Source organism: Deltaproteobacteria bacterium, assembly GCA_035063765.1.
GTDB lineage: Bacteria > Myxococcota_A > UBA9160 > UBA9160 > PR03 > CAADGG01.
In genome coordinates, this window is the sequence record JAPSFT010000019.1 from 1 (window position 1) to 86,498 (window position 86,498).

75 protein-coding genes, 1 tRNA gene and 1 pseudogene are annotated in these 86,498 nt (G+C 73.0%); 46 read left to right on the forward strand and 31 right to left on the reverse strand.

Going from position 1 to position 86,498, the window contains the following annotated elements; genetic code table 11:
- Positions 1-76: transfer RNA gene (locus tag OZ948_14330), tRNA-Thr, on the reverse strand.
- Between the two features lie 278 nt (positions 77-354).
- Here OZ948_14330 and OZ948_14335 point away from each other — a divergent pair.
- The gene (locus OZ948_14335) at positions 355-1,290 is read left to right on the forward strand and encodes an aminotransferase class IV (protein ID MEB2345904.1); all 936 of its coding nucleotides are present in this window, start codon (positions 355-357) and stop codon (positions 1,288-1,290) included.
- Positions 1,290-2,264: a tryptophan--tRNA ligase gene (gene trpS, locus OZ948_14340; GenBank protein ID MEB2345905.1), complete on the forward strand. Its 975-nt coding sequence runs from the start codon at positions 1,290-1,292 to the stop codon at positions 2,262-2,264. The genes OZ948_14335 and trpS overlap by 1 nt, the downstream gene beginning before the upstream one ends.
- Before the next feature lie 57 nt (positions 2,265-2,321).
- On the opposite strand, the gene OZ948_14345 is transcribed toward trpS, so the two are convergent.
- On the reverse strand, positions 2,322-3,038 hold the full coding sequence (locus OZ948_14345; GenBank protein ID MEB2345906.1) for a helix-turn-helix domain containing protein: 717 nt from the start codon (positions 3,036-3,038) through the stop codon (positions 2,322-2,324).
- 122 nt (positions 3,039-3,160) lie between these two features.
- On the opposite strand from OZ948_14345, the gene OZ948_14350 reads away from it, so the two are divergent.
- The 3 genes from OZ948_14350 (at position 3,161) to OZ948_14360 (ending at position 5,966) form a co-directional block, all read left to right on the forward strand.
- Positions 3,161-4,360 carry a triacylglycerol lipase gene (locus tag OZ948_14350; GenBank protein ID MEB2345907.1) on the forward strand — a complete coding sequence of 400 codons (1,200 nt, stop codon included), beginning with the start codon at positions 3,161-3,163 and terminating at the stop codon, positions 4,358-4,360.
- A 72-nt stretch (positions 4,361-4,432) separates the two neighbouring features.
- On the forward strand, positions 4,433-4,960 hold the full coding sequence (locus tag OZ948_14355) for a hypothetical protein (protein ID MEB2345908.1): 528 nt from the start codon (positions 4,433-4,435) through the stop codon (positions 4,958-4,960).
- A gap of 103 nt (positions 4,961-5,063) precedes the next feature.
- On the forward strand, positions 5,064-5,966 hold the full coding sequence (locus OZ948_14360; GenBank protein MEB2345909.1) for a ferritin-like domain-containing protein: 903 nt from the start codon (positions 5,064-5,066) through the stop codon (positions 5,964-5,966).
- Positions 5,967-6,218: 252 nt separating this feature from the next.
- On the opposite strand, the gene OZ948_14365 is transcribed toward OZ948_14360, so the two are convergent.
- The 4 genes from OZ948_14365 to OZ948_14380 form a co-directional block, all read right to left on the reverse strand.
- Positions 6,219-6,944 (reverse strand): PEP-CTERM sorting domain-containing protein, encoded by a 726-nt coding sequence (locus tag OZ948_14365; GenBank protein MEB2345910.1) that lies wholly within the window; start codon positions 6,942-6,944, stop codon positions 6,219-6,221.
- Between the two features lie 440 nt (positions 6,945-7,384).
- A complete protein-coding gene (gene clpB / locus OZ948_14370; GenBank protein ID MEB2345911.1) occupies positions 7,385-9,964 on the reverse strand; it encodes an ATP-dependent chaperone ClpB in 2,580 nt (859 codons plus the stop codon).
- An 87-nt stretch (positions 9,965-10,051) separates the two neighbouring features.
- Positions 10,052-11,596, reverse strand: coding sequence for a DegQ family serine endoprotease (locus tag OZ948_14375; protein MEB2345912.1), 1,545 nt, complete (start codon positions 11,594-11,596; stop codon positions 10,052-10,054).
- A gap of 39 nt (positions 11,597-11,635) precedes the next feature.
- Positions 11,636-13,000 (reverse strand): trypsin-like peptidase domain-containing protein, encoded by a 1,365-nt coding sequence (locus OZ948_14380; GenBank protein MEB2345913.1) that lies wholly within the window; start codon positions 12,998-13,000, stop codon positions 11,636-11,638.
- A 108-nt stretch (positions 13,001-13,108) separates the two neighbouring features.
- On the opposite strand from OZ948_14380, the gene galK reads away from it, so the two are divergent.
- Positions 13,109-14,287, forward strand: a complete 1,179-nt coding sequence (gene galK, locus OZ948_14385) for a galactokinase (protein ID MEB2345914.1) — start codon at positions 13,109-13,111, stop codon at positions 14,285-14,287.
- Between the two features lie 41 nt (positions 14,288-14,328).
- Here galK and OZ948_14390 read toward each other — a convergent pair whose 3' ends face one another.
- Genes OZ948_14390 through thiS form a run of 4 tightly spaced genes read right to left on the reverse strand, consistent with a single transcriptional unit; the run spans position 14,329 to position 17,532 of the window.
- Positions 14,329-15,897, reverse strand: coding sequence for a trypsin-like peptidase domain-containing protein (locus tag OZ948_14390; GenBank protein MEB2345915.1), 1,569 nt, complete (start codon positions 15,895-15,897; stop codon positions 14,329-14,331).
- The gene (locus OZ948_14395) at positions 15,894-16,511 is read right to left on the reverse strand and encodes a thiamine phosphate synthase (protein ID MEB2345916.1); all 618 of its coding nucleotides are present in this window, start codon (positions 16,509-16,511) and stop codon (positions 15,894-15,896) included. The genes OZ948_14390 and OZ948_14395 overlap by 4 nt, the downstream gene beginning before the upstream one ends.
- A 41-nt stretch (positions 16,512-16,552) precedes the next feature.
- On the reverse strand, positions 16,553-17,329 hold the full coding sequence (locus OZ948_14400; GenBank protein MEB2345917.1) for a thiazole synthase: 777 nt from the start codon (positions 17,327-17,329) through the stop codon (positions 16,553-16,555).
- Positions 17,326-17,532 carry a sulfur carrier protein ThiS gene (gene thiS, locus OZ948_14405; GenBank protein MEB2345918.1) on the reverse strand — a complete coding sequence of 69 codons (207 nt, stop codon included), beginning with the start codon at positions 17,530-17,532 and terminating at the stop codon, positions 17,326-17,328. Before thiS ends, OZ948_14400 begins: the two co-directional genes overlap by 4 nt.
- A gap of 171 nt (positions 17,533-17,703) precedes the next feature.
- Between thiS and alr the strand changes: the two genes are divergently transcribed.
- The 16 genes and pseudogenes from alr to OZ948_14485 all read left to right on the forward strand — a co-directional run bounded on the left by alr (position 17,704) and on the right by OZ948_14485 (position 30,087).
- Positions 17,704-18,822, forward strand: coding sequence for an alanine racemase (alr, locus tag OZ948_14410; GenBank protein MEB2345919.1), 1,119 nt, complete (start codon positions 17,704-17,706; stop codon positions 18,820-18,822).
- The gene (locus tag OZ948_14415; GenBank protein MEB2345920.1) at positions 18,819-19,445 is read left to right on the forward strand and encodes an ABC transporter permease; all 627 of its coding nucleotides are present in this window, start codon (positions 18,819-18,821) and stop codon (positions 19,443-19,445) included. Before alr ends, OZ948_14415 begins: the two co-directional genes overlap by 4 nt.
- Positions 19,446-19,470: 25 nt before the next feature.
- Positions 19,471-20,259, forward strand: a complete 789-nt coding sequence (locus OZ948_14420) for an ATP-binding cassette domain-containing protein (protein MEB2345921.1) — start codon at positions 19,471-19,473, stop codon at positions 20,257-20,259.
- Between the two features lie 148 nt (positions 20,260-20,407).
- On the forward strand, positions 20,408-22,000 hold the full coding sequence (gene purH, locus OZ948_14425) for a bifunctional phosphoribosylaminoimidazolecarboxamide formyltransferase/IMP cyclohydrolase (GenBank protein ID MEB2345922.1): 1,593 nt from the start codon (positions 20,408-20,410) through the stop codon (positions 21,998-22,000).
- A 15-nt stretch (positions 22,001-22,015) separates the two neighbouring features.
- Entirely contained in the window at positions 22,016-23,296 is a 1,281-nt protein-coding gene (gene purD / locus OZ948_14430; protein ID MEB2345923.1) for a phosphoribosylamine--glycine ligase, read from the forward strand.
- 11 nt (positions 23,297-23,307) lie between these two features.
- Positions 23,308-24,135, forward strand: coding sequence for a Sua5/YciO/YrdC/YwlC family protein (locus OZ948_14435; protein MEB2345924.1), 828 nt, complete (start codon positions 23,308-23,310; stop codon positions 24,133-24,135).
- Positions 24,132-25,394, forward strand: coding sequence for a DUF1015 domain-containing protein (locus OZ948_14440; protein ID MEB2345925.1), 1,263 nt, complete (start codon positions 24,132-24,134; stop codon positions 25,392-25,394). The genes OZ948_14435 and OZ948_14440 overlap by 4 nt, the downstream gene beginning before the upstream one ends.
- Positions 25,391-25,696: a DUF721 domain-containing protein gene (locus OZ948_14445; GenBank protein ID MEB2345926.1), complete on the forward strand. Its 306-nt coding sequence runs from the start codon at positions 25,391-25,393 to the stop codon at positions 25,694-25,696. Before OZ948_14440 ends, OZ948_14445 begins: the two co-directional genes overlap by 4 nt.
- 35 nt (positions 25,697-25,731) lie before the next feature.
- A complete protein-coding gene (locus OZ948_14450) occupies positions 25,732-25,947 on the forward strand; it encodes a hypothetical protein (GenBank protein ID MEB2345927.1) in 216 nt (71 codons plus the stop codon).
- 105 nt (positions 25,948-26,052) lie between these two features.
- Positions 26,053-26,319 (forward strand): 30S ribosomal protein S16, encoded by a 267-nt coding sequence (gene rpsP / locus OZ948_14455; protein MEB2345928.1) that lies wholly within the window; start codon positions 26,053-26,055, stop codon positions 26,317-26,319.
- A gap of 9 nt (positions 26,320-26,328) precedes the next feature.
- Positions 26,329-26,562: a KH domain-containing protein gene (locus tag OZ948_14460; protein MEB2345929.1), complete on the forward strand. Its 234-nt coding sequence runs from the start codon at positions 26,329-26,331 to the stop codon at positions 26,560-26,562.
- A 15-nt stretch (positions 26,563-26,577) separates the two neighbouring features.
- Entirely contained in the window at positions 26,578-27,132 is a 555-nt protein-coding gene (gene rimM / locus OZ948_14465; protein MEB2345930.1) for a ribosome maturation factor RimM, read from the forward strand.
- A 19-nt stretch (positions 27,133-27,151) separates the two neighbouring features.
- Positions 27,152-27,871, forward strand: coding sequence for a tRNA (guanosine(37)-N1)-methyltransferase TrmD (gene trmD / locus OZ948_14470; protein MEB2345931.1), 720 nt, complete (start codon positions 27,152-27,154; stop codon positions 27,869-27,871).
- A pseudogene (rplS, locus tag OZ948_14475) lies at positions 27,868-28,209 on the forward strand (50S ribosomal protein L19). Before trmD ends, rplS begins: the two are co-directional and overlap by 4 nt.
- Before the next feature lie 268 nt (positions 28,210-28,477).
- Complete coding sequence (locus OZ948_14480; GenBank protein ID MEB2345932.1) at positions 28,478-28,816, forward strand: hypothetical protein; 339 nt, start codon at positions 28,478-28,480, stop codon at positions 28,814-28,816.
- Between the two features lie 11 nt (positions 28,817-28,827).
- Positions 28,828-30,087 carry a HipA domain-containing protein gene (locus OZ948_14485; protein MEB2345933.1) on the forward strand — a complete coding sequence of 420 codons (1,260 nt, stop codon included), beginning with the start codon at positions 28,828-28,830 and terminating at the stop codon, positions 30,085-30,087.
- Positions 30,088-30,132: 45 nt separating this feature from the next.
- Here OZ948_14485 and OZ948_14490 read toward each other — a convergent pair whose 3' ends face one another.
- The gene (locus OZ948_14490; protein MEB2345934.1) at positions 30,133-30,567 is read right to left on the reverse strand and encodes a YraN family protein; all 435 of its coding nucleotides are present in this window, start codon (positions 30,565-30,567) and stop codon (positions 30,133-30,135) included.
- A 61-nt stretch (positions 30,568-30,628) separates the two neighbouring features.
- Between OZ948_14490 and rsmI the strand changes: the two genes are divergently transcribed.
- Positions 30,629-31,522, forward strand: a complete 894-nt coding sequence (rsmI, locus tag OZ948_14495) for a 16S rRNA (cytidine(1402)-2'-O)-methyltransferase (protein ID MEB2345935.1) — start codon at positions 30,629-30,631, stop codon at positions 31,520-31,522.
- A gap of 37 nt (positions 31,523-31,559) precedes the next feature.
- On the opposite strand, the gene ligA is transcribed toward rsmI, so the two are convergent.
- Positions 31,560-33,587: an NAD-dependent DNA ligase LigA gene (gene ligA, locus OZ948_14500; protein ID MEB2345936.1), complete on the reverse strand. Its 2,028-nt coding sequence runs from the start codon at positions 33,585-33,587 to the stop codon at positions 31,560-31,562.
- Positions 33,588-33,710: 123 nt separating this feature from the next.
- Between ligA and OZ948_14505 the strand changes: the two genes are divergently transcribed.
- On the forward strand, positions 33,711-34,589 hold the full coding sequence (locus OZ948_14505; GenBank protein ID MEB2345937.1) for an ATP-binding protein: 879 nt from the start codon (positions 33,711-33,713) through the stop codon (positions 34,587-34,589).
- A complete protein-coding gene (locus OZ948_14510; GenBank protein MEB2345938.1) occupies positions 34,586-36,010 on the forward strand; it encodes a sigma-54 dependent transcriptional regulator in 1,425 nt (474 codons plus the stop codon). Before OZ948_14505 ends, OZ948_14510 begins: the two co-directional genes overlap by 4 nt.
- Positions 36,011-36,017: 7 nt before the next feature.
- On the opposite strand, the gene OZ948_14515 is transcribed toward OZ948_14510, so the two are convergent.
- Genes OZ948_14515 through OZ948_14525 form a run of 3 tightly spaced genes read right to left on the reverse strand, consistent with a single transcriptional unit; the run spans position 36,018 to position 38,676 of the window.
- Positions 36,018-36,749: a sugar phosphate nucleotidyltransferase gene (locus OZ948_14515; protein ID MEB2345939.1), complete on the reverse strand. Its 732-nt coding sequence runs from the start codon at positions 36,747-36,749 to the stop codon at positions 36,018-36,020.
- Positions 36,746-37,744 carry an SDR family NAD(P)-dependent oxidoreductase gene (locus OZ948_14520; GenBank protein ID MEB2345940.1) on the reverse strand — a complete coding sequence of 333 codons (999 nt, stop codon included), beginning with the start codon at positions 37,742-37,744 and terminating at the stop codon, positions 36,746-36,748. Before OZ948_14520 ends, OZ948_14515 begins: the two co-directional genes overlap by 4 nt.
- Complete coding sequence (locus OZ948_14525) at positions 37,741-38,676, reverse strand: GDP-mannose 4,6-dehydratase (GenBank protein MEB2345941.1); 936 nt, start codon at positions 38,674-38,676, stop codon at positions 37,741-37,743. Before OZ948_14525 ends, OZ948_14520 begins: the two co-directional genes overlap by 4 nt.
- Positions 38,677-38,761: 85 nt before the next feature.
- On the opposite strand from OZ948_14525, the gene OZ948_14530 reads away from it, so the two are divergent.
- On the forward strand, positions 38,762-39,697 hold the full coding sequence (locus OZ948_14530) for a hypothetical protein (GenBank protein MEB2345942.1): 936 nt from the start codon (positions 38,762-38,764) through the stop codon (positions 39,695-39,697).
- An 11-nt stretch (positions 39,698-39,708) separates the two neighbouring features.
- On the opposite strand, the gene OZ948_14535 is transcribed toward OZ948_14530, so the two are convergent.
- On the reverse strand, positions 39,709-40,245 hold the full coding sequence (locus OZ948_14535) for an ACT domain-containing protein (protein ID MEB2345943.1): 537 nt from the start codon (positions 40,243-40,245) through the stop codon (positions 39,709-39,711).
- Positions 40,242-41,813: an alginate lyase family protein gene (locus OZ948_14540; protein MEB2345944.1), complete on the reverse strand. Its 1,572-nt coding sequence runs from the start codon at positions 41,811-41,813 to the stop codon at positions 40,242-40,244. The genes OZ948_14535 and OZ948_14540 overlap by 4 nt, the downstream gene beginning before the upstream one ends.
- A 336-nt stretch (positions 41,814-42,149) precedes the next feature.
- On the opposite strand from OZ948_14540, the gene manA reads away from it, so the two are divergent.
- From manA to OZ948_14560, 4 genes are all read left to right on the forward strand, one after another.
- Positions 42,150-43,346, forward strand: a complete 1,197-nt coding sequence (manA, locus tag OZ948_14545) for a mannose-6-phosphate isomerase, class I (GenBank protein MEB2345945.1) — start codon at positions 42,150-42,152, stop codon at positions 43,344-43,346.
- A gap of 61 nt (positions 43,347-43,407) precedes the next feature.
- The gene (locus OZ948_14550; protein MEB2345946.1) at positions 43,408-44,193 is read left to right on the forward strand and encodes a YdcF family protein; all 786 of its coding nucleotides are present in this window, start codon (positions 43,408-43,410) and stop codon (positions 44,191-44,193) included.
- On the forward strand, positions 44,190-45,692 hold the full coding sequence (locus OZ948_14555) for a polysaccharide biosynthesis C-terminal domain-containing protein (GenBank protein ID MEB2345947.1): 1,503 nt from the start codon (positions 44,190-44,192) through the stop codon (positions 45,690-45,692). Before OZ948_14550 ends, OZ948_14555 begins: the two co-directional genes overlap by 4 nt.
- A 34-nt stretch (positions 45,693-45,726) precedes the next feature.
- Positions 45,727-46,863, forward strand: a complete 1,137-nt coding sequence (locus tag OZ948_14560) for a glycosyltransferase family 4 protein (protein MEB2345948.1) — start codon at positions 45,727-45,729, stop codon at positions 46,861-46,863.
- On the opposite strand, the gene OZ948_14565 is transcribed toward OZ948_14560, so the two are convergent.
- Positions 46,842-49,202, reverse strand: coding sequence for a right-handed parallel beta-helix repeat-containing protein (locus OZ948_14565; protein MEB2345949.1), 2,361 nt, complete (start codon positions 49,200-49,202; stop codon positions 46,842-46,844). The two genes, OZ948_14560 and OZ948_14565, sit on opposite strands and share 22 nt — an antisense overlap.
- A 137-nt stretch (positions 49,203-49,339) precedes the next feature.
- Between OZ948_14565 and OZ948_14570 the strand changes: the two genes are divergently transcribed.
- From OZ948_14570 to OZ948_14580, 3 genes are read left to right on the forward strand one after another with little or no spacing between them, the layout of a single operon-like run.
- Positions 49,340-50,506, forward strand: coding sequence for a glycosyltransferase family 4 protein (locus tag OZ948_14570; protein MEB2345950.1), 1,167 nt, complete (start codon positions 49,340-49,342; stop codon positions 50,504-50,506).
- 41 nt (positions 50,507-50,547) lie between these two features.
- Complete coding sequence (locus tag OZ948_14575) at positions 50,548-51,561, forward strand: hypothetical protein (GenBank protein ID MEB2345951.1); 1,014 nt, start codon at positions 50,548-50,550, stop codon at positions 51,559-51,561.
- A 1-nt stretch (position 51,562) separates the two neighbouring features.
- Positions 51,563-52,699, forward strand: a complete 1,137-nt coding sequence (locus OZ948_14580) for a glycosyltransferase family 1 protein (protein MEB2345952.1) — start codon at positions 51,563-51,565, stop codon at positions 52,697-52,699.
- 77 nt (positions 52,700-52,776) lie between these two features.
- Here the strand turns inward: OZ948_14580 and OZ948_14585 are convergent, their stop codons facing one another.
- Entirely contained in the window at positions 52,777-53,691 is a 915-nt protein-coding gene (locus OZ948_14585) for a sulfotransferase (protein ID MEB2345953.1), read from the reverse strand.
- Between the two features lie 103 nt (positions 53,692-53,794).
- Complete coding sequence (locus OZ948_14590; protein MEB2345954.1) at positions 53,795-54,865, reverse strand: hypothetical protein; 1,071 nt, start codon at positions 54,863-54,865, stop codon at positions 53,795-53,797.
- Positions 54,866-55,545: 680 nt separating this feature from the next.
- Between OZ948_14590 and OZ948_14595 the strand changes: the two genes are divergently transcribed.
- Positions 55,546-56,985 carry a hypothetical protein gene (locus OZ948_14595; protein ID MEB2345955.1) on the forward strand — a complete coding sequence of 480 codons (1,440 nt, stop codon included), beginning with the start codon at positions 55,546-55,548 and terminating at the stop codon, positions 56,983-56,985.
- A gap of 205 nt (positions 56,986-57,190) precedes the next feature.
- Positions 57,191-57,727, forward strand: coding sequence for a hypothetical protein (locus tag OZ948_14600; protein ID MEB2345956.1), 537 nt, complete (start codon positions 57,191-57,193; stop codon positions 57,725-57,727).
- Positions 57,728-57,736: 9 nt separating this feature from the next.
- Here the strand turns inward: OZ948_14600 and OZ948_14605 are convergent, their stop codons facing one another.
- Genes OZ948_14605 through OZ948_14625 form a run of 5 tightly spaced genes read right to left on the reverse strand, consistent with a single transcriptional unit; the run spans position 57,737 to position 65,820 of the window.
- The gene (locus OZ948_14605; GenBank protein ID MEB2345957.1) at positions 57,737-59,722 is read right to left on the reverse strand and encodes an acyltransferase family protein; all 1,986 of its coding nucleotides are present in this window, start codon (positions 59,720-59,722) and stop codon (positions 57,737-57,739) included.
- Positions 59,719-61,005, reverse strand: a complete 1,287-nt coding sequence (locus OZ948_14610) for an O-antigen ligase family protein (protein ID MEB2345958.1) — start codon at positions 61,003-61,005, stop codon at positions 59,719-59,721. The genes OZ948_14605 and OZ948_14610 overlap by 4 nt, the downstream gene beginning before the upstream one ends.
- Positions 60,998-63,136 carry a bi-domain-containing oxidoreductase gene (locus tag OZ948_14615; GenBank protein MEB2345959.1) on the reverse strand — a complete coding sequence of 713 codons (2,139 nt, stop codon included), beginning with the start codon at positions 63,134-63,136 and terminating at the stop codon, positions 60,998-61,000. Before OZ948_14615 ends, OZ948_14610 begins: the two co-directional genes overlap by 8 nt.
- A complete protein-coding gene (locus OZ948_14620) occupies positions 63,133-64,614 on the reverse strand; it encodes a DUF362 domain-containing protein (protein ID MEB2345960.1) in 1,482 nt (493 codons plus the stop codon). The genes OZ948_14615 and OZ948_14620 overlap by 4 nt, the downstream gene beginning before the upstream one ends.
- A 60-nt stretch (positions 64,615-64,674) precedes the next feature.
- Positions 64,675-65,820 (reverse strand): glycosyltransferase, encoded by a 1,146-nt coding sequence (locus OZ948_14625; protein ID MEB2345961.1) that lies wholly within the window; start codon positions 65,818-65,820, stop codon positions 64,675-64,677.
- A gap of 193 nt (positions 65,821-66,013) precedes the next feature.
- On the opposite strand from OZ948_14625, the gene OZ948_14630 reads away from it, so the two are divergent.
- Positions 66,014-67,705, forward strand: a complete 1,692-nt coding sequence (locus OZ948_14630; protein MEB2345962.1) for a hypothetical protein — start codon at positions 66,014-66,016, stop codon at positions 67,703-67,705.
- A 15-nt stretch (positions 67,706-67,720) separates the two neighbouring features.
- On the opposite strand, the gene OZ948_14635 is transcribed toward OZ948_14630, so the two are convergent.
- The 6 genes from OZ948_14635 to OZ948_14660 are packed head-to-tail and all read right to left on the reverse strand — an operon-like array spanning position 67,721 to position 75,335.
- Complete coding sequence (locus OZ948_14635; GenBank protein MEB2345963.1) at positions 67,721-70,744, reverse strand: hypothetical protein; 3,024 nt, start codon at positions 70,742-70,744, stop codon at positions 67,721-67,723.
- Positions 70,741-71,970 carry a glycosyltransferase family 4 protein gene (locus tag OZ948_14640; protein ID MEB2345964.1) on the reverse strand — a complete coding sequence of 410 codons (1,230 nt, stop codon included), beginning with the start codon at positions 71,968-71,970 and terminating at the stop codon, positions 70,741-70,743. The genes OZ948_14635 and OZ948_14640 overlap by 4 nt, the downstream gene beginning before the upstream one ends.
- 7 nt (positions 71,971-71,977) lie before the next feature.
- On the reverse strand, positions 71,978-73,108 hold the full coding sequence (gene wecB, locus OZ948_14645) for a UDP-N-acetylglucosamine 2-epimerase (non-hydrolyzing) (protein MEB2345965.1): 1,131 nt from the start codon (positions 73,106-73,108) through the stop codon (positions 71,978-71,980).
- 14 nt (positions 73,109-73,122) lie between these two features.
- Positions 73,123-73,305 (reverse strand): DUF5989 family protein, encoded by a 183-nt coding sequence (locus tag OZ948_14650; protein ID MEB2345966.1) that lies wholly within the window; start codon positions 73,303-73,305, stop codon positions 73,123-73,125.
- A gap of 12 nt (positions 73,306-73,317) precedes the next feature.
- A complete protein-coding gene (locus tag OZ948_14655; protein ID MEB2345967.1) occupies positions 73,318-75,057 on the reverse strand; it encodes a carbamoyltransferase in 1,740 nt (579 codons plus the stop codon).
- Positions 75,058-75,083: 26 nt separating this feature from the next.
- Positions 75,084-75,335, reverse strand: a complete 252-nt coding sequence (locus OZ948_14660; protein MEB2345968.1) for a hypothetical protein — start codon at positions 75,333-75,335, stop codon at positions 75,084-75,086.
- Positions 75,336-75,616: 281 nt separating this feature from the next.
- Between OZ948_14660 and OZ948_14665 the strand changes: the two genes are divergently transcribed.
- The 10 genes from OZ948_14665 to OZ948_14710 all read left to right on the forward strand — a co-directional run.
- Positions 75,617-77,038 carry a sigma-54 dependent transcriptional regulator gene (locus OZ948_14665; protein MEB2345969.1) on the forward strand — a complete coding sequence of 474 codons (1,422 nt, stop codon included), beginning with the start codon at positions 75,617-75,619 and terminating at the stop codon, positions 77,036-77,038.
- Between the two features lie 21 nt (positions 77,039-77,059).
- Positions 77,060-77,749 carry a polysaccharide biosynthesis/export family protein gene (locus tag OZ948_14670; protein MEB2345970.1) on the forward strand — a complete coding sequence of 230 codons (690 nt, stop codon included), beginning with the start codon at positions 77,060-77,062 and terminating at the stop codon, positions 77,747-77,749.
- Positions 77,750-77,752: 3 nt separating this feature from the next.
- The gene (locus OZ948_14675) at positions 77,753-79,360 is read left to right on the forward strand and encodes a hypothetical protein (GenBank protein MEB2345971.1); all 1,608 of its coding nucleotides are present in this window, start codon (positions 77,753-77,755) and stop codon (positions 79,358-79,360) included.
- Positions 79,361-79,383: 23 nt separating this feature from the next.
- The gene (locus tag OZ948_14680) at positions 79,384-81,099 is read left to right on the forward strand and encodes a hypothetical protein (protein ID MEB2345972.1); all 1,716 of its coding nucleotides are present in this window, start codon (positions 79,384-79,386) and stop codon (positions 81,097-81,099) included.
- A gap of 18 nt (positions 81,100-81,117) precedes the next feature.
- Positions 81,118-82,014, forward strand: a complete 897-nt coding sequence (locus tag OZ948_14685) for an AAA family ATPase (GenBank protein ID MEB2345973.1) — start codon at positions 81,118-81,120, stop codon at positions 82,012-82,014.
- Positions 82,015-82,031: 17 nt separating this feature from the next.
- On the forward strand, positions 82,032-82,874 hold the full coding sequence (locus OZ948_14690) for a CpsD/CapB family tyrosine-protein kinase (protein ID MEB2345974.1): 843 nt from the start codon (positions 82,032-82,034) through the stop codon (positions 82,872-82,874).
- Positions 82,875-82,897: 23 nt separating this feature from the next.
- The gene (locus OZ948_14695; GenBank protein ID MEB2345975.1) at positions 82,898-83,983 is read left to right on the forward strand and encodes an MraY family glycosyltransferase; all 1,086 of its coding nucleotides are present in this window, start codon (positions 82,898-82,900) and stop codon (positions 83,981-83,983) included.
- Complete coding sequence (locus tag OZ948_14700) at positions 83,980-84,945, forward strand: GDP-mannose 4,6-dehydratase (GenBank protein ID MEB2345976.1); 966 nt, start codon at positions 83,980-83,982, stop codon at positions 84,943-84,945. Before OZ948_14695 ends, OZ948_14700 begins: the two co-directional genes overlap by 4 nt.
- Complete coding sequence (locus OZ948_14705; GenBank protein MEB2345977.1) at positions 84,942-85,901, forward strand: SDR family oxidoreductase; 960 nt, start codon at positions 84,942-84,944, stop codon at positions 85,899-85,901. Before OZ948_14700 ends, OZ948_14705 begins: the two co-directional genes overlap by 4 nt.
- On the forward strand, positions 85,898-86,498 hold a 601-nt coding region (locus OZ948_14710), incomplete at its 3' end, for a nucleotide sugar dehydrogenase (protein ID MEB2345978.1). The genes OZ948_14705 and OZ948_14710, both read left to right, overlap by 4 nt.

Genomic DNA, 86,498 nt, shown 5'->3' on the forward strand with positions numbered 1-86,498 from the left:
TGGAGCCGACGACCGGATTCGAACCGGTGACCTGCTGATTACGAATCAGCTGCTCTACCAGCTGAGCTACGTCGGCTGAGGTCGCCGCGGGGGCGGCGGGGCGGGGAGGGCGGCAAGGTAGCCGGGTGCCCCAGGGGCCGCCATCGGCGGCGCGGGCTTCCGGGGGCACGTGCGGGGAGCGGAGCGGCGGGAGCCGGCGCGGCGCCGGGCGCGACGCGGGGTGACGCGGGTGCGACGCGGGCGTGAGAGGCGGGCGTGGGCGCGATGCGGCCGGGCGGTGGGTGCGGGCGCGCCGGGAGCACGAGCCGGGCGTGCCGGTGGCCGGGCTCGGCGAGCCGTTACCTTCCCGGTCCCATGCCGCAGCCCGATCGACGGATTTGGATCGACGGCCGCCTCGTGCCCTGGGGCGAGGCGAGCGTCCACGTGCTCTCCCACAGCCTCCAGCGCGGCTCGCTGGTCTTCGACTACACGAGCGTCCACGCGACGGCGCGCGGGGCGGCGATCTTCCGGCTCGACGAGCACCTCGAGCGCTTCCTGCGCTCGGTCGCGATCGTGGGGCTGCCGCTCGCCTACGGGGTCGAGGAGCTGCGCGCGGCCTCGCTCGCGGCGGCCCGCGCGAACCCGGGCGCCAACGCGTTCAAGATCTGCGCCTACCTGCCCTCGGTCGAGGTGGACGTGGTGCCGATGGACGAGCACGTGTCGGTGGCGATCGCGGTCTACCACGGCGCCCGGGACATCGTGCTGCGCAAGGCCGCGCCGCGCCCGATGACGCCGACCCTCGCGCTGAAGATCGAGCGCGTGCGCCGCCGGGTCGAGGCGCACCTGCCCACCCACGCGAAGGCCAGCGCCAACTACCTGGGCCCGATGATGGCCAAGTGGGCGGCGCGCCGGGAGGGCTACGACGAGGTGGTGCTGCTCGACGAGCACGGGCTCCTCGCCGAGGCGCCGACCGCGAACGTCTTCCTGGTGGACGGCGCGGGCGCCCTGCGCACGCCGACCCTCGACGCGGTGCTGGCCGGTGTGACCCGGATGAGTGTCATCGAGCTCGCGAAGCACGAGGGCCTGGCCGTGCACGAGGAGTCGCTGGCTCCCGAGGTGCTCTACGAGGCGCCCGAGGTGTTCCTGGCCTCGTCGTCGGTGGGCGTCTGGCCGGTGGCGTCGGTGGACGGCCGGCCGGTGCCGGGCGGCGCGCCGGGCCCCGTGTCGAAGCGCCTCCAGGCGCGGCTCGAGCGCATCTTCGCCGGCCTCGATCCCGCCTTCGAGCACTGGCTGACACCGGTCGGCGACTGATGCGCATCCTCTCCGGCATCCAGCCCTCGGGCGAGCCGCACCTCGGCAACTACTTCGGCGCCATGCGCCAGCACGTGGCGCTCCAGGGCCGCGGCGAGGCGATCTACTTCCTCGCCGACTACCACTCGATGACCTCGATCCGCGACGCGGACGAGCGGCGCCGCTACACCCGCGAGCTGACCCTCGACTACCTCGCGATCGGCCTCGACCCGGCGCGCGCGATCCTCTACCGCCAGTCGGACCTGCCCGAGGTCACCGAGCTGGCCTGGATCCTCACGACGGTGACGCCGATGGGCCTGCTCGAGCGCGCCCACTCCTACAAGGACAAGATCGCGGCGGGCCTCACCGTGAACCACGGCCTCTTCGCCTACCCGGTCCTGATGGCGGCCGACATCCTGATCTACAACCCCGACCTCGTCCCGGTCGGACAGGACCAGAAGCAGCACCTCGAGATGACCCGCGACATCGCGGGCGCCTTCAACCACGCCTACGGGCGCGAGGTCTTCAAGCTTCCGGAGCCGCACATCCTCGAGGAGGTGGCGGTGGTGCCGGGCGTCGACGGGCGCAAGATGAGCAAATCCTACGGCAACACGATCCGGATGTTCGCGCCCGAGAAGGAGCTGAAGAAGGCGGTGATGGCGATCGTCACCGACTCGACGCCGGTCGAGGCGCCGAAGGACACCGCCACGGCGCTCTTCCAGCTCTGGTCGCTCTTCGCGGGCGCGCCCGAGCGCGACGAGCTCTTCGCGCGCGCGAAGGCCGGGGGCCTCGGCTACGGCGAGGTCAAGAAGGACCTGCTCGCGCGCCTGCTCGCGCACTTCGCCCCCTACCGCGAGCGGCGCGCCGCGTGGGCCGCGAAGCCCGGCGCCGTCGAGGAGGTCCTCGCCGACGGTGCCCGCCGCGCCCGCGCGCTCGCGCGGCCCGTGCTCGACGCCGCCCGCGACGCCGCCGGCCTCGGCCCGCCGCCGCGCTGAGCGCAGGCGGGGGGATCGGAGCGCGCGGCTCGCGGGGGCGTGGTCCCCCGAGCCCGCTCACCCCTCGCCCGCGCGGCTCCCGCCGCCCCGCCCCGTGCCGGCCCGGCGCGCGAAGGCCTGGAGGGCGCCGCGCCCCTCACCGGTGACGCGCAGATAGCCTCCGGTGACGAACTCGGCGACGACGTTCGCGGCCTCGGCGGCGGGCCAGGCGGGCTCGTCGGCCGCGCGGAAGGCGGCGGCCTCCATGAGCGCGAGCAGCACGACCGCGAGGAGCCGGGCGCCCTCGCCGGCCTCGATCCCGAGCGCCCGCGCGCGCGCATGGTGGAGCTCGGTGAGGCGATCCTCGATGCGGCGGCGGGCGCGGTCGGCCGGCGCGTTGGCGCGGCGGCCGAAGCGGCCCGCGGTGCGGAACAGGGCCACCAGCGCCGGATCGGAGCGGACCCGGTCCATGAACCACGCGACGTCCTCGTGGACGAGATCGACGAGCGTGCGCTCGGGCGCCGCGGAGCCGGCACCGAAGCGCTGGTCGATCGCGCTCACGAGCTCCGCCGCGAGCTCGTCGGCCACGGCCGCGAGGAGGGCCGCCTTGTCGCCGACGGTCTCGTAGACGACCGGCCGCGCCACCCGCGCGCGCACGGCGATGTCGGCCACGGTCGCGGCGTCGTAGCCCACCTCGGCGAACCCCGCGCGCGCCGCGTCGAGGATGCGGCGGCGCTGGACCTCCGAGGGCTCGGCCCGCGGGCGGCCGCGCGGTCGTGATCCCAACGGCCTCATCCGCCCATGCTCACCCAGCCGTGCCCCGGGCGCCCCCCGGCGAGATTCTTCTTGACACCTGTCGGAAAATTCCTGCAAGGTGGCCCGAAAGCAGCTCCCCGGAGCCTGCGCGGAGAGACCTCATGCGCCTGCGCGTCCACCTCCCCCTCGCGATCCTGCTCTTCTGCGCCTGCCCGCAGTCGGGGAACAACTCGTTCTACACCCCGCCCGCTCCCCTTCCGGCGGGACAGCCCGGCGACGTGATCCGCAGCCGCGCCAGCGTCTATACCCTCGATCCGGTCGCGGGCACCCCCGTCCCCGGCGTCTGGTCCCGGCAGGTGCTCTACCTCTCCGAATCGGCGCTCGGCGAGGCGAACGCGGTCTCGGGCACCGTCCTCGTGCCGACGGCGCCCTGGTCCGGCCCGGGCCAGCGGCCGCTCATCAGCTACGCGGTCGGCACGCGCGGCGTCGGGGATGCCTGCGCGCCGTCGAAGACGCTCTCGACCGGCACGGACTACGAGGGGCTCTTCATCCAGGCCCTCCTCGACCGCGGCTGGGCGGTGGCGATCAGCGACTACGAGGGGCTCGGCACGCCGGGCATGCACACCTACGTGGTCGGGCAGTCCGAGGGCCGCGCGGTGCTCGACATGGCGCGCGCCGCGCAGCGCCTCGCGGGCTCGGGGCTCGGCGCCTCGACCCCCGTCGCGCTGATGGGCTACTCGCAGGGCGGAGGCGCGGCCGGCTGGGCGGGCGAGCTGGCGCCGGGCTACGCGCCCGAGCTGAACCTGAAGGCCGTCGTGGCCGGCGGCGTCCCGGGCGATCTCCTCGCCACCGCCGAGTTCGTCGACGGCGGCCCCTTCGTCGCGCTCGAGCTGCTCGCGGCGCTCGGCCTCGACGCCGCCTACCCCGAGCTCGACCTCGAGGACTATCTCGACGCGGACGGCGAGGCGCTCGTGGCGGAGGCCAGCAACACCTGCCTGGCATCCTTCGACGGCGTCGGCGACCTCTTCTCCACCCTCTTTGCGAGCCGCAGCGACTTCACCCACACGGATCCCCTCGCGGCGCCCGCCTGGCAGGCGCGGCTCGACGAGAACCGCCTCGGCTCGAGCGCGCCGGCCGTGCCCGTCTTCCAGTTCCACGCCGTGCTCGACGAGATGGTTCCCTTCGGCCAGGCCGCCGACCTGCGGCGGGACTGGTGCGACCAGGGCGCCAACGTGACGTGGACGCCGCTCGTGGTCGCCGAGCACGTGCTCGGGATGGTCGAGGGCCAGCCGCTCGCTCTCGCCTTCCTCGCGAGCCGCTTCGCCGGCCTTCCGGCCCTCGGCAACTGCTGGCTGCCGTGAACGGGCCTCCAGGGTCGCCCGACTCGCGCGTGCCCTCGTACCCGGGCTTCGCCCGGCATATGATCGCGGCCCATGTTCGACGAGCTCCGCGTGCTGCTCGCCCCGTACTACGGCTGGATCAAGGCGCTCCACGTGTTCGCGGCGATGATCTGGGCCGGCAGCACGGCCGTCGCCTGGGCCTACTACCTGAAGCCCGCCTTCCGGCGCGTGCAACGCCACCCCGGCGACGCGGCCGCGCGCGCCGAGCGCGACCGGTTGATGGAGCGCTTCGACCGCGGCGTCGTGCTCGAGCACGTCGCCTTCCCCGTGCTCGTGGTGACGGCGATCGCGCTGCTCTGGCTCGGGGGCATCGACCTCGGCCGCCCGAGCTGGGCCACGGCGAAGCTGGCGCTCGGCGTGCTCGTCTTCGTGCCGATGGAGGCCGTCGACATCTACCTCTCGCACCTCGGCGGCAACAAGGCCGCGATCCGCGCCACCGGCGACCGCGCGCGCTACGAGCGCTTCATGGACCTGCACTGGCTCTTCTTCCGGATCACCGAGCCGATCATCCTGTTCGTGGTCCCGCTCGTGGTCTTCCTCGCGGTGGCGAAGCCCTTCTAGGCGCTGGGGCCCGCGGCCGCCGCCGATCGCGCCGGGGCGGGCCGCGCGGCTATGCTCCCCGGGCGCCCCGCGACCGGCCGGACTCCGGCAGGGAGGATCGGAGATGACGGACTTTCTCTCGGGCTACTCGATCCAGCGCTGGCTCGAATCGTGCCCGCAGGGCTACCTGCAGGGCACCGAGTACGGACACGCACCCGGCGAGAAGGAGCCGGAGCTCGTGCTCGAGGACGAATGGCTCCGCGAGCGGGCGATCTCGCTGACCGTGCAGCTCGTGGCGGGCGAGCGCTGCGCGCTCGCCGCCTCGTCGGGGCTCGTCAACTGCGCGCCTGACCACGCCAGCAAGACCTTCCTGGCCACCCAGACCCTCGACGAGGCGCGCCACGTCGAGATCTTCTCCCAGCGGCTCTTCGACCTCGGCGTGAAGAAGGGCGAGCTCGACGACGTGGTGCGGCGCGAGGCCAACCCGAACCTCGTCAGGTTCGCCGAGACGCTCCTCGAGAAGGTGGACAAGCGGGACTTCGTCGCGGGCGTGGTCGGCCAGAACATCGTGCTCGAGGGCATGGCCTTCACGGTCTTCGAGATGCTCCACGCCGGCATGCAGCTCGGCAATCCGAAGTTCGCGCGCACCCTCAGCGGCACGATCGCCGACGAGCGGCGCCACGTGGGCTTCGGCGAGAACCGCATCGGGTCGCTGATCCGCGAGCACCCCGAGAAGAAGAGCGAGGTCGAGAAGCTCCAGAAGGAGATGACCTACTACATGCTCGCGACCTTCGCCGACCGCTTCCGCGACGGAAGCCTCGCGGCCGAGCGCGATCGCGTGCGCGCGAAGCTGGGAACCGTGGGGATCGACGCGAGCCAGCTCCCGACCCCGGAGTGGCACGGGGTGAACCTGGCCGACGCGTCGCCGCAGGACCTCGAGAACCTGCTCGCGGACTCGGTGCTGAAGGAGTTCAAGCTGCGCCTGGGGCGCGTCGGGATCGAGTACCAGACGCCGGTCCGCCCGTAGCGAGGGCGCGGGCCCGCCCGCGCTTCCTCCTGCGAGCGGCGCCGCGTGCCGGCGACCGCCCGGGAGCGCCGCCGCCCACCCGGCGCGCGCTACCAGCCCTCGTCGGGATCCCGGACGTCACCGCGCAGCAAGGCCACGTCCGCTTCGTCCCGCAGCGCGGAGACGACCCGGACGCGGGCTCCCACGCTCTCGCGCGCCCGGTCCAGCCTGCGCGTGCCTGGGGCCGACGGGAGCGGGTCGATGAGATGGGTTCTAGACCCGGCGGCGCCTCGTCGAGAGCCCGAGGAGGCCGAGGCCGATCAGGGCGGCGGTTCCGGCCTCGGGGACGATCTCGAAGCGGCTCGTGATGCCGGCCGAGTCACCGGGGCTGAGGTCGAAGGTGAGGGTGATGCCGATGCTCGTGGCCGTGCCCGCCGGCACGAAGAGCGAGGCCACTCCCGTGGCGCTCGTCGCCGTGCATCCCGGGAAGGCGACCGGGCAATCCGCGGTGGTGAGGGGCAGCCCCGGCGGATCCAGGCTCAGCACCGTGACGCCGTTCACGGTGCCCTGGTAGATCGGCGTCGCGCCGTTCTTCGCGAACGAGAGGACGCCGTTGCCGTTGCTGTCGGTGGTCGTGACCCCGACCGACGAGCTGATCACCTGGTCGTAGGCATAGGCCGGGATCGGCAGCAGGACCGTCGCGACGAAGGTCTGCGTGAAGGCGGTGGTGTTCGTCACCACGATGTTGTTGGTGACGAAGGGGTCTTCCTTGAGCTGCGCGCTCCAGCTGTCGAGGCTGACCCCCTCGATGCTGACCGGGCCGCTGAGGGTCCAGGTCCGGACGTCTCCGGTGTCGACGCCGGTTCCCAGGCTGTTGACCTGGACCCCCGCGTCCCCCCCGACCACGTCGAAGGTGATGGCCGGCGCGAAGGTCAGGGCCCCCGCGACGGCGGGCGTCAGGAGGGCGGCGGTGGCGGCGGTGAGCACGTGGCGGAGCATGGCTTCCCCTTCGGCCAGTGGAGTCCTGTCCGCCTTCGTGAGCAAGCTTCATGCCGATCAACGAAAGGAAAAAACCGGAATGGATCCAAGGGATCGGTCCGGGGCCGGGCCGAAAATGGGAAGGGACGTTCATCGGCGAAGGAAAACCATTTCCCTTCGGGCGCGCTCGCCGCGGGTGCGCGGGGGCGTCCTGATCGACTTCGCTCGCCTGCGGCTCGCTGCGCGGCGGCGTAGGCCAAGGGCCTACGCCCCCAGCCTGATCGACTTCGCTCGCCTGCGGCTCGCTGCGCGGCGGCGTAGGCCAAAGGCCTACGCCCCCAGCCTGATCGACTTCGCTCGCCTGCGGCTCGCTGCGCGGCGGCGTAGGCCAAAGGCCTACGCCCCAGCCTGATCGACTTCGCTCGCCTGCGGCTCGCTGCGCGGCGGCGTAGGCCAAAGGCCTACGCCGCCTTGCGGAACTCCAGCGCGTCGCCCGAGAGGCGGGCGTCGACCTGCACCTTCGAGCCTTCGGGGAACTCGCCCTCGAGGATCTTCAGCGCGAGCGGGTCCTGGACCATGCGCTGGATCACGCGCTTGAGCGGGCGCGCGCCGTAGTGGGGGTCGTAGCCCTTCTCGGCGAGGAGCCGCATGGCCTCGGGCGTGAACTCGAGCTCGAGGCGGCGCTCGGCGAGGAGCTTGCGCACGCGCGCGAGCTGGATCTCGACGATCCGCCCGATCTCGGCGCGCCCGAGCTGGCGGAAGATGATCGTCTCGTCGACGCGGTTCAGGAACTCGGGCTTGAAGTGCGCGCGCAGGGCCTCCTCGACCCGCCGCACCATCTCCTCGCGCTCGCTCTCGCCGAGCTCGACGATGACCTGGCTCCCAATGTTGGAGGTCATGATCAGGACCGTGTTCTTGAAGTCCACGGTGCGCCCCTGGCCGTCGGTGAGCCGCCCGTCGTCGAGGATCTGGAGCAGCGAGTTGAAGACGTCCGGGTGGGCCTTCTCGATCTCGTCGAAGAGCACCACCGAGTACGGGCGCCGCCGCACGGCCTCGGTCAGGTAGCCGCCCTCCTCGTAGCCGACGTAGCCGGGCGGCGCGCCGATCAGGCGCGACACCGAGTGCTTCTCCATGAACTCGCTCATGTCGATGCGCACCATCGCGTGCTCGTCATCGAACAGGAACCCGGCGAGCGCGCGGGCGGTCTCGGTCTTGCCGACGCCGGTGGGGCCCAGGAAGATGAAGGAGCCGATCGGGCGGTTCGGGTCCTGGAGCCCGGCGCGCGCGCGGCGCACGGCGTTCGACACCGCGCGCAGCGCCTCGTCCTGGCCGACCACCCGCAGCCGGAGCTGCTCCTCCATGTGCAGGAGCTTCTGCTGCTCGCCCTCCATCATCTTGGCGACGGGGATCCCGGTCCACTTCGAGACCAGCTCGGCGATGTCCTCGGCCGTCACCTCCTCGCGCACGAGCGACGCGTCGAGGCGCTCCTGGCCCGCGGCGAGCTCCTTCTCGACCTGCGGCAGCTCGCCGTAGCGGATCGTGGCCGCCCGCTCGAGGTTGCCCTGGCGCTGCACGCGCTCGAGCTCGGCCGTGAGATCCTGGTGGCGCTGCTTGAGGTCGCGCACCGCGCCGACCTCGGCCTTCTCGGCCTCCCAGCGCGCCTTCTGCGCGCCGAAGCCCTCGCGCAGCTCCGCCACCTCCTTCTCCACGCGCGCCAGCCGCTCGCGGCTCGCCGCGTCGCTCTCCTTCTTGAGCGCCTCGCGCTCGACCTCGAGGCGCACGAGCTCGCGCTGCATGCCGTCGAGCTCCTCGGGCATCGAGTCCACCTGCACGCGCACGCGCGCGGCCGCCTCGTCCACGAGGTCGATCGCCTTGTCGGGCAGGAAGCGGTCGGCGATGTAGCGGTGCGAGAGGGTCGCCGCGGCCACCAGCGCCGCGTCCTGGATGCGCACCCCGTGGTGGACCTCGTAGCGCTCCTTGAGCCCGCGCAGGATCGAGATCGTGTCCTCGACGCTGGGCTCCGGCACGAGCACCGGCTGGAAGCGCCGCTCGAGGGCGGCGTCCTTCTCGACGTGCTTGCGGTACTCGTCGAGCGTGGTGGCGCCGACGCAGCGCAGCTCGCCGCGCGCGAGCGCGGGCTTCAGCATGTTGGCGGCGTCGGCCGCGCCCTCGGCGGCGCCGGCGCCCACGATCGTGTGGAGCTCGTCGATGAAGAGGATCACCTGGCCCTGCGCCTCGCCGACCTCGCGCAGCACGGCCTTGAGCCGGTCCTCGAACTCGCCCCGGTACTTGCTGCCGGCGATCATGGCCCCGATGTCGAGCGCCACCACCCGCCGCTCGCGCAGCGACTCGGGCACGTCGCCGGCCACGACGCGCTGGGCCAGGCCCTCGACGATCGCGGTCTTGCCGACGCCGGGCTCGCCGATCAGGACCGGGTTGTTCTTGGTGCGCCGCGAGAGCACCTGGATCACGCGGCGGATCTCGTCGTCGCGGCCCACCACGGGGTCGAGCTTCCCGCTGCGGGCGAGGTCCGTGAGGTCGCGTCCGTACTTGGCGAGCGCCTGGTACTTCGACTCGGGATCCGGGTCCGTCACGCGCGCGCCCCCGCGCACGGACTGGAGCGCGGCGAGGAGCGCATCGCGGCTGGCCCCCGCCTCGCGCAGCAGGCGGCCGGCCGGGTCGCGCTCGTTCGCCGCGAGCGCGAGCAGCAGGTGCTCGGTCGAGACGTACTCGTCCTGGAGCTGCTCGGCCTCGCGGAAGGCCGCGTCGAGGGCCTTGCCGAAGGCCTCCGACATGCGCGCCTGGGCCGCCGCGCCCGAGACCTTCGGGAGGCGCCCGAGCTCCGCGTCGAGCTTGGCGCGCAGCGCCTCGGGCGGCGCCCCGATCTTCTGGAGGATCGGTCCCGTCGTGCCCTCGGCCTGGTCCACGAGCGCCCGCAGCAGGTGCACGGGCTCGATCACCCCGTGGCCGCGCTGTCCGGCGAGCGACTGGGCCTGCGAGAGGGCTTCCTGACTCTTGACGGTGAGCTTGTCGGCTTGCATAGGCCGCCAACGCTAAGCACGAGCCCAGCCCCGACAACCCCGCACCCGCGGGGCCGAGCCGCGCGAGGGCAGGGCCCTCGCGCGCTCCTAGCCGGTCTTCTTCTTCACCGCGACGAAGATCGTGGCGTCCGCGCGGCGCACGAGCAGCAGCGCCTTGTCGCGGCCCTGGGTCGCCTTCTCGAAGGCGGCGATCCCGGCCACGGGCTGCTGGTCCACCTCGAGGATCACGTCGCCGCGGCGCAGGCCGGCCTCGTCGGCCGCGCTGCCCGGCTCGACGGCGCTCACCACCACCCCCTCGGACTCGTCGACCGAGAGCTGCTCGGCGAGCTCCGGGGTGAGCGGCTGGACGCGCATGCCGAAGGCCTCCGGGCCCTTCTCCCCGCCCGAGCCGCCCTCGGCCGCTGCCACCTGCTGGCCCTCGTCGAGCTTGCCGAGCTCGACCTCGAGGGTCTTCTCCTCGCCCCCGCGCAGGACCACCAGCTTGGCGGTCGTCCCCGGCGAGGCGGCGGCCACGAGCCGCGGCAGATCCTCCATCGTGGCGACCGGCTGGCCGTCGAAGCGCAGGATCACGTCGCCGCGCTCGATGCCGGCGGCCTGGGCGGGGCCCTTCGGGTCGACGCGCGAGACCAGCGCGCCCTCGCTGCTCTCGAGGCCCATCGCCTCCTGGAGCTCCGGCGTGATGCGCTGGATCACGACGCCGAGCCAGCCGCGGGTCACGAAGCCCGCGGTGCGCAGCGCCGGCAGGATCTCCTTGGCCATGTTGATCGGCACCGCGAAGCCGATCGTGTTGGCGCGCGGGTTGATCGCGGTGTTGATGCCCACCACCTCGCCGCGCAGGTCGATCAGCGGGCCGCCCGAGTTGCCGGGGTTGATGGCGGCGTCGGTCTGGATGAAGTCGTCGTAGCGGCCGGCGCCGATGTTGCGCCGGTGCAGCGCCGAGACGATCCCGGCCGTCACGGTGTGCTCGAGCCCGAAGGGGTTCCCGATCGCGATCACCCAGTCGCCGGGACGCATCGCGCTCGAGTCGCCGAGCGGGAGCGCCGTCAGCGGCTTGTCGCTCTTCACGTGCAGGAGGGCGATGTCCGTGGCGGCGTCGCGCCCCACCACCTCGGCCGGCAGGGTCGTGCCGTCGGCAAAGGCCACCTCGATCTCGTCCACGTCCTCGACGACGTGGTTGTTGGTGACGATGTAGCCGTCGCTCGAGATCACGAAGCCCGAGCCGAGGCTCGGCACCTGGAACTCGCGGCGCCCGCCGAAGAACTCCTCGAAGGGGTTCTCGCCGCCGAAGAAGGGCTCGAGTCCGGGCGGGATGCGCTGCTCGCCGCCGGGGCCGGTCACGGTCTTCTGGGTCCGGATGTTGACGACCGCGGGCGAGACCTTCTCGGCGAGCTCCGCGAACGAGGAGGCCGCCGGGATCTCGGCGAGCGGCTTCGCCTCCTTCGACTCGTGCCAGAAGGGCGCTCCGGCCTCGGGCGCGGCGGGCTTCTCCTTCTCCTTGCTGCCGAACAGGTCGATGGCATGGGCCGTGTTGCCCCCCCAGCGCAGCTCGACGTCGAGCGCGCCGGAGAGCAGGAGGGCGACGGCCACGACCGCCACGGCGGCGAGGCCCACGAGCACGCGACGAGCAGTCATCTTCACGGATCCTTCTGGATGCGGGATCGGCCGGTCCGGTCAGGACAGCGGCACGGTCACATGGTATCGGCCGCCTCCACGCTGGACCACGACGAGCGCGCGCGTACGACCCTGGAGGTCCAGGACCGTGCGCTGGAACGCCTCGCCGTCCTCGAGCGGACGGCCGTTGATGGCGACCACCAGGTCGCCGGGCTGGAAGCCGATGCGCGCGGCGCCGCTCTGGGGGCGCACGCGCTTCACCTGGAAGCCGCCCTTCGGCGCCGGCGCGAGCGCGAGCCCGAGCAGGCGCTCGGCCAGCGCGGTCGCCGTGGAGTCGGAGACCCGCTCGGCGCTCGCGACGATCTCGCGCTTCGCGCCGTCGCGGCGGATCTCGAGCACGAGCTCCTCGCCCGGGGTGGCGCGCTCGACGATCCCGTAGACGTCGCGCGCCGTCGGGACGGGGTGGCCGGCGGCCTTCAGGATCAGGTCCCCGCGCCGGAGCCCGGCGCGCGCCGCGGGCGATCCCTCGGCCACGCCCGACACCAGGGCGCCCTTCGTGCCGCGCGGGAGCTCGAGCACCTCGTGGAGCCGCGGATCCAGGTCCTGGAGCTCCACCCCGAGCCAGACGGGCGCCACCTCGCCGTGGCGCAGCAGCTCGTCCACCACCCGGCGCGCCGTGTCGATCGGGATCGCGAAGCCGATCCCCTCGGCGCCCTGGTAGATCGCCGTGTTGATCCCGATCAGGCTGCCCTCGGCGTTGAGCAGCGGGCCGCCCGAGTTGCCGGGGTTGATCGAGGCGTCGGTCTGGAGGAAGCCGTAGAAGGCGCGGTCCTCGGAGGCGCGCAGCGAGCGGTCGAGGGCCGAGATCACCCCGGTCGTCACCGTCTGCGAGAGGCCGAAGGGGTTGCCGATCGCGATCACGGGCTCGCCCACCAGCAGATCGGCCGAGCTCCCGGGAGCCACCCAGGGGAGCTTCTCGTCGGTCTCGACCGCCAGCACCGCCAGGTCGTTGTTCGGGTCGGCGCCGATCAGGGTCGCGTCGAGCTCGCGGCCGTCCTGGAGGCTCACCTTGATGCGGGAGGCGCGCCCCACCACGTGCTCGTTGGTCAGCACGTGCCCCTCGGCGTCGATCAGCACGCCCGAGCCGAGGCTCTGGGCGGTGCGCGGCTGGCCCGGGTCGAAGAAGTCGCGGAAGAAGCGCTCGAAGAGGGGGTCGCCGCGGAAGTTCTCGAAGGGGCTGCGGCGCTGGACGTCGGTCTCGGTGAGCACGCTCACGACCGCGGGCCCCACCTTCTGCGCCGCCTCCACGGCGGCGGTGCGACGCAGGAACGGGTCGCCGGCGCGGGCCGGGAGCGGCACGAGGCCGATCGCCAGCGCGAGCGCGGCGGCGGAGGCCGGCGCGGAGAGGCTGCGGGAGAGCGTCATGTCGGTGGCCTGCTGACGGCGCGGGTGCCCGGGCTATTCGATCGATCCCCTGCGGAAGGAGCAGCGTAGACCCCGGTCTCCGCGCAGGCAATCCGGTAGGTTGCGCGCGTGAGCGAGGCCCTCGTGCGCGACGCTGCCGGCGCCCTGCGCCGGATCTTCGGGCGCGCTCCGGCCTGGGCGGTCCTCGCGCCCGGCCGGGTCAACCTGATCGGCGAGCACACCGACTACAACGCCGGCCTGGTGTTGCCCTGCGCGATCGACCGGGGCGTCGCCGCGGTGGCCGCCCCGCGCGACGACGGCCGCCTGCGCGTCCACAGCGCGGCGCTCGCCGCGAGCGGCGAGATCGACCCGGCGCAGCCGCTGCCGGAGGGCTGGCTGCGCTACGTCGCCGCCGTGGCCGCTGCCTTCCGCGAGGCCGGGCTCCCGGTCCCGGGGCTCGACGTCGCCCTCGCGAGCGATCTGCCGCGCGAGTCCGGGCTCTCGAGCTCCGCGGCGCTCGAGGTGGCGCTCGCGACGCTCCTCGACGCGGCGGCCGGCCTCGGGCTCGACGCCGCCACGCGCGCGCAGCTCGCCTGGCGCGCCGAGACCGGCTTCGCCGGCGTCCCGTGCGGGCGCATGGACCAGATGGCGAGCGCCCTCGGCCGCCGCGACCACGCGCTGCGCATCGACTGCCGCGACCTCACGACGCGCCTCGTGCCGCTGCCCGGCGCGCGCGTCCGGCTGCTCGTCGCCGACTCCGGGGTGCGCCGGCGGCTCGCCGCGGGCGGCTACGCGCGCCGGCGCGAGGAGTGCGAGCGGGCGCTCGCGCAGGCGCGCGAGCGGGGCCTCGCGGCGGCGGGCGCGCGCACCTGGCGCGACGTCCCCGCCGAGCGCCTGCCGGCGCTCGCCTCGCGACTCGACCCCGTGTACGCGCGCCGCGCCCGTCACGTGCTCGGCGAGAACGCCCGGGTCGAGGCCTTCTGCGCGGCGCTCGCGGCCTCCGACCTCGCCCGGGCCGGCGCGCTGCTCCGCGAGGGCCACGCGAGCCTGCGCGACGACTTCGAGGTGAGCGTCCCCGAGCTCGACGCCCTCTGCGAGATCGCCGATGCGGCCCCGGGCTGCTTCGGCTCGCGCCTCACCGGGGCCGGCTTCGGGGGCTGCACGCTCCATCTCGTGGACCCAGCCCGGGCCGGGGCGGTGGCCGAGGCGCTGCGCGCGGGCTTCGCGGCGCGCTTCGGGCGCGCGCCGGCGCTCCTCGTCGCGACGCCCGCGGACGGGGCCGCGCCGAGGCCCGTGCCCGGGCCCTGACGGGTCCGGTCGCGGGCGGGTCCGCTCGGCGGGGCCCGGGGTCAGGGCGTGTGCGAGGCCTCGCCGGGCTCGGCGGGCAGCGCGTCGTCGCGCGCCGGGGCGCCCGGGCGGACGAGCAGGAAGAGGGTCTCGTCGCCCCGCTCCACCGTCACCAGGAAACGAGGTGCGGCAGCCACTTGTCCGATCGCCTCGCGAAACTCCGCGAGGTTCGTGACGGGCCGCTCCTCGATCCGCTGCACGACGTCGCCGACGTCGAGCCCGGCCTCCGCCGCGGGCGAGCCGCTCGCGACGAACGAGACGTAGGCGCCCGTGCGCGAGGCGAGCCGCTGCTCGCGGAAGGTCGCCTCGGTGATCTCCTGGACGTGGAAGCCGACCTCCGTCTCCACCTCCTCGGGCTCGACCTTCGGCTGGGCGGCGAGGGTCGCGTGCAGGCGCAGGGGCTGGCGGTCGCGCAGCACCTCGAGCTCGACCGGCGCCCCCGGCGCCACGCCCGCCACGAGCCGCTGGAAGCCGCCGAGGTCCTCCTCCTTCTCGGCCGCCACGTCCTGGCCGGCGAAGCGGATCAGGATGTCGCCCGTGCGCAGCCCCGCATCCGCCGCCGGCGAGCCCCCGGCGACGCTGTTCACGATCACGCCCGTCGCGTCCGGGATCCCGAAGTAGGAGGCGAGCTCGCGGTCGAGCGGCTGGAGGCTGACCCCGAGGTAGCCGCGCTCGACGCCGCCCGCCTCGAGCTCGCGCATCACCTCGAGCGCGGTGTCGATCGGGATCGTGAAGCCGATCCCGCGCCCCTGGCCGCGCGAGTTGATCCCGACCACGCGCCCGTCGAGGTCCACGAGCGGGCCGCCCGAGGAGCCGCGGTCGATCATCGCGTCGGTCTGGATGAAGTCGTTGATGAGGTCCGGGATCCCGAGGTTGCGGCCCTTGGCCGAGACGATCCCGAGCGACACCGTGCCGTCGAGCCCGTAGGGGTTGCCGACGGCCAGCACCCACTGGCCCACCTGGACGTCGGCGGCGCTGCCGAAGCGCGCGGGCACGAGCTCCGGGCGCGGCTCGACGCGCAGCACCGCGACGTCCGTCTGCTTGTCGAGCCCGACGACGCGCGCGGGCAGCTTGCCCGGCAGGCCCGGCACCACCACCTGCACCTTCTCGGCCTTCTCGAGCACATGGTGGTTCGTGAGGATGTGGCCCTCGGCGCTCGCGATGACACCCGAGCCGGTCACCTCGGAGCGGCGGTCGTTCATCTTGACGATCGCCTCGACGTGCACCACCGAGGGGGTCACGCGCCGCGAGATCTCGATGATCCGCTCCTGGAGCCGGGCCATCAGCTCGGCAGCCGGCGGCTCGGCGCTCGACCCGGCGCCGGACTCGACGCCCGAGCCGGCGCCCGGCCCGGGGCTCGCGATGGCGGCGCCGCTCCAGGGCGCCGGCGCGGGCGCCGGGGCGATCGCCGCCGCGTCGGGCGTGGCTCGAGCGCGCTCCCGCCCGGCGCCGTCGCAGCCCGCGGCCGCAGCGCCCGCGACCGCGGCCAGGAGCGAGAGCGCGAGGGCGCGCGCGCAGGGGCGCCTCCGCGCCGCGGGCCCGGGCCGCTGCTCCTCGCCCAGGCGCCTCACGCGTGCGCCTCCGCCGCGGCGGCGTCGAGCGCCGCGCGCAGGGCGGCGGCGGCGGCGCGCGGGTCGGGGGCGCCGAGCACGGCGCCCGTCACCGCCACGCCGGCCGCCCCGGCGTGCACGGCAGCCCGGGCGCGCGCGGCGTCGATCCCGCCCTGCGCGAGCACCGGGAGCCCGCTCGCGCGGGCGGCGCCGAGCGCCGCGAGCCCGAGCGCCGGGCGCTCGGGCGGCTTCGAGAAGGGCGCGAAGATCGGCGCCAGGTGCGCGTAGTCGGCGCCCTCGGCCGCGGCCCCGGCCAGCTCGCCCGGCGCGTGGGCCGACACCCCGACGAGTCGGCCCGCGCCGAGCAGCGCGCGCGCCGGCCCGGGCGCCATCGCGTCGAACCCGAGGTGCACGCCGTCCGCCTCCGTCGCGAGCGCCACGTCGACGCGCCGGTTCACGAGGATCTTCACCGCCCGCGCGCCGGCGCCGGCAGCGGCGCGCGCGGCCACCGTCACCTCGTCGGCCCAGGCGAGGAGCGCGCCGGCCGGGAGCGCGCGCTCGCGGAGCTGCACCCAGTCGGCGCCGCCGGCCACCGCGGCGGCGATCGCCGCCGCGGGCACCTCGGCCCCGGCCACCACGCACAGGATCGGCCGGGTCGCCGCGCGCGCGCCGCCGCTCAGAAACGCGCGAGCCCGTCGAGCGGGCTCGAGGCGTTGGCGTACAGGCGCCGCGGGATGCGCCCGGCGTCGTAGGCGAGCCGCCCCGCCTCGACCGCGAGCTTCATCGCGCGCGCCATCTTGACGGGGTCCTTCGCGCCGGCGATCGCGCTGTTCATCAGCACCGCGGTGCAGCCGAGCTCGAGCGCCACCGCCGCGTCGCTCGCGGTGCCGACGCCCGCGTCCACCACGACCGGCAGCTCCACGGTCTCGAGGATGATCCGCAGGTTGGCCGGGTTGCGGATCCCGAGCCCCGAGCCGATCGGGGCCGCGAGCGGCATCACCGCGACGCAGCCCGCCGCGGCGAGGCGCTGGCAGGCGACCGGGTCGTCGCTCACGTAGGGGAGCACCTCGAAGCCGTCGCGCACGAGGAGCTTCGCGGCCTCGATCGTCGCCGCCACGTCGGGGAAGAGGGTGCGCTCGTCGCCGATCACCTCGAGCTTCACGAGCCCGTGCCCGAGGAGCTCGCGGCCGAGCTGGGCGGTCGTGACGGCGTCCTCGACCGTGTAGCAGCCCGCGGTGTTGGGCAGGATCGTCACGCCCTCGGGCACGAAGTCGAGGAAGCGCGGCCCGCCGGCCTGGCTCGCGAGGTCCACGCGGCGCAGCGCCACGGTCATCAGGTCGGCGCCCGCGGCGGCCGTCGCGTCGCGCATCTGCTCGAGCGAGGCGTACTTGCCGCTGCCCGTGATGAGCCGGGAGCGGAAGGTCTTCGAGCCCAGGGTGTAGCCGTCGGTCATCGTGAGCCTCCGCCCACGGCCTCGAGGACCTCGACGCGATCGCCGGCCGCGAGGCAGCGGGTGTCGTATGCGGAGCGGGGCACCACCTCGCGGTTCACCGCCACCGCCACGCGCCGGCCCTCGAGGCCGAGCAGGCCGAGGAGGACCCGCACGCTCGCGCCGGCGGGCACGGCCCGGGGCTCGCCGTTCACGGTGAGCGACAGGCCGGCCGATCCAGCTCGAGGCGTGGGTTCCGACGGGGGGCGGGACACGGTGGGGTGGGGCTCGCTCGCGGTGGCACGGTCGCCGGCGAGGCTAGTGGAGCGCGCCCGTGCGGGCAAACCCGCGTTCGTGATTTTCCCCGGATTTCCCGTGGGTTATACAGGGCCTCCAGGATGCGCTCCGCCCGCACCCGTGCCGTCGTAGACCTGGCCGCGCTGGCGGGCAACTACGCGCGCCTGCGCGTGCGGGCCGGCGGCCGCGCGTTCGTCGCGGTCGTGAAGGCCGATGCCTACGGCCACGGGGCGCCGGCCGTCGTGCGGCGGCTCGCGCGCGAGGGCTGCGAGGCCTTCGCCGTGGCGCAGGTCGAGGAGGCGGCGGCCCTGCGCCGCGCCGGGATCGACGCGCCGCTGCTCGTCCTCGGCGGGGTGGGCGGCCCCGCCGAGGCGCGCGCCGCGCTGGCGCTCGGCCTGGTCGTCGTGGTGCACGGGCCCGAGCCGGCGGCGTGGCTCGAGGCCGCGGCGCGCGCGCTCGGGACGCGCGCGCGCGTCCACGTCGAGATCGACACTGGGATGCGTCGGCTCGGGGTGCCGGCCGCGGAGGCTCCCGCGCTCCTCGCGCGGGTCGCCGCGAGCCCCGTGCTCGCGCTCGAAGGCGTCTCCACCCACTTCGCGTGCGCCGACGAGCCGGACCTCGGGCCCACCCGCGCGCAGCTCGCGGCCTTCCGCGCGGCGCTCGCCGCGGCGCGCGCGCAGGGCGTCGCCCCGGGCCGCGTGCACGCCGCCAACTCGGCGGGCCTGCTCGCGGCGGGCCAGGCCGGCGACGAGCTCCTCGAGGGCGACGCCGTGCGCCCGGGGCTCGCCCTCTACGGCGTGGCGCCCGCCCCGCATCTCGCCGACCCCGCCCTGGTCCCCGTGATGACCCTGCGCACGGAGGTCGCGGCGGTGCGCGCGGTCGCGGCCGGCGACGGGGTCGGCTACGGCCACCGCTGGCGCGCGCCCCACTCCGGCTGGGTCGCCACCCTGCCGATCGGATACGCGGACGGGGTGCCCTGGTCCGGGGCGCGCCGCGGCGAGGTCACGATCGGCGGGATCCCGCGGCCGCTCGCCGGACGGGTCTCGATGGACTGCGTGACGGTGTGGATGGGGGCCGAGCCGGTGCGGGTCGGGGAGGAGGCGATCGTGTTCGGGGCGGGCGGGGCGCGGGTCGAGGAGTGGGCCGAGGCGGCGGGCACGATTCCCTACGAGCTGCTGGTCCGGGTGGGCGCGCGCGTGCCGCGGGTCGTCACCGGGTGATCGGCGGGGTCGCCGCGGGCGCGCTCCGCCAGACCCGGCGCGTGCTCCTCGAGGCGGGCCCGGCGGTGATCGGCGCCGCGGTGCTGGCGTCCTTCGCGGCGCTCGCCGGCGCGCGCTCGCCGGAGGCCGCGGCCGCCGCGCCCTGGCCGCGCGCGGGCGCGCCGCTCGTGGCCGCGCTCGTGGCCTGCGGGCCGCTCGCCGCCGCCCGCGCCGCCGAGCTGGCGCGCTGGCGCCTCGACGGTCAGGTGGACGCGCTGCGCGCCATGGGCGCCAGCGCCTGGCGCCACCTGGTCGCGCCGCGGCTCCTGGCCGGCGCCCTCGTGCTGCCGCTCCTCGTCCTCCTCGCCGACGCCGCCGGCCTCGCGATCGCCTATCTCGACTGGCTGCCGCGCGCGCTGCGCTGGGTGTCACCGGAGGGGGTCGCGACGGCGGACCTCGTGCACGGCCTCCTGCGCGGAGCGCTCTTCGGGCTCGCGCTGGCCGGGGTCGCGTGCGTGGCCGGGCTCGCCCCGGCGCGGCCCGCGCCGCGCGCCGCGCGCCGCGCGGCGGCGCGCGCGGGGGCGGGCGGGGTGGTGGCGGTGCTCGGCCTCCACGTCGCGCTCGGGGGCGCCCTCGCGTGGTGAGCGCGCCGGCCGGCGGCGGTCCGCCGTGACGAGCGCGGCGCCCGCGCTCGCGCCCGCGCCCGGCGGCGCGCCCTTCGTCCTCGAGGGCCTGTCGGCGCGGGCGGGCGATCGCGAGCTCCTGCGCGGGCTCGCCTTCGCGGCGCCGCGCGGCGCGATCGCAGTGCTGCTCGGCGCGGCCGGCGCCGGCAAGTCCACCGCGCTGCGCCTCGCGCTCGGCCTCGCGCGCCCGGCCGCGGGCCGCGCGCTCGTGCTCGGGCGCGCGCTCGCCGACACGCCGCGCGCCGAGCGCCCGGCGCTGCTCCAGCGGATCGGTGTCGTCTGGACGGGTGGGGCGCTCTTTCCGGACCGCGACGTCGCCGGCAACGTCGGCTTCGTCCTGCGCGAGCTCCAGGGCCGCCCGCGCGAGGAGGTGGCGCGCGCGGTGCGCGAGGCGCTCCTCCTCGTCGGGCTCAAGCACGTCGAGCACCAAGCGGTGGACGCGCTCGGCGACGGCGTGCGCCGGCGCGTGGCGCTCGCGCGGGCCGTGGCGCACCGGCCCGAGCTCCTGCTCCTCGACGAGCCGGCAAGCGGCCTCGACCCGATCGCGGCCGACGCCGTGCGCACCCTCGTCGCCCAGCTCCGCGACCGGCTCGCCCTCACCGTCGTGGTCGCCGCGCGCGACCCCGCCTGGGCGCTCCCGATCGCCGACCACGCGGCGCTCCTGCACGCGGGCCGGATCGTGGCCGAGGGCCCGCCCGCGGCGCTGCGCGCCGCGTCCGATCCCGCCGCGCAGCAGCTCCTCGCCGGCCGCGCGCACGGCCCGATCGAGCCCTGACGGGCTCGCGGCGACGGCGGCCCCCGCGCCGCGCCGGTCCGCGCGCCCCGCGCGACGGGCGGAAGAGCCGGGGCCACCCTGGCGGTCCGGCGCGCGCCCGGGTACATCCCTCGCATCCCCGCCCGTCTGGCCGCACGAGGAGGCTCGGATGTCCCCCCGAACGGGAGCGCAGGGCGCCGTCCGGCGCGCGCTGCTCTCCGTCTCCGACAAGACGGGGCTCGTGGAGCTGGCCCGCGGCCTCGCGCGCCTCGGCGTCGAGCTCGTCGCCTCGGGCGGCACCGCGGGCGCGCTGCGCGAGGCCGGCCTCGCCGTCGTCGAGGTGGCCGCCCTCACCGGCTCGCCCGAGATGCTCGGCGGCCGCGTGAAGACGCTCCACCCGCGCATCCACGGCGGGATCCTGGCGCGCCGCGAGCACCCGGGCGACCGCGCCGACATGGCGGCCCAGGCGCTCGGCGCGATCGACCTCGTGGTCGTGAACCTCTACCCCTTCGAGCGCACCGTGTCGCAGCCCGGTGTCGCCCTCGAGGACGCCGTCGAGCAGATCGACATCGGCGGGCCCTCGATGATCCGCTCGGCGGCGAAGAACCACGCCTGGGTCGGGGTCGTGACGGACCCGGCCGACTACCCGGCGCTCCTCGCCGAGCTCGAGGCGGGGGGCGGCGTGCTCGGCGAGGCCACCCGCCGCCGGCTCGCGGCGAAGGCCTTCGCGCGCACCGCCGCCTACGACGCCGCGATCGAGGCCTACCTGGCGCGCGCCTACGCGGCGGAGCTCGGCGCCGCGGCCGGGGAGGAGCCCTTTCCGCCGCGCCTGCGCATCGACCTGCCGCGCGCGGCCACCCTGCGCTACGGCGAGAACCCGCACCAGGCCGCCGCCCTCTACGGGAGCTTCCTCGCCTGCGTCGAGGTCCTGCACGGCAAGGAGCTCTCCTACAACAACGTGGTGGACGTGCAGGCCGCCCTGGCGCTGGCCGGCGAGTTCGACCCGGCCGAGGGCCCCGCGGTCGCGATCCTCAAGCACAATACACCGTGCGGGGTCGGCACCGGCACGACCCCGCTCGCGGCCTGGCAGGCCGCCTACGCCACCGACCCGGACTCGCCCTTCGGCGGCATCGTCGTGTGCAACCGCCCCTTCGACCTCGCGCTGGCGCAGGCGGTGGACGAGATCTTCACCGAGGTGCTGGTGGCGCCCGCCTTCGCGGACGACGCGCTCGCCTTCCTGCGCAGGAAGAAGAACCGCCGCCTGCTGCGCTTCCTGCCCGAGCGCATCGACCGCGCCGCGCCGGACTGGAAGCGCGTCTACGGCGGGCTCCTCCTCCAGCAGCCCGACGTCTCGCACGAGGACCTCGCGGCCGCGCAGGTGGCGACGCGCCGCAAGCCGAGCGACGAGGAGCTGCGCGCGCTCGGCTTCGCCTGGCGCGTCGTGAAGCACGTGAAGAGCAACGCCGTGGTCTTCGCGCGCGCGGACCGCACCGTCGCGATCGGGGGCGGCCAGACCTCGCGGGTGGACGCCGTCTGCGTGGCCCGCGAGAAGGCCGCCCGGGTCGGCAACGACCTCGCGGGCAGCGTCCTCGCGAGCGACGCCTTCTTCCCCTTCCCCGACGGCCTCGAGGCCGCCGTCGCCGCCGGCGCCACGGCCTGCGTCCAGCCCGGCGGCTCCACCCGCGACCCCGAGGTGGTCGCCGCCGCCGACCGCCTCGGCATCGCCATGATCCTGACCGGTGTCCGGCACTTCCGGCACTAGCGGCGCGGAGGGGCCGTGAGGGTCCTGGTGCTCGGCGCGGGCGGCCGCGAGCACGCGCTCGCGTGGAAGCTGCGGCGCAGCCCGAGCGTCGCGCGCGTCCTCGCCGCGCCCGGGAGCGACGGCATGGCGCGCGAGGCCGACTGCTTCGGGTCCGTCGCCGCGGCCGACGCCGCCGCCGTCACGGCCCTCGCGCGGCGCGAGGGCGTGGACCTCGTCGTCGTCGGCCCCGAGGACCCGCTCGCCGCGGGCATCGCCGACCACCTGCGCGGGGAGGGGATCGCGACCTTCGGGCCCTCGGCCGCCGCGGCGCGCCTCGAGTCGAGCAAGGCCTTCGCGAAGGAGTTCATGCGCCGCCACGGGATCCCGACCGCGGGCCACGCGGTCTTCGACGAGCTCGCGGCCGCGCGCGCCCACGTGCGGGCGCTCGGCGCGCCCTGCGTCGTGAAGGCCGACGGCCTCGCGGCCGGCAAGGGCGTCACGGTCTGCGACGGGCCGGAGGACGCCGAGCGCGCGCTCGTCGAGGCGATGGGCGAGCGCCGCTTCGGCGCGGCCGGCGCCCGCGTGGTCGTCGAGGAGCGGCTCTTCGGCGAGGAGGCCTCCTACTACGCGCTCTCCGACGGCACGAACGTGGTGCCGCTCGCCGCCGCGCAGGACCACAAGCGCGCCCTCGACGGCGACCGCGGCGAGAACACCGGCGGCATGGGCGCCTACTCGCCCGCACCCGTCTTCGACGAAGCGGTCGAGAAGCGCGTGCTCGAGGAGGTGGTGCACCCGGTGGTGCGCGGCATGGCGGCCGAGGGCCATCCCTTCCAGGGCGTGCTCTTCGTCGGGCTCATGATCGGTCCCGACAGGCTCCCGCGCGCGATCGAGTTCAACGTGCGCTTCGGGGACCCCGAGACCCAGGCGCTCCTCCTGCGGCTCGACGCGGACCTGGCCGCGCTGCTCGACGGCGCGGCGCGCGGGCGCCTCGAGCGCGCGGCGGCCCCCGCCTGGCGCGACGCCGCGGTCTGCGTCGTCGTGGCCTCGGGCGGCTACCCGCGCGCGTACCCGACCGGCCTGCCGATCACGGGCCTCGAGGAGGCGGAGCGCGACCCCGACGTCGTGGTCTTCCACGCCGGAACGCGCCGCGGGCCCGGCGGCGGCTTCGTGACGGCGGGCGGCCGCGTGCTCGGGGTCACGGCGCGCGGGGCGAGCGTCGCCGAGGCGCAGCGCCGCGCCTACGCCGCCTGCGACCGGATCCGCTTCGAGGGCATGCACCTGCGCCGCGACATCGCCGCGCGCGCGCTCGCGCGGTGAGCGCAGCCGCCGTGGCCAAGGCCCGCCCCGCCGCGCCCGGGGCACCTGCAACCGCCGCTCCGGGGACGCCCGCCTCCGCGCTCGAGGCCGCGCCGGAGGCGCTCGCCGCCCCCGCGCCGGAGGCGCCTTCGGCCGCCGCGCCCGGGGCGCTCGCGGCCGCCCTCGCCCGGCTGCGCGCCGGCGGGCTCGTGGCGTTCCCGACCGAGACGGTCTGGGGCCTCGGCGCCGACGCCGGCTCGGCCGCGGCGATGGAGCGGCTGCGGCGCTGGAAGGGCCGCGACGCGGGCCAGCCGGTGGCGGTGCTCGTGCCCGACCGTGCGGCGCTCGCGGCGCTCGGGATCGCGCTGCCCGCCGCGGCGGAGCGGCTCGCGGCGGCGTTCTGGCCGGGCCCCCTGACGCTCGTCGTGCCCGCGCCGCGCTCCCGCTTCGCCCCGGGCGTCGCGCGCGCCGACGGCGCCGTGGGCCTGCGCTGCTCGCCGCACCCGGCGGCGGCCGCGCTCGCCGCGGCGTGGCTGGGCGCCGGGGCCGGCCCGCTCACCGCGACCAGCCTGAACCGCCACGGTGCGCCGCCCGCCCGCACCCGCGCCGAGGCCGCCGCCCTGTGCGCCGGATCCGACGCGATCCTGTGTCTCGACGCCGGCCCCGATGCCGGCGCCGCCGCGCACGATCCCGCCGGCGCAGCACCGGGCCGCGTGGCCGACGGCGCGCGCGATCCCGGCGCCGCCGCGCCGAGCAGCGTCGTGGACTGCAGCGGGCCGCGCCCGCGCCTGCTGCGCGCCGGCGCGATCGGCGCGGCCGAGCTATCCCGCGTCCTCGAGCAGGAGATCCCCGCCCCGTGACCGACGTGCGTCCCTTCCGCGCGCTCCGCTACGACCCGGCCCGCGTCGCCCTCGACCGCGTCGTCGCGCCGCCCTACGACGTCGTGAACGCCGAGGAGCGCGCCTTCTACTGGGAGCGCGATCCGCACGGCGCGATCCGCCTCGAGCTCACGCGCGATCCCGGCGCCGAGTCCGCGACGGACTACCGCGAGGTCGCCGGCGCGATCGCGGCGTGGCGGCGCGAGGGCGTCCTGCGCCTCGACGCGAAGCCGGCCCTCTACGCGCTGCGCCAGCGCTTCACGGGCCCGCAGGGCGAGCCGCGCGAGCGCGAGGGCTTCTTCGCCGCGCTGCGCCTCGAGCCCTACGAGCGGCGCATCGTGCGCCCCCACGAGCGCACCCTCGCGGGCCCGAAGGCCGATCGCCTGAAGCTCCTGCGCGCGACGCGCGCCAACCTCTCGCCGATCTTCCTCCTCTACGAGGACCCCGAGCGGGTCCTGAGCGGGCTCCTGACGGCCCAGCTCGACACCGGGGCGGCGGCCGTCGCCCACGATCCCGCCGGCGTCGAGCACCGCCTCGTCGCGATCGAGGACGCGGCCGCGATCGCGCGCGTGCAGGCCTTCCTGGCCGGGCGCGCGGTCGTGATCGCCGACGGCCACCATCGCTACGAGACGGCGCTCGCCTACCAGGCGGAGCAGGGCGGCTCGGGGCCCGCCGACTTCGTGCTCGCCTACTTCGCCGACGCCTACGCGCCCGGGAGCCTCCTGCTCCCGATCCACCGCGTGGTGCGCGAGGCGCCCGCCCCGGACGGCGCGGCCTGGCGCGCGCGCCTGCCCGGCTGGGAGGAGGAGCAGGTGCCCTGCGCGGACGCGGCCGGGATCCCGGCGCTCCTCGCGGAGCGGCTCGCGCCGCTCGCCGCCGGGCATCAGGCCTTCGCTGCCGACGACGGCTCGGGCGTCGTGCGGATCTTCTCGCGCCCGCGGCGGGACGAGGCCGAGATCGGCACGCGCGTCCTCCACGAGGAGGTGCTGGCCGGCGTCTTCGGCCTCGACGAGGCCGCCGTGCGCGACGGCGCCGTGGCCTTCCCGAAGCAGCCCCTCGACGCCGCCCGCGAGGTGCGCGCCGGGCGCGGCACGGTGGCGCTCTACCTGAACGCCCTGCGCCCGGCCGACGTGTTCCGCGTGACGGCCGCCGGCGAGGTGCTGCCCCAGAAGTCCACCTACTTCCACCCGAAGCTCCCCACCGGCCTGTGCTTCCGCCTGCTCGACGAGGGCCCGCCGTGAGGCGCCGCGGGCGGCGCGAGCCGCGCCGGGTGGGCGACGTCGTCGGCACGGTGCTCGAGGACCTCGGCCTCGAGGGCGCCTCGGCGGTCCTGCGCATCGCCGAGCGCTGGGAGGCCGTGGTGGGGCCCGAGGTGGCTCGCCACTGCCAGCCCGAGCGGCTCCAGGGGACGGTCCTCGAGGCCACCGTCGACACGAGCGTCTGGTGCCAGCAGCTCCAGCTCCACCGGCCGGCCATCCTGGCGGCGCTGCGCCGCGAGCTCGGCCCCGCGGCGCCCACCGACCTGCGCCTGCGCGTCGGCTAGATTCCCCGCGTCCCGCGCCCGTACGGAGAGCCCCCATGACGCACGACCACGTCGAGGGCGGTGCCGGCGAGGCGTCCGATGAGCGGGCCCCCGCCGGGCAGCACTGCGACTTCTGTGGCTCCACCGTGGCGGTGGTCCGCCGCGTCGCCCTCGACCACGACTACGACCGGCTCCAGACCCCCCACCGGGAGCTCTACGCCTGCGATCCCTGCTCGCAGCGCAAGGAGCGCCGGAGGCTCGGGCTCGGGTAGCTTGCCTCCGTTTCGGCGCTCGCCTAACTTGCGCGACCGCTTCCACCCCCGGGGCAGCCGCCCTCGGGCGGCAGCTCTCCTCGTGACCTCCAGGAGCCCGAGCAGATGGTGAAGATCCGGCTCTCGCGTGCCGGCGCGAAGAAGCGCCCCTTCTATCGCATCGTCGCGATCGACGAGCGCAGGCGGCGCGACGGGCGCCCGCTCGAGTTCCTCGGCACCTACGACCCGATCGCGCGGCCGAAGGCGATCGACCTCGACGCCGCGAAGGTCGAGGCGTGGGTGCGCAAGGGCGCGCAGGTGAGCGACACCGTGGCGGCGCTGCTGCGCGAGCAGCGCCGGCGCCCGGCGCCGGCCGCGGCGCCGGCGAGCTAGGGGCCGGCCGTGGCGGAGCGGGGCAGCGCAGCGGAGCTCGTCGAGTACGTCGCGAAGGCGATCGTCTCCGATGCGGGGGCGGTGAAGGTGCACGAGCCCGAGCCGGACCTGCTCGAGCTCGAGACGGCGCCCGACGACCGCGGGCGCGTGATCGGGCGCCAGGGACGGGTCGCGAAGGCGATGCGCGTGGTGCTGGCGGCGTCGGCGGCCGGCGCGGACTGCCGGCTCGAGATCGTCGACTAGCCGCGCGCGGCACCTGTGGAGCGGGCCGCCGGGAGCGGGTTCGTCGAGCTGGGAGAGGTGATCGGAGCGCACGGGACGGCGGGCGAGCTGCGGGTCGCGGTGCTGGGCGACGGACCCACCAACCTGACGAACCTACGCTCCCTGGTGTTGATCGGGCCGGACCGGGCTCCGGTGCCGGGCGAGAGGGAGGCCGAGCGGGAGGTCGAGAGCGCGCGGGCGGGCCGCCCCGGCGAGGTGCGGCTGCGGCTGCGCGGGGTCGGGAGCCGCGAGGCGGCCCAGGCCCTGGCGGGGCTGCGGGTCGCAGCCCGGCCCGAGCAGCTCGAGCCCCTGCGGGAGGGAGAGCACTACTGGTTCCAGCTCGTCGGCTGCGCGGTGGAGGCGCACGACGGGCGCGCGCTCGGCACGGTCCGGGCGCTCTGGGAGACGGGGGCGGCCGACGTCCTCGTGGTCGAGGACGAGAGCGGGCGGGAGATCCTGCTGCCGGCGGCGGCGGACCTGCTGCGGGAGGTGGACGTCGAGCGGGGGCGGATCGTGATCGAGGTGCCGGAGGGCTTGCTGGACCCCCTCTGAGCGTGGGAAGGCCGGGACCGTGCGCATCGACGTGGTGACGATCTTCCCGGGTCTCTTCGAGCCCTTCCGCTCGACCTCGCTGCTCGGCGCCGCCTGCGAACGAGGGCTCGTGGACCTGCGGGTCCACGACCTGCGCGATTGGACCGGGGACCGACACCGCACGGTGGACGATGCACCCTACGGCGGCGGGCCCGGGATGGTGATGAAGCCGGAGCCCCTGGTCGAGGCGATCGAGGCCCTGGCAGGACCGAAAGGAGACACGAGAAGCGCCCGCGTCCTCCTGCTCTCGCCCCAGGGCCGGCCCTTCGGCCAGGCCCGGGCCGAGGCGCTCGCGCACGAGCTCCACCTGGTGCTGGTGTGCGGGCGCTACGAGGGGGTGGACCAGCGGGTGATCGAGCTCGCGGTGGACGAGGAGGTCTCGATCGGCGACTACGTGCTGGCGGGCGGCGAGCTCCCGGCGCTGGTCGTCGTCGAGGCGGTGACGCGGCTGCTGCCCGGAGTCATGGGGAACCCCGACTCGGCCGGGAGCGAGTCCTTCCAGGCCTCCGGCGAGGGGCGGCTGCTCGAAGGGCCGCACTACACGCGGCCGCAGGAATACCGGGGCCTCGAGGTCCCGGCCGTGCTTCGATCGGGCGATCACGCGGCGATCGCCCGCTGGCGCGCCGAGCGCGCGCGAGAGACGACGAGAAGGCGACGGCCCGAGCTGCTCGGGAACGGGCGCGGAGAGGATCAGCGATGAATCGACTCGACGGCGTCGAAGGCCCCTCGCTTCGCAAGGACCACCCCCCGTTCCGGCCCGGCGACACGCTGCGCGTCCACGTGCGCGTGAAGGAGGGCGAGAAGGAGCGCATCCAGATGTTCGAAGGGGTGTGCATCCGCCGGCGCGGCAACGGCATCTCCGAGACCTTCACCGTGCGCAAGGTCTCCTACGGCGTCGGCGTCGAGCGCATCTTCCCGGTCCACGCCCCCGTCGTCGAGAAGGTGGAGATCAAGAGCCGCGGCCACGTGCGCCGCGCGCGGCTCTACTTCCTGCGCGACCTGCAGGGCAAGAAGGCCCGCCTGCGCTCGAAGATCCGCGACCTCTCGGCCCTGGTGGCCCCCGAGGTCACCGAGGCGGGCACCGCCGCCGAGGCCGCCGACGCCGAGGCTGCCGCCGCCGCCGAGACCGCGGCCGAGGCGCCCCCCGCCGAGCCCGGCGAGTAGCGCCGGCGCGCGGATCCGCGCGGCGAGCCCCGAGGACCCTGCGCCACGAGCCCCGGGCGCGCCGGCCCGTCTCGACCACCGATCGAATGCTCAATATAATAGTCAGTAAGTCCGATATCGCCTGTTCTAGTGAGCTTTCGTCATGGCCAAGGAACGCCTCGCCTCCCGTCTTCCGATTCCGGTCCGCCGGGTGCTTCGCACGCTGGGACGGGACATCAAGGACGCCCGGCTCCGGCGCCGGATCCCCACCACGCTGATGGCCGCACGCGCCTCGATCAGCCGGGTGACGCTCGCCAAGGTGGAGAAGGGCGACCCGGGCGTTGCGCTCGGCAACTACGCCCTGGTGCTCTTCGTGCTGGGCCTGGCCGACCGTCTCGCCGAGCTCGCGGATCCACGCGCCGACGTCGTCGGGCTCGAGCTCGAGGAAGAACGCCTGCCCAAGCGCATCCGCTTGCCGCGCAAGCCGCTCCCGCCCGGCTGAGCGGGAGCGCCATGGAGACCGGAGTCCTCGTCTACGTCGATCTCGAAGGCACGCCCTGCTTTGCGGGACGCCTGTGGGCGCGAACCCGCAAGCGCCGGGAGAGCGCGAGCTTCGAGTACGACCGCAGCTGGCTCGAGCGCCCGGAGCGCTTCTCTCTGGAGCCGGCGCTCACGCTCGGCCCCGGGCCCTTCCATGCCCGCCCGGAGAAGCCCCTCTTCGGTGCGATCGGCGACTCCGCTCCCGACCGCTGGGGGCGCGCGCTGATGCGCCGCGCCGAGCGCCGCCGCGCCGAGCGCGCAGGCGAGGCGCCGCGCACATTGCGCGAGATCGACTATCTGCTGAGGGTCGACGACCAGGTGCGCCAGGGAGCGCTGCGCTTCGCCGCCGATGCGAAGGGGCCCTTCCTCGCCGCCCGGGATGCCACCCCGATCCCGCCGCTGATCGACCTTCCGCGACTGCTCGCGGCTGCCGATCACGTGGCCGCGGAATCCGACAGCGATGAGGACCTGCGGCTGCTGATGGCGCCCGGCTCGTCGCTCGGCGGCACGCGGCCCAAGGCTTCCGTGATCGATCGTGACGGCCATCTCGCGATCGCGAAGTTCCCGAACGAGAACGATCCGTATGACACCGTCCGGTGGGAGGCGGTCGCTCTCGCGTTGGCCGAGGCTGCCGGCATCCCGGTGCCCGGATGGCGCGTCGAGAGGGTGGGCGACAGGTTCGTTCTCCTGCTTCGCCGCTTCGACCGGGCAGGGGTCGGGCGGATTCCCTTCCTCTCGGCCCTGAGCATGCTCGATGCCGTCGATCTCGAGACCCGCAGCTACCTCGAGTTCGTCGACGCCTTGCGCAGGTACGGCGCTGCACCGAAGGAGGACATGCACCAGCTCTGGCGCCGCCTCGTCTTCACGATCCTGATCTCGAATACCGACGATCACCTGCGCAATCACGGGTTCCTCCATGCCGGCCTCACGGGCTGGCGCCTGGCCCCCGCCTACGACCTCAATCCGGTCCCGGTCGACATCAAGCCGCGGATCCTCGCGACCGCGATCGACCTCGAGGACACGGCCGCCTCCCTCGATCTCGCCTTCGGCGTCATCGATTCCTTCGAGCTCGCCGCGGGGGAGGCTCGCGCGATCGCGGGCCAGGTCGGCCAGGCCGTCTCCCGCTGGCGCGCCGTCGCCAGGGAGCAGGGGCTCCCTGAAGCCGCGATCGACCGCATGGCGTCCGCCTTCGAGCATCCCGACCTCGCGGCGGCGCTGGCAGCGCGGCGATGACCCCGAGGGCCGCCGCGGCCTGCGCATAGGGCCAGGCCGGGGCGCTCAGGAATCCCCGGCGTCGAAGGCCCCCTCGAGGTGCTCGAGGCGCCAGGCGCCGTCCGGGCCCCGCTCGCAGGCGATCACGTCGAAGCGGGCGTGCAGCCCCGGCCGGCCGTGGGCGGCGAGCCAGGCGGCCGCCCCGCGCACGAGGCGGGCACGTTTGCGCCGGTCCACCGCCTCGGCGGGCGTGCCGGCGCCCCGGCTCGCGCGGGTCTTCACCTCGACGAAGGCGACCAGCGCCCCGCGTCCGGCGACGAGGTCGAGCTCGACGCCTCCGGCGCGCAGGTTGCGCGCGAGCACGCGCCAGCCGCGCGCCTCGAGCCAGGCGGCGGCGCGCGCCTCGCCCTCGATCCCGAGCGCGCGCCGGGCCGAGGGGTGCGGCGCGGGCGCGGGTCGCCCCGCCTCTCGTCGCCTGGAAGGCGGCCCCGGAGCTCGCATGGAGCGGACCTCGGCGGGACCGGTGGGGGAGGGCCCGACGGTAGCCCATCCTGTGCGCGCGATGGCCGGGACCCCGGGCGGCACCCTCCACCTCGTGGCGACCCCGATCGGGAACCTCGAGGACGTGACCCTGCGCGCGCTGCGGGTGCTGCGCGAGGCCGCGCTCGTCCTCGCCGAGGACACGCGGCGCACGCGCATCCTGCTCGACCGCCACGGCATCGCGGCCCGGCCCCGCTCGCTCCACGCGCACAACGAGGCGGCGCGCACGGCCGAGGTGCTGGCGGCGCTCGCCGCGGGCCGCGACGTGGCGCTCGTCTCGGACGCCGGAACACCCCTCGTCTCCGATCCCGGCGAGCGGCTGGTCGCGGCCGCGATCGCGGCGGGCCACCCGGTCGTACCGGTGCCGGGGCCCTCCGCGGTGCTGGCGGCGCTCGCCGGCTCGGGCCTCCCGCCCGTGCCCTTCGCCTTCCTCGGCTTCGCCCCGCGCCGCGCGGCCGAGCGCGCCGCGCGCTTCGCCCCCTTCCGCGGGCGGCCCGAGACGCTCGTCCTCTTCGAGTCCCCGCACCGGCTCGCCGCCACCCTGCGCGCCCTCGCCGAGGCCCTGGGCCCGCGCCCCGCCTGCGTCGCCCGCGAGCTCACGAAGCTCCACGAGGAGTGGGCCCGCGCCACGCTCCCGGCGCTCGCCGAGCGCTTCGCAGGCGGTACGCGCGGCGAGCTCACGATCGTGGTCGGCGGAGCGCCTCCGGGCGGGGTCGAGGGGCGCTCCGCGAGCGGCGGGGCCCACGGTGCCTCCCCGAACGAGCCGGACGGAGCACCTCGGCTCGGGCCGCGGATCGCCGCCATGCGCCGGGCGGGCCTCGGAGCGCGCGAGATCGCCGGCGTGCTGGCAAAGGAGCTCGGCTGCACGCGGCGCGAGGCCTACGCGCTCGTGCACCGGCACGGGGACGACGCGTAGCCGCCCGAGACCGGCTTCCCCGAGCGCCGCAATCCCCTCAGGCGCCTTCCAGGAGCGCCCGGAGCCCCGCCTCGTCGAGCACCGCGATCCCGAGCTCCTGCGCCCGGCGCAGCTTCGAGCCCGGGTCCTCGCCGGCCACGACGTAGTCGGTCTTCTTCGAGACCGAGCTCGTGACCTTCCCGCCCGCGGCCTCGATGCGGGCGCGCGCCTCCTCGCGGGTCAGGGACGCGAGCCCGCCGGTCAGCACGAAGGTCTTGCCGGCGAGGGGGCCCTCGCCGCGCGGGCGGCGCGTCCCGCGCGGCCAGTGGACGCCGAGCGCGACGAGCTGCTCCACCTCCTCGTGGTTCCGCGGGTCGGCGAAGAAGCGGACCACGCTCTCGGCGATCGTCGGGCCCACGCCCTCGATCGACTCGAGCTCCTCGCGCGAGGCCGCCGCCAGGGCGCCGAGGTCGCCCGCCACGTGCGCCGCCAGGAGCTCCGCCACGCCCTCGCCGACGTGACGGATCCCGAGCGCGATCAGGAAGCGGGCGAGGGTCGTGCGCTTCGAGCGCTCGAGGGCGGCGACGAGATTCGCGGCCGAGCGCTCGCCCATCCGCTCGAGGCCCGCGAGGGTGGCGGCGTCGAGCCGGTAGACGTCGGAGACGCGGCGCACCCGGCCCGCGGCGACGAGCTGGTCCACGAGCTTCTCGCCGAGGCCGTCGATGTCGAGGGCGCCGCGGCTCGCGAGGTGGCGGACGTTGTTCCGGAGCTGCGCCGGGCAGTCGAGGTTCGGGCAGCGCGCCACGGCCTCGCCCTCGAGGCGCACCACCCCCGCGCGGCACACCGGGCAGTGCGCCGGCAGGCGCCAGGGGCGGGCGCCGCGCGGGCGCTTCGCCGCCACCACCGCGACCACCTGCGGGATCACGTCGCCCGCACGCTGCACCACGACGGTGTCGCCCACGCGCACGTCCTTGCGCTCGACCTCGTCCGGGTTGTGGAGGCTCGCGTTCGAGACCGTGACGCCGCCCACGAAGACCGGGCGGAGCTTCGCGACCGGCGTGAGCGCCCCCGTGCGCCCCACCTGCACCTCGATCGCCTCGACGACGGTGGTCTCCTGCTCGGGCGGGAACTTGAAGGCGATCGCCCAGCGCGGCGAGCGCGGCAGCTCGCCGAGCTCGGCCTGGAGCGCGAGGCGGTCCACCTTGAGGACGGTGCCGTCGATCTCGACCGGGAGCGTGTCGCGCGCCGCCTGCAGGCGCGCGTGGTAGGCGAGGGCGGCCTCCGCGTCGGGGCAGGCCTCCGACTCCGCGCTCACGCGGAAGCCCCAGGCGCGGAGCAGCGCCAGCACCTTCATCTGCGTGTCGGCGGCGGGCGGGCGGCCCTCGGCGAGCAGGTAGGCGCGGAACTCGAGCGCGCGCAGCCGCGCGACGTCCACGTCGTCCTTCTGGCGCAGCGAGCCCGCGGCCGCGTTGCGCGGGTTCACGAAGGGCTCCTGCCCGCGCTCCTCGCGCTGGCGGTTCAAGCGGGCGAAGGCCGCGCGCGGGAGCACGACCTCGCCGCGCACCGAGACGCGCCCGGCCGGGGGCGAGCCCGCGAGCCGCTCCGGGATGCTGCGCACGTGGCGCAGGTTCGCCGTCACGTCCTCGCCGACCCGGCCGTCGCCGCGGGTGGCGCCCACCGCGAGCCGCCCGTCCTCGTAGACGAGCTCGACCGCCGCCCCGTCGAGCTTCGGCTCGCCGGCGTAGGCCACCGGGCCCTCGCTCCCGAGCAGGCGGCGGACGCGTTCGTCGAAGGCCCGGAAGCCGGCCTCGTCCATGGCGTTCTCGATGCTGAGCATCGGGACGCGGTGGGCGACGGGAGGGAAACCCGAGCCCCGGACCGAGACACCCACCCGGCGCGTGGGCGAGTCCGGGCGGACGAGCCCGGGATGCGCCTCCTCGAGCGCGCGCAGCTCGCGGAGCAGGCGGTCGTAGGCGGCGTCGGAGATCTCCGGGCGGTCTTCGACGTAGTAGAGGACGTCGTGCCGGCGGATCTCCTCGATGAGGAAGTCGATCCGGTGCTGCGCGGACTTGCGGTCCAAGGGCATCGGCCTCCCCGGGGGATTCCAGAGTAAAGATGGAATCCGCGTGCGGCGATGAGAGGGTTAGCCCGCCCCAGGGGCGCGAACCACGGGGACGCGCTCTTCGCGAAGCGGAGGAGAGACACCGCCGTGTACGAGGGGGAGGGCGCCGAGCTGCGCCCGGAGGATCGGCGCCTGGCCGACCTCGAGAGCGAGGTGCTGCGCACGGGGCGTGCGCTCCACGAGGCCAACCGCGAGCTGGCCGCGCTGCGCGAGCGCCTGCGCGGGGAGGCCGCCGAGCGCGAGGAGCTGCTCACCGTGGTGAGCCACGAGCTGCGGACGCCCTGCACCGTGATCCAGGGCTACAACCGCCTCCTCCTCTCGGGCCGCTTCGGGCCGCTCTCCGAGAAGCAGCGCCACTTCCTCGAGGAGAGCCAGAAGAGCTGCCAGCGCCTCAACACCTTCCTCGCCAATCTCCTCGAGACCGCGCGTGCGGGCCTCTCGGTGGGCCCGCTCGAGGTGGCCGAGGCGCCGCTCGGGCCGCTCGTCGAAGGGGTCGTGCGCCACCTCGCGCCGCTCCTCGACGAGCGCGGCCTGCGCGTGAGCCTCGCGCTCGACCCCGCCGCGCCGCGCGCGCGCTGCGACCCGCCGCGGGTCGAGCAGGTGCTCGTGAACCTGATCGGCAACGCGCTCGGCTTCGCGCCCGCCGGGAGCGCCATCGAGGTGACCTCGCGCGCGGTCGAGCAGGACGGGCGGCGCTTCGTCGAGATCGCCGTCCTCGACGCGGGCCCGGGCGTCGCGCCGCGCGACCGCGAGCGCATCTTCGAGCCCTACGTGCAGGCCGGCGACGGCCGCAAGGCGGGCGGTCTCGGCCTCGGCCTCGCGATCTGCCGGCGCATCGTCGAGGCGCACGGCGGGCGGATCGGCGTCGAGCCCCGGGCCGGCGGGGGGAGCCGCTTCGCCTTCACGCTGCCGGCGCCCGAGCCGCGCGCCGCCCGCGCGCTCGCCGAGGAGGCCGTCGCGCGATGAGCGTCGCCCGCACGCTCCCCCGCGGCCCGGGCCCGCGCGTCCTCGTCGTCGACGACGCCGAAGGGATCCGGACCTACCTCGCGAACCTCCTCGAGCTCCAGGGCTACCAGGTGGACACCGCCGAGGACGGCCGCCGCGCGCTCGCGCTCCTCGAGGCGGGCGCCGCGCCCGACGTGGTGCTGATGGACGTCATGATGCCCGGTCTCGACGGGATCGAGACCCTGCGCCGGCTGCGCGCCCTCGACCCGCGCGTCCCGGTGGTGGTGCTCTCGGTGGTCGGCAAGGCCAGCACGATCGTCGAGGCGATGCGGCTCGGCGCGGCCGACTACCTGAACAAGCCCTTCGAGGAAGAGGAGCTCGAGGCCACGCTGCGCAGCGTCCTCGAGCGCCGCGCGCTCGAGTGCGAGCGCGAGCGCCTGCTCACGGCACTCGACGAGAGCACGCGCGGCGCCGTCTGGCAGGGCCTTGCCATGCAGCGCGTGCGCCAGCTCGTGGACCAGGTGGCGCCCGTCAACGTGACGGTCCTGATCCAGGGCGAGAGCGGCGTTGGCAAGGAGGTGGTAGCGCGCGCGCTCCACGAGGGCTCGCCGCGCACGAAGCACGCCTTCGTGAAGGTCAACTGCGCAGCGCTCCCCGAGGACCTCCTCGAGAGCGAGCTCTTCGGCTACGAGCGCGGCGCGTTCACGGGCGCCGTGGCGCGCAAGCCCGGCAAGTTCGAGGTCGCCGACCGGGGCACCATCTTCCTGGACGAGATCGGCGAGATGAGCCCCGCCCTCCAGGCGAAGCTCCTCCAGGTGCTCCAGGACGCCACCTTCGCGCGCCTCGGCGGCAACCGCGAGATCCGGGTGGACGTGCGCGTCGTCTGCGCCACGCACCGCCCGCTCGAGCAGATGGTCGCCGCCGGCCAGTTCCGCGAGGACCTCTACCACCGGCTCGACGTCGTGGACATCGAGATCCCGCCCCTGCGCGAGCGCCGCGACGAGATCCCGCCGCTCGTCGAGCTCTTCCTGCGCCGCTTCGCCTCCCGCTACGGCCGCCCGCTGCGCCGCCCGAGCCCCGCCCTCATGCGCGCCTTCGACCGCTACGGCTTCCCGGGCAACATCCGCGAGCTCGAGAACCTGGTGAAGCGCGTGGTCGTCCTCGAGAGCGAGGAGCCGGTCCTCGACGAGCTCCTCTCGGGCGACCCCGTCCGGCGCGGCCCGAGCCGGCTCGCCGGCCTCATCGACGAGCTCGCCGCCAGCGCCGGCCAGGTGCCGCTCAAGGAGGTCGGCCACCGCGTCGCGCTCGAGGCCGAGCGCGAAGCCATCGACCGCGTCCTCGCCCGCACCCAGTGGAACCGCAAGAAGGCCGCCGGCCTGCTCGGGGTGTCGTACAAGACGCTGCTGCAGAAGATCCGGGAGTGTGGGCTGGAGGAGGGGTAGGGGCGCTTCAGCGCGTCCTTGCCGGTCCCCCTGCCTCGTCCGGCAGGAAGCGGCTGCGCTGGGCCTCGAAGGTCTCCTGGGCACGGGCGTAGTCGTCCTGCCGCCCGATGTCGAGCCAGTGGCCCGCGAACGGAAAGCTCATCACTCGCTCGCCCCTCCGCATCAGCTCGCGGAGCAGGTCGGGGACGTCGAAGGCGCCCTCGGGAAGCAGCGTCAGCACCCGGCGGGAGAGCGCGTAGACGCCCATCGAGACGGTGTAGGGCAGGATCGGCTTCTCACGGTACTCGACGATCCTCCCGTCGGAGGCCGTCTCGATCACTCCGAGGTCGATCCTCACCTCGCGCGCGTAGGTGCCGATCGTGGCGGCGTTGCCCTGCTTCCGGTGCTCGCCAAGCAGCGCTCCGTAGTCGAGGTCGGTGAGCAGATCACCGTTCATCACCAGGAAGTCGTCTTCGAGATCCGGGATCAATCGCAGCGGGCCGGCCGTTCCGAGCGGGCCCTCCTCGAGCGAGTAGTCGATCGCCACGCCGAAGCGCGAGCCGTCGCCGAAGAACGCACGCAACAGCTCGGCCAGGTGGCCCACGGCCAGGGTGATGCGGTGGAATCCGTAGTGGCGGAGCTGGCGGACGACCACCTCCAGGATCGGGATGTCGCCGAGTGGCATCAGCGGCTTCGGAAAGGCAACCGTATACGGTGCGAGCCGCGTCCCGCGGCCGCCGGCCAGGATCACTGCCCTCATACCGTGTAGGCCTCGGGGCGGTACAGGTGCAGATGCTCACGCACGAAGGCGAGCGTCTCCTTGAGACCGTCATCGAGGCTCCAGCGCGGCTTCCAGCCGCACCGCTCGCTGGCCTTCCGGGCGTCGCAGACGAGCTCGAAGACCTCGGACTTCTCGGGCCGCAGGCGCTGGCTGTCGCTTCGGAGACGGACCCGGGGGCGCCCGGCGAGCTCCAGGATCCGCCGCGCCAGGTCGCCGATCGTGATGCCACGACCGGAGCCGACGTTGGTCACGACGCCCAGGCAGGCGTCGGAAGACGCAACCGCCAGGAAGCCTTCGACGGTGTCGGCGACGTAGTTGAGGTCGCGCACCGGATCGAGGGAGCCGAGGGCGACCTCCTCGCGTCCTGCTAGCACCTGGGCGGCGATCGTCGGGATCACGGCCCGCGCCGACTGGCGCGGCCCGTAGGTGTTGAACGGGCGGATGATCGCCACCGGGAGGTCGAAGGAGCGAAAGTAGGACTCGGCGAGGTGGTCGGCGCCGATCTTCGAGGCGGAGTAGGGAGACTGGCCCTGCATCGGGTGCTTCTCGTCGATCGGCGTGTAGAGCGCCGTCCCGTAGGTCTCGCTCGTGGACGTGTGCACGAGGCGAGCGACGCCGTGCGCTCGCACGGCCTCGAGCACGTTCAGGGTGCCCGACACGTTGGTCGCCACGTACGAGGCCGGGGCGGCGTACGAGTAGGGGATCGCGATCAACGCGGCGAGATGGAAGACGGTGTCCACGCCGCGAACCGCCTGGGCGACGCTCCAGGGATCGGTCACGTCTCCGAAGCGGAGATCGATGGCCTCGCGTACCTCACGCGGGGCGAGCGCCAGGAGTCCCGCGTCCGAGCGCGAGTTGTAGCGGGCCAGGGCGCGGACCTCGGCTCCCCGCCGGACCAGCTCCTCGGTCAGGTGCGAGCCGATGAACCCGCCCGCGCCGGTCACCAGGACCTTGCGGCCCGACCAGGATGTCATCGTGCGCTCCCTCCATGCCGGAAGCGCTCGCGCCACTCGTTCAGGAGGTCCGCCAGGCTTTGCTCCAGCGGGATCTCGGGCTTCCAGCCGGTCTCCCTGAGGGCGCGCTCCGCCGAGCCTACCTGGCTCCGGATTCCGCCCCCTGCGGTCGGATCGCTCCGGACCTCGATCTCCTGGTCGGTCATCCGGAGCAGGGACTCGAGGACTTCGGAGACCCGCGTGCCGCGGCCCGAGCACAGGTTGTAGGCGCGGCCCGGCACGCCCCGCTCGGCGAGAGCGAGGTAGCCGCTCGCGATGTCGCGAACGTCGCAGAAGTCGCGCACGGTCGTGAGATCTCCCACCCGGACTGCGCTCTCGGACCCGGCCTCGACGGCTGCCACACCGCGAGCGAGGGCCGAGCATACCAAAGCATCGGGTTCACCCGGGCCGACGTGATTGAAGGCGCGGCCAGCGACGACCTCCAGTCCCGCGCGGCCGCTGAAGGAGAGTGCGAGCGCCTCCGCCGCCACCTTGCTCCACCCGTAGACCCCGGCCGGATGGAAGGGCGCGTCCTCGGTGACGACCGCCCAGTGCTCTGGCAGCCGGCCGTACTGAGCGCTGCTGCCGGCGACGACCACCCGCGCACAGCCCGGATGCGCGGCCAGCACCTCGAGAAGCCGCAGCGTGCCGACGGCGTTCGCCTCGAGGATCGCCTCGGGTGGGCCTCCGGATGCCGTCAGCCCGGCCAGGTGGAAGACGAAGTCCGGTGCTGCCTCCCGCAGCGCGGTGAGCAGTGCCTCGCGGTCGCCGAGATCGGCCGGGAACATGCGCACGCAATGCGGCGCGCTGCCCGGCCGGCGGTCCAGTCCGTAGACGCTGGCCCCGCGCTCGACGAGACGGCTCGTCAGATGCCTGCCGACGAAGCCGAGACAGCCGGTCACCAGCGCTCGCATGGGGCTCCCGTTCTCCTGCTCCGGCTGAGGGGCCGGTCGGGCCGCCGGATGCTATGGCATCCGCGCCCAACTGGGGATCCAGGCCGTGGAGATCTTGCCGAGAGCTGCAAGCGGTGCACCGTCGCGAATCGTCGTCGTCGGAACCCTCAATCATCTGGATTCCGCTGCGGCCCTGTGTCGCGCTGCCGGCATGGAGGCCTGGACGGTGCCGATCGACACCTATCCTGGCGCTGCACGATGGTTGCTCTCGCGGGATTTCTGGCGGGCAGACGCGGTCTTCCAATGTGGGACGGGCGGCGTCAAGTATATCCTTGCAGCCCGGCTCTTCGGCAAGCCGCTGATCCGCCACTGGATCGGCACCGATGCCTGGACCTTCCTGGCCGACCGGAGTCCATTGCGCCGCCTGCGCTGTTGGCTGGCACGGCGCGGGCCAGCGCTCCACCTCTTCGTCACCGACGAGATGGCGCGTGGTCTCGCGGAAGTGGGTATCGAAGGAACGGTCGTGCGTTACGTGACCCGGGCGATGCATGCCGCGAGCGAGCCGCTGCCCAAGGAGTTCTCGGTGCTCACCTACTGGCTGCCCGGACGGCGGAGCTTCTATGGCGGCGACGTCGTGCTCGCCCTTGCGCGTGAGCTGCCCGAAGTCCGCTTCCGGGTCCTCGGCGTCACCGATCCGGAGGACGCCGAGCCTCCGCCGAACGTCGAGCTGCTCGGCTTCGTGGACGACATCGAGGCCGTGGTGCGAAGGGCGTCGGTGCTGATCCGGATGCCGCAAACGGATGGTGCACCGAACCTGCCGATCGAGATGCTGGCTCGCGGGCGCTACGTGATCTACAACAAGCCGCTCCCGGGCTGTCACCTCGCGCGGGATCTCGACGAGGCGCGCCGCGCACTGGCCGAGATCCGTACCCTGCGGGCTGCGAACGATACGGGCGCGCGCTTCGTTCGCGAGGAGTGCACCCTCGAGCACCAGGCCGCCACGCTCGCGAAGGCGATCGATCGCTGGTGTAGCGCGCGCTAGAGCGGATCAGATCAGAGCGGGGCGAGCTCGACGTCGAGCACCAAGCGGTCGGCCACGCGCTCGAGCGCCTCGCGCAGCGCCGCCGGATCGAGCGGCTCCGGCATCTCCACCGTCGCGACCATCTCGTAGTGGGGCTGCCCTCCGAAGCCGGGGCGGCTGCGGGTCGTGAGCTCGCCGATGTTGACGCCGTGCTCGGCGAGCACGCGGCCGATCGCGGCGACGATGCCCGCGCGGTCCTGGCCGGAGGCGGTGACGCGCGCGGCGACGAAGCCCGGGGCCGGGACGGGGCTGCGCGGCTCGCCCTCGAGCGCGCGGAGCAGGATCGTGAGGCCGTGGTCGCGCTCGAGGCGCTTCGCGCCCTGGGCCAGCCGGTCCGCACAGCCCGCGGCGGCGGACGAGGCCAGCAGGATCACCGCGAAGTCGGTCCCGAGGATCGTCATCCGCGAGTCCTCGAGGTTCGCGTCGCAGTCGTAGACGAGCTGCGCGAGCTCGGCGACGAGCCCCGGGCGGTCCTGGCCGATGGCGGAGAGCACGAACCAGCGCCTCATGCGCCGGACCCTAGCACGGCGATCTCGACCGAGGCGGCGACCGGTGCCCAGCGTACGCTCAGGCGGGCGGCGCCGTCGGTGATCTCGGCAACCGCTGCGTCGCCGTCCCACGCGAGCGACGAGCGCGCCGGCGCCCCCGGCCCGAAGCGCAGCCAGAAGCCGCCGAGCCAGGGGAGCGGGGCCTCCTCCTCGACGAGCGCGATGGCGCCCTCCCGGGTCTCGCCGAAGCGCTCGTGGACCGGGCCGTGGCTCCAGCGGAGGTGCCCGGCCAGCGGATGGATGCGGAGGGCGTCCCGTGGTGCCTCCGGGTGCAGGTGGAGGCGGCTCGCGACGGCGTGCGTGCCGCCGCCGAGGAGCGCGTCGAGCACCAGCACCGCGTCCTCAGCGACCGCCAGCAGCCGATGGTGCACGGGCGCGCCCGGGAGCCAGCGCCAGCCGTCGTGGGAGGCGTGGAGCCACGCAACTCCCGCCGCCTCGCCCCGCCCGTGGCAGCGGGCCCGGCCGCGCCGGCCCGTCCGGAAGCTCGACCACGCCTCGAGGAGCTCCTTGCCGTCGAGCTGCACGGTGTTGTGAGCGGCCGTCGAGCGCAGGCTCGTGCGGGCCGGGCCCGCGGCGTACATCCCGGTGCCCGTGTCGGTCACGAGCCGCCGGGTCCCGTGCGAGAGATCGAAGGACAGCAGGTCCGCGTGGGCGTGGCCGAGCTGGTGGTCCGGGCCGTGCGGGCCAGCCCGCACCACCAGGCGCACGGGCCCGCGCTCGAGCCGCACGAGCCCGCTCGAGCGTTCGGGCTCGTGCGGCGCCACGAGCGGCCCCGCCGCGGCGCGCGCCTGCTCGAGCAGCACGCCCGGCTCCACCTCGCCCCGCCAGGCGTCGCCGAGGAGAGGGATGTCGCCGTCTCCGAGGAGCACGCTCTCGAGGAACCCGCCCGCGCGGCGGACCGCGTCCGTGAGCCAGCCGGGCGCACGCTCGCCGAGCAGGAGCGCGAGATCGATCAGGTCGGCGAGGCACACCGCGTGGTACATCGCCGAGCCCTCGTAGTGGGCCCCGTCCGGCAGGATCTGCTCGCGCACCTCGCGCTCGACGAGCGCCAGGCCGTCGGGCGCGCAGCCGGCGATCTCGTGGGCGAAGGCGAGGGCGACGCAGTCCCGGAACAGGTGGTTCGCCTGGAGGTCGAGCGCCAGGTTGTCGCGCAGGAAGAGCGCGTGGCGCACGATCTCGCGGCCGAGCCAGTCGGCGTCGGGACCACCGGCGCGCAGGCCGAGCACGGAGCCCGCAGCGGCAAGGTGCATGAGACGGGTGGCGACGACGCGCTCGTTCCAGGTGACGAGCGCGTAGCCGGGGCGACCGATGGGCTCGGCCGCCTGCCAGTCGGCGAGCAGCGCAAGCAGCGCCGTCCGGTAGTCCGCCCCGGGATCGTGCCGCGACGCTACCGCGAGGTCGAACGCCCAGCCGGCCTCGTGCAGGTGCGTCTTCCAGAGGAGGGCCTGCTCGAGATCCGGGTGGTCCCAGGCGACGGGCTGACCGAGGTCACGGGTCTCGCCTAGCAGCGTGAAGCGCCCGGCGGCCACCTCCAGGGCTCGTTTTCCGGCATGCTCCGGGCCCCGGCGCTCCGTCCGCCGTCGTGCCAGGGACGCCAGGCCACGATGGTCCCAGCGCACCGCGAAGGCCGCTGCCCGCACGCCGTAGCGTCGATCGATGCGCTCCGCCTGTCGCGAGACGAGTCGGCGACGGATCATGAGCCGGAGGCGGTGCGTGATCTGGGCAGCCCTCAGCGGGCGGACGGTCCGCCACCAGCGGGCCGCATGGGCGAGCTGCATGGTTCGCCTCACGAGCGAGCGCCCACTATAGTGCGACGCTCCTCGCGAGCCATCACGGCGAAGGGCGGAGCGGAAGCCTGGGATCCGATGCCGAAGCGAGCGCGTGCCCATCGGCTGCGGGGAGTGGTCCAACGCTACGCGTGGGGATCGCGGCACGTGCTCGCGGACCTGCTCGGGAGAGCGGCTCCGAGCGACGAGCCGGAGGCGGAGCTCTGGCTCGGCGCCCATCCGGCGGGCCCTGCGCTCGTCGAGATCGACGCTGGCAACTGGCTTCCCCTCGATGCGGTCCTCGCGCGCTGGCCCGACCCGTGGCTCGGACCGGAGCTGATCGCGGCGCACGGGCCCCGGCTTCCCTTCCTGCTCAAGGTGCTCGCGGTAGGGGAGCCCCTCTCGCTGCAGGTCCATCCCGATGCGGAGCGCGCGGCAGCCGTCTTCGCTGCGGATGGGGAGCGCGAGGCGACCCAGCGCCGCTACCGCGATCCCTACGCGAAGCCGGAGCTGATCTGTGCCCTCACGCGCTTCGAGGCGCTCTGCGGGTTCCGCCCCGTGGCGGAGAGCCGGGCGTGGCTGACCGGAGCCGGCCTTGCCGGCGACTGGCCGCCCGGGCCGGACGGCCTGCGGGCGTTCCTCGCGACGTGGCTGCGCGCGACGGCCCGCCAGCGGGAGCCGCGCCTCGCAAGCCTCCTTGCCCACGCCGTCGCACGGGAGCGGAGCGATCCCATTGCCCGGCGTGTCCTCGCCCTCGCCGGGCGATGGCCCGGGGACGCCGGCCTGATCGCTCCGGTCCTGATGAACGCGGTCGATCTCGAGCCCGGCGAAGGGCTGTTCCTGCCGCCCGGTGAGCTGCACTGCTACCTCGCGGGCGCTGCGGTCGAGATCATGGGGGCGTCGGACAACGTGGCCCGGGCGGGCCTGACGAGCAAGCCGATCGACGCCGAGGAGGTTCTGCGGGTCGCGCGCTGCGAGGCCGCACCGGTCCCCCGGGTGGGGCCGGCAGAGAGGGCGGCCGGACACACTGCGTTCGTGACGCCCACCCGTGAGTTCGAGCTATCGCGCCTCGAGCCGGATGTCGGTGGAGGGGTGGCGGTGCGGATGCGCGGGCCGGAGATCCTGCTCTGCGTGTCGGGCCGGGTGGAGGCCGCTGCTCCGGGTGGCGCCGTGGCCCTCGGGCGCGGGGAAAGCTGCGTGGTACCGGCGGCAGCGAGCACGTACCGGCTCTCGGGCCGCGGCGTGGTCTTCCGCGCGGCCCTGCCTGCCGAGGATCCCACCTGCCTGCCGGGTTGACTAAGGTTCGGCGCTCGCCGCGCCGCTGGTCCCCCCGGATCACGGCGCCGTTGGAGGTCGATTGGAAGGCCCGTCGCTCGCGCTCCTCCTCACCAAGCTGGCGACCTGGTTGGTCTACCCGTTCTCGCTCGCCGGACTCGCGCTGCTCGCGGTGCTGTGCAGTCACGGCGTGCGCCCGAGCGCGCGGGTGCTCGTGGCCCTGGCGCTCGCGCTTCTCTGGGGCGGAGGCTGCCGGCTCACCTCGGAGACGCTCGCGCGCTCGCTCGAGGGCTACTCGAATCCGCCCGCGCCCGATGCGAAGGCGGACGCGATCGTCGTCCTCGGTGGTGGGCTCCAGCCGCCGCTGGCCCCACGCCGTGCGGTCGAGGTGACGGACGCCGGGGATCGTGCCCTCGAGGCGGCGCGGCTCTGGCACGAGCAGCGCGCCCCGCGCGTGGTGACCGTCGGCGGGAGCTTCGACAGCGCTGCCACCCAGGCCGCCCTCGCGGCCGAGCTGCTACGGCTCCTCGGCGTCCCGGCAGGAGCGATCCTCGAGCAGCCCGGTCCGCTCACGACGCGCGAGGAGGCGGCCTCGCTCCGCGAGCTCCTCGAGCCGATGGGTGTGCGCCGTATCCTGCTCGTCACGTCGGCGCTCCACATGCGCCGCGCTGCTGGCTGGTTCGAGGCGCAGGGCTTCGACGTGGTCCCGGCCCCCACCGACTTCATCGCGACCAGCGCCTCCCAGCGGCCGCTGGCCGTCGAGGCCCTGACGCTCCTGCCGCGGGTCGACAGCCTCTCGCTCACGACGCGCGCCCTGCACGAGTGGCTCGGGATCGCCGCGGCGCGCGTATCCGGAGGGCAGGGATGAGCGAGCTCCGTAGGAACGTGCGGCGCGCGCTGCCCTGGTCCTTCACCGCGGCGGCCCTCCAGATCCTGCTTTCGCTGGTCTCGATGGTGCTGCTGGTCCGCTACCTGGATCCCAAGGAGTACGGGATCTGGGCGCTCTTCGGCGCGCTGCCGGTCACCGTGAACCTCGTCACCTCGTTCGGATGGGTGGAGTTCATCATCCGCTTCGTTCCGGGCCTGGACGATGCCGGAGAGGTGGGGCGGACCGTCTGGCCGATCGTGTTCCGCCAGATGATCCTGGCCGTCGCCGTCTCCGGCCTCCTGGTGCTCGGCTTCGATCTCTACCAGGCCCGCTTCGGTCTCGAGGGCTACTGGCTGCACCTGGTCGTGATCCAGGGGGCAGTCATCGCGAACCGGGGGACGCTCTACCTGACCACCGCCATGAACGCGCGCTTCCTGCAGCGGGAGGTCGTGCTGCGGACCTTCCCGGCCCAGGTCCTCCAGCTCGCGGTCACGGCGCTCGGCATCTACTGGCGCGAGGACTTCCTGTTCTTCGTGATCCTCGCCGCCTGTGTCGCGGCCGGGAACCTGGCAGCGGCCGCTTGGGTGTTCGGGCGGCAATACCCGGCGCCGGGGCTGCGGAAGCTCGCGGCCGGCGTCGACGAGGACCGCGAGCAGACCTCCTACCGGCGCCTCTCGTTCGTGAACGAGTGGGGCGTCAACTTCCTGAGCACCGACATCGCGCGCTTCATCGTCTCGTACTTCTCGGACAACGTGCAGGTCGCGATCTACGCCGTGGCCACCACGATCGTCTCGCGGCTCCAGTTCTTCCTGCCGATCCCGATGCTGAAGTCGGTGACCGGGGCGACCTTCTACACCCGCTACGAGCAGACGGGAGACCCCGTCGAGCTCCAGCGCATGTTCCGCTTCCTGTACGACACGAACAGCCTGGTGAGCCTGGGCCTGCTGGTGGCGTTCCTGACCGGCGGGCGCGAGCTGCTGGCCTTCGTCTTCCACACCACCTACGGCGATGCCTTCACGCCGGTGGTGATCCTGCTCGCCTTCCTGATCCTGCACTTCATGCCCCTCGGCATGGTGGTACGCGCCCTCAAGCGACCGGAGAGCCTCATCTACTCGAAGGTCGCCGTGTTGCTCAACGTCGCGCTCGGCGTGCCGCTCGTGATCCACTACGGCGCCACCGGCATGGCGGTGGCGACCGCGGTGAGCGTGGCCTTCAAGAACATGGTCCTGCTCTTCTTCGTGCGCCGGCTGATCGCGTTTCGGATGCCGTGGCGGGCGCTCTCGCGAGGCGGCCTCGCGGCGGCGGCCGCGGTGCTGGTGGGCCGGGCGCTCGATCCGTGGCTTCCGCTGCTCGCCGAGATCGCACTGGCAGGCCTGGTGTACGTGGGGGCGATCCGCGTGCTGCGGCCGCTCGAGCCGGCGGATCAGGTGCTCCTCGGCGAGGTCGCCCCGGGTCCGATCGGGCGGCTGGTCCCGTGGATCCTGGGGCGACCCGCGTGACGGGCAGGGAGACGGGTGGGCCGGCGGAGTGCCGATGCGGGTCCTGATGTTCTGCAGTCAGTTCCGGCCCGTGATCGGGGGGGCGGAGCGGCAGGCCGAGCTGCTGGCCCGGACGCTCATCGGACAGGGCTGCCACGTGGAGGTGCTGACGGTCCAGCAGGATCCGGCGCATCCCCTGCTCGAGGACGCAGAAGGGCTGCGCATCCATCGCTTCCCCATGACCGACCTCACGAAGCGCTTCCCCGGCGTCGGAGGGCTCGGCGTCCCGAACCTCCTGATCGAGCGTGTCCAGCTACACCGGGCGGTGAGAAGGCTCATCCAGGATTTCGACGTGTTCCACGCGCACATCGCGTCGCCGCTCGTGGGGTTCGCACAGGAGGTGGCGCGCGCCGAGGGCCGGCCCACGATCTGCAAGATCGCGTGCGGAGGCCGGGGCTTCGACTTCCTGGCCCTCCGGCGCGGGTCGCTGCTCGGGCAGCGAATCGAGCGGAACCTGGTGGAGAAGGTCGATCGCTGGATCGCGATCTCCCGCGAAGTCCACGAGGATCTGTCGAAGTCCGGGGTGCCGGATCACCGCGTGGTCACGATCCCGAACGGGATCGACGTTGCGGCCGCAGCGACGCCACGGGCCCGGGCACCCGCACGGCGCTTCCTCTGTCTCGGCCGCCTGGTGAAGTTCGATTTCGAGAGCCTCCTCGGCGCCTTCCAGGATCTCCTCGCGGAGGCGCCGGACGCGGAGCTGCGCATCGCAGGCGGCGGGGACGTCGAGGGCCTGCGTGAGCGCCTGGCCCGGCTTCCCTCGGGTGCACGAAGCATCTCCGCGGTCGGCTTCTCCCCTACCGCGGAGGAGTTCGCCTGGGCCGACGCCCTGATCCACCCCTCGCGAGCCGAGGGCATGTCGAACGTGCTCCTGGAGGCGCTTGCCGCAGGCCTCCCGTGCGCGGCGAGCGACATCGAGCCGAACCGGGAGGTCCTCGGGGAGGCCGAGGCGGGCCTGCTGTTTCCGCTGGGAAACCGGGCCGCGCTGCACGAGGTGATGCGCGCGCTCGCGAGCGACGGAGCCCTGAGCCGGCGATTGGTCGCTGCGGGTCACGCCCGGGTCCGCGCCGAGTACGAGATCGGCGTCGTTGCCGGGCGCTACCGCTCCCTCTACCGGGAGCTGGTCGCCTGACTCGCGGCCTTCCGGCGGCGAGGGCGCAACACGGCCGCCAGTCCCCAGAGCGCCACCAGCTCCGCACCGATCCCGCATGCGCTCGCAGCCTCCCGATCGAGATAGGGCCGGCCGGCGCACTCGGGATCGATCGGTGCGATGGCCGCCCCGTGGACCGAGGCGCCGCCGTCGAAGTCGATGCCGGGCTGGCCGTCGTTGTCGACGCCGTCCTGGCAGGCCGGGGCCTCGCCCGGGCTCGCGGGGCCGGCGCAGCCCAGGTCGCCCGGCGGGTCCGGGATGCCGTCCTCGTCGTCGTCCCCCGCGAAGTCGATGCCCCCGTCTCCGTCGTCGTCGATCCCGTTGTCGCAGGGAAGCAGGGAGGACCGCTCGGAATCGTCGTCGGGCCCTGCACAGCCGGGATCGCCCGGGAAGTCGAACCGGGAATCGACGTCGTTGTCGACGCCGTCGGCGCACGCGGCCGAGAGCTGGCAGCTTCCGTCGCATCCGTCGCCGGGCGTCACGTTGCCGTCGTCGCAGGCCTCGCCTGGCTCGAGGAAGCCGTTCCCACAGCCGGGTAGCGCGTACTGGACCCGCAGCAGGGGAGCGCTACCGGCTGATCCGTCGTAGGACACCGCGGTCCTCCGGCCCGCTCCTGCGACCAGGAAGGCCAATGCGTTTCCGCCTTCCCACCCCGGTCGATCCACGATCTCCTGCACGAGCGCCGCGAGGTCGGGCGTGCGCTCGGCTTCGCCGGCGGCTCCCGCGACCGTCCAGGGCGGCGGCGTCCAATCGGCCCAGGCTGCCGAGCGAGGCCGCGCGGCGAGATTCCCCGGCACCGCCGCGAAGGGCAGGGCGTCGTCCGCCGCCTCGGCCTGGATCGAAAGGCCCGTGGCGCCTGCGTTCGTCTCGTCCGCCTGGAACTGGATCCAGGCGGCAAGGATCGGCGCGTACCTCGGCATCGGGAGATCCCGGAAGCGGATCCCGACGGTCTGCACGTCCGGCCCATCCGTCACGAGCTCCAGGTCGCTGCTCGTGAGCGCCACGTACGTGGGGCCCTCCTCGGCGTCGTCGGCGGACGCCGCGACGCGCACGGTCGCTTCCAGCGGGCCGGCCGTACCGGGAGCCCACTCGAAGGCACCGAGGTCCGGGGCGCTCCCCGCGTACTCGTCCGGCGCGAGGTCGATCACGGTTTCGGCGCCGTGCTGGTAGTAGGCCAGGCCGGCGTCGATCGCGGGGCTGCCGTCCTGCAGCCGGTACTCGGCGTCGAGCCGGGGATCCGCGAGCAGGGTGCTGCCGGGATCCACCTGAGAGCTTGCGTAGTCCGTACCGTTGTCGTGGAACAGGCTCGCCACCAGAGCGGAGCCGCCCGCCACGTTCTTGGCCCCGAGCGTCGCGTTGCCGGCGAACAGGTTGTTCACGCCGACGGCGTCGGCGCCGCCGCTGAGGCCGTGGTCGTTGCCCACGAAGCTGTTGTTGAGGAGGCGGACCGGCTCGGGAATCGGGCAGCCCTGGAAGTCCTCGATGGTGTTGCCGTCGCACATCATCCCGATGCCCGCCATCGCGTTGCCGGCGAAGACGTTGCGCTCGATCCGGAAGGAGCGCGGCGAGAGGCCCGGGTAGTCGATCAGCTGCAGCCCGTCCTCGCCGTTGCTCGTGATCCGGTTGCCGAGCAGGACGTGGGTGATCGCCTGGCCGGCCGCGAAGCCGTTGGCGTGGAGGCGGATCTCGATGCCGTCGTCGCCGTTGCCGAGGATCTCGCTGTCCTCGACGTGGATCTGCGACTTGCCGTCGGAGTCGATGCCGTCGTCGCCGTTGCCCTCGATCCGGCAGCGCCGGACGATCGCGGTCGTGAGCGGCGCGCCGGCGCTGCTCCCGCCTTCCAGCGAGATCCCGTCCACCGTCTGGAGCACGCGCGAGTCCAGGAGCTCGAGGCGCGTGCCGGCGTGGAGCCGCACGGCGGCGAGCCCCTTCTGCAGCGTGACGCCGTGGAGGAGCACCTGCGCGCCCGAGAGCGCGGTCACCACGTCCGCGCCGACCGCCTCGAGCACGGTGGCCTCGACGTCCGCCGGATCCCCGCTGGTCGCGAAGCGGGAGCGGATCGCGAGCGTCTTGCCCGAGATCGTGATCGCCTCGGGGTAGACGCCCGGGGCCAGGGCGATCTCGTCGCCGCCGGCCGCGGCGTCGATGGCCGCCTGGACCGTCGGGTACTGCCCGGGAACCTCGAGCGTCGAGGCGTCACACGGAGCGAGGCGCAGGAGCACCGCGAGCAGCCCACCGGGCGCCAGCACGTGGAGCCATCCGGCCGGGAAGCGCCGAAGGAAGATGCGGCTCTCGCGCACGATGGGCGCAAGAGTAGTCACGTGCGCGACCGTGCGGCAAGCCGCGCGAGGCTGGGCCGTGCGTGCCGCTCCGCCGCGCCGCATCCTCGAGACCCCTCGCCGCTCTCCAGGGGGTCGAGTAGCCTTCGCGACCCGCAGCCCTCGCTGAGGAACCTCCCGTGCCCGGCCCGCTTCGCGTGCTCATGGTGAGCCCCCAGTTCCGGCCCATGGTCGGTGGCTACGAGCGTGCCGCAGAGCGGCTGTCGCAGGCGCTCGTGGCGCGAGGGCACCGGGTGACGGTGGTGGCGGAACGGCGGGACCCGGGCTGGCCCGCGCGCGAGGGGTGCGACGGGCTCACGGTGCGGCGGCTCCGGGTGGCGTTGCGTCCCGGGCTGCACCTGCTGAGCGGGGCGATTGCGCTCGCGAGCTTCCTGCTCGTCCACGGGCGGCGCTTCGACGTCTATCACGTCCATCAGTATGGAGGGGCCGCTGCCGTCGCCGTCGTCTTCGGCCGCCTCTTCGGGCGGCCGGTGGTGCTGAAGCTCACGGGTACGGAGGAGAACAGCATCCTCGTCGCCCTGCGGCGGGGTCGGCTCCCTTCACTCCTCGAGGGTCTGCACCGCCGCATCGACGCCTTCCTGGCCCCGAGCGAGCGTGTCGCGAAGGAGATCGAGCGGTTCGGAATCCCGGCGGAGCGTGTCCACCGCATCCCCAACGGCATCGACGTCGAGCGGCTCCGGCCCCTCCCGCCACCGGCGCGGCAGGCGCTCCGCCGGAGGCTCGGCCTCGAGGGCGTGACGGCGGTCCTCTACGTGGGGCGTCTCAGCCCGGAGAAGAACCCGCTCGGCCTGCTCGATGCCTGGCGCCGCCTCGGGCCGCCCAAAGGCGCGAGGCTGATCTTCGTCGGCGACGGTCCCGTCCGCGAGGAGCTTCTCCGCTGCGCCGCGCCCTGCGGTGATTCCGTCTCGATCGTCGGGGCGGTTCCCGATCCGCTCGAGTGGTACCAGGCTGCGGACCTCTTCGTGCTGCCGTCGATCCGGGAGGGCCTCTCCAACAGCCTCCTCGAGGCGATGGCGTGTGCGCTGCCCGTGGTGTCGGCGCCGGTGTCGGGCAGCGAGGACATCTTCGCCGCCGCCGAGGTTGGCGTGCTGGCCGGCGGCCCCGACGCGGCGCCGCTTGCGGAGGGGCTCCGACTGCTCCTGTCGGAGCCCCACCGGCGCGCCCGTTGCGCAGCCGAAGCGCGGCGGCTCGCCGTGGACCGGTTCTCGCTCGACCGGGTGGCGCAAGACGTCGAGTCGCTCTACGGGATCCTGACCGCTCGAACGTCGCGGGAGACGACCCGGTGATGGGCAGCAGATGCCAGACTCTCGTTCTTCTCCTCGTATCGGTGTCGTCGTGTCTGGTACTGATCGGGTTCGCCGAGTTCGGCCTGCGCGTGGTGGCGCCGATCCATCTGGCCGGCATCCAGAGCGCGTACCGCTACGACGAGGATCTGGGCTATCGGCTCGGCCCGGGTCTCCATCTCTACCGCCTCACCGACCACCTCGAAGAGGTGCGCACCAATCGGCTGGGCACCGTGAACTTCCAGGAGAGCTTCGACGGCTACCCGGAGGTCGCGTTCGCGCTCGGAGATTCGTTCACCCAGGGTACGGGCCTTCCAGCCGACGCGTCGTATCCCTTCCAGCTCGATCTGCTCTGGAACCGAGACGAGCTCGGCTTCTACGCGAAAAAACTTGCGATCGTCAACCTCGGACTGGCGGCGTTCGGGGGGCAGCAATCGCTGGTCTCGCTCGAGCGGTTCGCCAAGGAGCTGGGGACGCCCGACTACGTCCTCTACCTCGGATCCGACAACGACTGGGACGACGACGTGCTGTTCGAGTCGGGTTACCGGCATCGCCACATCGTGTACGGGAGTCCGCGTTGGGGCGCTTCGGTACGCCCGCTGCTGTGGCTCGGGGAGCTGGAGCTGGTGAAGCGAGGCAAGCTCGCAATCGCCGAGCTTCGCAGGCTCCGCCTCGTCGCCGAGGCGGAGAGCCGGCAGGGCGCCGGCCAGCCGGGGACGCCGATCTCGGTGGCCGAGCGCGAGTGGCCTGTGATCGAGGAGATCCACCAGCGCACGCAGGAATGGGGTTCGACGCTGATCCTCTCGTGGGCGAACGCTCCGGGGCCTTCCTACTCGTGGCTGCGCGAACGGGCAGCGCAGGCCGGGATCGCGTTCGCCGATTGGGAGCCGCGGGCTGCGTCCGTACAGGCGGCGATCCCCGAGCTGCCGTTCGCGAATCCTCATTCGGGTGGTCACTGGCGGCCGTGGGCGAACGCCGAGATCGCCCAGGCGTACGCAGCGGCGTTGCGGCGCGCTGGGGCCGTCGGGGGGGCGGCCGAGGCTGCACTCCCGCACTGAGATGAACGGCCGGCGGATCCTGATCGACGGCTCGATGGCGCGCAGCGGAGGCGGCGCCACCTATGTGCGCAATCTCGTGCCGCGCCTGGCCGCGCTGCGTCCCGAGGATCGCTTCCGCCTGTGGCTCCGCGAGGAGCACCTGGCCGCGGCGCTCCCGCCGCTCGCGAACCTCGAGGTGGAGGTGCTCCCCGAGGTCGCCTGGACGGGCCGGATGCGGTTCCTCGTGCTGCACGCGGCGGAGCGTGCTCGCAGGTGGGGTGCGGACCTCTACTTCTCGACGGCCGAGTACGCGCCGCCCCGTCCCCCCTGTCCCGCGATCGCGAGCTTCCGGAACCCGAACGTCTTCTCCCGCCTCGACCTCGGCTGGCCCCTCCGGCAGCGCGCGCGGCTGTTCGTCCTGCGCCGGCTGGCCAGCCACTCGGCGCGGGTCTGCGCACGCATCCTGTTCGTGAGCGCCGACTCGGCGGGCTGGATCGGCGACGAGGTCGGGCTCCCGCCCGAGCGGCGTGCCGTCGTGCCGCACGGCATCGACCTGGAGGCCTGGTCGCGAGCGAGTGTCGCGCCGCAGCGGCTGGCGGGCGGCCGGCCGTACCTGCTCTCGGTGAGCTCGGTCTATCGCTACAAGAACTACGTGCGGTTGATCGAGGCCTGGTCGCAGGTCGCCCGCCGGCGGCCGGATGCCCCCGACCTCGTGATCATCGGCGACGAGCCCGACCGCGCGCATCGCCGGGACATGGAGGCAGCGCGCGCTGCGACCGGCGCTCTTGCGCAGCGCACCCACCTGCTCGGCGAGGTGCCCTACGCCGAGATCCGGGGCTGGTATGCCGGAGCGTGCGGCTTCGTGTTCCCGTCCTTCCTGGAGACCTTCGGCCATCCGCTGATCGAGGCGATGGCGATGGAGCTGCCGATCGTCGCCGCCGAGATCGGCGTGTTCCGCGAGATCGCGGCCGATTGCGTTCTCGGGGCGGACCCGCACGACACCGGCGCCCTCGCGGCGGCGATGGAATCGCTCCTGGCGGACCCCTCCTTGGCCCGCGACCTGGCCGCCCGAGGACGGCGGCGCGCGGGCGGCTTCTCGTGGGATCGTTCGGCACGGCTGCACGCGGACCTGCTCAGCGATGTCCTGGCGGCGCCGTGAGGTGAGCCTCTCCGCCGAGGATCCGGGCTCGCAGCGCCCCGACCCCGGAGAAACTCGCATCACGGCATCCAAGCGTGTCAGTGCAGGTAGCCGAGGCGCCTCATCATCGTCGTCGAGATCTGGACGATCCGCCGGGTATCCGCTTCCGAGAGGCCGTCCTTCCATCTCACGTCGAGCTCGATCGTCCCGTCGAAGGTCTTCTTCATCTTGTTCCCGATGAGATGCCCCTTCTCCCCGTCGACGGGTGTCCGGACCACCTCCGCGTCAGGGAGGCCGAGGAACGAGAACACCCTGGCCATCGTCTCGCGCGGTGCCTGCGCGAGATCCTCGTAGCGGACCTGGAGAACTCCCCTCCGCCTGGCAGCTATGTGGCCGACGGCCGCTATCAACCGGTGTTGTCGAACCCAGCCCCTCGCGGCGAATTCCGGGGTGGCGCGTTTTCGCTGCAGCATCGAGTAGGCGAACGCTCGCGGATCCCGGGTCAGGTGAAGGATCGAGATCGGCCGGCCCGTCAGCCCGTGTACGACCAGCGGGATCGGCCAGCTCTTCTGGCCGTCCACGAATACCCGCGCGCCTGCCCTGCGCAGGGTCACACGGCGGAAGCATTCGTAGGCGTCGAGATAGGAGGAGAGCGCCGTCAGGCTCCCCACGAGGCTCCGGCGGAGCGGCGGGACGGCGGCGAGCGAGGCCAGCGCGAGGTTGGCGACGAGGTTCGACCGCTCACCAGCGGCCAGGCGGGGGAGCGGCGGCAGGAATCGTGACTCCGCGGCGAAGCGATCGGCGCGGGCCGCATCGAGGGCTTCCCGCCAGAAGGCGCACTCGCTGATGAGCTTCTTGCAGAGGCAGAGCTGGTCGAAGGACCGTGTGGGGATCGTGTCGCCGAGGGCGAGCACCTCGGGGTGGTTGTTCAGCAGGAGCGAGAGGAGCGTGGCTCCGTGGTACGAAGGGCAGAGGATGTAGACGAGATCCGGGTGAGTGGCGGGGGTCGTCATGTGGCATTCACGGGACATCCGCGGCCGCCGGGCGGAGCGAGGCAGAGGAGCATCGGACGATTATTCCCCGATCGATTCGAGCCTGCCAAGTGCGGTGCCGGGCTCACGGCGGGCAGGGTCGGGTGAGGTCCGGAAGACGGGGAGGGGTGTGGGAGCGCTGGCCGGTGCCGGTCCGGACCTCCTCCACGATCCGCCGGTCGGCCGAGTCACGGCACGGTCGCGTGGCGCCCACGTTGGCGAGGATGTTCGGGAGATCCGCGGCGGCCGTCGTGCTCGGGAAGCTGTGGGACTGGATGAGCCGCGCGTCGGCGCGGTGGTTCCCTTCGTATCCACCGCAGGGGGAGTTGATGGACTCCAAGGAGAAGAAGTCGCACTCGCGCGGGGCTCCCGGGCTGCGGCGGGGGCCACTGTTGCGATCGAGGAAGACGCGGATCGGACCGACGCTCGCCGGCCGCGTGGAGATCATGATCGGGACCTTGGGATCGGGCCAGCGCGGTCCGGGCTTCCACAGGTTCCCGATCGCGTCGAGATGGATGGTCCAGTCCGGACTCTGGTTCCAGATCCGGGTGCCGTACGCGGCGTCGTAGACGACGTTCTGGATCAGCTCGTACTCGGCGATGCCGGAGAGCCGTGCGCCCGGAGACTGGTGAGGACCCCTTCGCTGGCCCGTGGAGAGCTGTGGATTGCGGTTGTCGGACTTGGCGAACACGTTGCGGAACCAGGTCACGTGGCTCACGTCGCCGTTGACGAGTGTCGCCATGTTGTGGCCCTGAGCCATCTCCGCGAAGAGCGAGTTCTGCACGGTGACCCTGCGGACGCGGCCGGTGCCGGCGTACGAGTACCCGTACATCGAGAGGCACTCGTCCGTCCCCCAGGTGCAGGAGATGTGATCGATCAGGATGTCCGAGCCGCCTCCGATCGCGAGGGCGTCGACCGCTTCCGAGGGATGGCTGCCGCGGAAGCGAAGGTGGCGGATCACCACGTTGTTGGCCTCGACGATCAGGGGGCTCCCCCAGATGGCGACCCCGCCGTTCGGGGCGTCGCTGCCGTCGATCGTGATGTTCGGGTGCCGGACCTTGAGCTGGTCGACGAGTTCGATGTTGCCGCTCACCCGGAAGCGGACGATTCGATTGCCACCCGAGAGCGCCGCACGCAGCGAGCCGGGGATCGGCATCCCTCGGTCGCCGGAATCCCGGAGCGTGGTGACCGTTACGACCGGATGGCCGCGCCCTCCGGTAGCCGCGGCTCCGAAGCCGTAGGCGACGAACTCGGGCTCCGGCCCACCCGCTGGCGCCGCGGCAGGCGCGGCCGGAAGCTCAGGCGTTGCAGGAGCAGCTTCCGAGGCAGTCGCGGTAGGGATGCGCTCGGACGGCGGGCGCTGGCCCTGGGCTCTTCCGCTGGTCGTCGGCTGTCGCCACGCGTTGGTGGTTCCGACCTCCCGGCTCGCCTTCCCGCCCTTGCGGACGTCCGCGGCCCCGGCCGAGCCGGAGGCGGCGATCGCGAGCGCGGCCGCCAGGAGGAATGCAACTCCCGCGAACCTCGGCTCCTTGCGCCTGCGTTGCCGCTTGGTCAAGCCCCCTCCTCTCCCGACGACTTCACCACCCGCCCCGTCGGCGGGGCGGGTGGAAAGATTGAGGATCGTGGTCACCGGACGATGAACGATGGCTCGCTACGGTAGCCCCAACCTTCCCCGGCGGGGGTTCTGCCGACCTGTATAATGGCCCGCCGTCTTCCCGCCGTTTCCTGGCGCCAGGAGCCCCCGATTCCATCCATGGCACGCGAGGAGAGCGAGACGCCCGACGGGATCCTGCATGGCCTCGGCGCCCCCGCGAGCGACCGATGCACGCCATGATCATGGCTTCGCCCGTCGAGCGACTGGTCTCCTCGCTCTCGCGCGGAGACATCCCCTGGTGCCACTGGAAGAGCAACCGCCATCTGGATGCTGCGCTCCGCGGTCGCACCGACCTGGATCTGCTCTTTCCCGAGGACCGTCGCAAGGACGTGGAGAGCGCGCTGGCCGAAGCGGGCGCGCGCCGGTTCCAGCCGGTCTCCTTCCGCGACTATCCTGGGATCGAGGACTACCTCGCAGTCGATCCGAGCGGGCCGATCCTCGTGCACTTCCACGTGCACTTCCGGCTGCTGGTCGGTGAGAGGAACATCAAGGCCCATTCCCTGCCGTGGGAGGCCGAGGTGCTCGCGTCGCGCGTGCCCTCGGCGCCGGGCTCGCCGATCTTCGTCTCCTCTCCGGAGATGGAGCTGCTGCTGCTGATCGTCCGCATCTGCGTCAAGCAGCCTCGCGGAGCCCTGCGGCTGGACCCGGACGGGGGCGCTGCACTCGAGCTCGGCTGGCTGCGGGAACGCGTCGACGGGCCCGCGTTCTCGGCGCTCGCAGGACGCCTCCTCGGGGCCGACGCCGCAGCGGCGCTCCGGGCCGTGCTCGACGAGGGGGATCGCCGGATCGAGGGGGCCAGGCCGCAGGTCATCACCGCCTTGGCCCCGCATCGCCGCCTGTCGGCTGCCGCCGAAGCCCGCCTCCGGCGTGAACGTGGCTGGGCGCTCCGCCTGACGCGCCGAGCGCGGCGCGCGGGCCTTCCGGTGGCGGCGCGACGGATCCGGCCGAGACGTGGCTTTGCGGTGGCGCTTCTCGGCTGCGACGGCTCGGGGAAGTCCTCGCTCACGAAGGCCGCCGCTGACTTCTTTGCCCAGAAACTCGACGTCGAGCGGATCTACTTCGGCCACGGCGCCGGCTCGCGATCCGCGCTGCTGCGACTCGCGCTGGCCGCACGCCGCCGCTTCGGCCGCTCCGCCTCCCTGCGGCGCCTCCTCGACGTCCCGGTGGCCGCCGCGATCGACCTCGACAAGGTGATCGGCTTCGTCCGCCTGTCGCTGGCGAGGCGGGCGGGGATGCTCGTGGTCTGCGACCGGTTCCCGCAGGCCGCGGTGGCCGGGACCTGCGATGGGCCGCGACTGCCCGTTCTAGCTGCCGGGAACGCCCTGGCCGGAACGCTGCTGCGGCCCTTCGTCCCGATCGAGCGGGCGATCTACCGGATCGGTGAACGGTGTGCTCCCGATCTCGTGCTCAAGATCCGCGTCTCGCCCGCGGTCGCCGCCGCGCGCAAGAGCGACGGCACCAGCCTCGAGACCATCACCCGCAAGGTGGGTGTGATCGACGAGCTGTCGTTCGGGGAGGGGGTGGTGGTCACCGAGATCCAGAACGAGGGGATCCCGTTCGAGGAGGCAGCGCGCAGGGTCGTGGCGGCGATCTGGAACACGATGGGCGATGCGGCGGATTGAGTTCACCGGCCTCCCGGGCAGCGGCAAGAGCAGCATCGTGAAGGAGGCGGAGCGGACCCTCTGCGTCGCCGGCTCGCCGTGCTTCGATCGGGACCGCGTCGCCGCCCTGTACCCCCCTGCTTCGAGCTCGACCTTCACTGCCGTGCAGTGGCTCCTTCCGCCCGCATGGCGCGAGCGCGTCGCTCGGCGTCTGTTCTGGGCACGGGTGGTCTCCGAGGCGCGCGGACGTGTGCCGGGCACGTTTCCAGCACTCCTTTCCGCGATCCAACGAGGAGCCGAGAGCGGCGGGGAGCCCGCCGAGTTCGTGGAGCGGTTCGTCGGCTACGCCACCGACGTCCTCGCGTGGCACCTGATCGCATCGGAACGACTCGCAGCGCGCGACGTCTTCCTGTGCGACGAAGGATTCGTGCAGCGGCTCGTCAGCCTCGTCTCACCCGGCGATGCGAAGTCGTGGCTGCCGCTGATCCCGCCCGTCGATCTCCTGTTCGTCGTCCGCGCCCGCCGCGCCACCTGCATGGAGCGCATGCAACACCGCCCGAGACGGCTCCCCAATCGATTCGTCGGCCGATCGCCGGCGGAGATCGACACCGCGCTCTTCCGGATGGAAGGCACCGTCTCGGAGCTGGAGGTTGCACTGCGGGAAGCCGGGACGTCGGTCGTGCGGGTGGATACGGATGAGCTGGGTCTCGGAGCAGCGACGGCGCTGGTGGTCGCCGCGACCACCGAGTGGATGCGGACCTGAGCGGGGCCCTCAGGGAAGGTCAGCGGCACTCGTTAGCGGCGAAGCGAGTCCCGCCCGCGTGATGGCCTCCAGGAAGGCCGGCTCGAGGAAGGGCCGCAGATAGGCCGCACCGCGCACGTTGAGATGCCCTCTGTCTCGATACAGCGGCAGTCCGGCGGTTTCGTAGCGGCAGGTGGCCGCGTCGCAGAGCCAGGCGCTCGGGTCGGTGAAGACGAGCGGCAGCCTCTCGGGAAGGGCTGCGAGGGCCTGCGCGAAGGTCTGGCGCCGCTTTTCGAAGCGCACGGTCGGGATCGGCGCCGGCTGGCCATCGCCGGCGCGGCGTGCCATGGCCATGCGCAGCGGCAGCTCCGACGGCGCACCAGGCGTCGGACCGATCAGCCAGGCAACCCGATTCTCCGCCTCGAGGAAGCGGAGCGTCCTGCGCAGGGCATCCGGGAAGACGACCGGGTTGCCCTTCCTTCCCTCCGCGTCCTCGATCCGATACTTGCCGCCTTCCCAGGAGTAGCTCGGCCAGGAGGCGACCATCACCACGAGCCGGAGGCGGGCGTCGTCGAGCAGGAGCTGGCGGACCTGGTCGTTGTGTCCGGCACAGAGCGGGTTCGACGGGTTGCGGACGTCGAGGAGCGGCGCGCACGCGGATTGTCCGGCGAAGAGGCCGCGGAGGCCTTGCTCGCGCAGCAAGGCGTCGAAAGCGGGGAGCCAGGCCAGCGCATGACTGTCTCCCCAGATCAGGACGGAGGGAGGACCTGCCTCGTTGCCCGCGCCCACGACGCACGACTCGCCGAGCACCGGGTCGGCGAGCCGGCCCATGCAAGCGAGGAACGGGATCTCGGGTGTGCGCTCCCGATCGAGTGCGACGATCTCCGGCCCGAAGCGGTCCCTCCATCCGCCGCCGAAGGCCAGGACGAGGGCGATCCCGGCCGTCGCGGCGGTGGCGATCGCGGCGTTCCGGAAGAGCGGCCGCGGCTCGCGCAAGAGCCGGCGTTTCCGGAAGGGCGTCTCCACGAAGCGGAGCGAGAGCGCCGACAACCCGACCGCGAGCGCGAGGATCGCCCACCGCCAGGCGCCGAGTGGCTGGAGCCCGTTCAGGTACTTCGCGTAGACGATGAGGGGCCAGTGCCAGAGATACAGCGAGTACGAGATCAGCCCGACGTAGACCATCGGCCGCCAGGACAGCGCCCTGCCGACCAGCGTGTCGCCGGAGGTGCCCGCGTGGAGCAGGGCGGCAGAGCCCAGCACCGGAAGCGCCGCGATCCAACCGGGAAACTCCGGCCCGGGCTCGATCCACAGGATCGCGTACGCGAGCAGCCCCAAACCCGCCACCGAAAGCAGCTCCCGCAGCCAGCGCTGGCGCAGGATCGGAACGAGCCCGAGCGCGAGCACGGCACCGGCCATCAGCTCCCAGGCACGGAAGGGAGCCAGGAAGAAGACCGCCGAGGGGCGGCGTGACTGGGCGAAGATCGCGAGCGCGTAGGACACGAGGCCGACGGCGACCACGATCGCTCCCAGCCTCCGCCGCGCATAGCGATGGACGAGCAGCAGCAGGATCGGGAGGCCGATGTAGAACTGCTCCTCCACGGCGAGAGACCAGGTGTGGAGCAACGGATTCAGCTCCGCGTTGCCGTCGAAGTAGCCGCTGTGACGCCACAGGTCGATGTTCGAGCCGTAGAAGACCGTCGCCGCCGTGGTGCGGCCGAGGGTGACGAGGTCGCTCGGGAGGAGCAGGAAGAGCCCCGCGAGCAGCGTTGCCGCGAGGACGAGGAAGAGCGCCGGGAAGAGCCGGCGGATCCGCCGCTGGTAGAAGTCCGAGTACCCGAAGCGGCCTTCCCCGACCTCGCGCTGGATGATCCCCGTGATCAGGAAGCCGGAGATCACGAAGAAGATGTCCACGCCCACGAAGCCGCCGCGCAGCGGACCCAGGCCGAGGTGGTAGAGCACGACAGCGAGGACCGCGATCGCCCTCAGTCCGTCGATGTCGGCGCGGTAGGAGATCATCTCATCGGGATGGGAACGGCGAGTGCAGGTGCTGAGCCCGTCCGACTCCGGGTCGAAGCCCTGGAATCGAGCGGCAGGATCAGGGCCCCTGTGAGGACGGCCGCGAAGGCGACGGAGTAGAAGGTGGTGCCGGCAACGTAGTGCGTGAAGATGCTTGCGTAGACCAGGAGAAGGGCGAGCAGGATCGCGTTCGCTCCCCGCTGCAGCCCAGCCGCGGCACTCCGAAGGAAGCCAGCGAGAAGCAGCACGATGTAGAAGGCCAGCCCGGGGAGCCCGTAATCGATCGCGATGTAGAGATAGGTGTTGTGGGGAAGGCGTTCCATTCCGTCGACGTAGCCGACGCCGCGCCCCAGAGGCTCGTCCGCCAGCATCGCCAGACCCCGCTCGGCGAGATCCTGGCGGAGCTCGGACGAGCCGTCCGATACGTCACCCGCCAGGATCGAATGAAGGCGCATCTCTGCCGCATCGCTCAACACCACCCGCTGTGCGAGCCAGGCCACCGCCGCGATGCCGGTGATCACCAGGAAGGCGATGACGATCAGGCGCTGCGGGCCTCGCAGGCCGCCCTCCGCACGGGCCGGAAGGAAGGCGTGGAGAGCCCAGAGGGCGCCGGCGAAGAGGATTCCGCTCCGGCTGAAGGTGGTGAATACGGCCGCAGTCGCGAGCGAGACGAGCAGGAGTGATCGTGTGGTCTGACGCCGCAGGTCCACCGCACCGAGAACGCAGATCAGGATCGCCATGCTCGCGGCGTTGGGGTTCCCGTAGAGGCCCGCGGAGCGGCCCTCGGCAGTGCTGAACAGGTTGGGAACCAGCAGCTCGACGAAGCAGACCGGGATGGCCCAGGCCAGCACCAGGAGGCTTCCCGTGCGAAGGATTCGCCGCGCGTCGGGCATGCCGAGGATCACGGCCGATCCGGCTACGAGGGAGAAGTAGACCGTGCGCTGCTTGAGACTCTGGGCGGCTCCCATGCTGCCGGTACGGCCGAAGGCATAGAGGAAGACGGGGATGATCACGGTGAGCATCCACATCCAGAACTGCACGTTCGTGATCAGACGGACCATCTGGGGCAGGCAGAAGAGCAGGAAGAAGGGAAGGAAGATGGCAACGAAGGGGTAGTAGAGGTTGACGCCACTGAAGTATTGGAGCACACCGGAGAGCACGAGCGAGAGCCAGACGACGCCTCCGGCGAAGACGATCGGCGAGGAGCGCGTGACCTCCGTGTCTCCGGTGGAGTGGCGGGCGTGCTGCGCGAACTCGAAGGTCTCGGCGCTTGTCTCAGTCAAGGGCCACCTCCTGCCCGCTGCGCGCCGACTCGAGGAACGCAAAGGTGGTCCGCGAGACCGCCGCGATCTCCTCGAAGGCGAACGGTGCCGGCCGCCCCTCGCGCGCGGCCTGGAGCACCTCGCGGAGCGCCGTGGCCTGTCCCTTGTCCTGGTTGAGCGTGCGGAAGGGCCGCCGGCGGCCGGCGAATCGGGTCGATCGGAAGTTCTCGCAGGCGACGGTCCGCCCGTCGGCGGAGGCCTCGAAGCGCTCCTTCGGGAGCGCGCTGCTGGCGCTCGCCAGGTACTGGATCTGTGCGACCGATCCGTCGGCGAAGGTGACCTGCGCGGCGACGGAGTCGTCGCGCTCGGGATCGGCGCCGAGCGCTCGGGCGAAGACGCGTGCGGGGCGCGAGCCGGCCAGGAACGAGCACAGATCGACGAAGTGGCAGACCTCGCCCACGATCCGCCCGCCGCCCTGCTTGGGGTCGGTGATCCAGGTCCCCTCCGGCGTCGGCCCCGCCGCCACCACGTAGTGGATGGCGAGCGGCCCCTGGCGCTGCGCGAAGGCCTTGCGCATCTCGCGTGCGTGCGCGGAGAAGCGGCGGTTGTAGCCGACCGTCAGGAAGCCGCCGGTCTCGCGGACCGCGCGCTCGAGCTCCGCCAGCTCCTCCGCGGCGAGGGCGGGCGGCTTCTCGAGCCAGACGGCCTTGCCGGCGCGCAGGGCGCGCGCCGCCAGGCTGGCGTGGCTGTCGTGACGGGTCGCGATGAAGACGATCTGGACGGCCGGGTCGCCGAGGGCTTCCTCGGGGTCGGTGCCGCAGGCGGGGAACCCGAACTTCTCGGCGGTGGCGCGCGCCGAGGGGCCCGTCGCGGCGATCAGCCACTGCGGGCGCGCCTCGGGGATCCCGGCGAGCGCCGGGAGCAGCACGCCCTTCGCGTAGTTGCCGGCGCCCAGGAACGCCACGCCGAGCGCGGACGGAGCCGAGGCCGGCGCCGCGGGCGCGAGGCGGAGGCCCTGCGCCACGGCCGGCTCCTCCGCGTAGCGGAACACGACGGCCAGCGCTGCACGCCGGCCCTGGGCGAGCTCCGCATACACGCCGGGAGCGTCGTCGAAGGGGACCTGCTCGGTCGCGAGTCGATCGGGGCGCACGGCACCGGCCGAGACGAGATCGAGGAACGCGCCGAGGTTGCGGTTCTCGGTCCAGCGCACGTAGGGGAGCGGGTAGTCGAGGCCGAGCTCCTCGTAGCGCCGGTCGTAGCGGCCGGGCCCGTAGGAGGTGCTCATCCGGAGCTCCAGCTCCTTCTCGTAGAAGGTCCGGCGGTCGAGCTCCATCGGCATGGCGCCCACCACCACCACCTTGCCCTTGTGCCGGCACAGGTCGGCGGCGAGCTGGATCGGTGCGGAGGTCTCGGCCGCCGCGGCCACCAGCGCGAGGTCGACGCCGTGGCCGCCGGTGGCCTGGTCGCGCCAGGCGTCGGAGACCTCGTCGGGACGCATCGCCCAGGTGGCGCCGCAGGCGAGCGCCTGCTCGACGCGCTGCGGGGAGAGGTCGAGCCCGAGCACGCGGCAGCCGTTGGCGCGCAGGAGCTGCACGGCGAGCTGGCCGATGAGTCCCAGGCCGACCACGGCCGCCACCTCGCCGAGGGTCGGCTGCCCCACGCGGATGCCCTGGAGCGCGATCGCGCCGAGCGTCGCGAAGGCGGCCTGCTCGAGCGCGACCCCGTCCGGCACGCGGACGGCGAGGTTCTCGGGCACCACGATCAGCTCCGCGTGGTTCGCGTAGCCGGCGCCGGCGCAGGCCACCCGGTCGCCGGGTGCGAAGCCGCCGACGCCCGGGCCGGCCGCGAGGACGACCCCTGCGCTCGAGTAGCCGAGCGGCTGCGGCGCCTCGAGCCGGGTCATCACGGCGCGATAGGTGGGCAGCGGCCCCTCCTGCTGGAGCTTGCGCACCACCTGCTTCACGAGGTCCGGGCGGCTGCGCGCCTTGGCGAGCAGCGACTTGCGCGCGAAGTCGAGCGCCAGCTTCTCGGTGCCGGGCGACACCACGGAGAAGTGGTTGCGGACCAGGATCTGGCCCTCGCGGACGGCCGGGGCCGGCACCTCGACGAGCTCGAGCTCACCGGTCCGGGCGCTCTGGAGGATCTGCTTCAAGGCGCGCTCCGCTCCACGTGCCCGCTCCACCCCGGGTGCGGCACGAAGCTCGTCTCGGAGCGCAGGTCGTCGAGCCTGAGCCCGCGGGGCTCCGAGCTATCGGGGGTGATCTCGAAGACCTGGACCTCGCCGGGATCGCGCACGGCCGTGATCCGCGGTCCCGGATCCTGGATCGCCTCCCAGATCTTGGGCAGCTTGCGCTCGTCGAAGCCCATCAGGCGGACGGCGACCAGGTCCGCCGCCACGGGGTCCGTGGCGGCGATGACGGCGCCGAGCGGCACGTCCTGGGGGGCGAGAGGCCCACCGCCCTGGCCGGCGACGATCCCGTCGATGACGGTGAGCACCGTGCGGACGGGGGCGGGCGCGCCCAGGTGGAGGCCCTGCGCGTCGCTGTAGTAGAGGCAGCGGTTGAGGTCGCAGCACATGCGCCAGGTGGTGCGGTTACCGTACCAGTTGCCGCTGCGCACGAAGTCGTCGCCGCGCGTGGCGCTCTCGAGCCGCCGGGCGGCGCGGAACCAGGGCAGCGCCTGCCCGCGCTGGAGCAGGGGCCGCGCGAGCTCGATGGCGCGGCTGCGCGCGCGGTCGATCCAGCGTCCGCCCGGGTACTCGTCGCCGCCCTCGCCGGGGGCGCCCAGCGAATGGTGGGGCAGCCAGTTCTTGTCGCCGTTGATGCCGACCAGGTTCTTCAGCGCCAGGGTGACGCCCGTCTTCTTGTGCGTCTTGAGCTTCGGCAGGTTCACGATCAGGTCCGAGGAGAGCACCGTCTCGGAGAGGAGATAGGCGTTGCGGCCGCCCCGGTGGTGGTCGACCGTGACGCCCGGATCGTAGTCCGCGCCGCGGAAGCGGATGGGATCGAGGCCCGAGCCGGTGAAGAAGCTGCGCTCGCCGAGGTCGACGGCCCGGTAGCCCGCCGGATCGCCCGGGAGCGGTTGGCGCTCGACGATGACCCCGTCGCGGAAGACCACGGCCTCGCGGCGCAGGTCGATGACCTCGAGCTCGCGCTGGAGCGTCTCCTCGTAGAAGCGGACGATCGCGTCGAGGCCGGTGACCGCACGGATCCGATCGAAGTCGCAGTCCTGCTGCGGCGCCTCGGCGACGACCACGCTGCCCTCGGCGCCGGCCGCGAGGAACGCGTAGTCCGCGACGGCGCGGACGATCGACCCGTGGGTGATGACGCTCTCGATGCTGCCCTCCTCGCACGGGTTCCAGTGCCGGATGAAGTTGGGCTTGAGGACGATGCGACCGCCCCGGTGGACGAGCGCGCCGAGCGGATTCCACTGCGGTGAGTCGAAGCGCCCGGCGTCGAGGCCCAGGGCGAGGAGGACGCTGCGAACCGCCGCGTAGACGTGGTTGAAGGGCCCTGCGCCGCCGGCCTCACCCAGGAGGGAGGCGATCTCCGGATAGGCCTTCCCGGGCCCCCAAGGGGCCGCCAGGCTCCGATAGCTGGGCTCCGTCCGGGACAGCCCCGCCCGTATCATCCCGCCCGCTCCGCGACACCGCCGCCCCCATTGGCGACCCGAGACGATAGCCCCCGCCCGTCAGGGTGCCGGCGGCTGCGAAGCGCGCGCACGGCCGGCCTCGCGGACCAGCTCCACGGTCCGCGCCGCCGTCCGCGCCCAGGTGAAGGCAAGCGAACGCTCGACGCCGAGCCGGCTGCGCTCGTTCCGGTCCGACCAGGCGGCGTCGAGGGCGCGCGCCAGGGATTCCGGGTTCCCCTCCGCGTAGGTCACGGCGGCCTCGCCGCAGATCTCGCGGACCAGGGCGCATTCGGGCGCGACCACGGCGCACCCCGATCGCATCCCCTCGACGAGCGGGAAGCAGAAGGTCTCGAAGGAGCCGCCGACGACGAGGACGTGGGCGCTCCGGTAGGCCTCGGCGAGCCCTGCGCCGAACGCGGGTCCCTTCAGGACCGAGCCGCCGAGCGCCGTCCCGGCGTGTCGCTCGAGGCGTTCCGCATAGTCGCGGTCGCTCCGGTTGCCGTGGACGCGCAGCTCCCAGGGCCGGCCGCCCGCGCGGGCGAGCGCCACGGCGTCGATGACGGTCTCGATCCCCTTGTTCGCGATCACGTTGGCGATCATCACGGCGACGGGTGCTCCGGCCTCATCGCAGGCGGAGCGCGGGAACGCTTCGAGCGAGGAGCCGTGGTGCACCACCGCCGTCACCTTCACGCCGGGATCCATCGCCTCGATCATCGCCCGGGAGACGGTGAGGACGGCCGCGGCGCGCGCCGCACTGCGTCTCGTGACCGATCGCAGCAGGTACGCCGACAGCGGGCCACCCACCGCCGCCGACGACGAGAAGGCCTGCCAGGCGTAGAGGTTGCGCGAGAGCATCACGAAGGGGATCGGCAGGGTCGGCACCGCATCGCGCGGGACGAAGGCCACCTGCGCGCCGTGCCGCCGGATCGCCTGCCGGAGGAGGCGGCCTCGGCCCAGCCGCGCCCGCCACGAGCCGGGCGCGGGCGTATCGATCGCGTCGACGACGACACCGGAGCCGCCGAGCGCGCGCACCGCCGGCGCGTTGCAGGCCGCCCATTGCGACGAGAGCAGGGCGACGATCCCCTGCTTCTCCGGGATCGCGCCGCTCGTGAGGCCCTCTACGAAGCCGGCCACATAGGTCGCGGCGCCGCCCAGCGGGGCGAGCGAGAGGTCGACGAGGATCCGGGGCTCGCCTGCGGCGGTCACACGGAGGGCGGGCCTGCCGCCAGGAGCTGCGCACCGATGACGCTCGACACGAGGACCGTCCCCATCGTCCGGAGATGGCGGGAGCTTAGCTCGGAGCGATCGCCGACCCACGCCGATCGGGTGCACCGAGCTGGCATCGGCTGGCTCGGCTCCATACCTTGCGGCCCGATCGGGCCCCCTCCAGCGGGAGTCGGTGCTGCGCACGCCCCCTCGCCGTCAGCTCCTCGTCCCCGCGGCAGCCGCAGCGGCTGCCGCGCTCTACCCCGCCTGGCTGACCTGGCGCGAGCAGGGCGACCTCGCGCCCTTCCGCTTCTTCGCGGCCGATGCCTTCTACTACCTCGCGGTGGCCGAGCGTTCGCAGGGTCGTGCCTTCTACACCTTCGATGGCCGGTTCGCGACGAACGGGTTCCACCCGCTCTGGCAGTGGCTGCTCGGCTTCGTCTTCGGACGCACCGGCGCGGCTCCCGAGATGCAGGTGCTCCTCGCCTTCGCGCTCGGGGCCGTCCTCGTGGCGATCGGAGCCGCGTGGTTCGCAGCGGCGGTGGCGCGCGCGACCGGCCAGCCGGGCCTCGCGCTGCTCGCCGCCGTGCCGGGCTTCTACTCCCTCCTGCTGCCGCCCGTGGCGCCGGGCTACTTCGCAGCCTGGTCCTTCGCGAACGGGATGGAGTCGGGCGTCTCGATCGCCGCCTTCGGCGTGCTCGCGTGGCTCCTGACCGATCCGGGGCTGCAGCGCCCGGTGGTGGGGATCCGCAGGTTCGCGCTGCTCGGGCTCGTGGGATCTGCGATGACGCTCGCGCGCCTCGACGACGTCTTCGTCTTCGGGCCGCTCCTGCTGCTCGCCTGGGCCGCGAGCCCCTCGCTGCGCGCCGCCTGGCCGCGGGCGCTCGCGGTGGCGCTCCCGCCCCTGCTCGGAATCGGTGCCTATCTCGCCTACAACCTCGCTGCGACCGGCATGCTCCTGCCCGTGAGCGGCACGGCGAAGGCTGCGGGCCTGTGGGCGCTCGCGCGAAACGGCTACGCGACGCTCACGACGCTCGCCCCCTTCCTGGACCTCTTCGGCCGCGGCAACGGGGCCTGGGGCTCGGAGGCCTGGCGCATCCTCCAGATGCTCGTGCCCGCGGCGGCGGCCGCGCTCCACCTGGCCGGGCGCTGGGTGCGTGGACGGGGGGTGCCGGTGGTGGCTCGCCTCCGTGGAGCCCTGCGGGAGCCGCTGGTCCTGCTCTCGCTGTACGTGCTCGGGAAGGCCGCCTACAACTTCACCGTCGTCCCGCTCTGGAACCAGGGGCACTGGTACTACCCGGTGTCGATCCTCGTGTTCAGCTGGATCGTGGCGGACGCGATGGGCCGGATCCTCGGCCGCCTCGGGACGAGCACCGGCATGCGGCGCGCGGTCACGGGCCTCTGCGTGCTCGTCGTGATCCTGCAGGCCAACGTGTTCGTCGACCAGAAGCGGCAGGGCGGGCTCGGGATCGCGAACCATGCGTTCTGGAAGCGTGGCGCGGAGGTCGACGCCGCCCTCGAGGCGCGCTGCCCCGGCTGCGGCCTCGTCGAGCTCGACGACGGCATCCTCTCCTACTCGCTCGCGCGGCCGGTGATGAACGGGCTAGGCCTCGCGATCGATCGGGAGGCGTCCGCGGCGCTGCGCGGCGGCGAGCTCCTGGCGCTCGCCCATGCGCGCGGCTTCCGGCTGCTCGCGACGCTCCACTATGCCATGCCCGCGGAAGCCTACGAGGATCGCGAGGCCTTGCGCGCGGCGCTCGCGCGCAACGTGCAGCTACGCGGGCAGCGGCTCGACGCCTTCGAGTTCTCGGTCCTCTACACGGATCCGGCGAGTGGGGTCCACTTCGTGGAGTTCCGGCCGCGCCACACCGCCACGCCCCGATAGGAGGGGATGGGACGCTCAGGAGGCGCTGCAGAGCGCCTCGTCGAGCTCGAGCACGAGCTCGTTCAGGACCCGCAGCGACCGGAGCGAGTCGCCCGGCTGCTTCGCCGCGATGCTCTGCGCGATCTGCCGGTACATGCGGCTGTAGGCCTGCATACGGTTGATCCGGGTCCGTCGCAGCACCCGCAGCGGCCCCTCCGCCAGATAGCTCGACCCGTTCGAAACGGTCACGGTCCGGTCCCGGGCGCGCATCACGACGTGGTTCTGCACGCCGATCCGGGGGCTTCCCAGGTGCGTCAGGTGGAGGACCAGCGAGGCTCCGTTCTCGAGCTCGACCTGCGAGACGCTGTCGCCGTTCTGGCTGCGCGTCGCCGACCAGCGGCGGGGTCGGGAGTAGTCGTTCATGAACAGGAACTGGTCGATCCAGTGGCAGCCGTTGCTGATGACGTGGCTGCGCGCGTTCGGCCAGCGGTACCAGTGGCGAGCGGGCAGGGCCACCTCGAAGACGTCCGAGCAGATGCTGATCGGCTCTCCCGGCCCGACCCGCAGATCCTCGCGTGCGAGGGCGAAGAGCGGGTTGTGGCGCATGTGATAGCCGCTGAAGAGCCGGCCCTCCCGCCCCTCGAGCGCGCGGAGCAGGCGCGCGAGCTGGTCCGGATCGGTGACGGCAGGCTTCTCGACCACGGCGATGGCACCGCTCTCGAGGGCCACGATCGCCTGGTCCGCGTGGGTGTGGTGGTATCCGGCGACGAAGTGGACCTGGAAGGTCTCGCCGTCGAGCAGGACGGGCGAGGTCGACACCGCCCAGGGGAGGTCACCGATCCTCCCGATCTGGGTCGGGTCGAGCTCGTGAACCGCCCGGATGTCCACCCACTTCTTGACGCACGGGATGATGTTCGTCTTGGCATAGTTGCCGAGGCCGAAGATGACGCCGGTGAGCCGCTTGTCGTCCCGCCGCGGCTTCGGAGCACCGTGCGAGACGGCGACCGGGGAGGTGGGGCCGAGGGGGAGGATCCGCTCGGCGAGGGGCTCTCCTCCCCAGAAGGCGGCGACGCGCTCGAAGGCCTCCTCGACCACCTCGGGCTCGAGCTTGCGCCCGGATTCCGGGTGCCAGGCTGCGATCGGCTCCGGGATCGTGCCGGGGCCCGTCCAGGCCACGAGCGTCACGCCTTCGGAGCTGGAGCGGCGTGCGAGGAGCTCGGCTGGGATCTCGCGAACGAGCAGGTTCGACAGGACGATCCGCTCGACGCAGCGTGGATGGGAGGGGGCGACGAAGGCCACCGCCGTTCCCACGGCGGGGCCGGTACCGCGACGCTCGATCACGGTGCCGATCCCCGTCGCCAGGTACTTCTCGTTGCGCAGCGACTCCCCGAGCCGGGAGCGCACCTTCCGCATCACCGACCCGGGCCCGAACTCACGCAGGTACTCGAGGAGCATCTGGATGCTCTTGGGACGCTCGAAGTACTGGCCGGTGATCCGTTCGAGGTTGGCCCAGCTCGCGACCTGGATGCGGACGCTGTCCTCCGTGAGGTGGTAGTCGAGGTAGCCGTCGTTCCAGGAGTCACCGCTGAGGAGGCGCATCCCGGTGACGGCCGGTGCCACGGGCTTTGCGAGATCCAGGGTCTCGTAGGGCTGCTCGGCGAGCTGCCCGCGGCGAAGGGCGAGCGTCGAGCCTGGCGCCGACAGGACGGCGCGGAACTTCCCGTTCGCTTCCCTGGGGATCGCCTCGACGAGCTCGATGCCGATCTCGATCTCGTCTCCGAGGCGGCTGCGGATCTCCTTTCGCAGCGCCTCCTCGCTCTCGTCGCGCCAGGTCGGGTAGGGAACCACGAGGACGTCGATCCGCTCGCGGCGGTGCTGGCGGATCTGCGCCTCCGCGACGTCGAGCTGGCCCTTGAAGATGTGGTCGAGCCGCCCGATCCAGCGCCCGTCCGGCGTGACCACGTAGTCTTCGATGCGCCCGTCGATGTCGAGGAAGACGTCGCCGGCCCGGCCGCACGGGCAGGGCCGCTTCGAGCGGGTGCCGACGTCGCCGATCCGGTAGCGCAGGAAGGGCGTCACCTCGTTCGCGAGGCCCGTCACGAGGAGGGGGCCGCGGACCCACTCGTCGGTCTCCTCCTCGGGCTCGACCTCGACGATCGAGAACTCCATGTCGACGTGCAGGTGGTTCTCCGGGCAACCCGTCATCGAGACGGCGAACTCGCTCGTGCCGTAGCGATCGTGGACCGGTGCGCCGAAGGCGGCTTCGATGGTGTCGCGATGGAAGGCCAGCAGCGACTCCGAGGAGGTGAAGACCGCGACGAGCCGGCCCTTGGGAAGCGGCCGGCCGGCGGCGAGCATCGCGCGGCCGATCAGGTGGAGCGAGGAGGGATAGCCCTGGACGTAGCGGGCCGGGGTCGCGTGGATCGCCTCCACGTAGGCCGGCAGGTTCTCGGGCTTCATGTGGTAGAGCGAGAAGAGCGTCTGGCGCCCGCCCCAGTAATTGGTGCGCCAGAACGGCGGGTCCTCCTGGCGGAGCGGGACGATCGCCTGGCCGCCGAAGGTGAGGTGGGGATCGTCGAGCTCGACCCCGCAGGCACGACGCATCCGCCAGACGGTTGCGTACTCCTCCGCCGACGTCCTTGGTGTGTACCACAGGGGAAGTGCGGTCCCCGTCGTGCCGCTGGTCCGGCTGGTCTGCAGCAGGCCCTGCGGGATGTCGTCGGCGACGAGCTCGGCGGCCCGCACGCGATAGGTCGCCTTGTCGAGCGGCGGGATGCTCGCGAGCGTCTCGCGAATCGCCGTCGTGGCGTCACGGGCCTCGGAAGGCGGAGGAAGATCCTTCCAGAAGCGCGTGTGCTCGCGGGCCCGACGGACGAGGTGATCGAGACGCTGGCGCTGGATCGCGATCAGCGCCGCCTCGTCGGCGCGCCCCGTGCGGTCCCACTCCGTGAGGATCCGGTGGAAGTGCGGGGTGAAGCGGGTGCGGGCGCGCTGCCAGCCGGCGAAGGTGCAGGCGGCGTTCTGCAACGGGATCGGCAGGACCTCGTACCAGAGACTCATGGGGCGCTTCCCGTGATCCGCTCCAGGAACTCGGCCATCCGGGAGGCTAGCGCGTCGCGCTGGAAGCCCTGATCCACCCATTCGCGTCCGGCGCGCGCCCGCAGCGCCGCCTCCTCCGGATGGGTACGGATCCGTTCGAGGACGTCGGCGAGCTGCACGGCGTCCTCGGGATCGACGAGGAATCCGGCCTTCGCCTCCTCGACCAGGCGGCGGATCTCGCCCCGCGCGGCCACCACGACCGGGCGCTGCTGCGCGCAGAACTCGAAGACCTTCGACGGGATCACGGTCTCGAAGACCGGGAGATCCCGCAGCATCACGAGCAGGCAGTCGACGGAAGCGATCCAGGCCGGGATCTCGGCGCGGGGCCGGAGCCCGAGGAAGCGGACGTTCGTGAGGCCGCGCCGGGCGGCCTCGGCCTCGAGACGCGCGCGATCGGCCCCGTCACCGATCAGGAGGAACGCCACGTCCTCGCGATCCCGCATCCCTTCGGCAGTGTCGAGGATCGTTCCGAGCGCGTGGGCGAGGCCGAGCGTCCCGATGTAGGCCGCGAGCCAGCGGCCCTCGAGCCCGTGCCGCCGGAGCAGCTCGGGATCCGGCGGCCGCGGCGCGAACAGCTTGGCGTCGATGCCGTTGTAGACGAGCTCGATCCGGTCGCGCGGGACCCCGCGGCTGCTGATGTGATCGATGAAGGCGCGCGTATTGACGACGATCCCCGCCGCGCTCCGGTAGAGGCGGGTCTCGACCCACTCGAGGAAGCGGATCGCGCGCGCGCTCCGGAGCTGCCCGAGCTGGACGATCGAGTCCGGCCAGAGGTCGCGCACCTCGAGCACGAAGGGACGGCGGCGGAGGCGGGAGATGACGGCCCCCGCGAGGCCCACGAAGAACTGCGGGCTGGTGGCGACCACGACGTCCGGCCGCGGCGCGCGCAGCGAGGCCAGGACCGAGGCCGCCGCGAAGAGCAGGTAGTTGAGCGTCCGCCGCACGAACCCCTCGTTGGGCGTGACATAGGTCCAGGTCCGGAGCACGCGGATCCCGTCGATCCGCTCCTCCTGGAGCAGGCGGTTGCGATAGCCGGGGAAGATCTCGCCGCGCGGGTGGTTGGGGACGCCCGTGATCACGGTGACCTCGTGGCCGTCCCGGACCCACTGGCGGGCGTGCTCGTGGGTCCGGTTCGCAGGCGCGTTGACCTCGGGTGGGAAGTAGTGGCTGACGAAGAGGATCCTCACCGCGAACTCAGAGCCCGCCGTCCAGGGCGCCGCCGCCAGCCTGTGCCTCGAGGACCGCGACGATCCGCTCGGCGGCACGGCCATCCCACCCCTCCGGCACGCGCCCCTTCCGCGCCTCGCCGTCGAGGATGCGGCGGGATTCCCGGCGGATCGCGGCCGGGTCGCTGCCGATCAGGAGATTCGTCCCCTCGCTGAGGGTGACCGGGCGCTCCGTGCTGTCGCGCAGGGTGAGACAGGGCACGCCGAGCGCGGTGGTCTCCTCCTGGATCCCCCCGGAGTCCGTCAGCACGAGCCGCGCGCTTGCCATGAGGCCCAGGAACTCGAGGTAGCCGAGCGGCTCGGTGAGCTGGAGGGCCGGAGTGCGCCCGTCGAGCCGGTTCGCGATCGAGGCGCTCGTTCGCGGGTGGATCGGAAAGAGGACGGGCAGCTCGCGGTGCAGGTCCTCGAGCGCGGCGAAGAGCCCGCGTAGGCGCGCGGGGTCGTCCACGTTCCCCGGCCGGTGCAGGGTGAGCAGCGCGTAGCCGCCCGGCTCGAGGCCCAGCCGCTCGAAGGGCGCCGCCTTGCGGGCCCGCTCGAGGTGCCCGAGCAGGGTGTCGATCATCACGTTGCCGACGAAGTGGATGCGATCCTCGGCGACGCCCTCCCGGCGCAGGTTCTCGGCGCCCGAGGGCTCGCTCGTGAACAGCCACCGCGAGACGGCGTCCGTCATGAGGCGATTGATCTCCTCCGGCATCGAGCGGTCGAAGGAGCGCAGGCCCGCCTCGACGTGGGCGACCGGGATCCCGAGCTTCACCGCGGCCAGGGTCGCCGCCAGGGTGGAGTTCACGTCGCCCACCACGAGCACGACGTCTGGCTGCCGCTCGACCAGGACGGGCTCGATCGCGCGCAGCACGTCGGCCGTCTGCACAGCGTGGGAGCCCGAGCCGACGCCGAGGTGTACGTCGGGCTCGGGGATCCCGAGGTCGCGGAAGAAGGCGTCCGACATCGCCGCGTCGTAGTGCTGGCCGGTGTGGACGAGCAGCGCGTCGATCCCCGGCCGCGCGCGCATCACCCGCAGCAGGGGCGCCACCTTCATGAAGTTCGGGCGCGCGCCGGCCACGGTCAGCACGCGGATCCGTCGATCGGTCCGTTCGCTCAAGCGGCTGGCTCGAGCTAGAACAGCGCGTAGATGAACGGCGCCACCGCCGAGCCCTGGGTCAGCACGATCAGCAGCGAGAGCAGCAGCATCGTGACGAGGATCGGACCCAGCCACCACTTCTTGCGCACGCGCATGAAGGCCCACAGGTCCTTGAAGATGCCGAGGCTCTCGAGTCGCCCGCCGCTGCTCTTTGCCATCGTGTTCGTCTCCTAGTCCAATGCGTAGAGCGTGCGCCAATCCTCGTCTTCTTCGAGCTTCGGCTGCTCACGCTTGAAGAGAAGCTGGTTGCCCAGGACCAGCACGTCCATGTCGGTACGCATGAAGCAGAGATAGGCGTGCTCGGGCGAGCAGACGATCGGCTCGCCGCGCACGTTGAAGGAGGTGTTGATCAGGACCGGGCAGCCGGTCTGGCGGTCGAACTCCGCGATCAGGTCGTAGAAGGCGGGCGCCGTCTCGCGGGTCACGGTCTGGACGCGCGCCGAGCCGTCCACGTGGGTGACGGCCGGGATCTCGCGGCCGGGCTTCACCTGGCAGACGAGCAGCATGTAGGGGCTCTCGCGGTCGAGCTCGAACCACTCGGACGCCCGATCCGCCAGGACGGCCGGGGCGAAGGGACGGAAGCTCTCGCGGAACTTGATCTTCAGGTTGACCCGCTGCCAGTTCTCCTGGTTGCGCGGGTCGGCCAGGATGCTGCGCATGCCGAGCGAACGCGGCCCCCACTCCATGCGCCCCTGCATCCAGCCGACCACGGCCTGCTCCTCGTGGAGCTGGCGGGCGGTCTCGCGGATCATCTCGTCGCGGGAGCGGGCGTGGTAGGGGAGCTTGCGCTCGTCGAGCCAGCGGCGGATCTCCTCGTCCGACCAGGCGGGGCCCCAGTAGGCGTGGTCCATCCGGAAGCGCCGCGGGTGGCCGAGGACGCTGTTGTGGACGAAGAGGGCGGCACCGAGGGCGCTCCCCGCGTCGCCGGCCGCCGGCTGCACCCAGAGGTTCTCGAAGGGCCCTTCGCGGACGATCCGGCCGTTGGCGACGCAGTTGAGCGCCACGCCGCCCGCCATCACGAGGTTCCGCAGGCCCGTGCGGGCGTGGAGGTCCCGCACCATCCGGAGCATGACCTCCTCGGTGACCTTCTGGACGCTCGCCGCGCAGTCCCAGTGGAAGGCCTCCATCTTCGACTCGGGATCGCGGCGCGGGTGCCCGAAGAGCTTCGCGAAGCGATCGTTGGTCATGGTGAGGCCGTAGTCGTAGGCGAAGTACTTCATGTTCAGCTTGAAGGAGCCGTCCTCGCGCAGGTCCACGAGCTCCTTCAGGATCAGGTCGTAGTACTTCGGCTCGCCGTAGGGGGCGGCGCCCATCACCTTGTACTCGGCGCTGTTCACCTTGAATCCCAGGTAGTAGGTGAAGGCGCTGTAGAGGAGCCCGAGCGAGTGCGGGAAGCGGATCTCGCGCAGCATCTCGATCTGGTTGCCGCGGCCCACGGCCTCGGTGGCCGTCGCCCACTCGCCGACGCCGTCCACGGTGAGGATCGCCGCCTCCTCGTAGGGGGAGGGCAGGAAGGCGGCGGCGGCGTGCGACTGGTGGTGCTCGGAGAAGAGGACCTCGCCCTGGTAGCCGAGCTCGCGCGCGATCACGCTCGGGACCCAGAGCTTCTCCTTGAGCCAGACGGGGATCGCCTTCGAGAAGGACGGCAGCGACTTCGGGAAGGTCGCGAGGTAGGTGAGCAGGATGCGCTCGAACTTGACGAAGGGCTTGTCGTAGAAGGCGACGTAGTCGACCTCGTCGATGCCGATCCCGGCCTCGCGCAGGCAGTAGGCGACGGCCTGCTTCGGGAGGTCCGGATCGTGGCGCTTGCGGGTGAAGCGCTCCTCGTGCGCGGCCGCGACGAGCTCGCCGTCGCGCAGGAGCGCCGCTGCCGAGTCGTGGTAGAAGCACGAGATGCCGAGGACGTTCACGTGGGGACTCCGGATCGCGGCGACGCTCAGAAGGGTTGCTTCACGTTCTCGAGCAGCGGCGGCCGGCTGTCGGCGTCCCGCCACGCGGAGCCGGTGCCGCCGAGCCCCCGCCGCGAGAGGAAGTCGCTGCCGACCGCGCGCGACACGAGCGAGGCCGGGCCGATCACGAGGCCGTAGATCAGGCCCAGCAGGACCAGCGTCTGCACCTCGGCGAAGCGGGCCACGATCTGCATCCAGCCCTCGAGCAGGCGGCGGATCGGCGAAGCTCCTTCGATCATGAGTACCCCATCGTCACCGGAGAGGTCGCAGCGGAGGCAGCGGCATCCGAGGAGGGCGGAGCATACCCGGGACCCTGCCCAGCACCGAATCGTCCCTGAGCGCCCCCAGGGGCATCATCCTGCCACGCTCCCGTTCTCTCCACCTCCTCTGGCTGCCGATAGAGGAAATCGTCTTCCCAGGTGGAAACAGCCTTCCCAAGCGCGGAAGATTCTTACACACTCTGCGCCCGCCGTTGGGTGCGGGTCCCTACGCTACCCGCCGCAAGGGAGAAGGACGAAGGATGGCGCAGTCCCATCGGATGCTGGTGATCGACGACGACCCCGGCCTGCGGGACTACCTCAAGGCGCTGGCTTCGAGCCGCGGCTACCAGGTCTTCACCGCCGGCACCGGCGAAGACGCGATCGAGTCGCTCGATGCGACCCGCCCCGACCTCGTGACGCTCGACCTGGTGCTGCCGGGCATGGACGGCCTCGAGACCCTGCGCCGGATCAAGGAGCGCTTGCCCGACGTCCCGGTCGTGATGCTCTCCGGCCACGGCCAGGCCCGCAACATCGTCGAGGCCATGAAGCTCGGGGCCTCCGACTTCCTGCGCAAGCCCTTCGAGGTGGAGGAGCTCGAGGTCGCCTTCCAGAAGGCGCTCGAGAAGCGCGCGCTCCGCAAGGAGGTGGAGGAGCTGCGCGGGCGCGTCCGCTCGGAGAGCGAGCTCCTGATGTTGTGCGGCGACGACCCCAAGATGAAGGAGGTCCGCGACATCATCGAGCAGGTGGCCGACACCGACATCACGGTGCTGGTGCGCGGCGAGAGCGGGACGGGCAAGGAGCTGGTGGCGCGCGCGCTCCACCGCCTGTCGAACCGCGCGGACCGCCCGTTCGTGAAGGTCAACTGCGCGGCCCTGCCCTCGGAGCTCCTCGAGAGCGAGCTCTTCGGCTTCGAGAAGGGCGCCTTCACGGGCGCCCAGCGCCGCAAGCTCGGGAAGTTCGAGTACGCGAACCGCGGGACGATCTTCCTCGACGAGATCAGCGAGATGCACCCGGCCCTGCAGGCGAAGCTCCTGCAGGTCCTGCAGGACGGCGAGTTCTCGCGGCTCGGCGGCGAGAGCGACGTGCGGGTGGACACGCGCGTCATCGCCGCGACCAACCGGAACCTCGAGTCGGCCGTGGCCGACGGCAGCTTCCGCGAGGATCTCTTCTACCGACTCAACGTGGTGACCGTGCAGCTCCCGGCCCTGCGGGATCGGCGGGACGCGATCCCGTTACTCACGGAGCACTTCCTCGCCATGTACAACCAGCAGTACGGAAAGGACCTGAAGCAGCTCCGCCCGCGCACCGTGGAGATGTTCCACGGCTACCACTGGCCCGGGAACGTGCGCGAGCTCGAGAACATGGTGAAGCGGATGGTGGTCCTCGGGACGGATGCGACCGTCCTGGAGGAGATCACCCACAGGATGGCGTCGGCAACGCCCGAGAATGGGGGCGAAGGCCCCCTCGACCTCGGGGCCCTGGGCGTGGATCTCGACGACGCCAAGAGCCTGGATCTCAAGGCGATCGCCAAACGTGCCGCCCAGATGGCCGAGAAGCGGGTGATCGAGCGGGTCCTGGACCAGACGCGCTGGAACCGGAAGGAAGCCGCCGAGCGGCTCCAGATCAGCTACAAAGCCCTGCTTTACAAAATGAAGGAAAACGGCCTCAGCCCGGCGGGCTGAGGCGTCGCGAGGGGCCGTTGCATGGATGGCAGGGAGTGCGCGAGCGCGATCACGATGACGGTCGTCCTGCTGGCGATGGCGGCCGGAGCCTCACTCGGCTTCGCATCGGTCGCCGAGGCCCAGGACGACGGAGCGGTCGCGACGGGCGAGCCGACCCCCGCGGAGCAGCCGGCGTCCGAGACGGTTCCGCTCCCCGCACCCTCCGCCGGGCTCGACGAGGCGGGAGACTATCTCATCGGTGCGCCCGACCTGCTGCGGATCCTGGTCTGGCGCAGCCCCGAGCTCTCGACCGAGGTTCCGGTGCGGCCCGACGGCCGGATCTCGGTGCCGCTCCTGGGCGACATCCAGGCCGCCGGGATGACCACCCATGAGCTCCGCGATCGCATCGCGACGGGGCTCAGCGAGTTCATCAGCGCTCCCGACGTCACGGTGATTGTGCTCGAGGTGAACAGCAAGGTCGTGTACCTGGTCGGAGCGGTGTCGCACCCCACCGCGGTGCCGCTGAATCGCGAAATGCGGGTGCTCGACGCGATCTCGGTCGCCGGCGGATTCTCGCCCTTCGCCGATCGTGACGATGTCCGCATCCTGCGCCCGCTCGCAGACGGCAGCATCGAGCAGCACGAGTTCAACTACAAGCGCTTCGTCAAGGGCAAGGACCCCGATGCGAACCTCCTGCTCCGGGCAGGAGACACGATCGTGGTTCCGGACTAGCAAGTGCGCGCGCTGGCCCGGGCGCTGCTGCTCCTGTCCGTGTCCTTCGCCGCCAGCGCGGCGGGCGGGGCTGAGCTCAAGCTCGGATGGAACACCCAGGTGATCGGGGACTCGAACCCGCTGCGGTCGGCGGACGACGAGGAGCCGGACGCGTCGATCTACGGCGGGCCGAACCTCAGCTTCCTCCATCGTGGGCCCAGCCTGGATGCGCGGATCGACTATCAGCTGCGCTACGAGCAGTACATCGAGCACAGCTCGGCCAACGGCTTCGAGCACTTCGCGAACGGCTTCACCCGCTGGCAGATCACGCCCAGGACCACCCTCGAGGTCAGGAACACCTTCTCGCGTACACGCGGCCTCTCCGGCGAGTTCCTGCAGCCGATCCCCGGGATCGACCCGATCGGGGTGGCCGGCGATCTCCGGCTGGAGCGATCGGCCGTGACCTACGTCGTGCCGACTGCTCGCCTGACCCACCAGCTCTCCGAGCTCTGGTCCTTCGAGGGCTCGCTCGATGGGGCGCTCTACGACTCCGAGGGCGAGCGCAATGCGCCCTCGCAGTCCCTGCGCGGCGCGGGGCAGTTCATCCGCATCCTGAGCCCGCGGATGCTGGCAGGTGGGGGTGCGGCGGTGAGCCGGCAGCAGTTCGACGACACCGAGAGGACGGTCGGCTCGGGAGCAACGTTCCTCGAGGCCTTCGGGGTCTTCCGCTACCAGTTCTCACCGACCTTCTCCATCTCGTTCTCGGGCGGCCCGGCCTGGAACGAGCCCGACAGCCCCGAGGACTATTCGCGCAACCCTCGCGTCGGAACGCGGCCGGACGCCTCGGAGGTGACGAGGCTCATCGACCCGACCCGCTGCGTGCTGCCGGTGAGCGGCGAGGTCCCCGCCGGGACCGTGAGCATCTCGGCCTGCCCGCGGCGCAACACCGTCTTCTTCCCTCCCGGAGGCGGCTTTCCCGTCTTCGCGCCGAGCGCGCTGATCTCCACGGTCGCAGTCGACCCCCGTGCCTTGAGCTTCCACCGGGTCGATCGGCTCGGGGACGTCGAGGACATCCCCGGCAGCGTCACCTTCTTCGGCCAGGCAAGCCTCGAGAAGCAATGGAACCACTTCAGGAGCTCGCTCTTCTACCAGCGGCGTGCGAGCACCTCCTCGGGATTGAACTCCAGCACCAACGTCGACGTCGCGTCGGCGCTGCTGAACTGGACTCCGGATCGCTGGTGGAGCGTCGATCTGCGAGGGACCTGGATCCTCCAGGCCCAGAACAGCGAGCAGACCTTCAGCGACGCCCTGCTCGATCCCAACCCGGTGACGGTCTACGTCGATTCGAGCGGCCGCGTGTTCGATGCGCCCCAGCCGGGGGCCACCGCCGTCCCCAACGCCGCTCGCATCGTGGGCGTGCGCGACGCGGGCCTGATCGACCTCGGGATCGAGATCGAGACCATCCGGCTCGATCTGCGAGCGCGGCGCCGCTTTGGCGAGCACCTGCTCGTATCGGCGATGACCGGCTGGTGGCGCCAGACGACCTCGGGGGACTTCCGGGAGGAGGTGACCCTCGACAACTTCCGCGTCGAGCTGGGCCTCACCTGGACCTTTGATCCGATCGAGCTCTGATCGCCGGCAACGAGGGACGACCCATGAACGAGCAGACCTTCCAACTCGGCGACATCCGCGGCATCGTGCGCCGGCGCTGGCGGCTGGTGGCGGCGGCGGCGGCTTCCGGGCTCCTGCTCGCGCTCTTCCTGAGCTCGATCATCCCCAATCGCTACGTGGCGCACACCACGATGCTGATCGAGCCGCAGGCGATCTCGAAGCGCCTGGTCGAGGGGGACAGCGAGGCAACCGATCTCATCAACCGGCTGCACCTCATGACCATGCAGATCCTGAGCCGGCCGCGGCTCTCGAAGGTCATCGACGACCTGGGCCTGTACACGGACCTGAGCGACGAGAAGACGCGCGAGGAGGTCATCGAGTACATGCGGGCCCAGATCTGGGTCGAGCCCGTGCTCCCGGAGCTCCAGGAGGGCACCACCCGCCGGAACGAGCCGGTCGCGATCAATACCTTCCAGCTCTTCTTCCGGAACGAGAGCCCCCGCCGGGCTGCCGACGTGGCCAACCGGCTCTCCAACGACTTCATCGACGAGCACATCCGGGAGCGGGTCCGCGTGGCCGGCGACACCGCCGAGTTCATCGAGGCGGAGCTGGGCCGGCTCACGGGGCGCCTGCGCGAGGTGGAGTCCCAGATCGCCCAGGTGAAGCAGGAAGGCGCCGGAAGCCTTCCCGAGGATCGCGACAACAACGAGCGCCTGCTCGGCCGGGCGATGGATGCGCTGAACATCGCCCAGCGGGGCCTCGCGGAGGCACAGAGCGACCAGGCCTTCTACCGCCAGCAGGCGACGGCGGTGCGCGCCAGCGAGGGCCGCCGTGGCGACGACGTGGTGGGCAAGGCGGTCAGCCCGGCGCTCCGGCTCCAGGAGCTCGAGATGATGCTGGGCGAGATGCAGGCGCGCGGCTTCACCGACAAGCACCCGGACGTGGTCAAGACCCGGGCCGAGATGGAGCAGCTCCAGGCGCGCGTGGATAGCGACGACCCCACCGAGGCGCCGACTTCGGTGGCCGAGCAGGAGGCCCGTGCCCAGGCGGAGCGCGCAGCCACGCGTGCCGAGACCGAACAGCGCGAGATCGAGCGCCTCGAGGGCGAGATCCGGCAGCTCGAGGAGCGGATCGCCCGGACGCCCGCCGTGGCGGAGCGGCTCGGCGCGCTGGCCGGCGAGTACGAGTCCCTCACCAAGAGCTTCGGGGAGTTCTCGAGCAAGCGGGTCGAGGCGACCGTGGCGGCGAACATGGAGCGCCGGCAGAAGGGCGAGCAGTTCCGCGTGCTCGAGCCCGCGGTGACGCCGCCGAACGCGGATTCTCCGAATCGCCCGCTGATCCTCGTGCTGGGCCTCTTCGTCGGCCTGGCGCTCGGGGTTGCCCTGGCGTTCCTGCTGGAGGTCTCGGACACCTCGATCCACGACGCCCGTGGGCTCCAGGAGCGGCTGCGGATCCCCGTCCTGGCGTCGGTGCCCGCGATCCTGCTCGGCGCCGAACGGATGGCCCAGCGCCGCAAGCAGATCCGCGAGGCGATCGCGGCCGCGGTGGTGGCGGGGGCCGTCATGGCTGCCTCGGTGGTGGGATACCTGTACGTCAACCGGTCGCGCCTGTTCGGTGGCGAGGAGCGCCCCGCCGCGGAGGCTCCGGCAACGGCGGCCGCGCCGGGCGCCGCTCCGGCACCGGCGGCGGCCGCGGCGCCAGCGCCGGCGGGTGCCGGGAATCCGCGCGCCGCTGCGCCGGAGTCGCCTCCGGGCAATTGAGTCGCGGGACACGGAATCATGTACCTCGAGCACTACGGCCTGATCCGCGCGCCCTTCGAGATGACGCCCGACCCGGCGTTCCTGTATCTCGGAGAGGCGCATCAGGAGGGGCTCGCGACGCTCGTCTACGGCGTGCGGGCGCGCAAGGGCTTCGTCATGCTCACGGGCGAGGTCGGCACCGGAAAGACGACGCTGCTGCACGCGCTGCTCGCGCAGCTCGCGCCCGGCACGGCCTCGGCGTTCCTCTTCAACCCCCGGCTCGAGCCGCTCGACTTCTTCCGCCTGCTCTTCGACGAGTTCGGCATCCCGCAGCGCTGTGCGACCAAGGGCGAGTACCTGATCGCGCTCAACGAGTTCCTGATCGAGCAGCTCCGCAAGGACCAGCCGGCGCTCCTGATCGTGGACGAGGCGCAGAACCTCTCCGCGGAGATGCTCGAGGAGATCCGGCTGCTCTCGAACCTCGAGACGGCCACCTCGAAGCTGATCCAGATCATGCTGGTGGGCCAGCCCGAGCTCGAGCGCAAGCTCCAGCTCCCCGAGCTGCGCCAGCTCCGCCAGCGCATCGTGCTGCGCTTCCGCCTGCGTCCCTTCACGCTGGTCGAGACGGCGAACTACGTCGAGGAGCGGCTGCGGCTCGCCGGCTACACGGGCAAGGGGCTCTTCCGCCGCTCGGCGGTCGAGGCCCTGCACGAGCGGAGCGGCGGGATCCCCCGGCTGATCAACGTCCTGTGCGACGGCGCCCTGCTCTCCGGGTACTCGCAGGGCACGGCGACGATCGACCGGGGACACATCGAAGAGGTGGCTCGGGATCTCGGAATGATCGAAGGGCAGGAGGACGGCGCTGCCGGCCGGCCTGCCGTCACGGCCACGCCGCCGGGCCGCTGGCGCCGGCGCGTGCGCGGCTGGTTCCGCTGAGGCGGACGGGAGAGAGCATGGGGAAGGTCTACGACGCACTCCAGAAGGCCGAGGCCCAGCGGCCCGCGCGCAGTGCCGCCTCGGTCCGGCCGTCCGAGGCCGTGATGACCGGGGGCGTCTCGCCGGTGCGGGACCGCGGCGAGAGCCTCCTCGACGGGCTGCTCCGGCGCCTGCGCGGCCAGCGCAAGCCGGCGGCCGAGGACGGCACGAGCATCAACAAGCGCCGGATCGCGCTGCTCCATCCCGACTCGTTCGTGGCGGAGCAGTTCCGGTCGCTGCGCGCGCGCCTCGACTCGCTCGCGGCGCAGCGGCCCCTGCGCACGCTTGCGATCGCGAGCGCGCTGCCCGGGGAGGGGAAGACGACGGCTGCGGTGAACCTGGCCCTGGTCAGCTCGATGGCGGTCGGCCGCCGCGTGCTGCTGGTGGACTGTGATCTCCGCAAGCCCAAGGTCCACACGGCCCTCGGCCTGCGGCCCGAGCTCGGGCTTGCCGAGATCCTCGCGGGCCAGGCCACGCCCGACCGCGCGATCCTGAAGGTCGAGGGCTGCGAGCTCCACGTGCTGCCCGTGCGCGGGACGCCCTCGAATCCCTCCGAGCTGCTCGGCTCGGAGCGGATGCGGACGCTGCTCGAGGAGCTGGCGCGCGGCTACGATCAGGTGATCCTGGACATGCCGCCGACGCTCGGGCTTCCGGACGCGAAGGCGCTCAGCGAGCTCGCCGACGGCGTGGTCCTGGTGGTGCGGGCGGACGAGACGCCCCAGGAGGACGTGGAGGCTGCGCTCGACGTCCTCGACCGGCGGCGCATCCTCGGCGTGGTCCTGAACGGCGCCGTGACCGACAGCCAGCGCTACGGATACTGAGCGAGCCGGCTGCGGGGACGATCGTGAGCGTTGTGAGTCTGGTGATTCCGATGCTGGCCGCCGCGGGTGTGGCGGCGGCAGTGACGCCGATCGTCGGCCGGCTCGCGCGCGCGGTCGGGGTGATCGACCGCCCCGACGAGCGCAAGGTGAACCGCCGCGAGAACATCCCGCTGCTCGGCGGGCTCGCCGTCGCGCTCGGCTTCCTGGTCGGTCTCTCGGTCGCGACGATGCTGAGCGGCGACGCCGCCCGCTTCCGCGGGCACCTCGAGGGCCAGATCCTCGGCAGCCTGATCCTCCTCGCCCTCGGGGTGGTGGACGACCGCCGCCCGCTGAACGCGTGGCCCAAGCTCGCCGGGCAGCTCTGTGCCGCCGGCGTCGCGATCTTCTACGGCTTCCGCATCGAGCACCTCTCCGACCCCATCACGCAGACGGTCTTCTCCCTGCCGGCGGTGCTGGTCTGGGCGGTGTCGCTCCTGTGGATCGTCGGGATCACGAACGCGATGAACCTGATGGACGGGCTCGACGGCCTGACCACGGGCGTGGGCGTGATCATCGGCACGACCCTCACCCTGATCAGCTTCCAGGCCGGAGAGACGGTCGGCGTCCTGATCGGCGTCGTCTTCGTCGGGGCCCTGCTCGGGTTCCTCCCCTACAACTTCCCGCCGGCACGCATCTTCCTGGGCGACACGGGAGCGCTCTTCATCGGCTTCAACCTCTCGCTGCTGGCGCTCGAGGGCTACCGCAAGGCCTCGATGCTGACCTTCGTGGTGCCGCTGCTGGCGCTCGCGGTTCCCCTCCTGGACACGGCCCTGTCGATCTACCGGCGCGTCCGCCGGCGGGCCTCGATCCTGTCCCCGGATCGCCAGCACATGCACCACCGGCTCCTCGAATCGGAGGGCTCGCATCGCGCCGCGGTGCTCTCGATCTGGTTCCTGACCGCCTGCTTCTGCGTGATCGCCGTCTCCTTCACCAATCTCGAGGGCTGGGCGGCGCTGGTCTTCCTGGCCCTCGTGATCGTGCTGACCCTGCGGCTGCTGCGGAATCTCGGCTTCTTCGCGGTGCAGGGTGCGCAGGAGCCGGTCGATTCGCGCGAGGAAGAGGCCCGGTGAGCCGTCCCGGGCGGGTCCTCGTCACGGGCGGTGCCGGCTTCGTCGGCTCGACGCTGGTGGACCGCCTGCTCGGCGAGGGCCGCGAGGTCGTGGCCCTCGACTCCTTCGATCCCTTCTACCCCGAGGCGCACAAGCGCGAGAACCTGGCGGGAGCGATGCGCTCGCCGCGCTTCCGGCTCGAGGTCGGCGACATCCGCGACGCCGGGGCGGTGGGCCGCGCGCTGGCCGGCGGCGTGGACGCGATCGTGCACCTGGCCGCGCTCGCCGGCGTGCGGCCGAGCCTCGAGCGGCCGGCCGAGTACGCCGACGTGAACGTGCGGGGAACGGCGGTCGTCGCCGAGGCGGCGGTGCGGGCGGGCGTGCAGCGGCTGGTCTTCGCCTCCTCGTCGTCGGTGTACGGCGAGCGCGAGCAGGCGAGCGGGCCGTTCCGGGAGAGCGATCCCGTCGAGCGGCCGGTCTCGCCCTATGCCGCGACCAAGCGCGCCGGGGAGCTCCTGCTCCACACCTTCCACCACGCGCACGGCCTCCCGATCGTGTGCGCGCGGATCTTCACCGCCTACGGCCCGCGCCAGCGCCCCGACCTCGCGATCCGCAAGTTCGCGGAGCGGATCGCCGCGGGGCGCCCGATCCCGGTCTTCGGCGACGGCTCCGCGACGCGCGACTTCACCTACGTGGACGACCTGGTGGAGGCGCTGGTGCGCGCCACCGACAGCGAGCTCGGCTTCGAGATCCTGAACTTCGGCGCGGGCCGTACCGTGCGGCTCCTCGACGTGGTGGCGGCGCTCGAGCGCACCCTCGGGCGCAAGGCCGAGATCGAGTGGCTGCCGCCGCAGGTGGGCGACGTGCCGCGCACCTGGGCCGACGTCTCCGCGGCCAAGGCCGCGCTCGGCTGGGCGCCGGCGGTCGAGATCGAGGACGGCATCGAGCGCTTCGCCGGATGGCTGCGCGGGAGGGCAGGGTGACGGCGGGACGCGAGCGACAGGCGCTGGTGACGGGCGGCGCGGGCTTCATCGGAAGCCATCTGGTGGACGGGCTGCTCGAGGCGGGCTGGCGGGTGCGGGTGCTCGACGACTTCTCGAGCGGCCGCGAGGCGAACCTCGCCGCTGCCCGCGCGCGCATCGAGCTGATCCGCGGGGACCTGGCCGATCCGGCCACCGCCGCGAAGGCGGTGGCCGGCGCCGAGGTGGTCTTCCACCAGGGCGCGATCCCGTCGGTGCCGCGCAGCGTCGCGGAGCCCGTGCGCACCAATCGCGTCAACATCGACGGCACGCTCACGATCCTCGAAGCCGCACGCGAGGCCGGGGTTCGCCGCGTGGTCTACGCCGCGTCCTCGTCGGCCTACGGCGACACCGAGGTGCTGCCGAAGGTCGAGACCATGCCGGCGTCGTCGCTCTCGCCCTACGCGCTCCAGAAGTACGCGGGCGAGGTCTACTGCCGGCTCTACCACGAGCTCTACGGCCTCGAGACCGTGGCGCTCCGCTACTTCAACATCTTCGGGCCGCGCCAGGACCCGAAGAGCGCCTACGCCGCGGTCGTCCCGCTCTTCGTGACCTGCTGCCTGCGCGGCGAGCCGCCGACGATCCACGGCGACGGCGAGCAGTCGCGGGACTTCACCTTCGTCGCGGATGCCGTGCGCGCAAACCTCGCCGCCGCCGACGCGCCGCGGGCGGCCGGGCAGGTCGTCAACGTGGCCGGCGGCCGGCGGGTCACCCTCAACGAGCTGCTCGGGATGATCCAGGAGATCGCCGGGAGCCGCGTGACACCGGTCCACGGGCCGGTCCGCGCGGGCGACGTGCGGCACAGCCTCGCCGACCTCGGCCGGGCGCGCGCGCTCCTCGGCTGGGAGCCCGCGACCTCGTTGCGCGCGGGCCTCGAGAGCACCGTGGCGAGCCTGCGGGCCGCAGGGGGGGCGAGGTGAACGTCTGCATCATCGGCTCCGGGTACGTGGGGCTCGTGACGGGCGCCTGCTTCGCCGAGTTCGGCGTGCAGGTGTGCTGCGTGGACAAGGACGCGGCGAAGATCGCCGCCCTCGAGCGCGGGGAGATCCCGATCTACGAGCCGGGCCTCGAGGCGGTGGTGCAGCGCAACGTGCGCGAGAAGCGCCTGTCGTTCAGCACCGACACCGCGAGCGCGGTCGGCCGGTCGCTCGTGGTCTTCGTGGCGGTGCAGACGCCGACGGCTGCCGGCGGCGGCACCGACCTCAGCGCGATCGAGGCGGTGGCCCGCGAGATCGGCCGCGCCCTCGACGGCTACAAGGTGGTGGTGACGAAGAGCACGGTGCCGGTCGGGACCTCCTACCGGGTGAAGGGCTGGATCGAGGAGGAGCTCGGGGCGGCCGGCCGGAGCCAGCGCTTCAGCGTCGCCTCCAACCCCGAGTTCCTGCGCGAGGGCGCCGCGATCGGGGACTTCATGCGGCCCGACCGGGTCGTGATCGGCGCCGACGACGACGAGGCCGTGGCGATCCTGAAGGACCTCTACCGGCCGCTCTACCTGATCGAGACGCCCTTCGTGATCA

Bases quoted from the DNA above. Each gene is read 5' to 3' on its own strand.
- OZ948_14335 (MEB2345904.1), top strand. From the start codon at position 355: ATGCCGCAGCCCGATCGACGGATTTGGATCGACGGCCGCCTCGTGCCC.
- trpS (MEB2345905.1), top strand. From the start codon at position 1,290: ATGCGCATCCTCTCCGGCATCCAGCCCTCGGGCGAGCCGCACCTCGGC.
- OZ948_14345 (MEB2345906.1), bottom strand. From the start codon at position 3,038: ATGAGGCCGTTGGGATCACGACCGCGCGGCCGCCCGCGGGCCGAGCCC.
- OZ948_14350 (MEB2345907.1), top strand. From the start codon at position 3,161: ATGCGCCTGCGCGTCCACCTCCCCCTCGCGATCCTGCTCTTCTGCGCC.
- OZ948_14355 (MEB2345908.1), top strand. From the start codon at position 4,433: ATGTTCGACGAGCTCCGCGTGCTGCTCGCCCCGTACTACGGCTGGATC.
- OZ948_14360 (MEB2345909.1), top strand. From the start codon at position 5,064: ATGACGGACTTTCTCTCGGGCTACTCGATCCAGCGCTGGCTCGAATCG.
- OZ948_14365 (MEB2345910.1), bottom strand. From the start codon at position 6,944: ATGCTCCGCCACGTGCTCACCGCCGCCACCGCCGCCCTCCTGACGCCC.
- clpB (MEB2345911.1), bottom strand. From the start codon at position 9,964: ATGCAAGCCGACAAGCTCACCGTCAAGAGTCAGGAAGCCCTCTCGCAG.
- OZ948_14375 (MEB2345912.1), bottom strand. From the start codon at position 11,596: ATGACTGCTCGTCGCGTGCTCGTGGGCCTCGCCGCCGTGGCGGTCGTG.
- OZ948_14380 (MEB2345913.1), bottom strand. From the start codon at position 13,000: ATGACGCTCTCCCGCAGCCTCTCCGCGCCGGCCTCCGCCGCCGCGCTC.
- OZ948_14400 (MEB2345917.1), bottom strand. From the start codon at position 17,329: ATGACCGACGGCTACACCCTGGGCTCGAAGACCTTCCGCTCCCGGCTC.
- alr (MEB2345919.1), top strand. From the start codon at position 17,704: ATGCGCTCCGCCCGCACCCGTGCCGTCGTAGACCTGGCCGCGCTGGCG.
- purH (MEB2345922.1), top strand. From the start codon at position 20,408: ATGTCCCCCCGAACGGGAGCGCAGGGCGCCGTCCGGCGCGCGCTGCTC.
- OZ948_14450 (MEB2345927.1), top strand. From the start codon at position 25,732: ATGACGCACGACCACGTCGAGGGCGGTGCCGGCGAGGCGTCCGATGAG.
- rpsP (MEB2345928.1), top strand. From the start codon at position 26,053: ATGGTGAAGATCCGGCTCTCGCGTGCCGGCGCGAAGAAGCGCCCCTTC.
- OZ948_14480 (MEB2345932.1), top strand. From the start codon at position 28,478: ATGGCCAAGGAACGCCTCGCCTCCCGTCTTCCGATTCCGGTCCGCCGG.
- OZ948_14485 (MEB2345933.1), top strand. From the start codon at position 28,828: ATGGAGACCGGAGTCCTCGTCTACGTCGATCTCGAAGGCACGCCCTGC.
- OZ948_14490 (MEB2345934.1), bottom strand. From the start codon at position 30,567: ATGCGAGCTCCGGGGCCGCCTTCCAGGCGACGAGAGGCGGGGCGACCC.
- rsmI (MEB2345935.1), top strand. From the start codon at position 30,629: ATGGCCGGGACCCCGGGCGGCACCCTCCACCTCGTGGCGACCCCGATC.
- ligA (MEB2345936.1), bottom strand. From the start codon at position 33,587: ATGCCCTTGGACCGCAAGTCCGCGCAGCACCGGATCGACTTCCTCATC.
- OZ948_14510 (MEB2345938.1), top strand. From the start codon at position 34,586: ATGAGCGTCGCCCGCACGCTCCCCCGCGGCCCGGGCCCGCGCGTCCTC.
- OZ948_14515 (MEB2345939.1), bottom strand. From the start codon at position 36,749: ATGAGGGCAGTGATCCTGGCCGGCGGCCGCGGGACGCGGCTCGCACCG.
- OZ948_14520 (MEB2345940.1), bottom strand. From the start codon at position 37,744: ATGACATCCTGGTCGGGCCGCAAGGTCCTGGTGACCGGCGCGGGCGGG.
- OZ948_14525 (MEB2345941.1), bottom strand. From the start codon at position 38,676: ATGCGAGCGCTGGTGACCGGCTGTCTCGGCTTCGTCGGCAGGCATCTG.
- OZ948_14535 (MEB2345943.1), bottom strand. From the start codon at position 40,245: ATGAGGCGCTGGTTCGTGCTCTCCGCCATCGGCCAGGACCGCCCGGGG.
- manA (MEB2345945.1), top strand. From the start codon at position 42,150: ATGCCGAAGCGAGCGCGTGCCCATCGGCTGCGGGGAGTGGTCCAACGC.
- OZ948_14555 (MEB2345947.1), top strand. From the start codon at position 44,190: ATGAGCGAGCTCCGTAGGAACGTGCGGCGCGCGCTGCCCTGGTCCTTC.
- OZ948_14560 (MEB2345948.1), top strand. From the start codon at position 45,727: ATGCGGGTCCTGATGTTCTGCAGTCAGTTCCGGCCCGTGATCGGGGGG.
- OZ948_14580 (MEB2345952.1), top strand. From the start codon at position 51,563: ATGAACGGCCGGCGGATCCTGATCGACGGCTCGATGGCGCGCAGCGGA.
- OZ948_14585 (MEB2345953.1), bottom strand. From the start codon at position 53,691: ATGACGACCCCCGCCACTCACCCGGATCTCGTCTACATCCTCTGCCCT.
- OZ948_14590 (MEB2345954.1), bottom strand. From the start codon at position 54,865: ATGCCGATCCCCGGCTCGCTGCGTGCGGCGCTCTCGGGTGGCAATCGA.
- OZ948_14595 (MEB2345955.1), top strand. From the start codon at position 55,546: ATGGCTTCGCCCGTCGAGCGACTGGTCTCCTCGCTCTCGCGCGGAGAC.
- OZ948_14605 (MEB2345957.1), bottom strand. From the start codon at position 59,722: ATGATCTCCTACCGCGCCGACATCGACGGACTGAGGGCGATCGCGGTC.
- OZ948_14620 (MEB2345960.1), bottom strand. From the start codon at position 64,614: ATGATACGGGCGGGGCTGTCCCGGACGGAGCCCAGCTATCGGAGCCTG.
- OZ948_14635 (MEB2345963.1), bottom strand. From the start codon at position 70,744: ATGAGTCTCTGGTACGAGGTCCTGCCGATCCCGTTGCAGAACGCCGCC.
- OZ948_14650 (MEB2345966.1), bottom strand. From the start codon at position 73,305: ATGGCAAAGAGCAGCGGCGGGCGACTCGAGAGCCTCGGCATCTTCAAG.
- OZ948_14660 (MEB2345968.1), bottom strand. From the start codon at position 75,335: ATGATCGAAGGAGCTTCGCCGATCCGCCGCCTGCTCGAGGGCTGGATG.
- OZ948_14665 (MEB2345969.1), top strand. From the start codon at position 75,617: ATGGCGCAGTCCCATCGGATGCTGGTGATCGACGACGACCCCGGCCTG.
- OZ948_14670 (MEB2345970.1), top strand. From the start codon at position 77,060: ATGGATGGCAGGGAGTGCGCGAGCGCGATCACGATGACGGTCGTCCTG.
- OZ948_14680 (MEB2345972.1), top strand. From the start codon at position 79,384: ATGAACGAGCAGACCTTCCAACTCGGCGACATCCGCGGCATCGTGCGC.
- OZ948_14685 (MEB2345973.1), top strand. From the start codon at position 81,118: ATGTACCTCGAGCACTACGGCCTGATCCGCGCGCCCTTCGAGATGACG.
- OZ948_14690 (MEB2345974.1), top strand. From the start codon at position 82,032: ATGGGGAAGGTCTACGACGCACTCCAGAAGGCCGAGGCCCAGCGGCCC.